Source organism: Cytobacillus citreus, assembly GCF_018343665.1.
Taxonomy (GTDB): Bacteria; Bacillota; Bacilli; order Bacillales; family Cytobacillaceae; genus Cytobacillus; species Cytobacillus citreus.
In genome coordinates, this window is sequence record NZ_JAGYPM010000002.1 from 941,986 (window position 1) to 1,053,212 (window position 111,227).

A 111,227-nucleotide genomic window follows, 5' to 3' on the forward strand; every position below is an offset into this window, starting at 1 on the left:
ACATATTAAGTCAATAAGAACTGACAGTACATAAAGTGAAACTTCCATCAGTGGGGGTCTTACTGCCCGTTAATCTGCGATAAAAAAACATACCTGTAATCCGTTTGATAAAGCTACCCACTATTCAATCATATTTATTGACAACAAAGGATTTGTGCAATAAAGTTAAACACGTTAATAGTTAAACGATTTAATAATTAAATAGTAGAATTATTTTAGTTGGAGGTGAATAGACATAAATGTCAGATACAGTGATTCAAGAATTAATCGATCGATATATTGAGTTATCTTTTTCTGTTCATCGAAGAGGGGAGGCTCTAGTTAAGTGCCAAATTGGCAGTGATCTTACGAATGATCAGCATTACACGTTGCGTTATATAAGTAAGGCGGGCTCTTGTACCTCGACAGAATTAGCAGAAGAATTCGATGTACAAAAAAGTGCCATTACTGCGATCATCAATCGATTATGGGAAAAGGGTTTAATAAAGCGGACTCGTGATGAGAATGATCGAAGGGTTGTATATTTGACTTTAACAGATAAGGGAAATGAACTGTTTTATCAAGCAGAAGAACGGATTTATAGGCTTGTTGAAACATTTATTACGAAATTTGATCAAAGTGAAATAAAGCAATTTATTGAAACATATGAAAAGTTAAATCAAGTATTAAAAGAGAGTAAAGAATTATGGTGGGGGAATAGGGCATGAATTTTATCATAAAAAACAAATGGTTTGTCATAATTGCCTGGATTGCCATTGTAGTTGGACTTTTTTTGACGGCTCCCAATATGCAAGATCTTGTTCGTGAAAAGGGTCAAATTACTGTTCCTGATGAATATTCATCTAGATTAGCCGGAAATATTATGGACGATGTTCGCAAGCAGGAAGGCGGCGGGAATGAGACCCAGATTGCTCTTGTTTTTCATAATGATAAAAAACTGACTCAAGAGGATATAAATGAAGCGGAAAGAGCGATTCAGATTCTTAAAGATAAAGAGAAGGAGCTAGGAATAACTGAAATTCTTACTCATTTTAATGAAGAGGGCCTTAAGGATCAACTTGTTTCAAAGGATGGCAAGGCTATTTTAACATCTGTTACTGTCAGCTGGAATGACAGGGAACCTAAAGAATTAAGCGATGCTATGTACAAAGCACTTGATGATATTAAAGTAGATCACTATTTTACAAGTGAATGGCTTATTAATGAGGACTTAATGACTAGCTCTGAGGAAGGGCTGAAGAAGACAGAAGGGATTACAGTTGTTTTCATTCTTGTTGTTTTATTACTAGTATTTAGATCGGTTGTTTCCCCAATTATTCCTTTATTGACAGTCGGATTTTCGTATTTAGCATCCCAGTCCATCGTAGCGTTTTTAGTAGATAAGTGGGACTTTCCTCTATCAAACTATACACAGATTTTCTTAGTTGCCGTATTATTCGGTATCGGAACAGACTATTGTATTTTGTTGCTCAGCCGATATAAAGAAGAACTTTCACAAAGAGAGAGTATATCAGAAGCCATTGTTGAGACATACCGCAATGCTGGGCGCACAGTATTTTTTAGCGGAATCGCTGTTATGATTGGATTTGCTGCGATCGGATTTTCGCAATTTATTCTTTATCAATCTGCAGCAGCCGTTGCCATTGGGGTGGCTGTTCTATTGCTTGCGTTATTTACAATTGTTCCATTTTTTATGGCTATGTTAGGAAATAAAATTTTCTGGCCTTCAAAAAACAAGGCGGAGCATGGTGAAAGCAAGCTTTGGGGCATAGTTGGAAGATTTTCATTGGCTCGTCCGTTCATTGCTTTACTTATCGTTGCTGCAGTATGTGTGCCTTTTCTTGTTACATATGACGGAGAGTTATCCTATAATTCCTTGGACGAAATTAGCGGAGATGTTAATTCTATAAAAGCCTTCAATGCCATTGCTGATAGCTTTGGTCCTGGGGAATCGATGCCAACTCAGATCGTATTGAAAAACGATGAAAGGATGGATTCCACTGAGTACATTGGTTTGGCAGAAAAAATTAGCAAAGAATTAGAAAAAGTAGATTTGGTTGATACGGTACGTTCTGTTACAAGACCTACTGGGGAGCCGATCGAGGATTTCTTCATTGCAAAGCAAGCTGAGACTCTTGAAGAAGGCTTAGGTGAAGGGAAGGAAGGGTTAGATAAAATTAGTGAAGGCTTAAATGAAGCCGGAAGTGAATTATCGAAGTCTGAGCCAAAATTAAAAGAAGCAACAAATGGCATCAATGACTTGATTTCAGGAACAAACGAAATCCAGTCAGGACTAAAAGAAATTCAAACGAATCTTTCAAAAATTGAAAATGGAATCCGCCAGGGCTCTGCAGGATCTGATCAGGTTAAGGCAGGTCTTAATAAATCAAAAGCAGGCGCAGAAGAATTATTAACAGTTTATCAACAGCTTCATGGCGGCTATAAAGAATTACAGGGAAATTTGAACACACTAACAACCAATTATCAAAAAATTGGTGAGGGATTAACTGGATTATCTAATGGGATTGCACAAGCAAATGGAGCCATGTATGGTTATTTAGAGAATACCTATACAGGCTTAGCTGAGGACCAGCAATATCAAGCGATGAAACAAACAGTCATTGGTTTGCAGCAACAATTAAGCGGCTTATCTGCAAATGTTAATGAACTTAATGCAGGTCTAGCAAAAATTAATAGTGGAATGGCAGGAGCTAACACAGGCTTTGAAAAAGCAATTGCAGGTCAAAATGAGCTTGCAGGAGGTCTGCAGCAATTACTTGCAGGTATAGAAGCGCAGCAAAAGGGGTTAAACCAATTAGCGGATGGCCAGGGACAAATTGTCAATAATGTTCCAAAGCTTACAAACGGCCTAAGCAGCATCAATGAAGGCCAAAAGCAGCTTCTTTCAGGCTTTGGTGATTTAGGAGGCCAAATTAATCAATTAACAGAAGGGCTCAGTCAAAGTACAGAAGGGTTGAATCAAGTTTCTGAAGGTCTAGGGTCTGCGCAGGATTATTTGTCTGGATTATCTAGCTCAGAAAATATGGACGGCTATTATTTGCCTAAAGAAGTTTTAGAAAGTGAAGAGTTTGCTCGCGTAATTGATGTTTATATGTCAGAGGATCGAAAGGTCATGACAATGGATGTGATCTTTGAGGCAAACCCATATTCAAATAAAGCCATTAATCAAGTAGACGAAATTAAAGAAGCTGTAAAGAGAGCGACAAAAAATACGAAGCTTGAAAATGCAGTTGTTGCAGTTGGCGGAGTCACTAGTACGAATGCGGACTTAAGCAAAATGTCGGATCAAGATTATTCGCGTACAGTTGTCTTCATGTTAATTGGCATATCGATTATTTTAGTCTTTTTATTCAGATCTATTATTATGCCGATCTATATTATTGGTTCATTAATCTTAACCTACTTTACATCAATGGCGATAAATGAAGCGATCTATGTAAATATTTTAGGATATTCTGGCATTAGCTGGGCAGTTCCGTTTTTCGGATTTGTTATCCTTGTCGCATTGGGAGTAGACTATAGTATTTTCTTAATGGATCGCTTTAATGAATATAAGAATCTATCTGTTGCAGAGGCGATGCTTCTTTCGATGAAGAAGATGGGGACGGTAATCATCTCAGCAGCCATTATCTTAGGTGGAACATTCGCTGCCATGATGCCATCTGGAATGCTATCATTACTGCAGATTGCTTCCATTGTGATCGTCGGTTTATTCTTATATGCCATTGTCATGCTGCCGTTGTTTATACCGGTCATGGTCAAAAACTTTGGAGAGGCAAACTGGTGGCCATTTAAAAGAGATGCAAATTAGAAATGGTAAAGCAACCCGTTTATGGGTTGCTTTATTTAGTAGGAAAAGGTACTAGGAAATACGAAATAGCCTATTTTTTACAGTTTAGTAATAGATTCAATAATTATAAATTCCTTGTTGACAAGAATATGAATGCTCAGTAGAATAAAATATGTAAGTGATAATAATTATCATTATCACAATGTGAGAAAATAAAAAAAGGTGGACATACATATGAATCTTTCAAAATTACTAAAGCCTTTCATTGTAACTACTGCACTTACAATTGGCTTAGCTGGCTGTGGAGCAAATGACAACAGCTCGGAGGAAGAAAAGCCAGCTTCAAAGCCTGAAAAAGCTGAGAGCCAAGAAGTTAACGTTTATACAGCTAGACATTACGAAGCTGACGAAGAAGTGTTTAAGAAGTTTACAGAAGAAACGGGCATTAAAGTAAATGTTGTAAAAGGTGAAGCAGAAGAACTTATTGAGCGTTTAAAACGGGAAGGTGAAAGCACACAGGCTGATTTATTTATTACTGTTGATGGCGGAGTTCTTGCAAATGCAAAGAAAAACGATATTCTTCAGCCAGTTAACTCCGATATCATAAATAAAAATGTCCCTGAGAACCTACGCGATTCAGATAATAACTGGATTGGATTATCAACAAGAGCACGTGTCATTGTTTACTCAAAAGATCGGGTGTCCCCAGATGAGCTTTCTACATATGAAGCTTTAACAGACGAGAAATGGAAAGGGAAAGTGTTGGCTCGTTCTTCAACAAGCCAATATAATCAGTCTCTTCTTGCTTCCTTCATTGAATTGAACGGAGAAGAGCAGGCTGAGCAATGGGCACAGGGAATCGTTAATAATTTTGCTCGCCAACCTGATGGCGGTGACCGTGATCAAGCAAAAGCGATTGTAGCTGGTACTGGTGATGTAGCAATTATGAACACATACTATGTTGGGCTGCTTGCGAACTCAGCGGACCCTGAAGAAAGAAAAGTGGGAGAAAGTATTGGTGTATTTTTCCCGAACCAAGAAACAAATGGAACGCATGTAAATATTAGTGGAATTGGTTTAACAAAGCATAGTAAAAATCCTGAAAACGCAACAAAACTGATTGAATATATGACAAGTGTAGAAGCACAGGAATATTTATCTGCAAATAACTATGAATTCCCAGTTAATGCAGAGGCGAAAAAACCAGAAATTCTAGAGTCTTGGGGCGATTTCAAAATGCAAGAATTGGATTTTGATACTTTAGGAGAGCATAATCAAGAGGCGATTGCAATCTTTAATAAAACAGGCTGGAAGTAAAATGAGAACAAACCTAAAACGTTTCTTACAAAAGGATTTTAATAGCTGGTGGATGATCAGTATTATTGGGGCGGCAGTTATTTTGCTGCCCATTCTGTTCATCTTCTTTTCCTTATTTCAGGAGCCGAATGAAAATTGGTTTCAAATTCGCGAGTATTTACTAAAAACATATGTAGCAAACACGGTAATCCTTGTATTATTAACAGGGATTTTTACTGCGATTTTAGGGGTCTCACTTGCGTGGCTTGTTGCTGCTTATGATTTTCCGCTCAAACGATTTTTTCGCTGGGGACTATTATTGCCGCTTGCGATTCCTCCGTATATTGCGGCATACACTTACAAAACGATGTTTAGTTATACAGGGGTCATCCAAACGACGCTGCGTAATCAATTTAATTATCAAATCGATCCTGAAATCCTTTCGATTTCATCATTGCGCGGAGCCATTTTCATCTTTACGTTTTTTCTTTTTCCATATGTCTATATCATGACGAAAGCTTTCCTCGAAAGCCAAAGCTCATCTTTTTTCGAAAATGCGAGACTGTTAGGCAGGAAGCCAATTTCCATTTTTGTAAAGGTTGTGCTGCCGCTTTCAAGGCCAGCTATTGTTGCTGGGGCAGTATTGGTCATATATGAAGTGCTGAGTGATTATGGTGTGACAAGCTATTTTGGTATTCACACCATTTCAACCGCTATTTTTCAAACCTGGTTCGGCATGTATGATATTGATTCTGCTATGAGGCTAGCGGCATGGCTAATGGTTATTATTTTAGGAATGTTTATCTTAGAAAGGCTGCTCAGACAAAGACGGCGCTACCATTTAAATAATAAGTCAAGGCCTCTCGTACCGATGAAGTTGAAGGGATTCAAGGCAGCAGCAGCATTTGCGTATTGCAGCATTGTGTTTCTAATCGGATTTCTTATTCCATTAATTCAGCTAATCGCTTGGGCGAAGCTGACATTTAGTAAAGTATGGGATGAAACTTTCATTACGTTATTTTTCCAAACAATATTTGTAGCAGCTATTGCCACTGTGCTGATTCTTTTTCTATCTGTTGTGGTTGCTAATGTATGTCGTAGACACACGACGGGTTCATATATTTTAGCCAAATTAACGACAACAGGTTATTCGATTCCTGGGGCGATTATTGCGATTGGTGTTCTTGCCATGTTCATCACACTTGATAAATGGCTTGCTCCCCTATATTCTTATATTGGATTGGGCGATGCTCCGCTAATCTTAAGCTTATCATTGGTAATGCTTATTGTTGGCTACGTCATTCGCTTTATGGCTACAGGATTTAATGCAGTCGAAGTTGGTTATGAAAAAATTGGGACGAAATTTTCAGAAGCGTCAAGGCTCCTTGGGTTTGGAATGACGAAAACTTTTTTTAAAGTGGACCTCCCTTTAATTAAAGGTGCATTAGTAAGTGGCTTCATTTTAACATTTGTTGAAATTTGCAAAGAGTTGCCTTTAGCATTACTTTTAAGACCTTTTAATTTTGATACGCTGGCAACAAAGACTCATCAGTATGCAAAAGATGAACTAATACATGAAGCCTCTATCTCATCCTTAATGATTATTGGAATTAGTATTTTGTCTGTTGTCGTGTTTCAAATGATTGATAAGAAGGTGCAACGATGAAAGTAGTTGAAATTCAAAATCTTACTTTTTCCTATTCCCGATCGGCGTCACCAACAATTGACGATTTTTCTTTCTCGATGAATACAGGAGAAATCGTTGGTGTATTAGGGCAGAGCGGAAGTGGAAAAAGCACATTACTGCGTTTAATTTCTGGTTTGGAAATGCCAAAAAAAGGATCCATTACGATTGCTGGCAAACCAGTTGTAAACGATCGATTATTTGTTCAGCCAGAGGATAGAGGGGTAGGCATGGTTTTTCAGGATTATGCCTTATTTCCACATATGACAGTGAAGGAGAACATCCTTTTTGGGTTATCACGAATGGCCAAGAAGGATCGGAAGCCGCGTGTAAAAGAGATGCTTGAGCTTGTACAAATGGAGGACTTTGGTGACCGCTATCCTCACGAGTTAAGCGGAGGACAGCAGCAAAGGGTTGCTCTAGCAAGAGCACTTGCACCAAAGCCGAAAGTATTATTAATGGATGAGCCATTCAGTAATTTAGATGCTGACCTAAAAGAATCAATTCGGGAAGATCTGCTTTTAATCTTAAAAAAAGCGAATATGACCTGTATGATTGTGACACATGACCGCAATGATGTTGAGGCCATTTGTAACTATAGCATCACCATGTGCCCGCTCATTGCCGAACAGGGGGCAGCAGGAGAAAAATTTCAAACACTTTAATTGATATATTTAACGAACTTGCTTATAGGCAAGTTCGTTTTTTTGATAATAAAGGTGGCCATTGTCTATGAGTAAAATAGGAAAACTATCTTCTATGACATCACATATAAATAAGCATATGCTGGCAAAATATAGACTGAAACCTGTACAAAGGTTTTACTATATGAAACATTAAAAAAAACGAAGGGAGCTCCAAAATGACGAAAAAATTTAATAAAGGAAGCAAGAACCAAAACTCACCAAGAGAAAATCAGTCAGATAACGTAAGCGGAGATAATAGTAAAGGAAATAAGCGGAACAAGGATCGAAGCAATAAAATAGAGTAATAAAATGAAGCTTCCCATTACAATGGAGGGAAGCTTTATTTAAATTAATTCTATTTGTTGAAATATCTATTATTGATGGGAAGAATGATCGTTCTTGCTCAATCGGATTTTGAAATCGTGAAAATATATTTATTAGACCATAAAATTTTTTTCAGATCCAATTAAGTCTTAGGTCTTAGAAAGAATTAATTCTACAGATCAATGTTTTTTGGCTAATTATTCCTGTAAAATAAAGGTACGATGAAATGAAAGAAAGCAGGGATACCCGTTGAAAAGAATTTTATTCATTTTTTTAGTTTTAGTAGGTCTTTATATTTTGATGACTTCGAATGTAACGAGTTTATTAACCTTTGGAAAAAGTGACAGTGAAGTGAAAGTAACCAACAATATTGATTTACTAGAGGTTAATGTTTCAGCAGCTAATGCAAACATCATCCCAGAAAAAAGAAATAATGTAAAAGCAGAGCTTAATGGAAAAGGAAATTTGTCCATAGATAAAAGTGGAGACACTATTATTGTTGAATATAAGCAGAGCTGGCTTAAAGGCTTTCAATTTTTCAACAAAGCACCGGAGTTGAATATTTATATTCCGGAAGATTATAATCGCAGCATAGATATTGATATTGGGTCTGGCTATTTAACCTTTTCAGGAACCTCTAAAAAACAACCAATCGAGCTAGAAGAATTGACGATTAACATGAGTTCAGGAAAGGTTGATTTAAAAAACATTAAAACAGAAGAATTTAATCATGAAGGATCTTCCGGAGTGATTGATGTCGATAATCTTAATACTGGTACAGGATCGATTGATATGAGCTCAGGAATAATAAAAATCAGAAATTATCAAGGCAAGCTTGATGCAGAAGTTTCCTCCGGTCTTTTAGATGTTCAAATGGATCAGCTAACAGATAGTTTAGATCTTAAGGCTAGTTCAGGGCAGATTAAGCTTAACCTTCCGGATCATGCAGACTTTACTTTAAACGGAAAAAAAACAAGCGGCTTTATCGATTGTGAATTTCCTCTTAAAAATAAAATAACAGAGAAAAACAAAATTACAGGTGTGTACGGCACTGGAGAACATGTTGTTGATGTCTCTATTTCTAGCGGACTAGTTAAGGTTTATTAAAATTGGCGAAAACACCGTATTGCAAGGTGTCAACAAAGAACAAAAACAAATTCTCTAAAATATCGGAAAGAATCATAAAACCTAGTGAAATTATCCTTTTACCAGTCACATAGCATTAATTATTCAAATGCTTTGGATCAGAAAGCTTTCCATGAAAGATTCGGATAGCAGTCTACTATACCTAATTATTCTTGGCGCAGTCTTATTCATTGGTTTGAGAAGAGTGAAAAATAGATGGGATTCATAATAAAAACTATCTATTAAAATGCAAAAAAAATGCCTCCATATGGAGGCTAGAAAAATAAGGGGAATATAAACTTTTTAAGATTAGTATGGACAATTCGTGTGTTAATTATTCACATCAATTGACTAATACTTGTTATTTAATAAGCTCATTTACATGATACACTTTTCCGTTTTCTATTTGCTCTCTCATTAACAGGTCTACTAATGCATTCGCAACAATATTTGCAGGTCTTAGTAGCCCCTTTTCTTTATATTCCTTAAATTTTTCAAGGTCATTAAATGTTTCTTTTGATGAGGAGCGTATTGTTCCTTGCATATCTGTATCCATAATTCCTGGGCTAAAGGCAATAATTTTATGAGATGATCCGATAGTTTCTTGCTCGGCTGCAGCCGTTTTTGTGAACATATTTAGCCCTGCCTTTGTACTGCAGTAGGCACTCCAGCCTTGGTATGGTTTTTCGGCAGCACCTGAGGATACATTCACAATCTTCATTTTGCCTTTGGCTGTATTTAATAGGATATTCGAAATCATAATAGGAGCAATGAGGTTGATATGTACATTTTGGATGAGTGCTTGATGATCAAGATTCCCTGCAGTTGAGATTGGATCAATCACTCCAGCATTATTGATTACATAAACAACCTTAGAATCATATGATTCTAGAGTTGTTAAAACTTTCTTAAATGTAATTTCGATCTCTTCAGGCAGGGTAAGGTTGCAAGAAAAATGTTGATAGAATACTTGATTTTCTGCTGCTAATTCTTTCAGTCCTTCATTCTCTGTTCTTGAAACGGAGATTATCCCAATTTTTTTCATAACCATTCTTTCTGCTATTGAAGCTCCAAGACCTTTTGAGGCGCCAGTAATTATTGCAAAATTCATCCTCATCACTCCTTTTATTTTCTCCTTTAATTAAAACAGAAGATATAAGGTGAATACTAGTTGTATCCCATTTTTTTTAATTTTTCCTTCATCCTTCATGTACTTGTAGTAGGAAAAATAGAAAAACAGCATATAGAATACCTAATGCTGACAGAGTGTAGACAAAGTATAATTAATTACTTTTTCAGACTGATTGAAAACGCTTGTCTTTCGAGGCACGAAGCCTTACGAGGAGCGGAGTTACCATGGATGGGTAATGAGCACCGCAGGAAGGTGAGTAACGAAGAAAGCGAGCGTTTGTCAACAGCCTGACAGCATATAGAATACCTATATGCTGTCATTATTCAAGATTAAGCGTCATTTCGTTTAAAAAGCTAGCCGCTTCATGATGAGGGGTTTGGAGTACTTCCGCGGTAAATCCGAGTTGTATTATTTCCCCTAATTTCAAAATGGCCAGCCTATCAGTCAAGAATTTCACTTCCGAAATATCATGGCTAACAAACACTGTTGTTGTACTTGTTTCTTTCAGTATGGAACTAAAATCTCTGATCAGCCTTACCTTTGTAGGATAATCAAGAGCAGAAAAAGGTTCATCCAAATAGAGTACCTCAGGTTCAAGAATTAACGCTCTTGCAAGATTAACTCTTTGTGCTTCTCCTCCAGATAATTGATGGGCGTTTTTCTTTGCAAGGTGAGAAATGCCGAATTTTTCGAGCCAGTATTCAACCTTCTCTTTAATCATAGCTTTTGGCACCTTACGGATTTTTAATCCTGCAGCAACATTTTGAAAAACAGTTGTGTCAAAAATAAGTGTTTGTTGCAGAACGACTGCCCATTTCCTCCTTTGTTCCAGAGATACATTACCGGCAGGAACTTCTACACCGTTATAGAATATCTTTCCAGAAGTAGGTGCTTGCAGGCATGATAGGATTTTGACAAGTGTGCTTTTTCCTGCTCCATTTGGCCCCATAACCCCAAGGATTTCCCCATGGAAAATCGATAGTTCTGGAACCGAGAGAATGGTACGCTCTTTGCTTGTATACTGAATATGATCTAAGTGGATGAGCGGTTTCATTGTTTTTTATTCCTTTGCTGTAAAATGGTTAAGAAAAAGGTAATTATAAAGGCCAAGCTCATTAGGATGAAAGAGAGGGCTAGTGCCACATCAAAGTTCCCTTTGGATACTTCCATAACGATGGATGTTGTTAAAATCCTCGTTTCCCCACGAATATTTCCACCAACCATCATCGCTGCTCCGACTTCAGCAATCACTCTTCCAAATCCAGCCATTATGGCAGCCATGATAGCAATTCTCGTTTCCCTTAATAGTAATGAAACGGTTTGAAATCGTGTTGCTCCTAATGACTTGATTTGGATGAGCATGTTTTTATCGATTTGTTGAAAAGCACTGCACGTTAGTCCGATAACAATTGGAAGAGATACAAGGACTTGTGCCATAACAATTGCAAATGGACTATATAATAAAGAAAGCGAACCTAAGGGACCGGATCTCCATAAGAGCATCGTAATCCATAAACCGGCTACAACAGGAGGAAGCCCCATTCCAATGTTGACTAAGACAAGCAGCAATCGTCTGCCACGAAATGCAGTAAGTCCTAATATGACTCCGATCGGAATACCGATTAACGTACTGATTAAGATAGCGCTTAATGAAACCTTTAAAGTGAGCCAAGTAATCTCGAATATTTCAGGATCTCCTGAAATCAGCATTTCGATAGCTTCTCTCATTCCTTCAATTAATAAGTCCATGTAAATTCCAGCTTTCATAAGTAAAGGAGCGCTTGCGCTTTTCTTTTTAAAAATAAGTATATCTTTCTCGAGTTAGAGAAATGTCTAGCTCCAGCGCCTACCCCCTCGAGGTCATAAGCCAATCCTCCCAGAAAGGTAAAGAACACCTTTCCGGGAGGCTCGTCTTATGCTTGTCGGGGGTGAGCAAGGCGCTTGCGCTTTTCTATTCTGTATATGGAACGAAAAGTGATTCTCCGAAATCTTCTTTTCCGAATTCTTCAATTACCTTTTGTGTTTTATCAGCAATCATAAATTGTACAAATGCTTCTGCACCTTCACTGTTTACTTTGTCATGCTTTTCATGGTTTACCTGCATAACATGATAAATATTTAATAGATCATCGTCACCTTCAACGAGGATGTCTAAATCGACATTATCTTTTTGGGCTAGATAGGTTGCACGATCAGTTAATACATATCCTTGCTTTTCAGCAGCAATTTGGAGAGTATTCCCCATACCTTGTCCAGTTTCAGCATAGCCTTTATTATCTGCTGGTGTAATCTCAATTGACTTCCAAATTCCAAGTTCTTTTTTATGGGTTCCAGAATCATCTCCTCTTGAAATGAAAACAGCGTCTTTATCGAATAATTGCTTGAATGCTGCTTTTACTTCCATCCCTTTAATGCCTGCTGGATCTGCAGATGGGCCAACAATAATATAATCATTATACATTACACGCTTACGGTTGATTGCATCCCCGCTGTTAACAATTTCCTCTTCGGCATCGGGAGCGTGGACAAGAAGAACGTCAGCTTCACCTTTCACGCCCATTTCCAATGCTTGTCCTGTTCCTACCGCGATTGTTTTTACATTCGTATTTTTTTGTTCTTCTTCAAACATTGGAATTAAAACATCAAGCAATCCGCTATCCTGCGTACTTGTTGTTGTCGTTAAAATTAAATCCTTTACTTCAGCTGTGTTTGTTTCATCAGGCTTTGCTTGATTTTTTTCATTTGTGCCATTTGTTGAATTGGAACAAGCAGACATCATAAATAAGAACACAGCTAGTAAGCTGACTGTAAAAATTTTGTTTAGTTTCATTCTAGTTCCTCCATGCTTTTGTGTTATAAGTGATTAAACCAAACTCATTAACATCATACCCACCGGATTGACCAATGCTCTCTTTAAAATCTGTGAGTTGAATGATATCCATTAATAACTGCAAGGCTTTCTCATTTTGCGGTGTCCATCTAAATACGAGGTCAAATTTTTCCTTCGCAATAGGAATAAAGTTTAAATCAAGCTTGCTTGCAGCAGAGCGAATCCCAACTGCTGCATCCGCTTCACCATTGCTTATATAAGCAGCAGTTGAAAGATGATTCCATTCTTCATTCTCATATCCTCTAATATCTGATGGTGCAATTTTTTCATCAGCTAAAATGGTATCCAAAAGAAAGCGGGTGCCTGAGCCTTTTTGCCGGTTAACGAATCGAACATCCTTACGGGCGAGATCTTTAAAACTATAAATCTCTTTAGGATTTTTTTGGGCTGTAATAATGCCCTGCTCTCTTACAGCAAGCCTTAAAACAGTGATCTTTTCATGAGTAAAGAGCTGCTTAATAATAGGAAGATTGTATTCTTTCGTTGAAGGATCTAGCAAATGAATGGCTGCTACATCGCAATTTCCTCTGTAAAGCATCATTAACCCCTCTAAACTTCCTATAAAAGTAGGCTGAACCGATAAACCGCTAGATTGCCTTGTCATGTATTTAATTAATTGTTCGATTAAAAAATCATGACTTCCAGCAAGACGCAGCTGTTCCTCTTGATAGGGTACACTCATCAGTCGTGAAGAGTCTGTCGGTTTCCTTCCATCTATAAAGCGATCAATCTCACTTTTTTCGATTCTCATTTTATTTCCTACTTTAAAAGCAAGAAGTTCTCCTCGCTTAATAAGTTCATAAACCGTATTCTTAGCTATTTTGAACATTTTTGCGACTTCATCAGGTGTATAGGTCTTCTCCAGCATACGATCACCTTCTTTCCTATCCCTTTCCATAAAATACTAGAAAAAAAGACAGGTATCTGTGACTTTTGTTAAGTTTCATTTAGTTTTGTTGAGTTTTGTATCTAATTGTCACAATTTGTACATATTTTTAAATTAAGGAGTATTTTAAAGCTCATTGTTGATCATGCTATTTTGTTGTTGATTCTCGCTGCAGGCGCGAGCTCCTCGAAAATGCTAACGCATTTCCTTCGTGCTGTGATTATTCTAGAAAGTTAAGTCAATGTCCTGCGGGAGAAGCGAGTCAAAGGGAGACTCCCGGACCGCCCTCTACGCTTTAGTGCCTGCAGCGGAAATCAACAGGGAAATTTAACGCAGTCAGCTAATAAGAAAGTATAAGTTTATTTGCGTACTATAGAGCATGTGACGTTTCAATAGTAACTTTGCTAAAATGATTGTATAAATAAAACTAAGGCATTCGCCAAAGGACGTGGTGAACAAGAAATTTTTCTTATATACGAGAAAATTTCATTTTTTTATCACAATTAACATCTATAGTGTTACTATGAAGACGATTTATATAGAAAGTGGGTATAACCTTGAAAAAGTGGATGACAATTATATTAATGAGTTCTGTATTATTAGCAGGGTGTGGTGATACGGGACAAGGAAAAAATAATGGAGATCAAAATGAGGCCGAAGTGCCGGCTATAATAGAAGCCGTGATTGATATTCCTGAAAAAACAGAAGTTGGTAAGGAAGTAGAATTAGTCGTTACGGTTAAGCAAGGTAAAGAATTAGTTGAAGATGCAAGCGACGTGAAGTTTGAGGTTTGGAAAGAAGGACAAAAGGATTCAAGCGAAAAAATTGAAGCTAAACATACGGAAAAAGGGAAGTATATAGCTCATCACACCTTTTCTGAAGATGGAGTTTTCAATGTTCAATCCCATGTAACTGCAAGGGATATGCATACAATGCCAACTAAAACCATTCAAGTAGGAAATGTGGATGCAAATCAGCATGAACATAATGATCAAGGTGAAGAGCATGGCCATCATCATGGTGACGTATCTATTCATCTACAAAAACCCGAGCAAGTCAAAGCAACTCAGCAAATCCCTTTAGCCGTACATTTACAAAAAGACAATAAACCGCTTACGAAAGCAAATGTTCGACTTGAAATATTCCAAGAGGAGTCCAATCCAGCGTGGGTCGATATGACAGAGAGAGAGAATGGGGAATACACAACTGAGTATCAATTTCCGGAAAGTGGGAATTATACAGTAAGAATTCATGTGGAAAACGATGAAGGACTTCATGAGCATACAGAAGAAGCTGTAACTGTTGAATAGTGACTAATGGCGCATCGATTATGGTGCGCTTTTTCTTTGTAAAAACGAAGGCATTCTTTTGCCGAGTTCCAATTTTTTTCAACATACATTCCTCTCGCCAATTCGATATTAATTCAATAGAATAAGAGTAGACAGAAGAAAAGCAGGAGGATTTATAATGAGTCAAACTCATCTATTTTTTAATACAGGTATTGGACGAAAGAAACCTAATAGTATTAGAGATAAAGAACAAAGCTGTCCTTTTTGTGAAAGGGAGAAGCTAACGGATATTTTAGCGGTAGATGGGTCGATTATATTATTAAAAAATAAATACCCCGTTTTGGAAAATACGTATCAAACGGTATTAATCGAAACCGATGATTGTCATGGGGAGTTATCCATCTATCCAGAAGATCATCTAATAAAGCTGATTCGATTTGGCTTAACTCACTGGCTTGAAATGTCCGAATCCAAGCAATATCAATCGGTTATTTTCTTTAAGAATCATGGTCCATTATCTGGCGGATCGATTGCACACCCCCATATGCAAATAATTGGACTACATGAGATTAATTATGAAGACAAGGTGCAAGCGTCCGATTTTGAAGGGGTAACCATCCATGAAAAAAATGGGACGGTTTTTACCATTTCTACTGCCCCAAGAGTAGGCTTTTATGAGTTTAATGTAAAGCTTGAGGATATCGATGATCTTACGGCATTTTCTAAATACATTCAGACTGCTGCTCATTATATTTTGAATAATTTTCCTTTTTATTGCAATAGCTATAATTTGTTTTTCTATCAGCTGAACGGTGATATATATGCAAAAATTGTTCCGCGTTTCATTACAACGCCATTATTTATTGGGTATTTTATTCCACAAGTACCAAATAATATAGAATGGATGAAGGAAGATATTCGCGAGCACTATTTTGGATAATAGCAATTATCACCAAACACAAATTTGAAGTTGTGAATTGTGTTGATAATTAATATAATGAAGTGTTGATATGTTTCTAATAGACACAAAAAAATAGATTTTGGTGAGTTTGAGAAATATCTAGCTCAAGCGGACTACCCCCGACGTACAGGAAGTATTAGTGTCGTCAATGCGCCAGGACCTTTCCGTGAGGCTCGTCTTGTGCTATGTCTGAGGGTGAGCACAAAGGAATGCTCCTGCGAATGACTATCGCAGGAGCAATTATTCTTTGATTGTTCCAAGGGCGCTTGAGCTTTTCTGTCGAGGAGATTGATATGACTTCTAATAAAACAACAAACCCTCCTAAGTTAGATTATAGTCTGGTATTGATATTATTTTTATTATTTTTAGTAAGCTGTATTTCAATTTATAGTGCACAGACGACAGGGCAATATAGTGAGAATTTCCTTTTAAAACAAATTGTTTGGTACATGGTTGGTACAGGTATTATTGCGGCAGTTATTACGCTGGATTCAGAGCAGTTAAAGAAGATTTCTTGGTATGCATACGGTTTTGGGTTATTCTTGCTTGGTTTCTTAATTGTGGCACCTAGCAGTATTGCTCCTGTTATTAATGGTGCCAAAGCTTGGTTTATTGTCCCAGGGTTGGGGTCGTTACAGCCATCAGAGCTTGTAAAGGTTTTTATTATTCTTGTCCTTGCGAGAGTAATTGATGAGCATCATCATAAGAACCCAATTAAAACAATCCAAACTGATTTATGGCTTCTCATCAAGATTGGCTTTTTTACAGGATTGCCTCTATTGCTTGTGATGCAACAGCCTGACCTTGGTACGGGCCTTGTTTTTATTGCAATCATGCTCGGGATGATTTTTATTTCTGGTATTACATGGAAGATTCTTGCGCCTATATTTGGAACGGGTATAACGCTAATTTCGGGTGTTTTATACTTAGTTCTTGCGAAGCCTGAAATTTTAGAGAAATATTTTGGCGTTAAGGAGTATCAATTCGGGCGTATTTATTCATGGATTGACCCATATAATTACCAGAGCTCTACAGGATTTCAATTAACGAGGTCTCTTCTTGCGATTGGATCGGGAGAAACAAGTGGGAAAGGCTATGGAACAAGGGAAGTGTATTTGCCTGAGAGCCATACAGACTTTATCTTCAGTATTATAGGCGAAGAGTTTGGCTTTATCGGTGCTAGTCTTCTTGTGAGTTTATTCTTCCTTCTTATTTATCATATAACGAAGGTGGGGATGGAAACGAAAAATAACTTCTATACTTATATTTGTGTAGGGGTTATTAGTATGATTACCTTCCACGTCTTCCAAAATATTGGTATGACAATTGGTATACTCCCGATTACAGGAATTCCCTTGCCATTCATTAGCTATGGTGGCAGCTCACTTATGGGGAATATGCTAGCGATTAGCTTAATTTTTTCTATTCGCTATCACCATAAAAAATATATGTTTTCAAATTAATGATTAATTAAGAAAGTTTAGGCGCCTATAGAACAATTAGAGTTCAGATTGTTTCTGCGATTATTATTCGGAGGAGCTTGAGTTAGAGAAAGAGCGGTGGTCATGTGTGACCAGCCGCTCTTATTCAATCACGCCGGTTTCTAAAATTTTGACGTCGGCATTTATTTTAAAAGTTAGATTTTGATAATCTTTTTTCCAATTCTTTTCAAAATCATACCCACGGATACTTTTTCGATGTAAATAGCCAAATCCAATTGGATCGATGTCTAGTTTCTGAAAATGTTTCACCAATTTCATACATTCCACTTCTATTTCTTTTTCAAGTTTTTTGGCAATTTGATCTACAATGGCCTGCGTTAGTTTTATTCCGGTATACTCCCGAATTTCTCCCCTTATTTTAATTTGAATATTCACCTGAGAGCGGTCTTCTTTCGAAAGTCTATACTTATGTTTAGACCTTATGCTTCTTACCGCACTTTTCCTTCCTTTTCCTATATTTACATCAAAACTGCCTTCACCACTATGTCTATCTGCCAATAGCTTAAAAAAGAACATTTTTTCTTTAGGCAGGACATAGGCTTCTCTATCCCCTCTAAAAAGGCTTAATCCGCTTATTTCGACCTGTGTTTTATTTAACCTCCTTAGTTCCGGAAGATAAGGATCCTTTCCTTTTATATAAAAGTCTCTTAAAAAAATGTGTAAATTTGTTACTGGCACATCCTTCTGGTTAATATTATGTTCAATGAGTGTATATAAATAATTTGAAACTCCTTGTGGTCCATAATCACCCTTTAGTATTTCCAGTGCACTCCCATGGGAGGTTGCAAGAAAGTTTCTTGATCCAATGCTCGCATCTCTTTGATAAGTATCTACGAAATCTACAATCCCTTTATCAGCAAGTTTATCTCCAAAAATCGTGATCAGTAGACCTCCAGTAACAAGATCCCCAGAGGTTTGCTTTTGTATATTCAATAATAAATCCCTTCTTAGACTGCCTTCTGTTGTAAAGACTTTATTTATTATAGTTTTATCAGGAAGATAATCTTGAACAAGGATAGTGCCAATAAACTCATCCTTTTTCAATTGGTCAAATGCTGCCGCTGTTTCAATATCAATTTCATCAATAATTTTCTCTTGCACACAGCCTGTCATAATAAGTAGAAAAAGGACCATGAATGGAATTTTTTTCATTTTTCTTTCACCTTCTTTGCAATCATGATGCAAATGTATAATAAAGGAATATAAATAAAGGTAAAGCCAAATCCCATTTTTCCAGTAAAATTATTTAATACGTTAATCTTTTCACGAGTATCAATAAAACTGATAATGATTAACATAAAAAGAGCAATAATAATGACACCATTTCTATGCTTGAGGTGAAAAATTCTTTTTATTAGTCTAGAGGCAACCCAGATTGAGACACAAACATTAGGCAGAATGACTAAATTCCAACTGGCAATTCCGATATACTCAAATCGTTCAACAAATGGCAATTGCACTATTTTCCACATTGTTAATGTCACCCAAATGGACTTTTCAATCTTTAACTCTGAGAAATAAGCAATGGCCAAGATCATTAATCCCGTATATAAGAGTGTAGATGTTAACAATGCAAAATGTGCCCACTTTTTGGATTTTTGCGGTTCTTTAATAAATGGATAAAAAAATAAGATTATTTCAAAGCCGATAAAAGTCAGTGACATTTGGTATGAGCCTAGTATGATGTTTTTTATCGAAGTGTCAAATATTGGCAATAGGTGACTGAAATCTGCATATTTAATGTTATAGCCAAATGTAAGAAACAAGTATGAGGGGATGACAAGCCCGAAAAAGGCAATGCCAACAACAACTCGAAATCCACCATATATAATATAAATACATAGGACCATGAATGCGAATGTGAACCAAAAAGTGCTTACTTCTGGAAACATCCATACTTGGATGACCTCAATATAAGATCGAAGAACAGTTAATGCATAAATGAAGAAATAAACGATAAATAGGGAACTTATAGTTTTCCCTACTAATTTTCCCACTACATATTCATGGGCTGTAACGATATCTCCGTTCACCTCTTCGGCAATTTTATAAATCATCCAAACAATAATATGCAAGAGTGCACCAGCTAATAATACAGAGATCCAAGCATCCTGATATGCGTATTTAGTGACACTTCGCTGATATCCAAGAATGCCAATCCCAATTTGCATAGATGCCACCATATAAAAAACTAAGGAAGGGGATATCTTAAATTCTTCAGGTATTTGCTCCTGCATAAACTATTAGTCACCTCCAATACTACTCATCGATGTCTTTTTTCATATGAGCCTTTTCTTTATTAAAACGGGTACGATTTTTCGTGTGTAAATAATAGGGACGTAAGGACTGATTACTAAAAGGAAGCCTAATAATTGAATCCTTTAAATCTTTAATTCTTGGTGGATAAATAGGCTGAAAATACGGACGTCCAAGTGAAGTAAGACGTAATAAATGTGTGAGTAAGAAACAGGTACAAAATACAATTCCAAGTAAACCCCAGAGTTGTGCAAAAAGCAAAAATGGAAAGCGTAATAAGCGAATTGTATTTGCCATCTTGTAGACCGGTGTTGTAAAGGAAGCAAGAGCAGATAAGGCAATGAAAATTAAAAGAATATTACTCGTCAGCCCCGCTTCTACAGAAGCTGTCCCAATAACAATTCCTCCAACGATACCGATTGTTTGCCCAACCTTCGTCGGCAGCCGTGCACCTGCTTCTCTTAAAAGCTCGATCGTCAGTTCAAGAAATAAAGCTTCAAGTATCGGCGGAAGAGGCACCACTCTTCTGGATGCAATTAAGGTTCCAATCAAGTCTCGTGGAATCAATTCGTAATGATAGGTAAGTACGGCCACATAAAGCGGTGTTATTTGAATTGAGAATATAACAGCGAATACACGGATTAGTCTAAAGAAGGAAGATAATATCCAATTAAGTAAGTAGTCTTCGAACGATCCAAAAAATTCTACTAAAGTTGTTGGCGTGATTAATGCATGAGGAGAACCGTCTACCATTATGACAACCTTTCCTTCAGCCAGAACACTAGAAACCCTATCAGGTCTTTCTGTATCCAGTAACTGTGGAAATGGAGAATTTGAGTTATCACAAATGAGCTGAACAACAAAGGAACTATCCGTAATCGCATCAAACTCGATACTTGTAATTCGCTCCCTCACTGTATTCACATTTTCTTCATCTGTGATTCCATCCATATAAAGAATGGCAATTCGTGTTTTGGACAGGCTTCCCAAAGTATATTCCTCAATGATAAGTTCTTTTACAGGCAGTCTTTTCCTCACGAGATTTATGTTTTGACCGATTGATTCAACAAAGGCTTCTTTTGGTCCAATGACTGAAAATTCTATTTCAGGCGTAGTTAATCCACGAACAATTTCCTTTTGTGCTGCAATGAATCCAAACTGATCTTCATTAGATTTCAGAGTCAGCATTACGTACCCATTAAGTAATTTTTGTTCAATTTGGGAAGGATCATTCGATATTTCCACATCTGCCAATGGCAGGATCTTTTTGATATCACTAATTGTTTGCAGCTCATCTGCTAATAAGTTTGGTAATACACTTTGCTGGATAATCTGTTCATCAACTAATGATGTAACAAAGGTTAGAGAAAAAGGGATATTTGTTTTTTTGTTGATATGAAAGGACTTTTTAAAGTCCTTAGATTTTTCTAATGCTTTCTCCCATTCGCTTTGTTTACGACCATTTTGAGTTTGGTTTTTCTTTATCCACTTTTTCATAAAATCACCATCAAATTTGTCATTATGTTTATTGTTACCGTAAGTGGAAGGTTTATGAATAGAAATTAGGAAAGGAATTGAAGTTTAAATAAAAAGAATCCGTCATTTATGACGGATTCTTTCGTAAAGAGGGATCTGGCTCCAAAAGGGGTAAGGAGCATCGAAATATTGAAATTTATTTTAGGAAAAATTCCTCAATATCATCAAGCAATAATTTTGCAGCAATAACACCGCATGCTGTATTCCAAATAACATCATTTACTTTGTGAACATTTCCTTTTTGAGCAACTTCAAGCTTTTGGAATAATGGAAATAATGGATCCTCTAACCAATCTTTTTCAATTTGGGCTGCTGCTCCAATGCTACACCAGAAAATGTATCATTCTGATAAATACGCACTTTCAAGCTCTGTTCCGACAAACTTCACATCTTTCAGCTTGTCTGCAACTTTAACACAGCCAATAAAAAAGAAAAAAGTAGTTTTTTCATGAAAAAAGCCGCTTTCTATTTAGAGAACGGCTTTAATTAGTTGTTGGATTGATAAGTAACTAATCCTCATCCAAGGAATTATAGATGAGACAGGATTTTGCAAAATACAATTTGTAAATTTTAACTTTTTTTAAATTGATTATTTTGGCTGTTCACTTTCCCGCCACCGTCAGCTTCTACTGTAGGTCCAGCATTGCCCTTAACACTTGCTGCACTTACCCCAGCCTTAGAAGGATCCTGTTTTCTTCTTGCCATTGCATCTTCACCTCCAGTAGTAGATTGCCCATTAATCATATTTTCATTAGAAAGACTGAAGGGTTAATGTTCATTAATTAAAAATTTTCTAATATTTAAGATGAAAAATATTGCGTAAATTTTTGAAATATTTTATAGTTATAGATAACAAGACGAATTCAAGGAATTTTTTTGGTAGAAAAATGAATGAGTATTCATTCAAAGGTGAAAAAGGAGGAAATAAAATTGATCCAACAAATTAAAAAAGCGGCCGTTCTTGGTTCTGGTGTAATGGGCTCAGGTATCGCCGCTCACTTAGCGAATATTGGAATTCCTACTTTGTTGTTAGATATTGTACCTCGGGAATTAACGGATGAAGAAAAAGCAAAAGGATTAACTATTGACGATAAGGCAGTTCGCAACCGCATTAGTGAAGCGGGCAGACAAAAGCTGTTAAAGCAAAAGCCTGCTCCCCTTACTTCTAAAAAGAATCTTGCCTTAATTGAAGCTGGGAATTTTGATGATGATATGGAACGGCTTAAGGAAGTTGATTGGGTGATTGAGGTTGTCGTAGAGAATCTCAATATTAAAAAACAGGTTTTTGAAAAAGTAGATCAATACCGCAAGCAAGGAAGCATCGTAAGCTCAAACACTTCCGGTATTTCTGTAAAAGCGATGGCAGAAGGACGGTCTGAAGATTTCCAAAAACATTTTCTTGGAACACACTTTTTTAACCCGCCTCGCTATTTAAAGCTTTTAGAAGTGATACCAACAAAAAATACAGATGCTGAAGTTTTATCTTTTATGAAGCAATTTGGTGAGGATGTTTTAGGAAAAGGGGTTGTTGAAGCGAAGGATACCCCAAACTTTATTGCAAATCGAATTGGAACTTACGGCTTATTAGTGACAGTTCAGGAAATGCAAAAAGGCGGTTATAGTGTCGGTGAAGTCGATTCAGTCACTGGTCCACTAATCGGCAGGCCGAAAAGCGCTACATTTAGAACATTAGATGTTGTCGGTCTTGATACATTTGTTCATGTTGCCAATAACGTATATGAGCTAGTAGATGGGAAAGAAAGAGAAGCCTTTGAGGTACCCGCATTCATTAAAGAAATGCTTAATAAGAGCTGGCTTGGCAGCAAATCTGGTCAAGGTTTCTTTTTGAAAAAAGGGAAAGAAATCCTCGAGCTTGACCCACAAACATTAGAATACGGACCACGTAAAAAGCTTAGCACCGCTGCGACAGAATTAAGCAAACAAGAGAAGGGTACCGCAAACAAAATGAAAGCGCTTGTTTATGCAGATGACCGTGCTGGTAAGCTTCTTTGGAATATTTTAAGCCCGGTGCTCATATATTCAGCTGAATTGCTCGGGACAATTGCAGATGATGTAGCGGCTATTGATAAGGCTATGAAATGGGGTTTCGGCTGGGAGTTGGGTCCATTTGAAACATGGGATGCGATTGGTGTAGAAAAATCCGTGAAGAAAATGGAAGAGTCAGGAGGAGAAATTCCTTCCTGGATACATGAAATGCTCGAAAAAGGCTTTACATCCTTCTATAAAGAAGAGGAAGGAAATCTATATTTCTATCATAACGGCGAGTACAAACTAGTAGAAGAAAACCCAAAAGTTATCAATTTAAAAAGACTAAAACAACAAAAAGGCGTTATTAAAAAGAATAGTGGTGCTAGCTTAGTAGATCTTGGCGATGGGGTTGCCCTGCTTGAATTCCATTCAAAGAGCAATGCAATTGGTCTAGATATCATTCAAATGATTAACTTTTCAATCGATGAAGTAGAAAAGAATTTTAATGGATTAGTGATTGGCAACCAAGGCAAGAACTTTAGTGTTGGTGCAAACCTTGCCATGATTTTGATGGAAGCTCAGGACGACAATATATATGAACTTGATATGGTTGTACGTCATTTCCAACAGGCAATGATGAAAATTAAATATAGTTCAAAGCCAGTTGTTTCAACACCGTTTGGAATGACTTTAGGTGGAGGAACAGAGGTTTGTCTCCCATCCGCACATATCCAAGCTTCTAGTGAAACCTATATGGGACTTGTTGAAGTTGGAGTAGGTCTCATCCCTGGGGGAGGCGGAAACAAGGAGCTTTATATTAAGCATCTTGAAAGTATGCCAAAAGGAGTAGAATTCGACCTTCAGAAAGTAGCAAATAAAGTATTTGAATCAATTGCCATGGCGAAGGTTTCTACGTCAGGAGAAGAAGCTAGGGATAACAATTTCTTGAACTTTGCGGACGGCATCAGTGTCAATGGTGATCATCTTCTATATGATGCAAAACAAGCTGTTCTAACTCTACATGAAAAAGGCTACAAGCCACCTATCCGTAAAAAGGTTCCAGTTACAGGGGAAACAGGATACGCAACCTTGCTCTTAGGAGCTAAGGCTATGATGTACTCTGGCTATATCTCTGAACATGATATGAAAATAGCGAAAAAATTAGCTTATGTAATTGCTGGCGGAAAAGTCCCTTTTGGAACAGAGGTTGATGAGCAATACCTGCTGGAATTAGAGAGAGAGGCATTTTTGAGTTTGCTTGCAGAGCCTAAAACGCTTCAACGGATGCAGCATATGCTCGTTAAAGGAAAGCCATTACGCAATTAATAGATTGCTAGATTAACGAAATTCGCAAAAACTAAGCACTCGCCGTAAGAACTTGGCGAACACCAAGTTTTTCCTTAAAAATTAATCACATGGAAAGAGAGGGAACAAAATGAGAGAAGCGGTTATCGTTGCAGGTGCCCGTACCCCGGTTGGAAAGGCAAAGAAAGGAACATTAGCTCATGTAAGACCGGATGACCTAGGTGCCCTTGTAGTTCAAGAAACATTAAAACGAGCAGGAAATTATGAAGGAAATATAGATGACTTAATTATTGGATGTGCCATGCCGGAAGCAGAGCAGGGCTTAAACATGGCTCGTAATATTGGTGCGCTTGCTGGTCTTCCATATACAGTACCAGCCATCACTATTAATCGATACTGCTCTTCAGGCTTACAGTCAATCGCTTATGCTGCCGAAAAAATTATGATTGGCCACGCTGATACGATTATTGCCGGTGGAGCAGAGTCCATGAGCCTTGTTCCAATGATGGGGCATATCGTCAGACCAAATGCGAAGTTGGCTGAAGCAGCCCCTGAGTATTATATGGGGATGGGCCATACGGCAGAGGAGGTTGCTAAAAAATACGGCATCTCCCGCGAAGATCAGGATGCATTTGCTGTTCGCAGCCATCAAAAAGCAGCAAAAGCGATCCTTGAAGGTGAATTTGTGGATGAGATCGTTCCTGTTGATGTTACTTTAAGATCCGTTGGGAAAGACAATAAGTTAATCGAAAAGACAATCAAGTTCAGCCAAGACGAAGGTGTTCGTGCGGATTCAACAGTTGAAACTTTAGCAAAGCTTCGTCCAGCATTTTCGGTAACGGGAACAGTAACAGCAGGAAACTCATCCCAGACAAGTGATGGAGCTGCTGCCGTCATGGTTATGGACCGTGAAAAAGCTGAATCAGCAGGACTCAAGCCAATGGCCAAATTCAGATCATTTGCTGTCGGCGGGGTCCCTCCTGAAATTATGGGGATTGGACCGATTGTAGCCATCCCGAAAGCGCTGAAGCTTGCAGGACTTGAACTTTCAGATATTGGATTAATTGAGCTGAATGAAGCCTTTGCATCTCAATCCATTCAAATTATTCGTGAGCTTGGACTAGATGAAGAGAAAGTAAATGTGAATGGCGGAGCTATTGCATTAGGACATCCACTTGGCTGTACAGGTGCTAAACTAACACTTTCTCTTATCCATGAAATGAAGCGCCGCAACCAGCAATTTGGTGTTGTAACGATGTGTATTGGCGGCGGAATGGGTGCAGCTGGAGTATTTGAATTACTTTAATCGCAGATTAACGGGCAGTAAGACCCCCACTTCAAGGATTCGCGTATGCAAAGAAGAGTAAGTGGGGGATCAACTGCCCGTAAATGCCCATAAAATGACCACAGACTAAAAGCGCCACATCGTGTGGCAACGTCTGCGTGACCCACTTCCTGTGGGCCGCAACTAACCATCAGTGGGGGATGAAGGCCGACTAAGAACGCCATGTCCTGTGGCAACGTCGGCACTAGCACGTTCTGTGCGTCGAAATACCCCCACTGATGGAAGTTTCACTTTATGAAAAATAGAATGGGGGAAAAGAATATGTCAAATCAAACAGAAAACCTAATCAAGGGTGGAAGTTTTTTAATTGAAGATCTTTCCTATGACCGTGTTTTCACACCTGAGGATTTCTCAGATGAGCATAAAATGATCGCAAAAACAACAGAGGAATTTGTTATTAATGAGGTCCTTCCAGAGGTTGAGTATTTGGAAAACCATGAATTTGATCGGTCTGTCAAACTTTTAAAGCAAGCGGGGGAATTAGGACTATTAGGAGCAGACGTTCCTGAAGAATACGGTGGTCTAGCATTAGATAAAGTAAGCTCTGCCCTTATTGCCGAAAAAATGGCGCGCGCAGGCGGCTTCTCTATTTCACATGGTGCCCATGTGGGAATTGGCTCCCTGCCAATTGTATTATTCGGCAATGAAGAACAGAAACAAAAATATTTACCTGCTTTAGCAACTGGTGAAAAGCTTGCCGCTTATGCATTGACAGAGCCAGGATCAGGTTCAGATGCACTTGGTGCTAGAACAACTGCAAAACTAAATGCTGAGGGTACACACTATGTATTAAACGGTGAAAAACAATGGATTACAAATGCTGGATTCGCTGATGTATTTGTCGTTTATGCAAAAATAGATGGAGAGCATTTCTCAGCCTTTATCGTTGAAAGAGAGTTCCCAGGTGTATCTGTCGGACCTGAAGAAAAGAAAATGGGAATTAAAAGCTCTTCTACTCGTACGCTGATACTTGAGGATGCACTTGTTCCAAAAGAAAATCTATTAGGTGAATTTGGAAGAGGTCATGTCATTGCCTTTAATATTCTAAACATTGGTCGTTATAAACTAGGTGTTGGTGCTGTCGGCGGTTCAAAGCGTGCCTTCGAACTTGCTGTTCAATATGCTAATCAGCGTCAGCAGTTTAAAACACCGATTGCTCAATTTAATTTAACGAAAGAAAAATTCGGAACAATGGCTTCCAAAATTTATGCTGCTGAAAGCTCTGTATACCGAACTGTTGGCTTATTCGAAGACCGCATGAGCAAGCTATCAGAAGAAGAAGTAAAAGATGGAAAAGAAGTAGCAAAATCCATTGCAGAATATGCTATTGAGTGCTCTTTAAATAAGTTTTTCTCTACAGAAGTTCTAGATTATGTCGTGGATGAGGGCGTTCAAATCCATGGCGGATACGGATTCATGGCTGAATATGAAATCGAAAGGGCTTACCGTGACTCACGTATTAACCGCATCTTTGAAGGGACAAATGAAATTAACCGTTTATTAGTTCCAGGAACTTATATTCGCAAAGCATTCAAAGGTGAGCTGCCATTATTCGAGAAAGCAACGGCATTGCAGGAAGAGCTAATGATGCTAATGCCTGAAGAACCAGGTGATGAGCCACTTGCTCAGGAAAAATATTTAGTAAAAAATGCGAAGAAAATCGGTCTTCTTGCTGCAGGCTTAGCTGCACAAAAGTACGGAAAAGCACTTGAAAAAGAGCAGGAAGTTTTAGTCAATATTGCTGATATTATTTCAAATGCATATTCAATGGAATCTGCCGTTCTTCGTACAGAAAAGGCGATTGAAAAATACGGTGTAGAAAAGAGCAAGCAAAAGCTTCTATATACACAAATCTTCTGCCAAGAAGCATTTAACAAAATTGAGCAAGATGCAAAAGAAACACTTGTGGCAGTTGAAACGGGTGATGCTTTAAGAATGATGATTTCAGCACTCCGTAAGTTCACACGCCATACACCGATTAATGTGATTGCGAAGAAACGTGAAGCAGCTGATAAAATAATTGAAGCAGAGAAATACATTTTATAATAAGCCACTTTTGGGTTGTCCCATAAGGTGTCTTGCATCCACTTAATACATTAATCTAGAATCTCACTCGCTTATTGATACTAGATATTGTTCGTGGTGCCTGACACCTTTGTTTTTGGGACACCCCCGATTATTGTTCGCGTTTTTTGCAAGCTTTGGCGCTCACAATCCTTATTAGATAATCATAATGGATATAAATATCGAACTTTCCTGTGTATTAAAAGTTATGAATAAATGAAAATTTATGATAGTATTTGCTTTATAGCTGTAAGTTTATTTTTTTGATTGGACATGCTAGACAATGGTGGTGAAAAAAATGACTCTAACTTTTTATTGGTATCCTAAATGTGGTACCTGCAGAAATGCAAAGAAATGGTTGGATGATCATCATTTAAGTTATGAAGCTGTACATATTGCTGAAAATCCGCCTTCCCGCAGCGAACTGGAGGAGCTATACAAAAATAGTGGTTTAGACATTAAGAAATTCTTTAATACGAGTGGGATGAAATACCGGGAACTTGGGTTAAAGGACAAGGTCAAATCACTATCAGATGAGGAACTTCTTGATGTATTGGCTACTGACGGAATGCTCATAAAACGTCCAATATTAACAGATGGGCATAAGGTGACAGTTGGCTTTAAGGAAGAGGATTATGAAAAATCATGGCTTTCATAAAAAAGATTGAAAAAAATCATTCTTTTTGCCATGATGAAGGAAGAGATCGATTTTACGATCATCAAATAATATAATAATTGGAGGCGTTTAGAATGAACACACCTAAAGAACTACGTTATTCAGAAGAGCATGAATGGGTAAAAACAGAAGGCGAGCAAGTTCGTATTGGTATCACTGATTTTGCTCAATCTGAGCTAGGAGATATCGTATTTGTTGAGCTTCCAGAGGTAGGAGACGAAATTTCAGCGGACGAGCCTTTCGGAAGCGTAGAATCCGTTAAAACTGTATCTGAGCTTTATGCACCAATTAGTGGGAAAGTTGTCGCTATTAATGAAGATTTAAACGATAATCCTGAGTTTGTTAACGAATCACCATATGAAAAAGCTTGGATGATCGTTGTTGAGCCATCTGATGCTGGTGAAGTAGACAAGTTGATGACTGCTGAACAGTATGAAGAAATGGTAAAGGAAGATTAATTAAATATCTAGTAGCTGGGTAGGAAAGTAGATTTCCCTAGCATATGAGAAGACATGAAAAGGGAGCTATCACATTTTATGGTAGCTCCTTTTTCAATAGTTTTAGTACGTTAGATGAGATTTTCCATCCATTGCATTATAGGTGGCTAACATGAGGCAAACTTATTAATAATGGTTAAATGGCAGGATATCCACACCATTATCAAGAATAATGAATATGGTAAGGTAAGTAAATTCTCCATTTTTGAATGTATACACACCCATGGTTGATCGGGAAAAATTACAACTCAGTTCAGGTGATTAGGATGAATGAGGAGCTAACGGAAAAAGTAATCATTGTAGAGGGAACAACAGATAAGAGAAAAGTTCAGGCCATAGTCAGAGAGCCGGTAGAGATTATCTGTACAAATGGTACAATTGGCATCACGAAGCTAGATGAACTAATAGATATGCTATATGATAAAGATGTTTTTATATTAGTGGATGCAGACGCAGCAGGTGAAAAGCTCCGAAAGCAGTTTAAGAGGGAATTCCCAGAGGCAGAGCATCTATATATTGACAGGATGTATAGGGAGGTTGCTACTGCACCAGAACATCATATTGCATCTGTATTACTTGGTGCTAATATTGACGTTTATACGGAGTTTTTAGATAAAGGATGATATGATTGCAGAAATGGTCTCGGGAAGAAATTGAAGAATTTATTAACGACAAAAAAACTGGCTTACTTTACCTTTACACGCCTCTTTGCGGTACTTGTCAGGTAGCTGGTAAAATGTTAATGATCATAAAGGAACTAATATCAGATTTGTCGATAGGGAAGTCGGATTTGAATTATATATCTGATATCGCTGATCAATGGGAAGTTGAAAGTGTCCCCTGTCTTATAATTTTTAAGGAAGGCAGGCTTTATGAAAAATTGTATGCCTTTCATTCCGTTCCCAACTTATTAGAAAAAATTAAAAAAACCATCTAAAAAAATGTCAGGTGAAATCGCTTGGCATTTTTTATTTTTTTAAGAAACTATAATAAGACAAAAAAAGCTGCAACAGCAGTAAAATTATTTTGAATTTTATGAGTATATGACATATTTCTTGGGAAATGAAAGACAATGCTGAATATCGTCGAGGCATTGTGTTTTTTTGCTTTAGGGTTGTCGAAGGAAAAATAGAGGAGTGATTTCCTTCGATGTAGAAGTATAAAATATGAATATTAATAACTTCTAATAAAGTAAGGCTGTAACAAACTGAGGTGAAAAAATGGTTGAATTAGCAACGGCATTTATAGAAGAAGTAAAATTAAATGGACATATAAATCAATTGCTAAGGGGCACTGCTTTTTCAATCTGTTTAAAGTCTGAGAATGAAGAGATACCCTTACTCTTTCGTGATGGTGAAATTACCGTACACTTTCCCGATCCTGATCAAATCTATGATGCAATCATTACAGGACCAAAAGAAAGGATTTATTCGATATTAACAGGACAAGAGAAATTAAGAGATGTGATCAGTAGAAGTGGGATTACTGTTGAAGCTACATTTCGAAAAATACTATTTTTAGAATCACTCTTTTTCTTATGTAAGGTTTGTTAGTCAGAAATTTCAAAATTAATGTTGACTGCTTATTGTTCGTATGTTAGTATCTCTTTAATAACTTAAGTGAGTAAAGTAAACTGAATATTCTTATCAAGAGAGGCGGAGGGACTGGCCCTACGATGCCCGGCAACCGGTACATTACACGGTGCTAATTCCAGCAGAGCATTCATGCTCTGGAAGATAAGAAGAGATGATAGCAACCCTCTTCTTTTGAAGAGGGTTTTTTCAGCTCTCTTTTAAGCGGTAAAAGTAGCATAAACAAAAAATGATTTAATACACGAAAAGAAAAGGAGAGATAAATATGACAAAAAAGCAAAAAAACTATCGATTAGAAACACTTGGCGTACATGGCGGTTTGCAGCCAGACCCTGTAACTGGTGCAAGAGCTGTTCCGATTTACCAGAATAATGCTTACCAATTTAAAAACACAGAGCATGCAGCCAATTTATTTGGATTGAAGGAGCCTGGATATATCTATACTCGTATTCACAATCCAACCGTGACTGTATTTGAGGAAAGGGTTGCTTTATTAGAGGGTGGGGTTGGTGCATTAGCGGTAGCCAGTGGTATGGCGGCCATCACATTAGCGATTCTAAATATTGCTCAAGCTGGGGATGAAATTGTGGCAGCGTCAAATCTTTATGGAGGGACGTATAATCTTTTAGCTGTTACACTTCCTAAGTACGGCATCCAAGTAAAATTTGTTGACCCAGAAAATCCTGAAAACTTTCGAAAAGCGATTAATGAGAAGACGAAAGCTGTATTTGCAGAAACGATTGGAAATCCAAGTCTTAAAGTATTGGATATTGAAAAAGTTGCGGAAATAGCACATGAGAACGGTGTACCACTGATCGTTGATAATACCTTTGCAACGCCATATCTGTGCAGACCATTTGAACATGGCGCAGATATAGTGATTCATTCTGCTACGAAATGGCTGTTGGGAAATGGAACAACATTAGGAGGAATCATTGTAGACGGGGGAAAATTCAATTGGAATTCGCCAAAGTTCCCAGGGTTTACAGAGCCTGATCCAAGCTATCATAATCTAGTTTACAGTGAAGCACTTGGTCCTGTTGCTTATATTATTAAAGCTAGAGTTCAGCTTCTTAGAGATTTAGGGCCCGCATTAAGTCCACAAAATGCATTCCAGTTTACACTTGGTCTCGAAACTCTGCATGTAAGAATGAAAGAGCATATTGCCAATACAAAGAAAGTGGTTGAATATTTGGAGGCCCATCCAGCCGTTAATTGGGTCCTATATCCAGGAAATGATAATCATTCAGATAAAGCATTAGCTGATAAATATTTACCAAAGGGAGCAGGAGCTGTTGTTGTATTTGGTATTGCAGGTGGAAGAGATGCTGGGGCAAAGTTCATTAATAATCTTGAACTTTGGGCCCATGTGGCAAATGTAGGGGATGCTAAAAGCTTAGTGATTCACCCTGCAAGCACGACACATCAGCAATTAGATTCTGAAGGGTTAAAAGCAGCTGGGGTTCCAGAGGACCTAGTTCGACTATCAATTGGAATCGAAAACGCTGATGACCTAATAGAAGATTTAGAACAGGCAATTGAGGCCGCAACTGGTATAGTATCATTCATAACAAATGCATCGTTGTAGATCGTTCGAGATTAAAGGAATTTAAATTCCAAAAAATTACCGTTGACCCCTCTTCATATCCGTGATACGATATCATTCATAAATGAGAAATGCTTAATTAATGTACAGTGTTAATTGAATATAGATGCTATGCTCTTATCAAGAGAGGTGGAGGGATGTGCCCGATGAAACCCGGCAACCGTCATTTAATGAAATGGTGCCAATTCACACAAAGCTATTTAATGCTTTGGGAGATGAGAGAAAGGATATGATTACCTATGCCTTTCTGCTCATGTCAGAAGGGCATTTTCTTTTTTAAAAGGATAAGTACTTATATTCCAAAGGTAGAATACTAATTTCTCAATTATTATCTAATAAACATGAATAACGGGTTATAAAGAGGGTGAAGCATATATGATTTCAATCAAAAATGTACAGAAAATATTTTCTTCCAAGCACGGCCAAGTAAAGGCAGTAGATGAAGTCAATTTAGAAATTAATGAGGGTGAAATTTTTGGTGTTATTGGCTATAGCGGTGCTGGAAAAAGTACATTAATTCGGATGTTGAATGGACTTGAAATCCCATCGAGTGGGACCGTCGTTGTTGCAAATAATGAAGTATCACATATAAAGGGAAAAAGCCTAAGAAAAGCTCGTCAGGAAATAAGCATGATCTTCCAGCATTTTAATTTACTTTGGTCACGGACCGTGCGGCAGAATATTGCCTTTCCCCTTGAAATTGCAGATGTACCAAAAGGGGAAAGATTAAAACGTGTCGATGAATTAATAAAGCTTGTTGGCCTTGAAGGAAGAGAGGATGCCTATCCGTCGCAGCTAAGCGGAGGCCAAAAACAGAGAGTCGGGATTGCAAGAGCATTAGCCAACAATCCGAAAGTATTATTATGTGATGAAGCAACATCGGCATTAGACCCTGAAACGACGAATTCCATCCTTGAATTATTAGTCGATATAAATGAACGATTAGGGTTAACGATTGTCCTTATTACACATGAGATGCATGTAATCCGCAAGATATGCCATAGAGTTGCGGTAATGGAAAACGGTAAGGTTGTTGAAATGGGCCCAGTAATGGAAGTGTTTAAAAACCCTAAAGCACAAATTACTAAGCGCTTCGTCCATCAAGTGACAGAGTCTGAGGAAACGAAGGAAACCATACAACAAATTCTTGAATCTTATCCACAGGGACAAATCGTCCAGTTGAGCTTTGTCGGTGATGCAGTTGAGCAGCCGCTTATGACAAATCTTATTCGGGATTTTAATATTACAGTAAATATTCTTCATGGGAATATATCACATACACAAACTGGTTCATATGGAACATTGTTTATCCATTTAGATGGTGATGAATCTGAGATTACAAGGGCAATTGATTTCATCCATTCCAAGCAAGTAGGCGTGGAGGTGATTTCAAATGCTTAATAGCTGGTTTCCAAATGTTAGCTGGGAGAAGATGTGGGAAGCAACAATTGAAACACTTTATATGACAAGCATTTCGGTTATTGCAACATTTTTTCTTGGCATCATTTTAGGATTATTATTGTTTTTAACTTCTAAAGGGAATATTTGGGAGAATAACATCGTTAACAAAGTAATAAGTGCTTTTGTTAACATCTTTAGGTCAATTCCCTTCTTAATCTTAATTGTACTTTTAATTCCTTTTACGATGTTCTTATTAGGAACAATGATAGGAAAAGATGCGGCTCTGCCTGCATTAATTATCGGGTCAGCACCATTTTATGCACGGATGGTTGAAATTGGTTTGAGGGAAATAGATAAAGGTGTAATTGAAGCGGCAAAATCAATGGGGGCAAAGACAAGTACGATTATCTTTAAAGTACTTTTACCTGAATCGATGCCTGCGCTTATTTCAGGGATTACGGTTACAGCAATTGCTTTAGTCGGATATACAGCTATGGCTGGTGTGATTGGGGCAGGTGGTCTAGGGAATCTCGCCTATCTCGAGGGGTTCCAAAGATCTAGAAATGATGTAACTCTAATGGCGACGATCATCATTCTTATCATTGTATTTATTATTCAATTTATTGGCGATTTTATTACAAATAAGTTAGATAAACGATGAGGAGTGTTAGTAAGATGAAGAAAAAATGGTTATCATTCGTATTAACTTTAGCTGTAGCACTAATTCTTGCTGCATGCGGAGCAAAAGATGAAAATAATGGCGGCAGTGCAAGTGATGCAGGGAAAGATGAGAAAACAGAAAATGTTACAACATTAAAAGTTGGGGCTTCAAATGTACCACATGCTGAAATTCTTGAAGAAGCAAAACCATTATTAAAAGAAAAAGGCATTGATTTAGAAATTATCCCATTCCAAGATTATGTTCTTCCAAACAAAGCATTAGAATCAAAAGAATTAGATGCAAACTTTTTTCAACATATCCCATATTTTGAACTTCAAATCAAAGAAAATGGATATGATTTCGTTAATGCAGGGTCAGTTCATATCGAGCCAATGGGTGTGTACTCAAAAAAATATAAAAGCTTAAGTGATTTACCAGATGGAGCACATATTATCATTAGTAATTCTGTAGCTGACCATGGTCGTATCTTAGCAATTCTAGAAAGTGAAGGGCTTATCAAATTAAAAGAAGGTGTAGATAAATCAGCCGCAACTTTAGAGGATATTGTTGAAAATCCAAAAAATATTAAGTTTGACACAGATTACGAGCCGTCATTATTACCACAGATTTATAATAACAATGAGGGTGATGCGGTTGTCATTAATTCAAACTTTGCTATTGATGCTGGTCTTAACCCATTAAAAGATTCAATTGCCATTGAAGGGAATGAGTCACCATACGTCAATATTATTGCAGTCCGTAAGGGTGATGAAAATAGTGAAGCAATCAAAGCTTTAATAGAAGTGCTGCACTCTGATGACATTAAAAACTTTATTCTGGATAAATATAAAGGTGCAGTTGTTCCTGCATTCTAATTTAATGAAAACTCGCCAGTTGGCGAGTTTTTTATATTTTAGGTTTTGTTTAGTCATTATGGAAATGGATCTATTATAGTTCTTAGCTTCCAAGGTACGCTGAAGTCTACAAGTGAAATTGTCTCAGACGTTTTAAACGCTTGCTGCACAGGATTTTTTGTATCAATATTATTTCTTAAAAAAATTATTATACTTTCTTTCTTACGAATTCTCACAATATTTTAAGCATGATAAAGATGTAAGCGTTTTAATCAGTTTTAATCAATTTATTATGATGTTTTTTTCTAATTTTCGCCTTTGTAATTCATTTCACTTCGGTGTAAAATCTAACCTGAAAAAAAAACCCGAATTGATGAAAGGATTGGTTTTTATCAACCAGCTGCAATTAAATTACACACACGATATGGAAAAAGCTATGCGTGGATCCCATGGTGTTGGGTATGCATTGTATAGTCAAAAACACGAAGTAAGAATGAAAGTAGAAAAAAAGCGTCAAGAAGACTATATAAAAAGCAAGCAGATGGTTGCTGATTTCGAGAGAAAGATTCACTCATAAAAATGAAACTATAATATAAGGAAGAAAAGGGGACTCAGCTGTAAGTGCTGATCTCCTTTTTTTCAGCTAAAAGGAAAGTTTAATTTTATTAACGTACTAAAGTAAAGTGTGTTTTTATTTAAATATCTGCTAATAAATCCTAAAGGAAATTCTCAATAATTACCTCCTCATACATGAAATTAATGGGCAAGGTTAAAATAAATAAGGTGAATTTTATGGGGAATAATTAGGCTTTTTTAAATCTCCGAGTTGATAATGCTATTTTGTTGTTGATTGGAGCGGAAGGCGCGAGATCCTCGAAAATGCATTCGCATTTTCTTCGTGCGGTGAGTATTCGGGGAAGATTATTCAACGTCCTGCGGGAGAAGCGAGTCAAAGGGAGACCCCGCAGGAGCGATAGCGACGAGGAGGCTTCCGGACCGCCCGCGATCGCTTAGTGCCTGCAGTGGAAATCAACTGGAAAGTTTAACATGGTCGATAATCAAAAAATCCTTTAAATAAATATACCTTGAGTTTCCACTATGAACGACTTGTTAAATAAGTGAAAGAGAGTTGCTAACACTTTTAATTTGTTATAAGATTGTAATGAGAATAAAATGAGAATAGAGGGTTGCGGCAAACTGCCGTAAGATAAAATCTTCTTTTATTGATGGAGGGTAAAGTAATGGCAGGTTCAAAATTATCAATTAATGATCTTCATGTTGAAATTGAAGGCAAAGAAATATTAAAAGGCGTAAACCTAGAAATAAAAGGTGGAGAAATCCATGCAATCATGGGACCAAACGGTACAGGTAAATCAACACTTTCATCTGCAATTATGGGTCATCCTAAATATGAAGTAACTAAGGGAAGTGTTACCCTTGATGGCGACGATGTGCTGGAAATGGAAGTTGACGAGCGTGCACGTGCAGGTCTATTCCTAGCTATGCAATATCCAAGTGAAATTAGCGGGGTTACAAATGCAGACTTTTTACGTTCAGCGATCAATAGCCGCCAAGAGGAAGGCAATGAAATTTCATTAATGAAGTTTATCCGTAAAATGGACAGCAAAATGGAATTCCTTGAAATGGATCAGGATATGGCACAACGTTATTTAAATGAAGGATTCTCAGGTGGAGAGAAAAAGCGTAATGAAATTCTGCAGCTTATGATGCTTGAACCTAAGATTGCGATTCTTGATGAAATCGATTCAGGTCTTGATATCGATGCATTAAAGGTTGTTTCCAAAGGAATCAATGATATGCGCGGTGAGGATTTTGGATGCTTAATCATCACTCACTACCAACGTCTTCTAAACTACATCACTCCTGACTATGTACATGTTATGATGCAAGGACGCATTGTAAAATCAGGCGGCCCTGAGCTTGCACAGCGTCTAGAGTCAGAAGGTTATGACTGGATTAAGAAAGAGTTAGGTATTGAAGACGAAACAGTTGGCCAAGAAGCGTAATTGTTAGGGGGATCATTATGTCAACAGAAACAAAATTACCATTTGACAAGGAATATATTCGTTCCTTTTCAAAAGATATGGGTGAACCGGCTTGGTTAACAGAGTTTCGTTTACAAGCTCTTGAAATCTCTGAAAACTTGCCAATGCCTAAGCCTGATAAAACAAATATCAAAAATTGGAACTTTACACAGTTCAATCAACATATTGTAGCCAGTGAGGATTTCTCATCATTAAATGAACTTCCTGACGAAGTTAAAACATTAATCAATCTTGAAGCTACTGAACACAATTTATATATTCAACGCAATAACAGACCAACTTATTTAGCAGTTTCTAAAGAGCTTCAGGAAAATGGAGTTATTTTCACTGATATCTTTACAGCTGCTAGAGAGCATAGCGATTTACTCCAAAAGTATTTTATGACTAAAGGCGTTAAAGCAGATGAAAATAAGTTAACGGCATTACATGCTGCTTTAGTAAATGGTGGAGCTTTCTTATATATTCCAAAAAATGTAGAAGTTAGCCAGCCAATTCAAGCTATCTATCTTCATGATAATCAAAACACAACTCTTTTCAATCATGTGATTGTCGTTGCTGAAGATAATAGTTCAGTCACATACGTAGAGAACTATGTTTCAACAATGGATTCTGCAAACGGAGTTTTCAATATTGTAACAGAAGTAATAGCAGGCCCTGGTTCAAAAGTGCAATATGGAGCAGTTGATACGCTTGCTAAAGGTCTTACTGGTTATGTAAACCGCCGCGGTATTGCTGACAGAGATGCTCGTATTGAATGGGCTCTAGGCTTAATGAATAATAGCAACACGATTTATGAAAATGTGACAAACCTAATGGGTGACGGATCATTTGGAGATTCGAAAACGGTTGTTGTTGGAAATGGCGAGCAAACACAAAATTTCACAACTAGTATTGTACATTTTGGTAAGAGCTCAGAAGGCTATATCCTTAAGCATGGAGTAGTAAAAGATTCTGCAACTACTATCTTTAACGGAATTGGGAAAATTGAGCATGGGGCATCTAAGTCTAATGCAGAACAAGAATCTCGCGTTCTTATGTTGAATGAAAAAGCACGCGGAGATGCAAATCCAATTCTATTAATTGATGAAGACGATGTGACAGCAGGCCACGCTGCTTCTGTAGGGCGTGTTGATCCGCTTCAGCTCTATTATTTAATGAGTCGTGGTATTCCAAAGACAGAAGCAGAGCGACTTGTTATCCATGGTTTCTTAGCACCTGTTGTAAATGCACTTCCAATTGAAGGTGTTAAAAAGCAGCTCGTTGAAGTTATTGAAAGGAAAGTAAGATAATGAATATCCAGGATATCCGCAACCAATTTCCAATTCTTAATCAAGAAGTTAATGGGAATCCGCTCGTATATCTTGACAGTGCTGCAACATCCCAAAAGCCTGTTCAGGTCATAGAAGCGGTGGATAGATATTATCGTGAATATAATTCAAATGTACACAGAGGTGTCCATACGCTAGGTACGAAAGCGACGGATGGCTATGAGGGTGCAAGAGAAAAGGTTCGAAAGTTTATTAATGCAAAATCAACAGAAGAAGTCATTTTTACAAGAGGAACAACGACGGCTCTTAACACTGTTGCAGCAAGCTATGCAAGAGCTAACCTCTCAGAGGGCGATGAAATCGTCATTTCGTATATGGAGCATCATAGTAACATCATTCCTTGGCAGCAAGTGGCAAAGCAAACGGGTGCCGTCTTGAAATACTTGCCTCTTCAAGAAGATGGTACGATTTCCCTTGATGATGTCAAAGCAACAGTAACAAGTAATACAAAGATTGTTTCCATTATGCATGTATCAAATGTACTTGGTGTCGTGAACCCTATTAAGGATATCGCGAAAATTGCTCATCAAAATGGGGCAGTCATGGTTGTAGATGGTGCACAAAGTACTCCACATTTAAAAGTGGATGTTCAAGATTTAGACTGTGATTTCTTTGCTTTTTCCGCTCATAAAATGTGTGGACCTACAGGCATCGGTGTTCTGTATGGAAAGAAAGAGCATCTTGAAAACATGGAACCAATCGAGTTCGGCGGAGAAATGATTGATTTTGTAGGATTATATGAATCCACATGGAAGGAGCTTCCTTGGAAGTTTGAAGGAGGTACCCCAATCATTGCTGGTGCAATTGGATTAGGAGCTGCCATCGATTTCTTACAAGAGGTTGGTTTAGAAAATATTGAGGCTCATGAGCACAAGCTTGCTGCTTATGCTCTGGAAAAAATGTCACAGGTTGAGGGAATCACGATTTATGGCCCGAAAGAAGCAGCAAAACGAGCAGGGTTGGTTACCTTTAACCTTAATGATGTTCATCCTCATGATGTAGCAACTGTATTGGATGCTGAAGGAATTGCTGTCCGTGCTGGCCATCATTGTGCACAACCGTTAATGAAATGGCTGAAAGCTTCTGCGACAGCACGAGCAAGCTTCTACCTGTACAATACAGAAGAAGAGATTGATAAGCTTGTTCAAGGGCTTGTCAAAACAAAGGAGTATTTCAGCGATGTCTTCTAATAATTTAGATACTCTATATAGACAAGTAATCATGGATCATTATAAAAATCCTCGTAACAGAGGGGTTTTAGAAGATGGTAGCTTAACAATCAATATGAATAACCCAACATGTGGAGATCGAATTCAATTGATGTTAAAGCTAGAGGATGGTAAAGTAACTGATGCGAAATTCGAGGGTGAAGGCTGCTCCATTTCGATGTCGTCCGCTTCCATGATGACCCAAGCAATAAAAGGATTAAATATTGAAGATGCCTTAAAGCTTTCAGAGGTTTTTTCACATATAATGCAGGGGAAAGAATATGATGTTGATTTAGATCTTGGAGATATCGAAGCTCTTTCAGGTGTTTCAAAATTCCCTGCTAGAATAAAGTGTGCAACATTAGCGTGGAAGGCAATGGAGAAAGGGTTAAAAGAGGATTCTAAGTAGCTTTTTATAATGGTTATGTTAAATGGGAAGTTGATAACGCAATTTAGTCGTTGATTGTAGCGGAAGGCACTCGACTCCTGCGGGAGAAGCGTGTCACGGGAGACCCCGCAGGAGCGATAGCGACGAGGAGGCTCCCGGACCGCCCGCGGAAAGCGAGTGCCTGCAGCGGAAATCAACTTATGCCAAACAATTATGTAAGTGTCTTGCTTGTTCTGGACACTTTTAAGGAGGAATACGACGATGGCAAAAAAGATGCCTGAAATTGGCGATTACAAATATGGATTTGCCGATAAAGACGTTTCCATTTTCCGCTCAAAACGCGGTTTGACGAAAGAAATTGTTGAAGAAATTTCAAAAATGAAGGAAGAGCCACAGTGGATGCTAGACTTCCGTTTGAAATCATTAGAGCATTTCTACAACATGCCGATGCCGCAATGGGGCGGAGATTTAGCGTCATTGAACTTTGATGAAATTACGTATTATGTTAAACCATCTGAGAAAACTGAGCGTTCATGGGATGAAGTGCCAGAGGAAATTAAGCAAACATTTGATAAGCTTGGGATCCCTGAAGCGGAGCAAAAGTATTTAGCAGGGGTTTCTGCTCAATATGAATCTGAGGTTGTTTATCATAACATGCAGGAAGATCTTGAAGCACAAGGAATCGTATTTAAAGATACAGACTCTGCTTTACGTGAAAATGAAGATATTTTCCGTGAGCATTGGGCGAAGGTAATTCCTCCAACAGATAACAAGTTTGCTGCATTAAACTCAGCTGTTTGGTCTGGTGGATCTTTCATTTATGTTCCTAAAGGAATTAAAGTGGAAACACCATTACAGGCATATTTCCGTATTAACTCTGAAAATATGGGTCAATTTGAACGTACGCTTATTATCGTGGATGAAGGCGCACATGTTCACTATGTAGAAGGCTGTACAGCTCCTGTTTACACAACAAACTCTCTTCACAGTGCTGTTGTAGAAATCATCATCAAGAAGGATGCTTACTGCCGTTATACAACCATCCAAAATTGGGCAAACAACGTGTATAACCTTGTTACAAAGCGTGCCGTTTGTGAAGCAAATGCGACAATGGAATGGATTGATGGCAACATCGGTTCGAAATTAACAATGAAATATCCAGCAGTTATTTTAAAAGGAGAAGGTGCTCGTGGTATGACTCTTTCCATCGCGTTAGCAGGTAAAGGTCAGCACCAGGATGCTGGAGCGAAAATGATTCACCTTGCACCAAACACTTCTTCTACGATCGTATCAAAATCCATTTCTAAGCAAGGCGGAAAAGTAACATATCGTGGAATCGTTCAATTCGGGCGAAAAGCAGATGGTGCCCGTGCTAATATCGAATGTGACACGTTAATTATGGATAATCAGTCAACTTCAGATACAATTCCATATAACGAAATCATGAATGATAACATCTCATTAGAGCACGAAGCGAAGGTTTCAAAGGTTTCTGAAGAGCAATTATTCTATCTCATGAGCCGTGGAATTTCTGAGGAAGAAGCAACGGAAATGATCGTAATGGGCTTCATCGAGCCATTTACGAAAGAACTTCCAATGGAATATGCGGTAGAAATGAACCGTTTGATTAAGTTCGAGATGGAAGGCTCTATTGGTTAATATAATCCAAATGTCCGCTCACCAGTAACGGTGAGCGGATATTTGTTTAGCCATTATTGCAATCACGTTCGATTATACTGATTCAAGAATGTTTACCCTCAAATTGGAGGTTGGTTTTCATGATATTAATAGGTGTAACAGGTTGGGGGGATCATGACAGCTTATATTCAAATCCAATTTCCCCTCGAGATAAATTAAAGGAATATGGCGGTTTTTTCCCAACGGTTGAGGTGGATTCAACCTTTTATGCTGTCCAGCCCAAACGGAATTCTGAGAAATGGGTTAATGATACTCCGAATTCTTTTCAATTTATTGTTAAAGCCTACCAAGGAATGACGGGACATGAAAGAGGCGAAATTCCTTTTCAAGATAAGAACGAAATGTTTGCTGCCTTTAAGGATTCACTGCATCCATATATAGAGTCAAACAAACTTGCAATGGTGCTCTTTCAATTTCCACCATGGTTTGATTGTAAAAAACAAAATGTAGACTACTTACGTTGGTGTAAAGAACAGATGACAGATATACCATGTGCATTAGAATTCCGTCACCAATCATGGTTTAAAAAAGAATATAAGGATAAGACGATCCAATTTATGAAGGATGAGAAATGGATACATAGTATTTGTGATGAACCACAATCTGGAGAGGGCTCGGTTCCTACAGTTCTAGAGCCAACGAATGATGAAAAGGTGTTAGTTCGTTTTCATGGCAGAAATGTTCATGGGTGGCAAAAGAAAAATGCTGAGAACTGGCGGGAAGTTAGATATTTATACCGTTATAATCATCAGGAGCTATCAGAGTGGGTTATGCATCTGCAAAAGCTCGAAAAAGCGTGTAAGAATGTATATGTCGTCTTTAACAATAATTCTGGTGGTGACGCTGCTGACAATGCAAAACAGTTAATAAATATATTAAATATACAATATGACGACTTAGCTCCGAGACAGATGAATTTATTTTAACGCAGAATGTTTTAGAATATTGCCGGTTTTCCCTTACCTGTTTTCCGAATTCTAGATGAATACACTCTTTTTATTATTTTGCATACTTTGTAAAGGAAGGGAAAGGAGTGTTCATCTGTTGATTGATTTGAAACCGATAGACATACTAGGACATACCTTTTTAAGTGTTTCTGTTCAACTGCCCAAAACAACTTTACTTGTTGTTACAAACGATAAAGGATATATAATGTGCGGCGCTCTTGATGTCGCATTATTAAATGAGAAGCTAAATGATCGTAAAGTGATAGCAGGCCGAGCAGTAGGCGTAAAAACTATTGACCAGCTCCTTGATGCTCCACTTGAATCTGTCACTTATGAAGCTGAGGCTTTAGGTATTCACAAAGGAATGATAGGAAAAGAAGCACTTCTAAAGATGCTATAGGCATGCCAAAAATATGGCTGCCTTTTTTATTGTTTAGCGTAATTTGACAGTTGGAGTTATTACGGTAATCCATACATTTGGAAGAGATTTAAAATTCAACCCAGATATTCATGCCCTAGTAACAGAAGGAGCGCTAGATAATCGAAATGAATGGGTTTCAAGTGAGTATATTCCCTATAATTTTTTGGGAAAGTCTTGACAAAAAGTTGTATTAGATTTATTGAAGGCGTGGTTTCCGAGTAATCAAAAGGTGATTTTCCAGTTTGATGATCTTCATACCAAAAGCTCATAACTTTGCCATCATATTCTTCAAAACGATAACGCCAATTTAACTTATCAAACCTTAGTTTTATCAGAATAACCGGAAGTTTGATCCGGAAGTTTGATATATTATGTATTAATTTCATAGTATACTATTAGAAGTAATATAAAATCTGAGGTGTATTATGTCGAAAAAACTCTATTTTGGAGAAATGTTTTTTGCTATCTTTTTATTTTCAGGAGTGTTTAAAGAAAGTTTGAACTTATCTATAGATATATCTGCTTTATTTTTAGTTCTTACTGGGCTTTCAATACTGTATCGTTTAAGTAGGAATACTTCAATTGCAAAATATGCAAGAATGCCTCTTTTTATTACAATGTTAATTTTCGGATTGTTATTGTTCAGCTATATGTTCACACCGAGTCAAATTTACGCAACTGAAAAGATAATTAAGTTCGCTGTAGTAACAATGCCAGCAATTGTTTTTCCTTTCTTTTTGTTTAAGGACAAACAGTCTATTGTTAGATTTTTACTTTATTTATCTGTACTATCAGTGATATTATCTGCTGTAATGTTACCTTCAATATTTTTAAGAGGCTCTTCAATAGGTTTTATTGGATTTAATGATGGAAATTATCAAGGTTTAGCTAGGCTTAATGGTGTAGCATTAATTATCTTAATATTTTTGTTTTTAATAGGAGAGAGCAGTAAAAAAGTTAAACTGATTTCATTCTTTTCAATTATCTTAGTGTCATTTGTATTGTTTTCAACTGGAAGTAGAATGCCATTAGTTGCTTTCGCTTTATCTTTGATCTATGCATTGTATAAATCCGTTAGAATAAAAAGAGGTTTTATTTACATTAGGAAAGGAACCAAAGTTTTACTAGCCTCTATTATTTTAGGGTCAGTAATTTTAGTTGGACTTGCAACAAAAGGTTTTTTTGATACGATAATATATCGATTTTCAGTATTATTCACAGAAAGTTCTTCTGCGGATGGAAGAACTGAGAGAATGGAATCTGCATTTGACACTTTCCAAAATCACGTCATCTTTGGTGGAGGTATTGGTAGTTTCCCACTTTATTATAGTGGGTTAGATGCATCTGATTATCCGCATAATATTGTATTAGAAATACTTTCCGAGTTAGGTTTGGTTGGATTATTTATCTTTTCTTTATATTTCATATTAAGCATTTATAGAGGTATGATACTAAAGATAGATAGAAGTAGATTTAATAATAGCGTTCATTTAACGGTAATATGTTTGTTCATATATTATTTAGCGAACTCAATGGTTAGTGGAGATATAAATAGCAATAGGGCGCTTTATGTTTTTATGAGTATTATGTGTATAATTCCTTTCGTTGATAAAGATTATCCATCCTATAAATCAAAAGAAGTAAACGAATCGCAGAAACAAAGAGCAATTTGATAATATTTTGAAATGAACGCATCTCATAGAGGTGCTTTTTTATTTGGCATACGCTCTTTTCTTGTTATATATGGAAATTTAAACTTTCATCTTCATTTAAAAATACTAACATATTTTTTATAAAAAAAGGACTATTGTAGGTTGAAATTTTGACTAAAAAAAGGTTAATGTAGAATCAATAGGAAAAATGTCGCAAAAAGTAGAAAAAGCTTTATGAAATAATTGGTAATGTGGATGATTATTTCAATTTATAGATGAAAACTTTACATATGAAATAGGTGTAATTCATGAGATTAGTGACAACAGCATCGGTGGAAGCAGGTTCATTCCTTGCTAAAGCGATATACAATGAAAAGGGACAAATATTGCTAAATGAAGGAATGGTATTAAAGGAGGTCATCATTCAGCGTCTTCAAGAGCTAGGAATTAGTTATATTTATATAAAAGATAGCCAGTCAGAGGATATTATATGTGAAGGGACACTTTCTGATTCCCTTCGGAGAGAAGCAATTCAGACCATCTTTACAACATTTCATAATATTCAAAAAGAACAAAAGCTATCCAGCTCCTTCGTTGTTGAAAAAACTTCAAAGCGTTTTTCTCAATTAATTCGTTCACTCCTTGAAGAAATAAAAAGTAAAAATGAATTATTAATTTTACTCTCTGATGCATTTACATACGATAATTATATTTTTACACATTCATTGAATGTCACGCTATATACTTTAGCAATTGGAATGGAATTGAAACTTTCTCCAAAGGAGCTTGAAATTTTAGGACTTGGGGCGATATTCCATGATATTGGGAAACTTAAGGTTCCTTTAGATGTTTTATTGAAACCAAATCAATTAACCGCGGATGAGTATGAGGCGATCAAAAAGCATGCAGAAGAAGGCTTTGAAATTTTAAGAAAGGTACAGACGATTCCACTGCTAGTCGCACACTGTGCCTATCAGCACCATGAGCGGATAAATGGTACTGGTTATCCAAGAGGAATAATGGGATCTGAAATTCATTATTTTGGGAAAATTATTGCTGTTGCTGATGTGTTTGATGCAGTTACATCGAATCGAGTATACAGGAGAGCAATGCTTCCACATGAAGGTTTGGAAATTCTTTACGCAGGATCAGGGACATTATTTGACCAGAGAATTGTTGAAGCCTTTCGCTTAGCCGTTGCGATATATCCAGTTGGTATTACAGTAGAACTTAATGATGGACGTAAAGGGATCGTTTCAGGACAAAATACTGGATATGGTGATAGGCCAATAATAAGAATTATAGAACAAAATGGAGAGAGAGTTATTCCGTATGAAGTAGACTTAAAGAAGGAACTAAACCTAATGATTCTAAGTTGTGATACCGCATTTTAATGAGAAAATTGTTTGCTATTTTAGCAGGAATTACCCATTAATAAAGTTGCAGTAGGCTTTCTCTATTTAGGGAAAGTTTTTTTATACGTTAAGTATAAATTGCCAGCGCAGAAGATGATCCGACGTAGTTGCCAATTTTAGGAGTTAAGTATAAGTGCAACTACGCCTCTGTCTTCGCCTTTCCAAGGCTCGCCAATCGGCGAGTTTTCTTTATGGAAAGAATAAATTTGTTAGCATATACTCACTTTTTTTCAAATATAGTCGTAGTAATCCTTTGAAATTCCATTTTTTTCAGAATAATAATTAGTATAATAATAAATTGATAATAATTTAAAGTATTTCATTAACGTAGCAGAGAGTCTATGAATTTTTCTATATTCATTCCTTTTTATAAGAATGTTTTGACAGACTAATTTAAAAATAATATACTAGCTTTATATTAAATTAAATAGTCAGAAAACTTAGAATCCCTAAACGAATTTAGGTAGAAAGTCTGACTGCAATAGTGGGTAAAAGGGAGATTAACCACACAATAATCGAACAAATACCTTATTATGTTTTAAATTGTTTGAATAATCGAAAAAAGGGGGAATACAAGTGGTTTTTAAGAAAAAAATTACTTCTGTCCTAATGGCTTCAGCATTAGTTGCAGGACTATTGGCTGGTTGTGGAGTGAGTAAAGAAACAGGTTCAAAAGATGGAGACACAATAAAGATTGGTTTGAACTTAGAACTTTCAGGTGGAGTTGCCTCCTACGGGACAGGTATTGCTGATGGGGTCGCTCTAGCAATTGAGGAAATTAATAATAATGGTGGAGTAGATGGGAAAAAGTTAGAACCAATTAAAGTTGATAATAAATCAGATGCAGCTGAGGCGACAAACGCTGCAATTAAATTGACGAGCCAAGATAAAGTAACAGCAATTATTGGTTCAGCTACAAGTGGTAATACAGTGGCACAAGCGCAAATTGCAAATGATACTAAGACAGTACTTATCTCTCCATCTGGAACAAGCCCAACTGTAACAGTAAAAGAGGATGGAACAGTAAATGAGTTCGTATTCCGTACTGCGTTTATTGACCCATTCCAAGGAACAGTTGCAGCTAACTTTGCTCTAAACGAACTTAAGGTAAAAAATGTAGCTATATATGCGGATAATGCAAGTGATTATGCAAAGGGTCTTGCTGCCTCATTTAAAGAAACTTTCGAAGCTGGAGGAGGAAAAATTGTAGCTAATGAATCCTATGTAGCAAAGGATACTGACTTCCGTTCGACATTAACTCTTATTAAATCAAAAAATCCAGAATATATTTTCATTCCTGGATACTATGAAGAAGTAGGTCTAATCGTTAAGCAAGCCAGAGAAATGGGAATCACAGTTCCTTTAATGGGAGCTGACGGCTGGGATTCTCCGAAGCTAGTTGAATTAGCTGGTGCTGATGCTTTAAATAACACTTTCATTATTAACCACTATTCTTCTGAAGATCAAGATGCAACAATTCAAAAGTTTGTTAAAGCTTTTGGAGATAAGTATAACGGCAAATCACCAGATGCCTTTAACGCACTTGGCTATGACACAGTTTACCTTTTAGTAGATGCAATGAAACGTGCTGGAACTACATCTGATTCAGAAAAAATTAAAGATGCTCTTGCCGCTACTAAGGATTTATCTTTAATCACTGGTACAATCACTGTTGATAAGAAACACCACTTAATTAAATCAGCAACAGTTTTAGAGTATGTTGATGGAAAACAAAAATTCAACACAAAAGTTAATCCTTAAGATTAACCAAGGAAATGGGGGGATTATCCTATCCTCCCATTTTTCATTCTTAATGATACGAAATATCAGTTTTTATGTCGAAAAGTCAGCAAGCTCCAGCGCCAAGGCGCTTCCGCTTTTCTAAAATGTCTAGCTACGGCGCCTAGGGGCTCGAGGTCACAAGCCAATCCTCCCAGAAAGGTAAAGAACACCTTTCAGTGAGGCTCGTCTTGTGCTTGTCGCCCCTGAGCGAGGCGCTTCCGCTTTTCTAATATGTCTAGCTACTGCGCCTAGGGGCTCGAGGTCATAAGCCAATCAGTCCAGAAGGTTAAAGAGCAACCTTCTAGCCAGCTTGTCTTATGCTTGTCGCCCCTGAGCACAAAGGAAAGCTTCTGCGAACAGACATCGCAGGAACAATTGTCCTTTGATTGTTCCGAAGGCGCTTCCGCTTTTCTATAAAGGAGTGAGAGTTCATGGAATGGGTACAACAATTAATTAACGGTATTTCACTCGGCAGTATTTATGGGTTAATCGCATTAGGTTATACGATGGTTTATGGAATTATTAAATTAATTAACTTTGCTCATGGCGATGTTTTTATGATTGGTGCGTTTGTTGGCTTTTATGCTATTACAGGATGGGGATTAGGCTTTTTCCCGGCTTTATTACTGGCCATGACTGTCTGTGCCATATTAGGAGTTCTTATTGAGAGAATCGCTTATAAGCGTCTTCGTAATGCTACCCGAATTGCCGCTTTAATTACGGCAATCGGTGTTTCCCTTCTAATCGAATATGGAGTGATCTATGTTCGAGGTGCACAACCGGAAGCTTATCCGAATGTATTACCAAACAAATCCTTTGAATTTTTTGGTGCTCAAATCAGCAGCCAATCTCTATTAATTCTCTCCGTGTCCATTGTTCTAATGCTTATTTTGCAATTTATCGTTCATAAAACAAAAATTGGTAAGGCCATGCGTGCGGTATCTCATGATATGGACGCTGCTCGTTTGATGGGGATTAATGTAGATAATACAATTTCAGCTACTTTTGCTATTGGTTCAGCTATGGCAGGGGCGGCAGGCGTAATATTTGGTGTTTATTATACGAAAATAGAACCTTTAATGGGGATCATTCCAGGTTTAAAGGCTTTCGTAGCTGCCGTTTTAGGCGGAATAGGTATTATTCCAGGAGCAATGGTCGGTGGGCTTGTACTTGGAGTGGTAGAGACAATAGTAAGTGCTTTAGGCTTTTCACTTTGGAGAGATGCAGCAGCATTCATCATTCTTATCCTAATTCTTCTATTTAGACCGTCGGGCATCTTCGGCAAAAATGCTAGAGAGAAAGTGTAGGTGAACAGATTATGAAAAAGGCAAAAGGATTTTGGCTATTTTTGATAGTATCAATTATTGTATATGGAACTGTTCAATTTCTAATCAGTGCCGGAATCTTAAATTCATTTTATTCTAATACGCTTATCTTTATTGGCATAAACATCATTTTGGCAGTAAGTCTTCATTTAGTAATAGGTATTACTGGTCAATTTTCAATTGGGCATGCTGGATTTTTAGCAGTTGGGGCATATATTTCAGCCATTTTCACGATGAAATTACATCTTCCTTTTCCAGTGGCTATATTAGTCGGTGGGATTGTAGCTGCTTTAGCAGGACTCATAGTTGGGATCCCAAGTCTACGTTTAAAGGGTGATTATTTAGCGATTGCGACATTAGGCTTTGCTGAAATTATTCGGATTGTATTCCTAAATATTGATTATGTTGGTGGAGCTGCTGGAATGCAGGTTTCCCATCTAACAACCTGGACATATACGTTCGTATGTCTATTTATTACAATATTAGTTATTATGAACTTTACAAATTCCAGACACGGACGTGCATGTATATCTGTTCGGGAGAATGAAATTGCTGCGGATGCTATGGGGATTAATACAACCTTTTATAAGGTTATCGCTTTCGCGTTAGGCTCCTTCTTTGCGGGGATTGCAGGCGGTTTGTATTCTCATAACTTTTATATTATTCTGCCGACAAACTTCGGGTTCTTAAAGTCATTTGATATATTAATTTTTGTTGTTCTAGGAGGACTTGGCAGCTTATCAGGAGCAGTAATTTCAGCTATTCTATTAACTCTAGTTTCAACCTTCTTACAGGATTATCCAGAAACACGAATGATCTTGTATAGTCTTGTGCTAATTATTGTTATGTTATATCGCCCACAAGGATTGATGGGAACGCGTGAAATTACTGATTTCTTTGGAAAATGGAAAAGTGCGAAAGGAGGTAATTAGTATGGGGAAAACGCCTTTACTTCAAGTTCAAGCTGCTGGCATTCAGTTCGGTGGACTAAAAGCTGTTTCCGGTTTTAGTATGGAAATTCACCAAGGCGAGCTTGTTGGGCTAATCGGGCCGAACGGTGCCGGAAAAACAACTAGTTTTAACTTATTAACCGGCGTCTATGTACCTACAGAAGGCGAAATTTTACTAGAAGGAAAGCGTCTTAATGGGCTGCCTCCATACAAAGTTACACGTCTGGGAATTAGTCGTACGTTTCAGAATATAAGGCTTTTCAATGAGTTGTCTGTGTTAGACAATGTTAAGGTAGCTTATCATTCATTAGCAAAGCATTCCATTATTAGCTCAATCCTACGCCTCCCTTCTCACTTTTCTGGAGAAAAAGAGATGGAGGAAAAATCATTAGAGTTCCTAAAGATCTTTCAATTAGATAAATTTAAAGATGAAAAAGCGAAAAATTTGCCCTATGGACAACAGCGACGGTTAGAAATTGCAAGAGCATTAGCAGCAGGGCCGAAACTTTTATTACTGGATGAACCAGCAGCTGGGATGAATCCCCAGGAAACGCATGATCTAATGGAGTTAATTGCCTTTATAAGAAAACAATTTAATTTAACGATTCTATTAATTGAGCATGATATGAATTTGGTAATGGGCATTTGTGAAAGGATTTATGTGTTAGATCATGGCCAGCTTATTGCCAAAGGTACACCAGAAGAAATTCGTAATCACCCAAAAGTCATCGAGGCTTACCTAGGAGAGGAGGTTACTATCGACCATGCTTAAAGTAGATCAAATTGATGTTTTCTATGGGAATATACAAGCACTTAAAGGTGTTTCGCTGGAAGTAAATGAAGGCGAAATTGTTACATTAATTGGAGCGAATGGAGCAGGGAAAAGTACTCTTTTGAAAACATTATCAGGACTTCTTAAACCCAAAAATGGATCTATCCAATATTTAGGTGATTCAATAGGAGGAAAACCAGCACAAGCGATTGTAAAAGCGGGGATATCCCAGGTACCAGAGGGGCGTCGCGTGTTTGCGAACATGACAGTTGAGGAAAACCTAGAACTGGGAGCGTTTTTAAGGAAGGATTCAAAAGAGATCCACAAAGATATCCAAAAGGTTTATGAGACTTTTCCGCGTTTGCTTGAGCGAAGAAAACAGCTGTCAGGGACATTATCAGGTGGAGAACAGCAAATGTTAGCGATGGGGAGAGCAATCATGGCAAGACCTAAGCTCCTTTTACTAGATGAGCCTTCCATGGGGCTAGCTCCACTTATGGTTAAAACCATCTTCCAAATTATTGAGGATATTAGCCGCAACGGGACAACTATTCTTTTGGTGGAACAAAATGCACATATGGCTTTATCGATTGCCAATCGAGCTTATGTTATTGAAACAGGACGTGTAACTGTTTCTGGTACAGCAGCAGAGCTGCAAGCAAGTGAAGATATAAAAAAAGCATATCTTGGCGGTCATTAATAAAAATAATAAAAGCTGACTCAGATTGTTTCAGATCCTGCACAACATATTAAATGGCAGGGTTTTAAACTAATACAGTCAGCTTTTATATTTCTTCAAATTTCCTGTTTTTATGGTATTAGGACAGTCTAAATTACCGATGATTCAGCATGCTGAAATGAGCTCACTTCTTTTTATTCCGCTCCTGTCTCTCCCATAATTTTAGATGAGGGTATGGATCAAAAGACCATTCCGTATAGCCATTGTCTTTATATATTCCATAATGGAGATGTGGTGGAAACTTTCCAGAAGTTCCAGGTGGTCCATAACCAGAACTGCCAACTCCGCCTATAAGCATTCCGGGCTCAACAATTTGACCAAGCTTTAAATCTTTGGCGAAACCGCTTAAATGTGCGAAATAATGATAATTATTATTTATATCTCGAATTCCAATCCGCCAGCCGCCAAATCGATTCCAACCCTTCATTTCCACGATTCCATATGCAGTTGCACGTACTGGTACGCCGTAGCCTGCAAAAATATCCGTTCCTTCATGACTTCTTCTTCCACCCCAGCCACGGGCAGCACCCCATGTGTTTCTGTAACTGTAATGACTTCTTACAGGTAATGGAAAAGCATGATCGTCTAAATCTATTCGTTCAAAATGCTTATAAAGCCTTGCTTTACCAATTATGATGCCTACAGTTTTGTCACGTTTATAATAATCCCACAATCCTATTTTAATATTATCGTGATTCGTTCCATATGATTGAAGATAATGGGCAAAAGTGTAAAGAATATCAACATCATTTTTTAAACTTGCTTTCTTATCTCCATCCCCATCTAGCCCAATACCATTAAAAAATTGAATGGATAATTGATTTTCGTCGGTCGTGTCAGGGTTTAATATTCCAGCCCATATTTCTGGCCTTATATATATGCCTGTAATCCCTTCGGCTTTCGGAAGGTCTCTTCTTGCTTGCCGGACATTTCGCTCATATTGGTCAATCCCTGCAAGATAATACCAGGGGATATTCGTTATAGACTCAATCTGTTTATATAAATTCATTCTTTCAGCGTATATATCAGGCTTCTTTTCTTGAGCATAACCGTTCGATTGAGGTAATAAGGTAAGAAGCAATGTAAAAATAATAATCTGAATGAGCCTCACAATAATCCTCCCTTACTATTTTAAGCTCCACTGTGTGCCTATTTAGTTTGTGAAATTTGTAAAATTTAATCTATATCAATTAATGGTAATCGCGTGCATCTATGGCTTGTCCTTGCTTTTATCATATGTTAAAGTTGCATCATACGAATGAATTATTAGGTTCGCTAGTTGGAAAGGACTTGCCGAACTCCAAGTTTTTCTAATAAGGAGTAGATACAATGAGTACCAAAGAAGAATATATACGTAAGCCAGAATGGCTGAAAATAAAACTGAACACAAATGAAAATTATACCGGTTTGAAAAAAATGATGAGGGAAAATAGCCTCCATACTGTATGTGAGGAAGCGAAATGCCCAAATATCCATGAATGCTGGGCAGTAAGAAGAACAGCTACATTCATGATTCTTGGTGATACATGTACAAGAGCGTGTCGATTCTGTGCAGTCAAAACAGGATTGCCAACTGAATTGGACATGCAAGAGCCGGAAAGAGTGGCAGATTCTGTTGTGCTAATGAATTTAAAGCATGTCGTTGTTACAGCAGTAGCACGGGATGATTTAAAGGATGGCGGTGCAGGGGTTTTTGCTGAAACTGTTAGAGCGATACGCAGAAAAAATCCCTTCACAAGCATTGAGGTTCTCCCATCAGATATGGGTGGAGTATATGAAAATTTAAAAACACTTATGGATGCACGTCCAGATATTTTAAACCATAATATCGAAACAGTTGAGCGTCTGACTCCAAGAGTAAGAGCACGTGCAAAATATGATCGTTCTTTAGAATTTTTGCGTCGGGCGAAAGAGATGCAGCCAGATATTCCGACAAAATCAAGCTTAATGATAGGACTAGGGGAAACGAAAGAAGAAATTATTGCTACAATGGATGCTTTAAGAGCAAACAATGTTGATATTATGACAATTGGCCAATACTTACAGCCTTCGAAAAAACATTTAAAGGTCTTAAAATATTATACTCCAGAGGAATTCCAGGAACTTAAGGAAATTGCTTTAAGCAAAGGCTTCAGCCATTGTGAAGCAGGACCTCTTGTCCGTTCTTCCTATCATGCAGATGAGCAAGTAAATGCTGCAACTAAGCGAAAGCAAGAAATGGGAGAGCAGGAATTAAGAAAAGCATAATGATTGAATTGCAATAGCACCAAGACATTTCTCAAATTCAAGAAAAGATGACGAAAAGAGTTCAGCAATAAATTAGCTGAACTCTTTTTTCTTATGGCAATATGGTAATAATCCATGTTATTTTAAGTTTCGATTATCATTCTTATATTTTTCTCCAATGATTTCGCCATTTTCGTTTTCGCCGCTGCTCATTTTATTACCTTGAGGAGATTTGAGCATTTCTTTAATGACTTTGTCAATGCCATTATTTGCATTTGGGTTGTTAGAGGCGAGAGTGGCAAAATTTTCAACATTTTTTCTTAATGCTGTATTATCACTAACATAAACATGGTAAAATCTAGGGACAAAGGACATGGCCATTTTCTTCACCTGATCTGCGGTTTCATTTCGATTTTGGGAGTCAGTATCATAAATAATCAGTACTTCCTCATCTGTAACGAGTGTTGAAACATCATCAACATTCGGAATATCGGTGCAATTTTGTGAAATGATATCGGCTAATTGTTCTCTATCCATAGATGCATACTTGTTATTAGAAACATTTTCGCCCATTACATTGCTTCTTTGATGACGAACATAGCCGAAATCAGCACTTTTATTCGTTTGCCCATTGTCACGATTATATAGCTCAGAACGCTGGTTATTGACATTTATAGTATTGCCGCTGCTATCATATATTCCGTCTCCAGCCATTTCCTTGTTTTGACAGGCAGTTAACGCCGTAAGTCCGCATAACCCTATGATGATTAGTGATTGTTTTATTTGAAACACCTCCTCATGTATAGAATAACCATGCAGATTGTTTTTTCTCTTAGAAATTGATGGAGTATCAGCTATAATTTATAATAGGAAGAATATACTCGTTTTTAACTTGAGGTGATGAATATGATTTGGATAAATAATGTTGGCTATGAAGTGATAGAAGATCAGCGAAATGGGTTTAATGAAGAAGCCTTTCGAGCAAGATATAGTGATATATTGACCAGATATGATTATATAGTAGGGGATTGGGGGTACGGGCAGCTTCGTTTGCGCGGCTTCTTTGATGATCAAAATCAAAAGGCGACCTTTGATACGAAAATAAGTACATTAACTGAATATTTATATGAATTTTGTAATTTTGGCTGTGCTTATTTTGTCGTAAAAAAAGTGGATAAGTAATGGTGAAAAGGCAATCAGTCATTAACCGATTGCCTTTTTTAAAAATAAAGTACGGCTTTTTGCAATTTGAGAAATGTCTAGCTCCAGCACCTACCCCCTCGAGGTCACAAGCCAATCCTCCCAGAAAGGTAAAGAACACCTTTCTGAAAGGCTCGTCTTGTGCTTGTCGGGGGTGATCGAGGTGCTTCCGCTTTTCTAATCATCGTGGGGAGGATGGGCTCCTTCCATTTGACGAGGGAGACCTTCGTGTAAGGTTTTATTTTCATAATTAAAGGCGCTATGCTTGCGCTGCCCCTCAAGCCATGGGGTACTTTTATTTTCAACTGGTTTATCCTTATTGAACCGTGAACCGTAAGCTCCCTCTGGCAATTCTTCAGCTGTAAGATAATTCCTTTGAGATTCTACGTTTAAAAAATCACTGAATTCTCTTTGGTCTTTATCATTCAAGACGATCACCTCTCATATTAATCGGTACGACAAAAAGGAGAACCCTAATGGATAGAGGTTCTCCTATATTATTTGTGCTTTCGGTTATAATAAACAGAAGAATTCAAAAGACTAAACTAACTCAAATAGAAAAGAGCGTAAGTCTTCAGCATCTTCCTCGGAAAGATTAAACGCATATTCTAAATAGCCCTCTTCTTTTAAATCATCTGTTCCAATAATCGCAAAACGGTTGCTTTGAATATCAAGTACGATATGTTTTCCATAGTAACGATCTGATTGAATAATGGCTAAATCAAATCGTTGATTTTCTCCCATAAAGCTAACGAAGCGTGTCTTCGTATTTACCGTATCATCGTATAAAAAAAATCGATCGGACATATTTGTTTACCCCTTAAATTTAATTATATATCTATACTATCAGAACGAAATGGAAATCTCACTTCTTTCTCTTTAGATCATAATTTATTGTTTTAATAAATCTTTCTAGGATTGGAAAATATAATCGAATTTTGTGATAAAATGGTGACATATGTCAATACAAACGCTGCATCTGAGAGGAATGAATTCACGGGCCATCAATATAAAAAGAAAATCAAAAATCTTAAAAAATGGATGAAAATTTTCTTGCCATTAGATAAAATTCGATTTTATCCGCCACAATTTATTATCCGTGATCCTATCATGAAAGGGGTTAAAAAAGCGTTTGCAAGTGGTGAGGAAGTGGCCGTCATTGTTTTTAATATAAAGAATTTACGTGAAATGTCTGAGCAGCTAGGAGAACAAGGTTATACTCAATTTATCAGATTACTAAAGAAAACCTTTCAAGAAATAATTGAGCAAGAAATCAGTAGTAAAGAAATAATTGCTCTCCATGATTATTCAAGTGATGGATTAACATTATTAATGAAAATAAATCATGAGTACCATTGTGTGAATGAAATAGATCAAAAAATGAAAAAGATCTTACGAAATTCAGAGAAAAAACTTCATGAGGAGATGCCGCTTGCCCGTCCAATATTTGAAACTGGCTATATGTTTATAGAGAAAAAGCATTACTCAATTCAAGAAGCGATCATGAAAGCTCATCAGCAAGCACTTGCGATGGCAGAGAAGCGTGTTCAAACTGAGTTTAATGAAATGTTATATACTGTCAGCAAAATAGTGTCCCAAAAGGAAATCAGTCTCCTTGCTCAGCCGATAATTGATTTAGCAACAGGAGAGGTTCGAGCATGGGAAATGCTCACTCGTGGACCGAAGGAATCTATTTTAGAAAGTCCCCTACAGCTTTTTTCTGTGGCTAGACAAACAAGCATGCTTTATGATCTAGAGCTTATCGTTTTCGAAAAGACACTTGAGCAGATACATACTACTGGCTGTACACAGGATATTTTTATTAATTTTACCCCAATTACGTTAGGGAATAATCGGTTTATTCGTGATATTAAAAAATTACTTGCAAAAAATAAAAATATTTCTCCACGCCAATTAACACTAGAAATAACAGAACGTGATTCGATTGAAGGGATGGAGAACTTCCTATACAATATAAAGGTATTGAGAATGTTAGGATTTAGGGTAGCTATTGATGATACAGGTGCCGGCTATGCAAGCTTACATTCTATAAGTGAAATTATGCCTGATATCATTAAGATTGATCGATCTGTTATTCAAGATATTGATAAAAATACTGTTAAAGAATCTATGTTAAAAGGACTTCTATTGGTTGCAAGGGAAGTAGGCTCATTAGTTGTCGCAGAAGGAATTGAAAATGAAGCGGAAGCGTCAGTCCTTTCTAGAAATAAAGTTGATTTAGCTCAAGGGTATTATTACGCACGCCCGAATGCTCTTATGAAAGGTTTAAAGTCATCGTAGTGAAAGAAAGGTGAAACTTATGTATTTTGTTGATCGAGAAAAAATAGAAGCGACACTCGTTTATTTAGAGCAGCAATTTGCTCTCTTTGAACAAATCGATAATTTGGATTCACACCTTAAAATTGCAGCTATGGAACGGACAAGCCAAATGATGATCGAAGCGATCCTCGATGTCGGAAATGCTATGATCGATGGGTTTATTATGCGCGATCCGGGGAGCTATGAAGATATTGTCGACATTTTAGACGATGAAAAGGTCATACATGATGAGCTTACAAAGAGCTGTAAGCAAATTATTAAGTACCGGAAAATGCTTGTTCAGAATTATATAGATATTAATCATGCGGAAGTAAAAGCCGTCTTTAGTGAGCATTTACCGATCATTAAGGAATTTCCAGAGAAAATAAGGCTATATTTACTTAATGAGCTCGGGCCGGTGTCTGCTTTTCGGAATTAACCATGGAATTAAGGAATGATAAGGAATGAAATATAAAGGATATTTAATCGACTTGGACGGTACGATGTATCGGGGGACAGAGCTGATCAAGGAAGCAGCTGACTTTGTTAATAAACTGCGTGAGCTTGATTTGCCATATCTCTTTGTTACGAATAATTCTTCAAGAACACCTGCCCAAGTAGCAGATAAGCTTAGAAAATTTAAGATACCTGCTGAAGATGAGCAAGTATTTACAACGAGCATGGCGACGGCGAATTACATATTTGAGCAAAAGAATGACGCCTCTGTATACGTAATTGGGGAAGAAGGCATTAGAAGTGCTTTGAAAGAAAAGGGATTACGATTTTCGGAGAAGCATGCTGATTATGTTGTGGTTGGAATTGACCGCACAATTAATTATGAGAAGCTTGCAACTGCTTGCCTAGCAGTTAGGAATGGAGCTACCTTTATTTCAACAAATGGAGATATCGCAATTCCTACTGAAAGAGGGCTTCTCCCTGGAAACGGATCATTAACTTCCGTGATTACTGTTTCAACGCAAACAAAACCTATTTTTATTGGAAAGCCGGAATCGATCATTATGGAACAGGCTTTACAAGTACTTGGTACGAAAAAAGAAGAAACCCTCATGGTAGGAGATAATTACGATACCGATATTTTAGCAGGAATGAATGCAGGGATGGATACATTACTCGTTCATACAGGGGTAACGACAAAGGAATTGCTTGCAAGATATGAAAAGAAGCCTACCAATGTTGTTAATTCTCTTGATGATTGGGAGTTTTTATAGAATAACCAGATTGTGAAGGTAGATAGATATATCAGGGATTATGGCGTGTATATTATCAGTGCTTCAAGAATACTATTTTTTCTAATAATAATGCCTCTAATAGAAGGATAGGGATTTTTTCCTCATTCCTTTTATTAGAGGCTTTTGTTTACAGATAAGTATAACTTTTCTCGAGTTAGAGAAATGTATAGCTCCAGCGCCTACCCCCTCGAGGTCATAAGCCAGTCCGCCAAGAAGGTTAAAGAACAACCTTCCTGTCGGCCCGTCTTATGCTTGTCGGGGGTGAGCAAGGCGCTTGCGCTTTTCTTAATTTTATTTTGGGAATAAGTTTAAGTGCAAAAACGCCACAGTCTTCATCCTTCTTAGGCTCGCTATTCTAAGAGTTTCTGTATTCAAGAGTACTCCTAAGTTCTTGATCAGTGCTAATGGCCTGAGGTCCCAATTCTGATTATCCTATTTCAGTTCGAAAAAATATTTAGGTAATTAATAATGGTCATTAATTTTATGCATATACATATATAATATGATATCTAGTTTTCCTTCCTTATTCCCAAGCTGAGAAAATGCCGTCTTTAGGTCAAATTCATTATTTATAACAATTGTTTTAGGGACTTTTATCCCCTCTGCTTGCCAAAGCATATAAGATTGATATTTATCTGTACACTTTTTTTCACCTCATGTCTTGGCATAAATAATTGAGTTCCTGTTGCAGTAATTTCCTCTCTAAATTTAGATGCTTCCAAAATTTCTCTATCACTCATAAATACAGCAAGACTAGGCTTCACTTTTTCTAATATCTTTAGAAATGCCTTTTTATATTCGTTATCAAGAGCATACTCATATGGTATGTGACGTTTAATTTGAACTCTAGAAGTGAAAAGATTTATCGGATTTCTTGACACGCCGATTATTTCTTCCTTCACTAATGATTGATTGCATGACTTTATAACATTTTCAGCAGGGGAAGCGCCAACCTCAGTAATCAGGATTTTTTCCATACAAACACCTCATTATATTAACGAAACGAATCTATAGTTACTATTTAAAGCATTTTTTGCATATTCTTTTTTATTCCTTAAAGCGTTCCATACTGTAATGATCTCTAGCGCTGACCCCTTTTCTTTTCATTACTTTAATAACAGTAAGGGCCATTATTTTTAGGTCAAGTGAAATAGACTGATTGTCTACATATCAAATATCTAATTTGAATTTTTCTTCCCAATTAATTGAGTTTCGACCATTAACTTGAGCCCATCCTGTAATTCCTGGCTTGACCTCATGCCTCCTAGCTTGTTCTGTTGTATATAAAGGAAGATATTCCATTAATAAGGGGCGTGGCCCAACTAAACTGATGTCTCCTCTTATTACATTAAACAATTGGGGTAATTTATCTAAACTATAATTTCTTAGCCATTTTCCTAATCTAGTTAATCTTAACTGTCCCGGCAACATATTCCCATCTTCATCTAGCTTTTCTATCATTGTTCTAAATTTATAAATATAAAATGGTTTTCCGCTAAGGCCAGGGCGGAGCTGCTTAAACAAAATGGGAGTGCCCATATTAATAAAAATCATACTGGCAATCGTGACCATAATCGGTGAAAAAATAAGTATCAATAAGAAAGCACCAATCAAATCTATCATTCTTTTCATAGTAAATACCTCCTGAAAAAGAGATATGGATCTTGTTTTAATTGTCTATAGTATTCAATTTTTTTGAAATATGGTTGGATTTTGATGGCATTTGATATTGGAGAATGGCTATCTGATGAAGTACTGCCACTTTTTTTCGATTATTATAGGCTCGGTGATTTTGAAGTCAGTTCCTTCCAAAACATGGATTGCATTGCCTCAAGTAACTTTCGGTAGTTCGAAGAATAGCTCTTTTCAATATATTCATAGGAATTTATTAGTTCAAATTTTCGACGTGAATGATGGTGGGCATCTGAGGCAACAAAATGAACTAGGTTATGATCTAATAGATGAAGCGAGAAATTCTTTAAACGTCTTCCATGGGATCCTGTTATACTACCTGCTGTAATCTGGACTAATATTCCATGTTGAATCATATCAAAAATTTTTGATGGATTTTTTCTCAATACTTTATTCCTTTCAGGTTGAGCAAGGATCGGAACAAAGCCTTTCTTTTGTAATTCATAGAGAACCTCTTCAGTATAAGATGGATAATAGTGGCATGGAAGCTCCATTAACAAATATTTTCCTGTATTGTTTAAAGTTAAAAAATGTTCCAAGTTATTTTCTATATCGAATTGAATATTTTCATGTAAGTGAAATTCTATTCCGGGATAAACAGTTAAAGGTATTTCATTTTCTTTTAATATTGATTAACTTTCTCTACCATGAATATAATGGTCGATGGATCAATTCCATAAACATGGCCATTATGAAGATGTTTATGATGAGGGGTTGCAATAACATGACTGATCCCTGATGCAACTGCTTGTTTGGCAAGTAAAATCGTTTCATTCTGATTTTGAGGACCACCATCAAGCTCATACAAAATATGGTTATGTATATCTACGATCATTTTTTAACTCCTTTCCGTCCCATCCTAAAACCATATTTTTTATTAAGTTATTATTTTATTCATAATATAGAACTATTTTTCGCTTTTTATGAAACGACGAATCTTAGTAAATAATTTTGTTTAATTAAAAGAGGTATGAGAATTGAAGTGGTATGGGAGAAGAAATGCAAAACAGACAGCGACTTACTAAGTCACTGCCTGTTTGCCTTTACAGCATCGGCGCATATGAAATCAAATCTACACTGATGAGAGGGATTCCTACTCCACAGATCCATAAGCTCTATGTGCCAAACGACTTGAGGCTGCTGCAGCAATCGCTCCAACAATGTCATCTAAAAATGTATGACATTTTCCTGAGCTTTTATCATTTAGATCTTTTAAGATCCCAGGCTTTAGCTTATCGATATAGCCAAAGTTTGTAAATCCAATCGATCCATAAACATTCACAATGGATAAAGCTAATACTTCATCAACACCATACAGCCCTTCATCGATTTCGATTACATTCTGCAAGGGCTCTAAAAGTTGCTTATTTTCTGCTAGCAAATCAAGTTGAATGCCTGTCAAGATGGCATTTTGAACTTCCCTTTTGGAGAGGACTCGCTCAACATTTTCAACACAATTCTCCATCTTTAAATTAGGATGATATTTTTCTTGGAGAAAATAGACTAATTTTGCAATATCCTCAATTTCTACTCCACGATCTCGTAGCCATTTTCGCGCTGTTTGCTCAATCAAGTCTGCTTGTTTTTCCTCGTTCATCGGCTCCACCTTTTTTCCTATTAGTTTCAATATATATATACCCTATTTTTGAAAAATATGCTAATGCCAAGCTTTTGAAGGCTGAACATCATTCATCATTTCCTTACAAACTTCACTTATTCAAGAAAAGAACAAGTTTTGCGATTTCATTTCATATATTTGCGATAAGGAGTTGGATAATGGAGGTGCGAAATGTTAAAATTGCTTAAAAATTCATACGGGGTTCAAGCGGATGAAGAGATCAGAATAGGAAAATACCATGCTTTCAGGAAGCAAGGAGAAATATATATCCTTGTCCCCACCGGAGCGATAAATGACGAGGAGCTCGGTGAATTAGAAATGCTTACTGATCATCTTGTCAAAAACGGTGAAAAATACTGCAGTACTTTTCTAAAAACAAAGGATGGCAGGAAATATACTGAGTGGGAGAATAGAAATTATTGTGTGCTGATCAATAAGCAAACGCAAAACCGAAAATTAAATCATTTTGGCAGGAAGCTCGCAAGGTTTCACATCAGAGGGAGAGCGGTATCCTTTCCAGTAAAAAAGATAACCAGGGTCGGACAGTGGAAGCAATTATGGGAAAAAAGGCTAGATCAAATGGAAAGTGTATGGAACGAAATGTCGTTTCAGCAGCCAGACCAAGAATTTGATCGGATGTTTCTCGAATCCTTTCCATATTATAGGGGAATAGCTGAAAATGCTATTCAGTATCTTGTAGACACAGAAATTGATGATGAGCCCTCAATAGTAGATAGCGGCACAATATGTCATATTCAGTTTACCCCGGATACATGGGCAAACTCTTACTATATGAAAAATCCATTGGACTGGGTTTTTGATCATTCTTCAAGGGATATATCTGAATGGACGAGAGAAAAGTACTTCCGAAATATTAAAACATATGAGCCAGATCTTCGAAAATTTATTAGGGATTATCAAAGCATTGTTCCGTTATCATCATTTTCTTGGAGACTATATTTTTCCCGAATTTTATTTCCGCTTCATTATTTTCATTGCATCGAATCATATTTTGGAACAAGCTCAGAACAGGAGAAAAAAATACTCGAAGAGAGGCTGCAAAAGTTTCTGCAGCAAACAGATGATCATGAACGATTTTTAGGAGGATTTTATGAATTTGCCGAAGTGCCTGTCCAAAATATGAAAATTCCATTAATAAATTGGCTGAAAAAATAGCATCCATTAAACCATTAATCCTGCCATAAGCATAACGAAATGCGCCCTTTTATCAGGTCGCATTTTTCTGCTTAGAGGAAAGTTTAAGTTTATTAATGTACTAGAGTAAAGTGTGTTTTTAATTAAATACTCTGCTAATAAGATCGCATAAGAAAAACGAAAATTAAGATTGCGGTTATGCCTCCACTGATTGAAGTTTCACTTTAAATTCAAATTAATATGAAAATATCTGTTGTAAAAAATAGAAATTCACACTATAATGTCTACTATACAAATACAAATGTACATGCAGAAAGAACAAAGTGAGAGGGGTAAGAAAGTGGAGGCAATCTCAATCGGCTTATTAGGTCTGGGCACCGTTGGCTCAGGTGTTGTGAAAATTATTGAAAATCATCAGGATAAGCTTATGCACCAAGTAGGCTGTCCAGTAAAAGTGAAGAAGATCCTAGTAAAGGATTTAAATAAAGAACGTGCTGTGAAAATAGACAATGAGAAGTTAACAACAGATCCGGATGAAATATTATATGACCCAGAAATCGATGTCATTATTGAGGTTATGGGCGGGATGAAAGAAACGAAAAATTATATGATAAAGGCCTTAAGGAATCGGAAGCATATTGTAACAGCGAACAAGGATTTAATGGCAGTACACGGCTCAGAGCTTCTGACAATTGCATCGGAGAATGAATGTGATCTATTTTACGAGGCTAGTGTAGCGGGAGGAATTCCGATTTTAAGAAGCCTTGTAGATGGTCTTGCATCTGATCGGATTACGAAAATGATGGGGATTGTCAATGGGACGACTAATTTTATTTTAACGAAGATGAGCAAGCATGGCAGTGCCTACGAGGAAGTGTTGAAGGAGGCACAGGAGCTTGGCTACGCGGAAGCAGACCCTACTTCTGATGTTGAAGGGCTTGATGCAGCGAGGAAAATGGCGATCTTAGCAACACTTGGATTTTCAATGAAAATCGATCTTGATGATGTAAAGGTTGAAGGCATTACTCGGATAACGGAGGAAGATCTTCGATATGGACGTCAGCTTGGCTATACGATGAAATTAATCGGAATTGCTCATAGAGAAGGGGAAAAGGTCGATGTCAGTGTTCAGCCTACTTTATTAGCCGATACTCATCCTCTAGCATCTGTTCAGGATGAATTTAATGCTGTTTATGTATATGGAGAGGCCGTTGGCGAAACGATGTTTTATGGCCCAGGGGCAGGCAGTTTGCCGACAGCAACAGCTGTTGTTTCTGATCTTGTTGGTGTGTTGAAAAACATGCGTTTAGGTGTAACTGGAAAAAACGCTGTAACACCTCAATACAAAAAACAGCTAAAAGAACCGAGTGAAATTTATTCCAAATATTTTCTAAGATTGCATGTGAGGGATGAAGTTGGTGTCTTTGCAAATATCACATCCATTTTTTCTGAGCATCGTGTAAGCTTCGAAAAGATTCTTCAGATGCCATTAAAAGAAAAAGAATATGCAGAGATTGTTTTAGTAACTCATCAAGCATCCTTACAAGATTATGAGGAAATTTTAGTGAAATTAAGAGATTTACAGGCAGTTAAAACAATTGAAAGCTCATATCGGGTTGAAGGGAGTGCAAATGTATGAAATGGGAAGGACTTCTAAGAACATATAAAGAGTATTTACCTGTTAATGAGCATACACCCTTGCTTACATTGAACGAAGGAAATACCCCTTTAATTAGGCTTGATAAGCTATCTGATGAATGGGGCATTGATCTTTATGTTAAAACAGAAGGCGCCAACCCGACTGGTTCGTTTAAAGACCGTGGCATGGTTATGGCTGTGGCGAAGGCGAAGGAAGAAGGCAGTGATGCCATAATCTGTGCATCTACGGGTAATACTTCTGCAGCGGCCGCAGCCTATGCAGCAAGAGCAGGACTCAGGTGTATCGTAGTTATCCCAGAAGGAAAAATAGCCATGGGTAAGCTTGCACAGGCTGTGATGTATGGAGCAGAGATTATCTCAATCGAAGGAAACTTCGACCATGCTTTAGCAATGGTGAGAAAAATTAGTGAGACAGAGCCTATTACTCTCGTAAACTCTGTAAATCCTTACCGCCTTGAAGGTCAGAAAACAGGTGCATTTGAAATTTGTGATGCTCTTGGGGCTGCACCAGATATTCTTGCGCTGCCAGTCGGGAATGCAGGCAATATTAGTGCCTATTGGAAAGGGTTCAAAGAATATCATGAGTCAAAGCAAACTGGACTTCCAAGAATGCATGGGTTTGAAGCTGAAGGATCAGCAGCCATTGTCCATAATAAGGTATTTGAAAATCCGGAAACGATTGCTACTGCAATCAGAATCGGTAATCCTGCAAGCTGGCATTTAGCGAGTGCAGCAATAGAGGAGTCAAAGGGAAAAATCGATGAAGTCAGTGATGAGGAAATCCTTTGTATGTATCGAAAACTAGCTCGGGCAGAAGGAGTTTTTGCTGAGCCTGCATCTTGTGCTTCACTTGCAGGAATCTATAAGCAGCTTCGAAACGGTGAAATCCCCGATAAAATAAGAGTAGTTGCCATTTTAACTGGAAATGGACTGAAGGACCCCAATGTAGCAATCGATTGCAGTCCAATCAAGCCAATCGTATTACCGAATGATGAGCTTACTGTAGCAGAGCATATTAAGGGAGTTGTTCATGTATGAGCGAAGGTGATATGCTCATCATTCAAGTGCCAGGAAGCTCTGCAAATTTAGGACCAGGCTTTGATTCCGTAGGATTAGCGTTGAATGTTTATTTAACATTAGAGGTAGAAAAAGCTGATAATTGGGAAATAATCCCATTATCGGATGATTTGAATGTTTTTCCAAAAGATGAATCAAATTATATCTTTCAAATTGCCATGGAAACGGCAAAACAATATCATCATCAGCTGCCAGGCTGTAGAATAAGGGTAAAGAGTGATATCCCATTAGCTAGAGGGTTAGGTTCCAGTGCTGCCGCCATTGTAGCTGGGATTGAATTAGCAGACTCGCTTTGCAATCTTCAATTAACGAAACAGACTAAACTGGAATTGGCTTCGAAGATCGAAGGGCATCCGGATAATGTAGGCGCATCCCTTTTGGGTGGATTAGTTGTCGGGTGCCAACTGGAAGAGAAAGTATGTGCTGAAGTTTTTACTCATTTGAATTTAGATATAATAGCGGTTGTGCCAAGAGATGAGTTGTTAACAAAGGAATCAAGAGGCATTTTGCCTAGCTCCCTTTTATATAATGAGGCTGTACAAGCAGGAGCAATCGGGAATGTACTAATCGCCGCATTATTAAGCAATAATTTGCAGCTTGCTGGAAAAATGATGAAGGCGGACTTATATCACCATCCTTATAGGAAAGAGATTGTGCCGCATTTAACAATCATCGAAGATAGAGCAATTAGTCTTGGTGCCTTTGGTGTAGCCTTAAGTGGAGCAGGCCCAACTGTCCTTTGCCTAGCAAAAGAAGGCGAGGGAGCTGCTGTTGCTGAAGGATTAGGAAGAGTTCTTCCTCATATGGAGTGTCGCTTATTAAAGATTGATCAAGTCGGAAGTAAGGTATATACTAGGACACCTGATTTATGTGAAAATTAAGGACGTTTTTTGAAAATAGCTTCAATCAAAAAAAGCGATACCCTCACTTTTTTGATTGAAGCTTCTTTTTATGAAATTTTTTTAGACCAATGAAAGTGAATTTTGTAAAAAAGTGGTCCAATTCCATGCTAATAAGACCAACGAAGACAACATTTCTAGGAAAAGTGGTCTTAATATAAAAACTTGTCTTCATAAATTGCATTTCATTGTAATAATGAAAACACAAAATCAAACGTTTTTAGAAAACGAGACAAAAAAAGAAATCAGCAACTATTGCTGATTTCCTTACGTCCAACATTAAAAATTCATATCTTTAGAATACTTGCTCTACCTCTACAACACCTGGTACTTCTTCTAATAAAGCACGTTCAATACCAGCTTTTAATGTGATTGTGGAGCTAGGACAAGTTCCGCAAGCGCCAAGGAGGCGAAGTTTCACAATTCCATCCTCTACGTCAACTAATTCACAGTCTCCTCCATCGCGTAGAAGGAATGGACGTAATTTATCTAACACTTCTTGAACTTGTTCAAGCATTGTTGTTTGTTCAGCCATTGTTATCTACTCCTTTCTTAATATTTATTATAATCATATTGCGAATAAAAATCTATTTAAAGAGAGGGATTTCCACTGAATGAAAAATTGTAAGGTTTCTAACGACTTTATCGCAGATTAACAGGCTTGTAAGATTATCGCAACATCTGCACTAGCACTTTCGGTGCGTTGGAAATCCCCCACTGATTGAAGTTTCACTTATATATTGTAAAATAGAGTTAGATATATTGTTAAATAAGCTTCTATCTTCATCGAGTGCAATAAAGGGGGAAAAGGAATTGAATCGAGTAGTTGAAATGACCGTTTATGGGGCAGAACAGTTATGTCCAAGCTGTGTAAACCTTCCATCCTCAAAGGAAACGTACGAATGGTTACAGGCTGCTATAAGTAGAAAATATCCAGATCAGCCATTTAAAATTACGTATGTAGACATTCATAATCCTCCAGATGATGCAGAAAAAAAAGAATTTGCACAGCGCGTTATTGAGGAGGATATGTTTTATCCTGTTGTTCTTTTAGAGAATGAGGTGGTTGGAGAAGGAAATCCGAAGCTAAAAACCATCTATAATGAAATGGAAAAGTACGGATATAAGCCAGAATAAATGAAAAGGAGCATTTCCAATTGGAAAATGCTCTTTTTTGGTACCTCTACTTTTCTTATTGTCTAGCTCCAGCGGCTACCCCCGACGTACAGGACGTACTAGTATCGACAATACGACAGGACAAGGAAAGCTTCGTCAGCGACACATCGCACGACCAAAAGGAAAGCTTTTGGGAGGACGTCGCGTTTTTGTCGAACTCGAGGTCATAAGTCAGTCCGCCAAAAAGGTTAAAGAACAACCTTCTCGTCGGCCTGTCTTATGCTATGCCTGAGGGTGATCAAGGCGCTTCCGCTTTTCTTATCCCTTGTGGTTTTTGTACATCCATAGGATTCCTGATTTAAGTATTCGAGCAACTCTGCCTGTGATGGCACGGTCTGCCACAAGTCCGAATCCGTGTTTTTTGCCAAGTGAGCCAAGTACACCTTTTAGCTTTATGGTCGGTAGCGATTCAGGAAGTTCTTCACCTTTCCACCGTTTCAATAGGATTTGTACAATTTGCTCAGCCTGACCTTCTGCAAGCTGGGCACTAGGTGCATGAGGTAAGCTTGCGCAATCACCTACAACATAAACATGTCCATCATTTGGAAGATTATGATGTTTTGTTAAAACGACACGTCCTTGAGTATCTTTTTCTATATCCATTTCACGAACGACTTTATTTGGCTGAATTCCTGCTGTCCATACAATAACATCACATGGAATAGGCTCGTCATGGTTAAATAGAACTTTATCCTCTACACGTGTGATATTTGAATGACTAACAATTTCTACATCATGGCTGTCAAACCATTTCTCCACATACAGGCTTAATCTTTGCGGGAATGCGGAAAGGATATGGCTGCCTCTGTCAAATAATTTTATTTTTAAATCAGGTCGACTTTCATGCAGCTCCGAGGCTATTTCAACTCCGCTAAGACCAGCACCAACGATTCCCACAATTGAACCAGGTGTTAAATTATTTAATGCCTGATAGGTAGCACGAGATTTTTCAATTGTTTGAATGCTGTATGTATATATATCTGCACCCGGAACATTGTGGTACTTATCTTCACATCCTAAACCAATAATCAAATCATCATAAGGAACAGGCTGCTCATCTTGCAAGAGAATTTTTTTATTTTCGAGATCAATTTTCGTAATTTCCCCATATTTAATTGTTAGTCTAGGGTGCTCTGGGTAGGATACTCTAACATGTTGATCAGAAATAGTACCTGCTGCTAATGCGTAATATTCTGTTTTTAAGCAATGATAAGGAACACGATCGATCAAAGTAATAGATACATCTTCTGGAAGCTGGTTAGGTAAAAGACGAGCAAGAACCCTCATCCCACCGTAGCCTCCGCCAAGTATCACAAAATTTTTCATTTTGAAATCCCCTTTAAGTCCGTTCTAATGTAGTATTTTTTTGCAAAAGAGCAACAAATTTAAATAATCTTAATCCCATAGAAAGTATAACTAAATTGTGACAAAATCACAACCAAATAAGGAAAGAACTTGACAAAACATAACAAAAGGTGATAAAGAAGCATTTTTTAAATATTGGTAAGAGAAATATTCTGATGCACTTACGGATGGTGTAAAAATATTGCGGAAATATGTGAAAAAAGGTAGCATAATAAACGTATGTTTCAATTAAATTTAAATCCATTTCAAGGCGCTTGCGCTTTTTTAAAGGTTAATTAAGTATAAATTTTTCGAGTTAGAGAATTGTCTAGCGTAAGCAGCTACCCCCGACGTACAGGACGTACTAGTGTCGACAATGCGACAGGACAAGGAAAGCTTCGTCAGCGAAACATCGCACGACCAAAAGTGAAGAATTTTGGGAGGAAGTCGCGCTTTTGTCGACGTTCCTTTGCAAAGGCGCTTGCGCTTTTCAAATTGAGGTGATAGAAATGATTAAACCAATCATTGAGTTTTGTGTTAGTAATTTGGCTAGCGGATCTCAAAAAGCACTAGAAATATTAGAAAAGGATTATGACCTAGATGTGATTGAATATGGCTGTCTCGGCTATTGCGGCAAATGCGCATCTACTTTGTTCGCTTTAGTGAATGGTGATGCAGTGACAGGTGAAACTCCTGAGGAATTAGTTGAGAATATATATCAATACTTAGAGGATAATCCAATGTTTTAATTAGAAAAATTCAGCAATCGCCAATTTTTTCTGGCGAATGTTTAGTTTTTCTTATGCGGTATACTTTGCAGTTATCGAAATTACTTTATTTTTATAAACTAATACTATCCTTTAGCTCAAGAAACCCCTATTTGAACAATAGGGGTTTCTAAATTTCTTGCGCTTGTTTTTCAGTCTTTTGGTTTTCCCGAATTTCATACCATCGTTCTCTGGCCATATCAATAATTCCGGATTCGACTGTTTTGTTTTGTTTTTCAATGACTTTTGAAAAGAATTTAACGGCTTGTTCATTTTGATTGGTTCTCCTCGATAATTCACCAATCAAATAAAGCATTTTTACTTCTGATACTTGGGTGATATTATAATCATCCGCCATATAAGAATCTAAATAAGCCTTCGTTGCAAGCTTCAAAAATCTCTGCTCTTGTTCTTCATTTTTTGTGCTTCTGTATAGCCAAGCAAGCCTTACATAAATTCCAGCAATAATAACATGCTTTTCTTTTTTCAATAGCCCACTGTATACAGCTAATTTGTAGGTCTTTATGGCGTCAGTTATACTGCGTTTTTGTCCGAAATCACGAGAAACCCACTGGTGACACACTTTATCTTGGATGTCTTCAACTGTTCCCGGTGGAAAATAAGGTGAAAAATCCTTCGTGGAAGAATAGCCGCAATGCGGGCAAACACTCACATGATATAATAGTGGATTTGTTTCATCAGAAGTATAAATGGGACAAAAATCAGTATCATAGCTTGTTACTTTTATAAACCTAGAACGTAGCTTTTTAGTAGTAAAGGATTTTTTACACATTCTACATTCACAGTTTTTATCAAAGATTGGTTCAATCTCTGTCATTACGATCGCCACCTAGGAGAAAAGTTTTATTCAACAATTAGATATGTATTTCATTATAACTATTATTATACTCTTTTGTATGATGAAAGCACTATGGATCTGTTTATAAAAAATAACAATATTGTTAAAACAAATCTTTGATTAGGAAACAAAAAATGTATAATTCGGATTAGTTGAGGACAATGACTGCAGTGTATATACTAGAATGAAGAGATGATTCATAAGATAATGTCCTTGTTAAAAACAATGCTGGCATTATTAACAAAGCTTAAATATTAGGGAGGTAAAAATATGAACGACGTTGTGTTTATATCTGAAGCAGCAGCTTTGCAAATAAAGGAAATGATGAAGGCAAATGAAGAAGAGAACGCCTTATTGCGTGTTTCTGTAAAGGGTGGAGGTTGTAGTGGTTTGTCATATGGAATGGGATTTGCACATGAAGTAGAAGAAAATGATACTCAATTCGAGCAGCATGGAATTCAAATTCTTGTGAACAAAGAGGATGCACCCATTCTTCAAGGAACGAAAATTGATTATAAGCAATCTATGATGGGTGGCGGGTTTACGATCGATAATCCAAATGCCATTGCTTCTTGTGGTTGTGGTTCATCGTTCAGAACTGCTAAAAATACCGGAACGCCTGAGGAATGTTAATTTTTACAATCTAAAGGAAAATGAAAATTAATTAACCCTGTAACAATAAGGGGGTACCCATTTATTAATTGGATACTCCCTCTAACTAAATAATAAAATTTAGCTTTTTTCGAATTAGAAAAACACCTGTTCTTTGATTCCAAAGGTGCTTGCTCTTTTTTAATTAAACATAGAGCTGCTGTGCATAGGCTGGATTTTTGCTTTTGGATCAATGTAAGCCTTTGCATGATTAACTGCTGTAGGAGCTTCTCCAAAGCCGCAAGCAATAAGTTTAACTTTGCCATCATACGTACAAATGTCTCCGGCTGCATAAATTCCTGAGATATTTGTTTCCATTTTGGAATTGACGACGATGGAGTTCTTTTCAATTTTAAGTCCCCATTCTTTAATTGGACCAAGTGATGAAACGAATCCATAGTTACAAATTACTGCATCTACATCGATTGTTTCTTTTTCCTTGTTATTTACACCTTCTAAAATAACTTGGCTAATGCCTTTATCGTCACCGATTAATTCTACTGGGACAAAAGGTGTCTTAATATCAACCTTTGAGTTATTCAGATTTTCTACACTATGCTCGTGGGCACGGAATTTATCGCGTCTGTGAACAATCGTTACCTTTTCAGCTACTGGCTCTAGCATTAATGCCCAGTCAACAGCAGAGTCTCCTCCGCCAAATACAACGACCTTTTGACCAGCAAATTGATTTAAATCGTCAATAAAGTAATGCAGGTTCTTACCTTCATATTGTGCTGCACTCTCTAACTCAAGTCGTCTCGGTTGAAATGCACCGTTTCCAGCCGTAATAATTACTGATTTCGTATAATGAATTTCTTTATTCGTTGTTAGTTTGAATGTACCATCTTCTTGTTTCTCGAGCTTCTCTACAGATTGCTCAAGAGCAGCAGCAGGTTCGAACTTTGCCATTTGCTCCTTTAAATTATTGATTAAATCTTGTGCACGTACTTTTGGAAATCCTGCTACGTCATATATGTATTTTTCTGGATAAAGGGCCGATAATTGTCCGCCAAGCTGTGGCAAGCTTTCAATAATTTTCACAGAGGCTTGTCTCATTCCTCCGTAGAAAGCGGTAAATAATCCAGTAGGGCCTCCACCGATAATCGTGATGTCATATACCTTTTGATCTTCTTTCACTCCATATCCCCCCAAAATAAATAGTACAATTCCACCCTATATCATAACATAATTTCTAGTAAAGCTCACATTCTTGTAAAAAGATTGTGAATAGGATAATTAATCTAAACAGAGTCAGATTGTTAAATGGTTAATAAAAAAATGAATTTGCAAAACGTATTTTCTTCACTTTTTTAGGCTTGAAATCCTAATTGAAAACGCATAATATGAATTGTAGGTATAATGTTAATATTTTGTGACAAATTTTTAACTTTTTTTGACATCTTAAGTGAATTTCATCACAAACTCTTTGTATTGACAAATAAATATGAAGAGCGGCGGTTTATAGAGAATTTCGCAAGAATAAGGAAAATTTTAAAAAAGGTGGAAGATATACGTTGAGAAAGCAAAAGATAGTTATCTTAGGAGCAGGCTATGGTGGATTAATGACTGCTACTCGTTTACAAAAAACTGTAGGCGTAAATGAAGCCGAAATCGTTTTAGTAAATAAGAATGAGTATCATTACGAAACAACTTGGTTACATGAAGCATCTGCTGGAACGCTGCACCATGATCGCGTTCGCTATGATATTAAAACTGTTATTGACCAAAATAAAGTTGATTTTATTAAAGATACAGCCGTTGAAGTGAAAACGGATGAGAAAAAGGTAATCCTTGAGAATGGCGAAATTGATTATGACTATTTAGTTGTTGCGCTTGGAGGAGAGTCTGAGACATTTGGAATCAAAGGCTTAAAAGAGTATGCGTTTTCAATTGTGAATGTCAACTCTGCTCGTCAAATTCGTGAGCATATCGAATACCAATTTGCTACTTATAGTTCAGAAGCTGAGAAAAAAGATGAGCGTCTTACAATTGTTGTTGGTGGGGCTGGGTTTACAGGTATCGAATTTTTAGGCGAATTAGGAAATCGTATCCCTGAGCTATGCCGTGAATATGATGTTGATTTTAAAAAGGTGAAGGTCATTTGTGTAGAAGCTGCACCAATGGTTCTTCCTGGATTTGATCCTGAGCTTGTTGAATATGCTGTTGCCCACTTAGAGAAGAAAGGCGTAGAATTCCGCATTGGTACAGCGATTAAAGAATGTACTACTGAAGGAATTATCGTTGGAAAAGGTGAAGAAGAATTAGAAGAAATAAAAGCAGGTACAGTTATTTGGGCTGCGGGTGTAAGAGGAAACTCACTTATTGAGAAATCAGGTATTGAGGCAATGCGTGGGCGTGTGAAAGTTCAGCCAGATTTAAGAGTGCCTGGTCACGACAATATTTTTATTATCGGAGATTGTTCATTAATTATTAATGAGGAAATTAATCGTCCATATCCCCCAACAGCTCAAATAGCAATGCAACAAGGGGAAACATGTGCGAGAAACTTAGTATCATTAATAAGAAACAAAACGGAATTAGAAACATTTAAGCCAGATATTAAAGGAACTGTATGCTCTTTAGGTGAAGACGATGCAATTGGAGAAGCATTCGGCAAGAAAATGGTTGGTTCAAAAGCTTCATTCATGAAGAAGATGGTGGACAACCGTGCTCTCTATATGATCGGCGGACCATCGTTAGTACTTAAAAAAGGGAAATTTAATATTTTTTAATCAAATTTCTAGAAAAACTAAGCGTTCGCGAAGTCCTTTTGGCGAATACTTAGTTTTTCTTTTGTGATCACCTATGCAGAAACTATATTCTAATTAGTACGCTAACAAATTTGAATATCCTTAACTATTTAAGTCTGGCCTATTTTTATTTTAAAAAAATCTGAACAATAAACGATTCTTGATTAATTTTCCATGCCGGCCTGAAATCATGTTTGTTATTTGTTACACTAAAAATATAGATTCAATAAATATTGGGGGATTTTTTATGGAGGATAGAAAAAATAGGGGTAAGGTATGGCTGGCCGTTTCTGGCCTTGTCATCGCGCCGGATAATAAATGGCTTGTTGTCAAGAAAAAGTACGGAGGTCTAAAAGGAAAATGGTCCTTGCCTGCCGGATTTGTCAATCCAGGAGAAACGGCAGATGACGCAGCAATCCGAGAAGTACTAGAGGAAACAGGAATAAAATGTACAGTTAAAGAGATGATTGGCCTGCGTACAGGTGTCATAAAAGAAGAAATTAGCGATAATATGATCCTGTTCCTGTTAGAACCCTTACCAGAACAGAACATTCAAGTACAAGCTGAAGAGCTATATGATGTGCAATTTATTGATCCATTTGTATTGGCTGAAGATAAGGGTGCTTCTGTGCTTCTAAAATTTTTAGTTCATAGATCAGATTCATCAGCCAAGCCATTATATGATGGAATCAACCCTGGGGACCAGTTTGGATATACAGCTTACAAACTGTTTATTTAAGTTCAGTGTCATAAAAATGAAAACGCTACATATCTAGAATCATACTTGGCATACTATTGTCCGATTAAATAATTGACGCCATAATTTACATTCAGTACACTAAATATTGATGTGCTGAGGGAGGAACAGAATCAATGCAAATGACTATTTTCGTATTGCCTATTTCCATGCTGCTTTTCTTTGTATTATTTTTTGGAATCGGTTTTATATTAAATATGCTGCTAAGAATGTCTTGGGTTATGGCAATAATTTATCCGATTATCGCAATTCTGATTATTGATAAGGTACGGTTTATAGAATATTTTCAAAACACAGGAGAAGCCCTTTCCAGCTTAGGTAATGAATTATCACAGCTTGCAACAGCGGATGTGCTTATTTTAAGCAGCGGGTTGGCGGGGGCTATCCTTGCTGGGGTAGCAATAAAAATTCTTCGCAAAAAAGGATATCAAATGTTTTAAATGTCTGGAAATCTCTACTTTTAGTGGGGGTTTTTTACATGTTAAGTATAAATTGCCGGCGCGGAAGATGATTCGACGTAGTTGCCAATTTTAGGAATTAAGTACGACGGACAGGACATGGAAGGCTTCGATAGCGATTAACATCGCACGAAGGAAAAGCGATAGCTTTTACGAGGATGTCCTAGTCGGGCGAATGCCACAGGATAAGGAAAGCTTCGTCAGAGATACATCGCACGACCAAAAGAGAAGCTTTTGGGAGGACGTGGCATATATGAGCGCGATAAGTGCAACTACGCCTCTGTCTTCGCCTTTCCAAGGCTCGCCAATCGACGAGTTTTCTTTATTTTTATGTGTATTTTTTGAAAATTCATTATTATTTTTTCTTCAATCATGAATATTCCTTTGAAAGTTGGGAAATGAATATTCTTGGGAGGAGTGAAATAATAAAATGAATAGTATAAAAAATTGGACAAGACGAATAATAATGTCAATTCTATTTTTAACAGCATTGTTTACAACCTTTCAATCTATTTCTGGGGTTCAAGCAAAATCTTTTGCAAATTATTTTAATAAAGAGGATTTACAGCGAAGCAAGAATGAGGATGATGGTATTTTCGATCATTCCTTTAAGACAGTTGGGATTGCCTTTAAATATTTAAAGCAATTAGCTAATTCCGACTTAAAGATTTCATCAAGTCTTGCTGTGACTGGGCAGCCGCTTAAATTAGAAGATGCCATTGACTGGACAAAATATCCCGTTAGAAAAGTGACAGCAACAGGATATACGGCCTATTACGAATCGACAGGTAAAAATCCTGGACACCCCGGATTCGGTATTACATATTCAGGTGTAAAGGTGAAAAGAGATTTATATTCAACAGTAGCGGCAGATCTTAATGTATTCCCGCTTGGCACAATTCTTTTTGTACCGGGTTATGGCTATGGTGTAGTAGCTGATAAAGGTGGAGCGATTAAAGGGAATAAAGTAGATCTCTATTATGAAACAGTAGATGATGTTTATAATCAATGGGGCAAAAAGACACTCGATGTCTACATCGTTGAAATGGGAGACGGCTCCATAACAGAAGAAGAAATACTTGCATTAAACGAAGAAGAATCCATGCAAGTATTTCGTCAACAATATATAAAATCAGAGCGAAAATAAAAAGACAGGCAAATCCGAAAAATGGATTTGCCTGTCTTTTATTTATTCACTGAAGAATCTTAACTTTCTCTACTAGAATGAAATAAAGGCATCAGGGTGGATTTTCTTCGCAAGTCTAACAGCACCTTCAATTAATCGTGGAGAGGGTCTACAATAAAGCTCTTCTTCTAAGACAAGAATGTTACCATTTTTAACGGCTTTCATTTGACCCCAATTCGGTCTTTTTAGAACAATATCCGGTTTGACCTTTTCCTTTCTTACACCAACCCATGCTAGGCAAATATAATCAGGCTGTCTGGAATATACATCATCCCAATCCGTTTGTACGCTTGCAAGGGCAACATCCTTAAACAAGTTGGTAGCTCCAGCAAGCTCACTAATTTCAGTAAGCCAATTTACTTCTCCTGGAGTAAATACTGGCTTAGGCCACCATTCCCAATAAAGTGTAGGCTTTTTCTCAATTTTTGCTGCAATCGACTTCAAGCCTTCAATTTTTGAACGGAAATTCAAGGCTGCCTTTTTTCCTGCTTCAGGCCGCCCTAAAGCATTTGCAGTTATAATTAAATCATTTTCGATATCTGTTAGGCTTTGAGGATTTAAGGTGATATGGGGAATATTCCTGCTGACCAATTCTTCGATGTTTTTTTCCATACCAGGTACACTTAATGAAGCAATAACTAGATCTGGACGCAGTGCCTCTACCTTATCCATATGAATAGATAAATCCGGTCCAAGGCGAGGAAGATGCTTAATTTGTTCAGGCCAATCAGAGTAATCATCAACTCCTATAAGAAGGTCAGTAAGCCCCAAATATTCGATTATTTCAGTATTACTTGGACAGATCGATACGATTTTCAATCCAATCACCCCTTTTTAGTTTCATTTTTGAATGAGATTATAATGAAACAAGAAAATGAAGACCAAGCGTTAAAAGAATTCCTGTTAATCCGCCAAAAAACACTTCAATTGGCTTGTGGCCGAGCAATTCTTTTAGCTCCTTCCGCCTTTCTTGTACTGCTTTTTTCTGCCACATCTTTGCTTCTTCAACAAAACGATTAAAGTCAGAGACTAATTGATTTAATACGATTGCTTGTTCACCAGCCTGTCTTCTTACCCCAGTTGCATCAAACATTGTAATGATGGCAAACACAGCTGAAACAGCAAACACAGCCGAATCTAAGCCTGTTTCTAAAGCAACTCCAGTTGAAAGGGCTGTAACGGCTGCCGAGTGTGAGCTCGGCATTCCCCCTGTGCTTGTAAGCAAAGACCAATTTAGTTTCTTTGTAGCGATGAAATGGATTGGCACTTTCACAAATTGGGCGAATAAGATAGCTGCAATGGCAGCCCAAAGAGGGAAATTCATTAATAATTGCATGGATTAACCACCTTTATGTATAAGAATCAGGCACAATTGCATATCTGCATTAGGTAAAAGAAAATGCGATTAAAGTGTTAAGACCCGAGTCCTTTTGTTAAGATGATAATAATAAATCTTAGATAGTGCAATGTTTTTTAAAGAATAATCACCCCTTTTTGCGATTTAGAGAAATGACTAGTTCCATAAGTGCTTGCGCTTTTCTTAGTTGATGATTATTAGAGGAGTGATCATAGTGGCAGAATACCCAATAGAGTATTACGAGTTTTTCATAAAATTTAATGAAGGGGATTATTATACATGTCACGATCTTCTCGAGGAAATGTGGATGACAGATAAAGGGAATTTATTTTTCAAAGGACTTCTGCAAATGAGTGTGGCAATCTATCATTATGAATACGGAAACGTAAAGGGAGCACGACTCATGATGAAAGCTGCTCATGATTATTTACAGGAATACCGTCCAAAGCATTGGGGGCTTGATTTAGAGAACATATATATTTTTATCGAAAAATGTCATGTTATTTTTCCAAAAGACATAAATCGTGTTCCTTTTGAAGAAGTAGAATCTCTTCCGAAATTGCCTAAATTATATTTATATCTTAATGATTAGACCGTCGAAATATTTCCCTTTTTCCGCTATAATGAGAACATCTAATATGGGGGTGAAGGAATGTTTACAGTAATAAAAGAAATGAACTACTCGAATGAGCATGGGTGTCTGATCCTAGGTATTTTTGAAAAACCTAATAAATTTGAAGGCAGTCTAGCTTATGTGGATAAGCAATTTGAAGGCCAATTAACAGAGCTTGTAAAAAGCGGGGATCTTTCTGCAAAGAAGAAATCGGTTTCAAAAGTACATACTTTCGGAAAAGTTGGAGCAAAGAGATTATTTGTAGTCGGGCTTGGCCGTGAGAAGGATTACTCCTTTGAAGTTTTGCGCGAAGCATTAGGAAAAACCTTTAAAGCGGTAAAAGCTGCAAAGCTTCAAGATGCAGCCATCTACTTAGATTCTTTTGTAAATGATGATGTTGATGCCTTGGATGCAGCACATGCTGTAAGTGAAGCGTACGCGATGTCTACCTATTGTTTTGAAGGTTATAAACAAAAGATCAATGAACCTGAGAGATCAATTAATTCCATTTCAGTTTATTGTGAATTAACAGAGGCAGAAGATGTTAATGCGGCGTTAACGGTAGGATATGCATATGGAAAAGGGACAAACTCTGCACGTACACTTGTGAATCTTCCTGGAAATATGCTTACAGCCACCGATATGGCTAACTATGCGAAAGAACTTGCAGCCAAATATAACTTTGAAGCGGAAATTCTTGATAAGGAAGATATGATAAAGCTTGGCATGGGAGCGTTATTAGCTGTCAACCAGGGATCAACAGAGCCGCCAAAAATGATTGTACTTAAATATCAAGGAAAAGAAGAATGGACAGACGTCATTGGTTTAGTCGGAAAAGGAATTACATTTGATACAGGCGGCTATTCATTAAAGACGAAAGATGGAATTGTTGGAATGAAATCGGACATGGGTGGTGCTGCTGCAGTTCTTGGCGCAATGGAGATTATTGGTGAGCTAAGACCAGAACAAAACGTTGTTGCTGTTATTCCTTCAACTGATAATATGGTCAGCGGCAATGCTCTAAAGCCTGACGATGTCATTACTTCCATGAGCGGAAAGACAATTGAAGTATTGAATACGGATGCAGAAGGACGCCTTGCTTTAGCGGATGCCGTTACATATGCTAAACATCATGGTGCAAATTATCTTGTTGATGTGGCAACCTTAACTGGTGGTGTCATTGTAGCACTTGGAAACGACACAACAGGTGCTTTAACAAACAATGAGGCATTGTGGGAGCAAGTTCTTGAAGCTTCCTATGAAGCTGGAGAACCAATCTGGCGCCTGCCTTTATTTGAAAGAGACAAACAAAGAGTTAGAGGCAGTAAAATTGCTGATTTAAATAATTCCCCAGGACGCGAGGGCCATGCCATTATGGGAGGCGCGTTCGTAGGAGAATTTGCTGGGGAAACTCCATGGGTTCATCTTGACATTGCAGGAACTGCTACAACTCGAAAAGAACATGATCTTGGACCATCTGGTGCTACAGGTGTCATGGTTCGAACGCTTGCATTACTTGTTGAAAGATTTGAAGCTGAAGAAAAATAGTAGAAAAGGCTCTGGAATTTTCCAGGGCTTTTTCTTTTGAAAAATATTTGACAGAAAAACATAATATATGATAGTTTTATATCTACGTTTTAGTTCTCTACCAGTTTAGCACAGTGAAGCAAAAAGAAAGAGAGGATTTCATCATGAATGCTGTTGTTCTAGCAGTTTTCACAATGCTTATACTTAGTCTCCTAAGGGTTAATGTCGTATTTGCCTTAATTGCGGGTGCGCTTGTTGGAGGCTTGTCTGGCGGATTAGGTATCCACCAAACAATCGAGGTTTTTTCCAATGGTCTAGGTGGCAGTGCTGAGGTTGCAATGAGCTATGCTTTATTAGGCGGTTATGCCATTGCTTTATCTAGAACAGGGCTTCCTAACTTAATCGTTGAATGGATTCTTCAAAAGGTTAGTAAGGATGGAGAATCGAAGGTGAAGAGTCTATCAAAAGCACTTATAATTTTGTCTATATTAATTATGTCATGTTTTTCTCAAAATGTTATTCCAATTCATATTGCCTTTATTCCAATTCTAATTCCACCATTATTAATAGTGATGAATGAATTTGGTATAGATCGCCGTTTGATAGCTTCAGTATTAACTTTTGGCTTAACGGCTCCTTATATTCTTCTACCAGCAGGTTTCGGAAAAATATTTCATGAAATCTTAGCTGATAATATGACGAGTAGTGGACTTGTAGTTGATCCTGCCGATATTCCAAGAGCGATGCTTATCCCGACAGCTGGACTAATACTTGGCTTGCTATTCGCGATATTTTTCTCATATCGAAAAACTAGGACGTATAAACAGCATGATGTAATAGAAATGGAGAAAACACATTATTCAAAGGTTGGCATCGTTTTTTCACTTATTTCTATTGTTGCTGCACTATATGTACAAATCCAACTAGACTCCATGATTTTCGGTGCAATGACAGGTATTCTTGTGATTTATTTAAGCGGAGCTGTGAAATGGAGGGAAGCTGATCAGCTTTTAACAGATGGAATGAAGATGATGGCCTTTATCGGCTTTGTTATGCTTGCTGCATTTGGATTTGCAGATGTGTTAAAAGCAACCGGTGATGTAGAAAAGCTTGTAGAGCAGGTAGCAGGAATTATTGGAGACAATAAGTCGCTTGCTGCACTTCTCATGCTTATTGTGGGACTCCTAGTGACAATGGGAATTGGTTCTTCCTTTTCGACGATTCCGATCATCGCTACGATTTTTGTTCCATTATCATTGGAACTTGGCTTTAGTCCAATGGCGACTATTGCCTTAGTAGGTACTGCTGCCGCACTTGGCGATGCGGGTTCACCAGCTTCAGATAGTACCTTAGGGCCAACAGCCGGGCTTAATGTGGACGGGCAGCATAATCATATTTGGGATACATGTGTACCTACTTTTCTTCATTACAATATCCCGCTTATTCTATTCGGCTGGGTAGCCGCAATGATTCTGTAATAGTAAAAAAAGCAGCTTCGGAATCCAATCGAAGCTGCTTTCGTTTAAGGATATAAATAACTTTTTTAATAGAGAATTGTCTAGCTCCACAAGAAGTACTGCGCGAGCGTATGCATCGTAAGAACCATTGTCCGAAGGCGCTTTAAGTTTTTCTAATTAAAATCCAAATAATGTTGTAATAATATTTTTCTTTTTGATTTTTTTCCTAGGTAGTTCCTTTTCGAAAACGAACAAATTTTCCGCAGGGATGTTTTTCTTAGAAATGTCATGTCTTGCTTCAAGTTTTTCTATCCGTTCAATTAGCTGACTAAGCTCTGCTTGGAGATCCTCGATTTCCCGTCGGTGCTGGAAAAGCTGATAGGATACAACATCATCAGCTTTTCCATTTATTCTTTGCTCCAATTCTTCTAATTTCTTTAGAATCTTTTCGGTTGCATGGTCGTTTATACTTACAGATGCTTTCATTGTTCCTCTCCTGGCTTTTTTGTCGGTAATGGATACATCCTGCAGGATAATGCCTTTATTAAGCTGCTCCTGCACCTGTCTGAGCAATTGAATATCTTCCTCTGTGAATAAATAATGGCCAAGTTCATTCCGATCCATTTGGAGCTCCAGCTGTCGTACCCAACGCTGCACCGTGCTCGGCGAAACCCCTAACAACTTTGCAACAGCACTTGTATTCATACTGATCTCCTCCTTATTAACAATGGAATTCTCCTTTGAATATCGGATTCCTTCCCATATGACAAAACAAGTTTCTATTCGGCAAAGAAAGTGGATTTATTACAAGTTTTCTTGGATCTGTTGTTTTGAGTGTTAATCGTCAAATCATGACAAAGTTCCGTATAGATTATTTAATTGATGTTGATTATTTCTATTTCAATAATTATACTTAGGATAGCTTTAATTATTATAATAATTTGGAATTGTTTGGAAAGGGGATAATTGACATGATCATTGGAGTACCTAAGGAAATAAAAAACAATGAAAACCGTGTGGCTGCGACTCCTGCTAGTGTTTATACACTTGTAAAAGCAGGACATCAAGTTTTAGTTGAATCTGGCGCAGGTCTTGGAAGCGGGTTCACGAACGAAAATTATAAAGAGGTTGGAGCAGAAATCGTTCCTTCAGCTGTAGAAGCATGGGCAGCAGAAATGGTCATGAAGGTTAAAGAACCGCTTGAGTCAGAATATACATATTTCCGTGATGGATTAGTATTATTCACATACTTGCATTTAGCTGCAGAGCCTGAATTAACAAAAGCATTAAAGGAGAAGGGTGTCACTGCTATTGCTTATGAAACTGTAGAAGTAAATCGTACATTGCCATTACTTACACCAATGAGTGAAGTAGCAGGCCGCATGGCAACTCAAATTGGCGCGCAATTCTTACAAAAAACGAATGGCGGAAAAGGTATTTTGCTAGCTGGAGTTCCAGGTGTTTCACGCGGTAAAGTAACCATTGTCGGCGGGGGAGTAGTTGGGATCAATGCTGCGAAAATGGCCATCGGTCTTGGTGCAGATGTAACAATCATTGACCTTAGCCCTGAACGTCTTCGTCAATTAGATGATATTTTCGGCAATAGCATTCAAACATTAATGTCAAATCCATTCAATATTGCGCAAGCAGTGAAAGAAAGCGATTTAGTAATCGGTGCTGTTCTAATTCCAGGTGCAAAAGCACCGAAATTGGTTACTGAGGAAATGGTTAAGGAAATGGCTCCTGGCTCAGTTGTTATTGATGTGGCTGTCGACCAAGGTGGTATTTTCGAAACGGTTGACCATATTACAACTCATGATAACCCAACCTATGAAAAGCATGGAGTTGTTCATTATGCAGTTGCGAATATGCCTGGTGCTGTTCCAAGAACATCCACAATTGCTCTTACAAATGTAACTATTAATTATGCATTACAAATTGCTAATAAAGGTGTTAAGAAAGCAGTTGAAGACAACCCTGCATTAAAACTTGGTGTAAATGTCTTGAACGGTAACGTTACTTACCAAGCAGTTGCTAAAGACCTTGGTTACGAGTATGTACCTGTTGAACAAGCATTTGAAAACTGATTCTAGAAAAGCATGTTTATTTAACAATAGTAAATAATAATTTCAATAGACGACTCTTTCACCAAATGGTTGAGTGGGAAATTTACAAATTGTATTTGACATGCTAAATAAATATGTATATAATTTTTCGAAAATAGTTTAAACATTGATGAGGATTAGTAAAGTGAAACTTGTTTATCCTAGAGAGGAGGCCATCTGCTGAAAGGCTTCTATAAACAGACTCTTGAACCTGCCTCTGAGTTCTGTATCGGATGTTTTACTGAAGATACATGCGGGTCCATATCCGTTATCATGATTCGAGTGTAAAGCCTTTGCTTTAAATTAGGGTGGTACCGCCATACTTTGGTCCCTAATTTTGAGCAAGGCTTTTTTTATAGCTATTTTTAAAAAAATTTCATATAAAAATAAAACTTGGGGTGTGAAAAATGGGAAAAGAATTTGTTAAAGATATTACAGCAATGGATGATGACTTTGCCCAGTGGTATACAGATGTCGTAACAAAGGCAGATTTAATCGATTACTCAAGTGTACGCGGATCGATGATCATCCGTCCATATGGATATGCACTTTGGGAAAATGTAAAAACTGAATTAGATAATCGCATTAAAGCTACAGGGCATGAAAATATCTATATGCCGCTATTTATTCCAGAAAGCCTTTTACAGAAGGAGAAGGATCATATTGAGGGCTTTGCTCCTGAGGTAGCTTGGGTTACTCATGGGGGTTCAGAGGAGCTGACAGAGAGGTTATGTGTCAGACCTACTTCTGAAGTGCTTTTCTGTGAGCATTATAAAAATATTATCCACTCATATCGAGATTTGCCTAAGCTATACAATCAATGGGCAAATGTCGTGAGATGGGAAAAGACAACAAGACCGTTCCTTCGCACGCTCGAGTTTTTATGGCAGGAAGGACATACATGCCATGCAACAGATGAGGAAGCACATGAGGAAACGAAGAAAATGCTAGAGGTATATGCTGATGTTTGTGAGAATGTTCTTGCTATCCCTGTTGTAAAAGGACAAAAGACAGACAAAGAAAAGTTTGCTGGTGCAAAGTTTACATATACGATTGAAAGCTTAATGCATGACGGAAAAGCTTTACAATCAGGAACTTCGCATCATTTAGGAGATGGATTTGCTAAAGCCTTTGGCATTCAATTTACAGATAAAGACGGGCAGCTCCAATATGTACAGCAAACATCATGGGGATTCACAACTCGTATCATTGGAGCCATGATCATGGTTCACGGGGATGATAGAGGTCTTGTCATTCCACCAAAAGCAGCTCCTACTCAAGTGATGATCGTGCCAATTGCTCAGCATAAAGAAGGAGTTTTAGACTTTGCCTATCAATTAAAAGAATCGTTATCCGCGATTGCGCGTGTGGATATTGATGCAAGCGATAAAAAGCCAGGCTGGAAATTCAATGAATATGAAATGAAAGGGGTTCCGCTTCGATTAGAGGTCGGGCCGAAGGATATTGAAAATAAGCAAGTCATTCTAGCAAGACGTGATACTGGGGAGAAGGTCATTGTCAGTATGGACCAATTAGAATCCCAAATTGAAATCATATTAGATGACATTCAACGTAATTTATTCGCTAAAGCGAAGGAGCTTCGTGAACAAAAAACATATTCTGCTACTACTTTTGATGAACTTAAAGATATTTTTACGAATAAAACAGGTTTCGTTAAAGCAATGTGGTGTGGGGACAGAGAGTGCGAGGATCAAATAAAAGAGGAAACAAGTGCAACATCTAGATGTATTCCATTTGAACAAGATTCAATTTCGAGAGAATGTGTTTGCTGTGGCCGTGAAGCAGAACAGCTAGTTTATTGGGCAAAAGCTTACTAAAGAAATGGTAGCGATAAGCAACTTTTATGAAAAACTAAGGTCCATGTAAAAAAGGCCTTAGTTTTTTTAGCTAGTAGGAAAGTTTAAATTTATTATGTATTAAAGTAAAGTTGAAAATGGCAAACGCCAAGTTTTTCTAAAAATGATAAGATGTATATATAAATTTTTTTAATCGGTATCAATAATATAGAACAGAAAAAATTTTTGAAAATAAAAATATTAATAAATCATTTTACCCCGTATCTTTTCAGACTTCTGCTTCGTTTTACAGATAGGAAGGTGTTAAAGGAGTGAAGAAAATGTACAGTGAGCTTAGTAAAGGGAGCAAGCGGAGCGAGGAATCAAATGAGAATGTATTTATTGAATTGTATCCTGGGCTACAGCGATATTGCCGCTTTCTTTCCAAAAATAAATGGGATGGAGAAGATATCGCTCAAGAAACGATTTTAAAAGCAATTCAGCATTATCAAAGTAACAATAATATGAATGCTGCTTTATTAAATAAAATTGCCTATCATCATTGGATAGATACAGTTCGTAAGCGAAAGCATGAAACCATTGAGGAATCTCCTGCTTTAAGCACATTTGAAGATAAGAGCCTTATAGAAACAGTTGAAAAATTAACACAGCAATTCACACCGAAACAAGCAGTGATATTTACCTTAAAAGAGGCATTTCATTATAAAACAAGTGAAATTGCCGAATTGCTAGGCATTTCAGAAACAGCTGTGAAAAGCAACCTGTACCGAGCGAAAAAGAGGCTCATACAAGATGATTCCTTTGATGTAGGACCTTTTTGGAGTAAGGAAGAGCATGTTTTGTTAACTGAGCTCTTCTACGAGTCATTAAGGACACAGGATCCGTCTCGCTTGTTAAAAATGCTTCCGGTCATTAACTCCCTAGCCAGAAAAGATCAAGCTCCGCAGCTTGATAAACGAACAACCAAAAGACCATTTACTCCTTCAACCACCTTCTCTATGGCAGCATAGCTTTGTTAAAACGAAGAGGAGGAAATCAGTTTGAATACTATACCTTATGTAATTGAACAATCGGGCCGTGGTGAACGTTCGTATGATATTTACTCTCGTCTATTGAAAGATCGTATCATCATGATCGGGGATGAAATTAATGATCATCTGGCAAATAATGTGGTCGCTCAATTATTATTTTTAGCTGCTGAAGACCCTGATAAAGATATCTCACTGTATATCAATAGCCCTGGTGGCTCAACTTCGGCTGGATTTGCGATCTTCGATACAATGCAATTTATAAAGCCTGACGTTAGAACAATATGCACTGGGATGGCTGCATCATTTGGAGCAATGCTTCTTCTTGCTGGAACGAAGGGGAAGCGTTATGCGTTGCCCAATAGTGAGATTATGATCCATCAGCCTCTTGGAGGAGCACGTGGGCAAGCCACAGAAATTGAAATCTCCGCACGCCGTATTTTAAAACTTAAAGATCATCTTAATCAAATTATCTCTGAACGCACTGGACAGCCTGTAGAAAAAGTATCCAAAGATTCAGACCGCGACTACTTTATGAATGCAGAAGAAGCAAAGGAATACGGGATCATTGACGACATTTTGGTTCCGAAGTGATTTTGGCTATCCATAATTGTTCTACTGTAAGCCCACTCAAAACCTCCTGAAATTGCATATGAAGTAGTGTAGGCAAAATAATAGGAGGTTGCTCATTATGTATTATTACAGAGGAATACCCCATCCTGGAGAAGAGAGATTCTTTTTCGGTGCTCCATTTTTAGGTGGTTTATTTGGCGGCTTACTTGGAGGGGCTGTTGGAAGTGCCCTGTTTGCACGCCCGATTCCAGTCCCGTATCCGTTTCCGTATGCACCATATGGACCAGGCTTTGGCCCATACGGACAAGGTTTTGGTCCATACGGTTATGGACAATCGTTTTATTAAATCTATTATAGATTTTTGTAGAAGAATAATTAAACAAAGAGCCAACAGATTTTATGACATATTGAGTAATCGTCATAAAATCTGTTGGCTGCTTTTTTATTTGTCTAGCTCCAGGCGCCATCGGCTCGAGATCATAAGCCAATCCGTCACAAAGGTTAAAGAGCAACCTTTATGCCGGCTCGTCTTATGCTTGTCGCCGATAATCAGGCGCCTTCCGCTTTTCTATTTGTCTAGCTCCAGCGACTAGCCCCGACGTACAGGATGTACTAGTGTCGACAATGCGACAGGACAAGGAAAGCTTCGCCAGCGACACATCGCACGACCAAAAGACAGCTTTTGGGAGGACGTCGCGTTTTTGTCGACCTCGAGGTCATAAGTCATGCCGGCAAGAAGGTTAAAGAACAACCTTTATGCCGGCCAGTCTTATGCTTGCCGCCGAAAAGTTGGCGCCATCGGCTTTTCTTATTTCCATCTTAAATTTAATTTTAAACTACAGCATTCTTGGTATTTATCACCTGATTCAAAAGTTAGGATAAGACCATCAGGAGTATACTTAACGATAGGGATTAGGACTACACCTGTTGATTTAATCATATTTTCAATTTTTTTTTGGTCGGCTGCTTGAGCCGCACTCATTAATTCTAATGAGAAGCGTCTTGAACCAGCCATTTTTGCTAATAATAGGCTTGCATCATTCATGAGCTTTTTCATGTTTTGGGCAGAATTCATAAACTTTCCCGGATCAATAGGAGGATATTGCCGATAGCTTAATTGCTGATAATAAGGAAAGTAAGGATCATTATAATGTTGTTGATAGTTTTGGTAATAATAATGGGGCATCAAGGAAATAATCCCCTTTCTAAATTAATTTCTTTTAACATGATTTTATTGTATGCAAAGTGGGCTTTCTGTGTGTTGGATCTACACTATATAAATGGGTTAGAACTCTGTTATAGTAGGATTAATAGCGTAGAAAGGGGAAAACGGAATTGAACTTAAAAAATACACTTATCGAAGCTCTTGGGATGGAGATTATTTCACTTGAAAAAGGTAAGGTCGTTGCAACAATGCCTGTAGATGAACGGACTCGGCAGCCATTTGGCCTATTGCATGGAGGAGCATCAGTTGCACTAGCTGAGACAGTTGCAAGTATTGGTGCCTACGAGCTTGTAGATAAAGAAAAGGAATCGGTTGCAGGACTTGAAATAAATGCCAACCATATTAGAGGAAAACGGGATGGCATGGTTACTGCAATTGCAACTGTGCTTCATCAAGGGAGAACAACAATGGTATGGGATATTAAGATTGTGGATGAAGAAGAGAAATTGATCTGTGTATCAAGATGTACAATGGCTGTTCTAAAAATTAAATAGGCAGTGTTAAAGCTCAGTGTTGAAAATGCTATTTTGTTGTTGATTGGAGCGGAAGGCACGAGACTCCGGCGGGAAAAGCGAGTCATAGGAAGACCCCGCAGGAGCGATAGCGACGAGGAGGCTTCTGGACCGCCCGCGATCGCTAAGTGCCTGCAGCGGAAATCAACAAGGAAATTAAACATAGCCTAAATAAAAAATAGGAAGGACTGGTTCTGATTGTAAAAGGGAGCAGTCCTTTTTTGCTATTAGGAAATAATAAGTGTATGAACGAGCAAAAAAATTAAGTATAATATCGCAAAAGAAAGATTAATTGTTTCCTTTTAAATGGATATATCGGTCACTTTTTCATTATATCGGTCACATTCGCTGATATATCGGTCACTTTTTCATTATATCGGTTACATTCGCTAATATATCGGTCAGATCAACATTATATCGGTCAAAGAGAAAAAGCCTGAGGGGCATGCCAATCAAAAAGTCATTCAATAGAAGGATCAGACTTTTTCTGCATACCTCACAGGCATAGATAATCGTTTGATTAATTTTTCTTTTTACTCTTTGCTGCTAATTTCAAATCGTCCTGGACACTTTTATCCCAAAGCTTAACACCAGAGTTGTAAGCAGCGCGGCTAATGAGGTGGCCTGCAACTGGTGAGGTTATAAAGATAAAGACAATTCCGAGTAGAACACTAGAATCGAAATGCCCTTTCTCAACATAAAAGTAAAGAAAGGTCCCAAGTAATATCGACATTACCCCTAAGGTGGCTGATTTAGATGCAGCATGGTTTCTTGTATAAACGTCAGGGAATTTAAGGACTCCAAAGGCAGCTACAAGACTTAAAAATGCTCCAATAATGATAAATAGAACAATGATTATATTAATTATCCCGATCATGATCAAAAATAACCCCCTTTTCCAAATATTTGGAGAAGGCAACTGTGCCGATAAATGAGAGAATTCCGAGAAGCAAAATAATTACTAAAAATGCGTCTGTTTTTAGTAATATCGACGTTAAAGCAACGATAGCAATAAGGTTGATACCAATAGCGTCTAGGGCAACCACTCGATCTGGAATGGAAGGTCCTTTAATGACCCGATATAATAAGGCAAGTATCGCAACCGATATAGCAAATATGGCTATAAGTACGACTGTTTCAATCATTATCGGCTCACCTCCATTATGGCTTTTTCGAATGAATCCTTTATCGATATAATCGCATCCTCTACATCATCAATATCAATTGCGTGAATATATAGAAGCTTATTATCCTCTGATACATCAACAACAAGTGTTCCTGGTGTCAACGTGATTAAGTTTGCTAAGATCGTTATTTCCCATTCCTTCTCTAGCACAGTTGGCAAAGCAAAAATGCCAGGTCGAATATCGAGCTTTGGTTTCAATACAAGCTTGATGACCGAAATATTCGAAAGGATTAGCTCTTTAATGAAGAGGAGAACGAGATTAATGGCAGCTATCACTCTTAAAAGGTAAAAGCGAGACTGAAAAAATCTTCTGAAAGAAAAAATAATAACTAGCCCTAGTAAATATCCCTTTAAAAATGTAACTGGTTCGTATGACACAGTGAAAAACATCCATAAAAACCCGAGAAATACATTTAACAATATTTGAAATGCCATACTCACTACTCCTTTAAGACTGCTTCAATGTAGATACTTGGGTTACTAAGTGTTTCTGCAGCCTGTGAGATATATGGTAGTACAAATTCTGATCCAGCCCCATAAAGGACAGAAATGATTACGAGGATAACCGGTGCAACTAATAGCTTACGCACTGGAACAGCTTCTTCGTCCTTATAGGCCTGTGGAGTACCCCAAAACCCATTAATAAATATTTTCATGATGGAAAACAATACGAGAAGGCTCGACATTAAAACAATACCTGCTCCCCAATAATGCTCTTCCTTGAATCCTTCTTGAACAATTAAAAGCTTGCCGATAAATCCACTTAACGGAGGAATTCCTGCTAGTGCTAATGCAGCGATAAAAAATGTCCAGCCAAGGCCAGGATAACGTTTGATCAATCCGCTAATTTTCCTAAGGTCGCTTGTTCCAGTAATGGCAATAATAATCCCAATTAGCAGGAAGAGTGCTGCCTTTATGATCATGTCATGGATGAGGTAGCTCACGGAACCAGTTAATGATTCAGGGGTCATAACAGCGACACCGAATAAAATGACTCCAACTGCCACAATAATATTATAGATGACAATTTTTTTAATATTGGAATAAGCAATCGCACCAATGACACCAACAATAACGGTTATAATGGCTAGAATGCCTAGAAGTTGATGTGTAAAGTCCTTATCATTTAAGAAAAATAAAGTGTATGTTCGCATAATGGAATACACACCCACTTTTGTCAGCAACGCTCCAAACAATGCCAAGATTGGAGCAGGTGGGGCATAATAGGAGCCCGGCATCCAAAAATATAATGGGAAAATAGCGCCCTTTAATCCGAATACAATTAAAAATAACACTGCAATAACCGTAACGATGCCTGATTCGCCAATCTCACTTAACCGAACGGAAATATGAGCCATATTCAGAGTTCCTACAACTGAATATAAATAGGCAACTGTAATAACAAAAAGAGCAGAAGAAATAACATTTACTAAAATGTATTTTAGCGATTCCCTTAATTGAATTTTTGATCCTCCATGAACAAGTAAAACATAGGAGGACATTAGTAAAACCTCAAAAAAGACAAACAGGTTGAAAATATCACCAGTCGTAAAAGCACCAATAACCCCGACAGCCAAGAAGTTCATTGCTGAATAATAGTAAAATCTCTCTTGCTCTTTTGAAATGGTTTTAAATGAATAAATGACACAAGTAAAAAGAATGATGCTTGTCGTTAAAACAAGTAATGCAGAAAGCATGTCCGAAACTAAGGTAATCCCGAAAGGAGCTTGCCAGTTGGATACATCAAGTGTTTGGATTCCATCGACTCTTACTTTTTGAACGAGCAATGCAGAAACAATGATCGTAATGAAGCTTGAGATACCAGCAATCCAACGTGAAAGCGAAACATTTTTGGCAAAGAAGATTAAAAGGATTCCTGTCAGAAAAGGAATAAGTATCGGCAGTATCAAAAAGTTAATCATTTCCTTCAGTCCCTCTCAATCTTTCCATATTGTCTGTTCCTAATTCTTGATAAGAGCGATAGGCAAGCACTAAGAAAAAGGCAGTGACCCCAAAGCTAATAACGATGGCTGTCAGGATTAAAGCTTGCGGAATGGGGTCTGTATAGGCGCTTGCTTTCTCATCAAGTAATGGAACCGTTCCTCTTTTCAAACCACCCATTGTGAGTATGAGAAGATGGGCACCATGGCTAAGTAATCCTGTTCCAACAATGATACGCAATAAACTTTTTGAAAGCATTAAATAGGTGGCAGACATAAACAAAATGCCAATGACAAATGCCATAACTATTTCCACTATTCATCTCCCCCTATCGTTTGAATAATGGTCATCGTAACACCGACAACAACTAAAAATACTCCAAGGTCAAATATTGTAGCTGTATGAAGCGACGTTTTCCCAAGTATCGGTAAATACACATCTCCGAAAGCATGAGTAAGGAAAGGCACATTAAAGAATAAAGCGCCTGCTGCTGTTCCTACGGCAAAAAGGAGTCCAGTGGCTGTCATATATATATAATTAATCGGCAAAATCTCTGCTACCGTTTTCATGTCAAAAGCTAATAATAGCAAAACAATTGCTCCTGACGTTAATAATCCGCCGACGAATCCTCCACCAGGTGTATAATGCCCTTTGAAAAAAATGAATATAGAGAAAAGAATAATGATGAACACAACAACTTTAGTCGTTGTTTGCAGGATAATATCATTTGTTTTCATTTTTCCTTCCTCCTTTCATTTTTAATTTAATCATCGTGAAAATTCCAAGTGCAGCAATTGATAATACAGTTATTTCAAACAATGTATCAAATCCACGGAAATCAACAAGGATGACGTTAACCATATTCTTACCAGCTGCTTTTTCATAAGTGTTTTCCACATAATACTGAGCAATCGAATCAAACATTTTATTACTGTGCGCAGATAAGGCAATGACAGTCACGATTGCCCCGACACCTATAGAAATTAATAAATTAGTCAATTTGAACCGAATTCGTTCTTCGTTCTTACTGTTTTTAGGCAAGTGATAGAAGCATAACAGGAACAAAGCGACAGATATCGTCTCAATGACTAGCTGTGTTAATGCTAAATCTGGTGCCCGGAACAAGACGAAGAATAGAGATACCGTGTACCCTACAGAGCCTAAAAGGATGATAGAAGTTAATCGAGACTTCGCAAACAAGATGCTAATGGATGCTACGACAATAGCAAGTGCTAGGAGTATCTCGTAAAAACCGATGGATGAAATATTGCTCGTATCCATTTTGAAAGCATCTTTTACAGCAATGGTAGACGCAAGTATCACAATGAAAAATGAAAAGATATATACAAGATACGTCCGAATAGATCCATTCATATAGCCGCTTGTTAATTTCTTAGAAATACTTTGTGCAAACTCTAAACTTCCATCATACAAACGGTTTAGTGTTAGTTTTTTAGGGAAAAGATCATACACTCTTCTCCACTTCGGAAGAGAAATATATAATAGAATTCCTGTAGCAATCACACCGATTGTCATGAATAATTCAGGTGTAAAGCCATGCCAGAAAGAAATGTGAACATCAGCAGCATTTCCCGGCATGATTGCATTTATTGCTGGTGCAATCATACTGTTAGAGAGAATATTAGGGAAGAGGCCGAAGATAATGACTAGTGAAGCAAGAATAATGGGCGAAATTAACATCCCAATTGGTGCTTCATGTGGCTTCTTCTCCAGCTTCTCTGGCTGGAATTTACCAGTAAATGTTTTAAACACTAAAATCATACTGTAAAGGAATGTGAAAACACTGGCAAGCCAAGCAATGACAGGGAAGAGAAGTCCCCATGTTTCGAAACTAAAGATATCTAATTCAAGAACGCGGAGCATACCAGCAAAAAACATTTCTTTACTTAAGAAGCCGTTAAACGGCGGCAAACCAGCCATCGAAAATGTTCCAATTATGGCTAAAGTAAAGGTTATTGGCATAAAATTCATTAATCCGCCAAGCTTGCGAATATCACGAGTACCAGTTTCATGATCAACAATCCCTACTACCATAAATAAACTTCCCTTAAAGGTAGCATGGTTGATTAAATGGAAGACGGCTGCTGTTATAGCTGCAGCATATACACTTTTCTCAATACCTTCAAAATGAAGGGCAGCAGCACCAATTCCAAGAAGTGACATAATCATCCCGAGCTGACTGATGGTTGAGTATGCAAGTATGGCCTTTAAATCTGTTTGTTTAACAGCATTAAAGGAACCCCAGAAAAGCGTGATAATCCCAACTCCACCTACAAGCCATAACCAAAGCCCTTCCGCAGCGAAGACGGGGCTCATTCTAGCCACTAAATAGATTCCTGCTTTAACCATTGTTGCTGAGTGCAGATAAGCACTAACAGGTGTAGGTGCTTCCATTGCATCTGGCAGCCAGATATGGAAAGGAAATTGAGCAGATTTTGTAAATGCACCTACTAAAAAGCATAGTAAGGCAGGTATAAAAAGCGTATGATCTGAAATAGATGGCACTATTTCCATGATTTCAGAAATATTGAATGAGCCAGTCATAATATAGAGGAGAATGATTCCTCCAAGCATAGATAATCCGCCGAACACGGTAATAATCATTGATTTTTGGGCGCCATATCTTGACTTTTCTTTATGATACCAATACCCGATTAATAGGAATGAAGAAAAACTAGTAAATTCCCAAAACATATACAGGACAATTAAGTTATCAGATAGAACAACTCCAAGCATTGCCCCCATGAATAGTAATAAGTATACGTAGAAGGTGTTTAGTTTCTCTTTATCCTTTGACAAGTAATAAACGGAATATAAAACTACTAATGAACCAATTCCCGTAATAAGCAGGGCGAATAATAGACTAAGTCCATCTATTTTTGCTATGAAGTCAATCCCAAGAAAAGGGATCCATGGAACTGATTTTGTTATTGGCTCCTGTATAGATAAAAATGATAGAAAATAGCTAAATAAGAGGATTGGTAATGGAAGAACGAACCAACCCGTATGAATTTGTCTAAAGGACTTGTACAAAATAGGTACAAGGATTGCAAGTAAAAATGGTGATATTATTGCCAAGTGAAGCAAAGACAAAACATGACCCCCTTCATTTTCTATAGCTCATATAAATGAATATAAATGAGCTACTTTTTATTATGTTCTTTATTGAATTAGGTATATTCACAAAGGAATAAAGCTTCAATATTGGTTTGAATTACAATTACAATTACCTACTAAAGGAGCAGCGTTAATAGAGCGCCAGTTTTTGTTTAATGGGAATATATAAGTTAATTAGTGAACGAAAGTGGATGTGTAGCTTCAATTAAGTTTCTGCAAATATGATTGCATAAGTAAAACTAAGGCTTTCGCTGAAAGAACCTAGCGAACGTCAAGTTTTTCTAAAATTGAAATAACTTGCTGTTTGGGGTATCTTAATACTCGTGGCGAGGGCTTTCAAGCCGTAATAAAAAGGATGGCGTAATCCTTACCATTTGAATATGGTAAGGTTTCGTCACCCTTTATTTTCCTGTCTGTTTATTTTCCTTCGACCTAGCCAACAACAAGAATGACAATAAAATAAGCTACCATTGTAATCAAACCAACGGGAACGCCAAAACGCGCCCACTCTTTGCTTGTAATATTCAATTTTCCGGCAGAAATAATATTAGGAATATTTCCTGGTATAAGCATTCCGCCGCTAATTAGTAGTCCAAGTAAAATAGCTTTTATTGTTGCGCTATCCATAGCAGGGCTAATTTCTGCAGCAGCGAGTGTTGCGTTATCCAATATAGCTGAAATCATATTTATCCAGTAAAGAATAAGTGGGCTAAGTTCTAATAGATATTTTTCAATAAATGGTTCAAAGCCGGCACCTAATAATGTTAACCCCATGACAAAAAGATAGATTTTAAATGCACGGATAATAATTTCTTTATAGCTTTCCTTTTCAAGAGATGACGTTAATCCATCAGCGCCTTTTTGAGGTTTAATAATGATAGCTGTAAGAATCCCAAAAATAAGTATAGCGATGATAACATCAGCACCAATTAGCCTAAATAAGTAGAAAAAGTCTGCATTCAATTTGCTTATGGCAATGGTTGAAAGCGGTTCTCCAATTGGCGTTAAAGCTGCACCAAGTCCAATTGAAAAACAGGCTAATACAACAAGGCGAACTTCTGACTTACGGTCAAGACGTATGACACTAACAATAACGACAAGGACAATAGCTGCTATGATCGCAGTGATCATGCTAGAAATTAATCCAAGGACGATAACAACAAGTGCCATAAATAAGCGAAACGGCATCATATTGCTTAATCCAAGAATCCCTTTTTCTATTGGGTTTTGGCACCATCTAAATAGTAATCCAGCTATTAAAACGGCAAGAGTAATATTAATGGGGTCTTCGAGAGCTTTAATCATTAAATCGCCAGTCATAACTTGACTGATTGTCGCTGCAGCTAATCCCATAATAAATAAGAATGCTTCTAAATTATGTTCCACTGCTTTCACAGTGAACGGCAAAAATAGAACCAGTATTAAGACGATTGTTAATCCTAGTATCATGAAAATTTTCAGCCCTTTTCCCTAGTAATATGTATATGGATTAATGAGCCATAGGTAAGGATAATACAAAAGAGAAGCTCACTTATAGTCATTTTCATTTTATATTATATCATGAATATTTAGTTTTTCTGCATAGATTTAGCTTTTATCTATTTTTGAGAAGTAATTATTAAATAGGTAGAAACATGTATAAAAGAATGAAAATTTTTTTAAAAAAAGCCTCTTATTTTGGAATAAAAGGGATGAAATTGAGGGTGAACTAATTTCTTCTCGTTATTTAAACTAGTAAAATTTGCATATGACATCTATTATTTTCTATTATTTTTTTATTAGAAAAGGTGAATTTTTATACAATTAGTTGATTATTAATGGTTGTAAATAATTTTTACTTTTCTACAAAAATGATTTTTATGTACGAGGGATATATTTAGAAAAAATGATTGAAGGAATTCCAATAAGAAATGTATTGGATCCGAAGGAGGATGAAAAGGAATGGCCTTTGAATCGAGAGAATATGTAAGAATGTAATCCTCACGTGAAAGAGGATGAGTTTGGCTCATCCTCTTGCCTTATTCCTGTAAATATATATTGATGACAGAACTTCTTCCTTTATTGTGAAAAATCATAATTAAGATTGGTACGGTGATTATAAATGAGAGGATAAAAAGCAACAATATTTCGGAGAACAGAGAGAGCTTCTTATGGATATCGTCTTTATAAGCGTCAAAGAAGGTTTTCACTTCAGGATTAGAAAAAACTTGACTAGATGTTAAAAATTCTTTTTTATCTAGATCATAATAGTAGAAGTCTGCTTTTTTAAATATAAAAATACTATCGCGCTGCTGCTCGAGTTCTATAAATGCTACCGTTATGTTAGAGCTATATTCTTCAATCATTTCTTCATTTTCTTCTGTTGCAGGATCATCTGTCTTTAAAATCTTCATAACATTTCCTTGAAAATAAATGTCATCAATAATTTTGGCTGAATTTGGATAATAATAGTTCATGGAGTTTTTTAAATGATCCTCTAACGCTTTTAAGAATTCAGACTGGATAGTAGGATCTATGGTTTTTCCTTGAAATGAAGCCGGTTTCATCATGAAGAATAATGCTAATACAATACAGAAAGTTAAAGTAGTTCGTTTTTTCATTCGCTTTCCTCTCTTTTCGATTTTATTATCTTGCCTATTGCGTACGGATTTTGTGTACTAAAAAATCAACTATACTACGTATTATTTCTGTTCATGCTTATCTCCTTTCTAAAAGAAATGGCACAATTTAATCTAGTACTAAATCTATGCTATGAAACTTAGAAATATACAGATCATAGACATTTCTTATATATAGTGTTTTTTCTGAAGTCTAGCCTTTTCTTGCTATTGTCTAAAAAGATGGAATCCGTGATAATGGAGAAGTTAGTATTAGATTTTCCTAGTAATTCCTAAAGAAAAATAGAAGGCGAATGGGGTTTAAATGAAAAATACATATTTTACGAGTTACTTTCCTCTCCTTTCCATTATTTTGTTTAGCTTATCACTCTCTATTAAGGTTGAAAAAATTCTGCTTGATTTTTTGAAGGAAAATGGGATATATGTCGGTATGCTCGAGTTTTTTTCCGAGGGCGGCATTAAGCTATCATTGCTAGTTCTTTTATTGCTTATATTTTTCATGGTATTTGCTGCATTAAAGCTGATTGCAAATACGATTAACGAGCTATCCCTTCTTTTCTTTTCAAAGGACGCTGAGGGGGAAAACTTAAAGCAAATTCGCAGTGGAGCTGCTATATATTTTATTGGAAGTGCGCTGTCTTTAATAAGCATGAATAGCTTTATAGGGATTGGAATCATTTTTGTGGCAACGACAGTTGTTTATTTTATGTATTTTGTTTACAAAGTGAGTAATTCCCTTTCGGTTATGGGTCTTATAGGAATTATCTTTTTCCAAGTGTTGATTTGGTCAACTTTAATCACGGGTGTTATTTATCTTGTTATTAAAGTGTATAACAGTATAATGGCGAGCTTACCCATATAATGTAGTAGTAAGAAGGGGAATGGTCAACGACCATTCCCTATTTTAATAGATTTAACATAATATCCTTCCAAATTAGCTGTTGCGGGGAGGATGACTCAATGGAGGCTATATTTTCTGGTTTATCCTTTCCTACCCAAACTCCTGCAGTATACTGATCGGTGAGTCCGATAAACCAGAAGTCCTTGTAATCATTGGTTGTTCCTGTTTTTCCGCCTGCATATCCAGAAGGTAATTGAGCTTTCTGGGCAGTACCAGCTAGAACAGTTTTTCTCATTAAATGATTGATTTTATCGGTCGTTTCTTTGCTCCATATTTGAACAGGCGTGTCATTCCAGCTGTAGAGAAGCTCTCCATTTTGATTCGTCACTTTTTGGATTGCTCTTGAGGGCTGATACATGCCATCATTCGCAAACACCGTATAGGCTGATGTTAACTCAAGTGGTGTCATGCCACTAGAAAATCCTCCAATCGCAGCAGCAAGTGACGGATCATTTGAAGTAACCTTGCTAAATTGAAAGTTTGCTAGATCATGGAATCCATTCTCAATCCCAATTGAATCTAAGATTCGTACTGCAGGTGTGTTATAGGAGTGAATAAATGCCTGTTCGATCGATACCATCCCATAGCTTGCTCCCCCATAGTTTTGTGGGCAATAGCCGTTCTTGCAAAAGGGATCCGCACTAATTTTTTTTCCTAATGACGCATGAGTGCGTTCAAGATAGGGAGCATACACGAGCAGCGGCTTGATGGCTGAACCTGGCTGCCTATAGGCTTGATAGGCTCTATTGAAATCATATTTGTTATACTGTTTTCCTCCAACAAGAGCAATTAGCTGATGACTAGAATGATCAATAACTGCTGTTGCTCCCTCAATATCTTTATAAGGCAATCTTTGTAAAGTTGCTGATTTTGCTACTGCTTGTATGCTTGGTTCAAGAGCGGTTTCGATGATGATTCCCGATGCCATTACTTCTTCAAATCGTTTATCAAGTTCAGCTTCAATTTTTTCTTTTTCTTGCTTTGATTTAGCAGCAAGTCGTTTTTTTTCAAAGCCCTCCTGCTGACTAATTAAATCTTTTAGCTCAGCTTCAACATAGGTTACATAATCAGGAAATAAATCAATTCTTTTATTGTTTTTTAAATGAATGGGCTCTTCTTTTATGTTTTCTGCTTCTTTTGGATCTAGGTATTGTTTCTGTGTTAATTGATCAATAAGCCTTTCTTGCCGTTCTTTTGTCTGCTTGAAGTTTTTTAACGGATCATAGAGAGTCGGGTTATTTGGAATTGCTGCCAAAAATGACAGCTCAGCTTTTGAAAGCTCACTCGTATGCTTTTGAAAATAAGTTCTTGCAGCAGCCTCAATTCCGTAGGCACCATTTTGAAAATAGATTGTATTAATATAAAGCTCAAGAATTTCCTCTTTTGAATAATGGCGTTCAATTTCATAGGCATATAGAAGCTCACTTAGCTTGCGATTATAGGTTTTTTCATTATTTAAGTATAGGTTTCTTGCAAGCTGCTGGGTTATGGTGCTGGCACCCTGTTCAATACGATTTGATTTCATATTAATTGCAAGCGCCCGTCCGATTGAGGTCAAGTCAAAACCAGAATGTTCATAAAAATGCTGATCCTCTGAAATAATGAATATTTCTTTTAAAAAGGATGGTATTTGCTCTGATTCAAGGTTCACTCTGTTATGAGGACGATGGATTTCTGAAACGATGGAGCCATCCCTTGCCTTGATATAGCTCGTTTGTGGTAAAGAAATTTCTTTTATTTGGATCTTTTCTTCTAATACAGTTTCAAAGCTTTGTACTTCATTTATTTCTGACCCCGTTTTCAAAATAAGGATCAAAAAGACGGGAAGCAAAGCAGCGATGATGAAATATCCAGCGAATGTACGCAATTGCCTCACTTTCCTTTCTTTTTGCAGAATAAAGAGAATTACTTTTAGGGAAATGTCTAACTCCGACTTATAAGAAGTATTAGTGTCGGCACATCTTGCATTTTTCTGCCTATACGTATTTTATCGTAGTTTTTTTCATTGGTTTTAGAAAATAAATAAAAATCCATTGAAAAGTTAATTTACACAGAAAAATTAAAATATTCCATGTTATAATAATATAAGGTAATTTTGTGCGTAAATCATTTTTGAAAGAAGGTGTTATGATGGGGAATGAACTTCGGTATTTGTTTATCGATTTTGAATTTACGATGCCTGAGAAGGGGAAACGGTCCAAAGGCTTTTATCCAGAGATTATTGAAGCTGGAATCGTTTCTGTGGCAAATGATCGTATATATGACCAGTTTTCCTCCTATGTTTCTCCGGTTCGTTTCCCGAAATTAACAGAGCGCTGCAAAGCATTTCTTCATATATCACAGGAGCAGGTAGATCAAGGAATTACCTTTCAAGATTTGGTCAAAAAGATGAAAGAAATGAGCGGAAATCAATCTTGCTCCATTATTACATGGGGAAATATGGATATGAGGGTTTTAAGGAATAATTGTCAACAAGCTGGACTTCCATTTCCATTTAAGGGGAGAGAAGTGGACTTTTCCATGGAGTATAAAAGATTCTTTGGAGATCAGAACCAAACTGGCTTATGGAAGGCTGTCCAGGAATACGGAAAGGAAGGTACTGGAAAACATCATCGTGCACTAGATGATGCTATGACCACTTATAATATTTTTCGGTTAGTGGAGAAGGATAAAAGATATCTAGAAAGACCAGAGCCTACGACAATTGGGGACCGAGTTGATTTTTCAAAACTTTTGAATAAATTCGCATAGAAAAGCCAAATCGTACTTCAATCGATTTGGCGAAAGCGAAGTGATTCTAAAAATAATCCTTTTCAAGCGATGTTATATTTTTTAAGCTTTGCTCTGCCCATGGTGTGCCAGCTTCTTTCAGTTCTTGCTTCATTTTTTCTAATGATGCCCGTAAAGAAGTTGTATAATCAGGTGTTTCCTCAGTAAATGGTTTTACCATCTGTTTAGGGACATTGGTTTGCTCTCTGTATGCTAACGCCCGCCGTTCATGGAAAAAGAGTACATCTGCTTCCTTTGGGTTATGCAAATCACCCTGCATCGGATGCTTGACTACTGCTAGCACTCTGACTAGATAATGCTGTGGTCGAATTTCTGTTACTTCTCCAACATACTTCCCCGTTTTATATATCGCTGTTACAATGTCTCCGACTTTCATTTCATTCATAATAAAATCTCCTTCCTAGAGTATTTTTACTCATTCCTTCATCATGTCCCCATTATGAACTAGAATCGAAGAAAAACAAAGTGCAAAAAAAATTGAAATCATGTAATCTAAAGAAAGATCATTGGAAAATCTGGGTAAGAATTGGAGGATTGAATGGAATGAAATTAAAATTATTTCTTCCTGTAATGGCTATTATGTTATTACTATCTGCATGCGGGACAGGGGCAGGTAAAGAGGAAGGCAGTCAAAACTCTGCTAATAAAAAATCAGAATATCCTCAATTAGTATTGGATGTTCAAGAGAATGAAAGACTAGTTGAAATGGAAACTTCAATGGGGACGATAAAGATCAAATTATTCCCTGAGTATGCGCCAAAGGCTGTTGAAAATTTTATTACACATAGTGAGAAAGGCTACTACGACGGATTGATTTTTCACCGAGTTATGCAGGACTTTATGATTCAAGGTGGAGACCCTGAAGGAACGGGCATGGGTGGAGAAAGTATTTATGGAAGTCCTTTTGAAGATGAGTTTTCTGATAAGCTTTTTAATCTTCGTGGTGCTTTGTCTATGGCAAATAGCGGTCCAAATACGAATGGCAGTCAATTTTTTATCGTACAAAATAGTGCGGTCGACGAAAGTTTAAAGCAAAAAATGGAAAAGGCGGGCTATCCTGAGGAAATTATGAAAGCGTATGAAAACGGTGGTACGCCATGGTTAGATTCAAAGCATACTGTTTTTGGACAAGTCATTGATGGTATGGATATTGTGGATAAAATTGCAAATACGGAAACTGGGGCAAATGATAAACCTGTTGAGGATGTCGTGATTAAAAAGATTAAAGTAGTAAAGTAAATGAGAAAAGAGAAGCATCGCAGCCTCACTTGCGGAGCAATATCATTCTCTAACTCGATTTTTTTGAAACGATATTTCTTTGGAAAGAAATCCAATTGCAAAAAGATTGGATCGTTCCTTCAATGTTGATATAATAACATATTGAACCAATCACAGCTTTTTAGCAGAAAGGATAGATAATATGTTGGAATCGTATATCATGTCGTTATTTTTATATTTTCCTCAAGATAAAACAGAATATATCCCTGCTGCGATAAGCTTTACGATCTTTTTTATCTTATGCGTGCTAACCTTCCGATTTATTATACGTGTATCTAATCGTCAAGCGGCAAAGGCAAAAGAGCTAGAAGATCAAATTATGAATGAAATTAATAGCAGCGAAAAGAACAGCTAATCCAAGGGCTGTTCTTTTTTTGTTTACTAGAGATTCATATTGGGAATACTATTGGACAAATTGTCTGATGGAGGATTTTACTAATGAAAAAGGCATGGATTCTACTTCCTTTTCTTATTCTTACAGGATGTGCAGAAGAAAATATTAGAAGATTAGATGTTGAAATGTACAATGCTGACGGGGATTCTTTAGGAACGATCAAATTAGAGGAACAAGCAAAGGGAGTAAAGTTGAATGTTGATTTAAAAGGTTTGCCTGCAGGTGAACATGCGATTCATATTCATGATAATGGTAAATGTGAACCTCCTGATTTCAAATCGGCGGGTGATCATTTTAATCCAGAAGTTAAAGAGCATGGGCTGCTTCACCCGAAAGGTGCACATGGAGGAGATCTTCCAAACCTTATTGTAGGCGATGACGGGAAAGTGAAGGAAGAGCTAATGGCTCTTGAGGTTACATTAAAAGAAGGAAAAAAATCCTTATTTACAAAAGAGGGTACATCGATCGTTATTCATGAAGGGAAGGATGATGGAATGTCGCAACCTGCTGGAGATTCTGGTGATCGGATTGCTTGTGGATCCATATCTAAGGATAAAAAAGAGGAGTAACTACATAATAAAGGGCTACTTCATGAGTCGATTTTTTCGACTATGGGGTAGCCCTTCTACTGTTAGTTATCAAATGCCCTTCTTAATCTTTCCAATCCATCTAGTAATATTTTTCTTGGGCAGGCAATATTCATTCGGACAAATCCTTCGCCGCCTGTCCCATACTTTGTTCCCGGTTCGAGTGCAAGTTTGCCTTTGTTTAATAATTGATCTCTTATTTGATTATCATTTAAACCAAGACTACGGCAATTAAGCCAAATTAAATAAGTTCCTTCTGGTTCCATCATTTTAATCGATGGTAAATGCTCTTCGATAAATTTTCTTGTTATGTGAATATTTTCATGTAAATATTCCAGCAGCTCTTCCAGCCATTGTTCTCCAGAACGATAGGCAGCTTCCATCCCAATAAAGCCAAAGGTCGATAAGGAATGAAAGCCTTGCCTTGCTTGAACCATTTCAAATGCTTTTCTGCGTTGTTTGTTTGGAATGATAACGGCTGAAGCTTGTAATCCAGCAAGGTTAAACGTTTTTGTTGGGGCAATGCAAGTAATAACAAGGTCCTTCCATTTTTCATCTAGAGAGGCGATTGGAATATGAGTGTTTGGGCTGAAAATAAGGTCAGAGTGAATCTCATCGGAAAGAATTAAACAGTCATATTGATAACAGAGCTCACCAATCTTTTGTAATTCCTCTTTCTTCCAAACTCTTCCGCTAGGATTATGTGGGTTGCATAAGAGAAATAACTTCACACCCATTTTTAATTTCTCTTCAAAGTCAATGAAATCAATGACATAGTTGTTATTCGTTAATGTTAATGGTGAGTTTACAACTACCCTATTATTTTTCTTAATCATGTCAAAAAATGGAGCATATACAGGTGCTTGAAGTAATACTTTATCTCCCGGGGCTGTGTATGCCTCGATTGCTGCTGCGATGGAAGGAACAACTCCGTGGTGATAAAGTATCCAGTCACTTTCAATTTGCCAGCCATGCTTTTTCGCTAGCCATTGCTTGATTGATTCTGGAGTAGAAGTTGGGGCATAGGTGTAACCGAAAATTCCATGCTGAACTCTTTCCTGAATGGCCTCCTTTACTTCAGTTGGAGGTTGAAAGTCCATATCTGCAACCCACATAGGCAGTACTTCATCCGTTCCAAATACCTCCTTTGTTGATCCCCATTTTACGGAGGAGGTGTTTTCCCGATTGATGATCTCATGAAAATCATATTTATTCACTTCTATCCCCACCTTTTCTTTTAATTGATCTTTACCCTATAATAAGATATAGAAGCAAAAAGTTAAAATAAAAGGTGATCATATGCAAATTCAAGAATTGAATCTTCAGCTTGTCGATCTATTAAATGAATGGGATCCTTTCGGTATTGGTGCAGGAAATTATGATACAGAAATTGCTGATATTGTTCAGGCAGTTCATGATTTAGATGATGAAAAGATTCTAGCAAGGAAAATACAGGCTATCTTTGAATTTTCCTTTGAAAAGCTGCTCCCTCTAAATGAGTGCAAAGAGATTGCCGCGAAATTATTAGCGATAAAAGATGGGGGAGCATGCACGATATAAGCGGCAGTCTAACAAGAGTCTGCCGCCTTATTTGCAAATTGCTTAATATAACGAAAAACTTCCTCGGGTTTTTCTTCTGGAACGAGATGACCAGTTTCCTTTAAGATAATTAGCTTCGAATTTTTCAAATCCTTATTTAATCGTTCCCCAACGCTGAGAGGAACGACTTTATCATGCTCTCCCCATATCAATAAACAAGGAATATCAATTTTATGTAGAATTTCTTTAGATAAATCGCCCTCACGATCCCGAATCATCTTTGTTAAAGCTGGAAATATATCATCTTCCAGAAAGGGAGATAGATAGCCATCTTCCATATCTTTATCAATTAATGAATGGTCATGAACAACTAGCTGCAAGTTTTTCTCTACCCCTGAACGCCCTAGCCAACGCTTAACAATGATGTGGAAAAAGGGAAAATAACTTGCGAAAATAAGCATAGGCTTTGATTTTTTCAAGTATGAAGAGCTGCATAACAGTACCATACTACTGACAAGATCAGGACGTAAATACGCGATATGTAAAGCAATTTGCCCTCCCATAGAATGGCCAATTAGAGTGATTTTATTTAGATGTAGTTTTTCAGCAATCTGAATCACAGTTGTTGCTAGATTATGATAAGAATAAAGAAAACGCCGTGATTTTCCGCTTTTTCCAAAAGGGGGCAGATCAATGGAAATAATATTATATTCATTTGTTAAAAAAGGAATGAGGCGCCGGAAACTAAAGCTGGATGAAAGGAATCCGTGTATTAATATAATCGTTTCTTTGGAAGAATCATTTGAGTAGCTTTCATAATAAACATCTGTACCATTCATATTTATTTTTTTGCTTAAGCTCGTATGCGTCATTTTAATCCCCCTCACTAGCTAAATATCCAATATTTTCTCCATGAGTGTGCAATCTATCCCACATTTTTTTCAACAATATTATTATTTAGTATAACCAAAAAAAAGGACAATCCAAAAGGATTGTCCACTTCAAAAAGGGGGAATACTAGAAAGCCTTATAAAACAAGCATGTCCAAGTTGAATAGCTTTTATACATAATTGATCAAAAAATTTCTTTGTTTTTAGCAAACCTTTCCGAGCTACATAAATAATAATATGGTTTAAGTGCAGAATAGAGTTATCTCCTGCCGGAAAAAAACTTTTTGAAAGTTCGACTAGACTATGGTATAATTTTTAATTGCGAATAAATGGGATAAATATAATATAAATTAGGAGTGTTTCCATGTCTGAAAAAATCGAAGTAGGCAGTGTAATTACAGGTAAGGTGACAGGAGTTCAACCATATGGTGCGTTCGTTGCACTAAATGAAAATACTCAAGGACTTGTTCATATTTCTGAGGTTACTCACGGATTCGTTAAAGATATCAATGAGCACCTTAAAGTTGGAGATGAAGTAGAGGTTAAAGTATTATCTATTGATGAAGAAGCGGGCAAGATTGGATTATCTATTCGTGCTACACAAGAAGCACCTGCTGCAACGGAAGTTAAGGCGAAAAAGCCTCGCAAACGTCAAGCTGCTCCAATTAAAGTGGAAAGTGATTCTACTCAAGGCTTTAATACATTAAAAGATAAACTTCAAGAATGGATCGACCAATCTCGAGCGTAATAATTGAAAAATAATGAAAAAACCGGGCGTTGCTCGGTTTTTCCATTATTTTGGATGAGGGGAATATCGGATATAGTTTTCTTTCCTTTCAAATAATAACCTTGTCTTTGAAAAATAACCAAGGGGGAAAAAAATGACGGAACAAACACTTTTTGAAAAAGTCGGCGGGGAACAGGCGATTGTAAGAGTGGTCGATTATTTTTATTCTGAATTAGTGTTAAAAGATCCAACCGTCAATCACTTTTTTGAGCATACAGATATGGAGAAACAACGTCACCACCAAACAAAGTTTATCAGCTTTGCATTAGGTGGACCCAATCAGTATACTGGTACATCAATGTCCAAGGCACATAAAGGCATGAATTTACAGCCAGAGCATTTTAACGCCATTGCTAAACATCTCCATGATGCACTCGCTCATTTTGGTGTTAGTGAAGAAGATATTGAACAAGCATTAACGAAAGTTAATACACTAAGAGATGATTTATTGTATCAATAAGGGATTTTTTGAAGATGAAAACTGCAAAGGCTAAAAACCTATTTCGAGGCGAAATGGTTTTTAGCTTTCTTAATTTCTTAAGCCTGTTTAAGTCAAGTATTTCTATTAATTTGATATTTTTTCAATCTGTATTGGAGGTTTTGCCTACTCATCCCGAGGGATTTTGCTGCATGTGTTATATTATGATCGTGATGGTTTAACACTTTTTGTAAATAATGTCTTTCTGCCTCTTCAATATATTGCTCCAAAGGCTTAAATTGGCTGTTAAGGTCAATGAAATGATCAATAGACGCAGGTTCATCACTCTTAATTTGCGGTTTATTACGAAATTGAATCGGCAAATGTAAATAGTTTATTCTTTCCTCGTGAACGATTAGATTCATAGCCCCTTCTATCACATGTTCAAGCTCACGGATATTTCCTGGCCAATCGTAATGTTCGAATATGTTTTGAACATCCTCAGCAATCCCATGAACATGCATCCCGAATAAATGATTATATTTTTCAATAAAATAATGCACTAAATCCCGAATATCACTTTTTCTGTCACGTAATGGCGGGATAAATAGAGACACTACACTTAGTCGATAATACAAATCTTTTCGGAGTCTGCCTTGAGAAATGGCATCGATTGGATCTTCATTAATGGTCGCAATAATTCGGACATCGACTTTTCGATCGTTTGTATCGCCTATGCGCCGAACGGTTCTTTCTTGTAGTACGCGTAAAAGCTTAGCTTGCAGGGATGGATTTAGCGAATTGATTTCATCTAGAAGCAATGTTCCGCCTTCTGCCTGTTCGAAAAGCCCTGGTCTTTCGATTGAGCCAGTAAACGCCCCTTTCTTTGTTCCAAAAATCAACCCCTCAATAAGGCTGTCTGGAAGGGCTGCGCAATTTTGTGAAATGAAGGGCTTCGAGGATCTGCTGCTTCCATTGTGGATGCTTTGGGCAAATAATTCCTTTCCTGTACCAGTATCACCGATAATCAGAACAGAAGAGCTTGTTCTGGTTGCTCTTTTGCTTGCTTCAATGAGCTCTTGAATTTGCTCGCTGCTTCCAATAATACTATCGAAGGTGTAGCGGGTATCCCCTTTTTTATTCATATTTTCCCTTATCAGCTTTTCTAATTTTGTTACATCGCGGGCAATTTCCATCGCCCCGATACAAACACGATCTTCAATAATTGGGAAAGTATTATTAATGGTCGTAATTTCTTGCCCTTTATTATTAAAATAGGTTTGCTTTGCGTTAATAGTTTTATCCCCCCTAGTGAGGGCCTTTATGAGTGTGCTATCTTCATTCTTGTGAAAGGTGAATACATCTAATAGATCTTTATCTAGGACGTCTGAGAAATTCATTCCTTCTATTTCAGCCATTTTTTTATTATAAATAAGGGTTTTCCCTTCATGGTTGACAACATGGACACCTATATCAATTTCTTTAAGTATTTGTTGAAAAAGTCTATTAAGCAATTGAATATGTTTGATATCCTTTTTATCCATTTACTTCAACTCCTTAATTATTCTTTAAATAAAGGCTGTGTTAAACTTCCCTGTTGATTTCCGCTGCAGGCACTTAGCGATCGCGGGCGGTCAGGAAGCCTCCTCGTCGAAGAGCGCTCCTGCGGGGTCTCCCTTTGACTCGCTTCTCCCGCAGGACGTTGAATAATCTTCACCGAATAAACACCGCACGAAGGAAATGCGTATGCATTTTCGAGGATCTCGCGCCTTCCGCTCCAATCAACAACAAAATAGCATTATCAACAATGATCTTTAACATAACCTAAATTAAAGTGTAAACTTAGTGTGGGTTGAGTGCAATTAATTTTTGCATGGTCATATAAAAAGACGCAAAGAATATTTGCTCTTTAAGGTAAAAGTGTTGATGAATGGCCCCTTTCATAATTGGCATAATTCTTGCAGAAATAAATTGTGATAATGAAAAAATTATTTCAGGAGGATTGGTATCATGGTACAACCTTACAAACACGAACCATTTACTAATTTTAAATTAGACGAAAATCGTCAAGCCTATTTAGCTGGTTTGAAAACAGTTGAAGGCTATTTAGGACAAGATTATGATTTAGTAATCGGTGGAGAGCGCATCTCAACGGAAGATAAAATCGTCTCTTATAACCCAGCTAACAAAATAGAAGTCATTGGACGTGTATCAAAAGCTAATCGCGACCTTGCTGAAAAAGCGATGCAAGAGGCTGTAGAAGCATTCAAAACATGGAAAAAAGTAAAGCCAGAAACACGTGCCGATGTTTTATTCAAGGCAGCTGCGATTATCCGTCGCCGCAAGCATGAGTTTTCCGCCCTATTAACAAAAGAAGCAGGGAAGCCATGGAATGAGGCTGATGCAGATACAGCAGAAGCAATTGATTTCTTAGAATTCTACGCACGTCAAATGTTAAAAATTAAAGACGGTGTACCAGTAAATAGCCGTCCGAATGAATATAACCGTTATGACTATATTCCATTAGGAGTCGGAATCATCATTTCTCCTTGGAACTTCCCATTAGCGATCATGGCCGGAACAACTGTTGCGGCAATCGTGGCAGGAAACACAGTTCTATTAAAACCAGCTTCCACTACACCAGTTGTAGCAGCGAAATTCGTTGAAGTCATGGAAGAAGCAGGTCTGCCAAAAGGCGTTCTTAACTTCGTTCCAGGAAGCGGTGCGGAAGTGGGCGACTACTTAGTTGACCATAAAGATACTCGTTTCATCAGCTTTACAGGCTCACGTGATGTCGGCTTACGTATTTTCGAACGTGCTTCCAAAGTGAACGAAGGTCAAATTTGGATGAAGCGTTTGATCGCTGAAATGGGTGGAAAAGACACAATCGTTGTGGATAAGGAAGCAGATCTTGAATTAGCGGCAACTTCTATTGTTGCTTCAGCATTCGGCTTCTCTGGCCAAAAATGCTCTGCATGTTCTCGTGCCATAATCGTTGAGGATGTATATGATCAAGTGTTAAATCGTGTAGTTGAATTAACAAACGAATTAACGCAAGGTGATCCAGTAGATCAAAACAATTACATGGCAACCGTTATTGACCAAAATGCATTTGATAAAATCATGAGCTATATCGAAATTGGTAAGCAAGAAGGAAAGCTTATGACTGGCGGAGAAGGAGACGATTCCAAAGGCTACTTCATTAAACCGACTGTATTCGCTGACCTTTCACCAGATGCTCGCATCATGAAGGAAGAAATCTTCGGCCCTGTTGTCGGCTTCACAAAAGCAATAGATTTCGACCATGCGATTGAAATTGCGAACGACACAGAATACGGCTTAACAGGTGCAGTTATCACAAATAACCGTGAAAACATCCAAAAAGCACGTGAAGATTTCCATGTTGGTAACCTATACTTCAACCGCGGCTGTACTGGTGCGATT

111 protein-coding genes, 2 pseudogenes, 2 riboswitches and 1 other annotated feature are annotated in these 111,227 nt (G+C 37.3%); of the genes and pseudogenes, 72 read left to right on the top strand and 41 right to left on the bottom strand.

What is annotated here, in order from left to right; translation table 11 throughout:
- Window positions 1–239 precede the first annotated feature (239 nt).
- The 7 genes from KHA94_RS10595 to liaG all read left to right on the top strand — a co-directional run bounded on the left by KHA94_RS10595 (window position 240) and on the right by liaG (window position 8,908).
- On the top strand, window positions 240–707 hold the full coding sequence (locus KHA94_RS10595) for a MarR family winged helix-turn-helix transcriptional regulator (RefSeq protein WP_213102060.1): 468 nt from the start codon (window positions 240–242) through the stop codon (window positions 705–707).
- A complete protein-coding gene (locus KHA94_RS10600; RefSeq protein ID WP_213102061.1) occupies window positions 704–3,832 on the top strand; it encodes an MMPL family transporter in 3,129 nt (1,042 codons plus the stop codon). The genes KHA94_RS10595 and KHA94_RS10600 overlap by 4 nt, the downstream gene beginning before the upstream one ends.
- Window positions 3,833–4,045: 213 nt before the next feature.
- Window positions 4,046–5,128, top strand: coding sequence for a Fe(3+) ABC transporter substrate-binding protein (locus tag KHA94_RS10605; RefSeq protein ID WP_213102062.1), 1,083 nt, complete (start codon window positions 4,046–4,048; stop codon window positions 5,126–5,128).
- Window position 5,129: 1 nt separating this feature from the next.
- The gene (locus KHA94_RS10610; protein ID WP_213102063.1) at window positions 5,130–6,773 is read left to right on the top strand and encodes an ABC transporter permease; all 1,644 of its coding nucleotides are present in this window, start codon (window positions 5,130–5,132) and stop codon (window positions 6,771–6,773) included.
- Window positions 6,770–7,456 carry an ABC transporter ATP-binding protein gene (locus KHA94_RS10615; protein WP_213102064.1) on the top strand — a complete coding sequence of 229 codons (687 nt, stop codon included), beginning with the start codon at window positions 6,770–6,772 and terminating at the stop codon, window positions 7,454–7,456. The genes KHA94_RS10610 and KHA94_RS10615 overlap by 4 nt, the downstream gene beginning before the upstream one ends.
- Before the next feature lie 197 nt (window positions 7,457–7,653).
- Window positions 7,654–7,782 carry a hypothetical protein gene (locus KHA94_RS26270; protein WP_275950883.1) on the top strand — a complete coding sequence of 43 codons (129 nt, stop codon included), beginning with the start codon at window positions 7,654–7,656 and terminating at the stop codon, window positions 7,780–7,782.
- Between the two features lie 268 nt (window positions 7,783–8,050).
- The gene (gene liaG, locus KHA94_RS10620; RefSeq protein ID WP_213102065.1) at window positions 8,051–8,908 is read left to right on the top strand and encodes a LiaG family protein; all 858 of its coding nucleotides are present in this window, start codon (window positions 8,051–8,053) and stop codon (window positions 8,906–8,908) included.
- A 379-nt stretch (window positions 8,909–9,287) separates the two neighbouring features.
- Here liaG and KHA94_RS10625 read toward each other — a convergent pair whose 3' ends face one another.
- From KHA94_RS10625 to KHA94_RS10645, 5 genes are all read right to left on the bottom strand, one after another.
- Window positions 9,288–10,037: a (S)-benzoin forming benzil reductase gene (locus KHA94_RS10625; RefSeq protein WP_213102066.1), complete on the bottom strand. Its 750-nt coding sequence runs from the start codon at window positions 10,035–10,037 to the stop codon at window positions 9,288–9,290.
- A gap of 340 nt (window positions 10,038–10,377) precedes the next feature.
- On the bottom strand, window positions 10,378–11,112 hold the full coding sequence (locus KHA94_RS10630) for an ABC transporter ATP-binding protein (protein WP_213102067.1): 735 nt from the start codon (window positions 11,110–11,112) through the stop codon (window positions 10,378–10,380).
- Complete coding sequence (locus KHA94_RS10635) at window positions 11,109–11,807, bottom strand: ABC transporter permease (RefSeq protein ID WP_213102068.1); 699 nt, start codon at window positions 11,805–11,807, stop codon at window positions 11,109–11,111. Before KHA94_RS10635 ends, KHA94_RS10630 begins: the two co-directional genes overlap by 4 nt.
- Before the next feature lie 202 nt (window positions 11,808–12,009).
- Window positions 12,010–12,888 carry an ABC transporter substrate-binding protein gene (locus tag KHA94_RS10640; protein WP_213102069.1) on the bottom strand — a complete coding sequence of 293 codons (879 nt, stop codon included), beginning with the start codon at window positions 12,886–12,888 and terminating at the stop codon, window positions 12,010–12,012.
- 1 nt (window position 12,889) lies between these two features.
- A complete protein-coding gene (locus KHA94_RS10645; RefSeq protein ID WP_213102070.1) occupies window positions 12,890–13,816 on the bottom strand; it encodes a helix-turn-helix transcriptional regulator in 927 nt (308 codons plus the stop codon).
- Between the two features lie 575 nt (window positions 13,817–14,391).
- On the opposite strand from KHA94_RS10645, the gene KHA94_RS10650 reads away from it, so the two are divergent.
- The 3 genes from KHA94_RS10650 to KHA94_RS10660 all read left to right on the top strand — a co-directional run bounded on the left by KHA94_RS10650 (window position 14,392) and on the right by KHA94_RS10660 (window position 17,547).
- Complete coding sequence (locus KHA94_RS10650; RefSeq protein WP_213102071.1) at window positions 14,392–15,144, top strand: FixH family protein; 753 nt, start codon at window positions 14,392–14,394, stop codon at window positions 15,142–15,144.
- Between the two features lie 157 nt (window positions 15,145–15,301).
- Window positions 15,302–16,063, top strand: coding sequence for a DUF4931 domain-containing protein (locus KHA94_RS10655; RefSeq protein WP_213102072.1), 762 nt, complete (start codon window positions 15,302–15,304; stop codon window positions 16,061–16,063).
- A gap of 314 nt (window positions 16,064–16,377) precedes the next feature.
- Window positions 16,378–17,547, top strand: coding sequence for an FtsW/RodA/SpoVE family cell cycle protein (locus KHA94_RS10660; RefSeq protein WP_213102073.1), 1,170 nt, complete (start codon window positions 16,378–16,380; stop codon window positions 17,545–17,547).
- A gap of 120 nt (window positions 17,548–17,667) precedes the next feature.
- Here the strand turns inward: KHA94_RS10660 and KHA94_RS10665 are convergent, their stop codons facing one another.
- The 5 genes and pseudogenes from KHA94_RS10665 to KHA94_RS10680 all read right to left on the bottom strand — a co-directional run bounded on the left by KHA94_RS10665 (window position 17,668) and on the right by KHA94_RS10680 (window position 22,083).
- Window positions 17,668–18,738 (bottom strand): Ger(x)C family spore germination protein, encoded by a 1,071-nt coding sequence (locus tag KHA94_RS10665; protein ID WP_213102074.1) that lies wholly within the window; start codon window positions 18,736–18,738, stop codon window positions 17,668–17,670.
- Entirely contained in the window at window positions 18,735–19,823 is a 1,089-nt protein-coding gene (locus tag KHA94_RS10670) for a GerAB/ArcD/ProY family transporter (protein WP_213102075.1), read from the bottom strand. Before KHA94_RS10670 ends, KHA94_RS10665 begins: the two co-directional genes overlap by 4 nt.
- Before the next feature lie 22 nt (window positions 19,824–19,845).
- Entirely contained in the window at window positions 19,846–21,339 is a 1,494-nt protein-coding gene (locus tag KHA94_RS10675) for a spore germination protein (protein ID WP_213102076.1), read from the bottom strand.
- Window positions 21,340–21,514: 175 nt separating this feature from the next.
- Window positions 21,515–21,697 (bottom strand): annotated as a pseudogene (locus tag KHA94_RS25925) (iron siderophore-binding protein); the annotation flags it as partial.
- Window positions 21,698–21,948: 251 nt separating this feature from the next.
- Window positions 21,949–22,083 (bottom strand): YuzL family protein, encoded by a 135-nt coding sequence (locus KHA94_RS10680; RefSeq protein WP_213102077.1) that lies wholly within the window; start codon window positions 22,081–22,083, stop codon window positions 21,949–21,951.
- 228 nt (window positions 22,084–22,311) lie between these two features.
- On the opposite strand from KHA94_RS10680, the gene KHA94_RS10685 reads away from it, so the two are divergent.
- The 28 genes from KHA94_RS10685 (at window position 22,312) to KHA94_RS10820 (ending at window position 52,020) form a co-directional block, all read left to right on the top strand.
- Window positions 22,312–24,693: a 3-hydroxyacyl-CoA dehydrogenase/enoyl-CoA hydratase family protein gene (locus KHA94_RS10685; RefSeq protein ID WP_213102285.1), complete on the top strand. Its 2,382-nt coding sequence runs from the start codon at window positions 22,312–22,314 to the stop codon at window positions 24,691–24,693.
- 109 nt (window positions 24,694–24,802) lie between these two features.
- Window positions 24,803–25,978 carry an acetyl-CoA C-acetyltransferase gene (locus KHA94_RS10690; protein ID WP_213102078.1) on the top strand — a complete coding sequence of 392 codons (1,176 nt, stop codon included), beginning with the start codon at window positions 24,803–24,805 and terminating at the stop codon, window positions 25,976–25,978.
- A 300-nt stretch (window positions 25,979–26,278) separates the two neighbouring features.
- Window positions 26,279–28,063 (top strand): acyl-CoA dehydrogenase family protein, encoded by a 1,785-nt coding sequence (locus KHA94_RS10695; protein WP_213102079.1) that lies wholly within the window; start codon window positions 26,279–26,281, stop codon window positions 28,061–28,063.
- 316 nt (window positions 28,064–28,379) lie between these two features.
- The gene (locus tag KHA94_RS10700; protein ID WP_213102080.1) at window positions 28,380–28,739 is read left to right on the top strand and encodes an arsenate reductase family protein; all 360 of its coding nucleotides are present in this window, start codon (window positions 28,380–28,382) and stop codon (window positions 28,737–28,739) included.
- Window positions 28,740–28,831: 92 nt separating this feature from the next.
- Window positions 28,832–29,215 (top strand): glycine cleavage system protein GcvH, encoded by a 384-nt coding sequence (gcvH, locus tag KHA94_RS10705; protein WP_213102081.1) that lies wholly within the window; start codon window positions 28,832–28,834, stop codon window positions 29,213–29,215.
- Window positions 29,216–29,520: 305 nt separating this feature from the next.
- Window positions 29,521–29,877, top strand: coding sequence for a toprim domain-containing protein (locus tag KHA94_RS10710; protein ID WP_213102082.1), 357 nt, complete (start codon window positions 29,521–29,523; stop codon window positions 29,875–29,877).
- Between the two features lie 5 nt (window positions 29,878–29,882).
- Window positions 29,883–30,191 (top strand): thioredoxin family protein, encoded by a 309-nt coding sequence (locus KHA94_RS10715; RefSeq protein ID WP_213102083.1) that lies wholly within the window; start codon window positions 29,883–29,885, stop codon window positions 30,189–30,191.
- A gap of 283 nt (window positions 30,192–30,474) precedes the next feature.
- Window positions 30,475–30,807: a hypothetical protein gene (locus KHA94_RS10720; protein ID WP_213102084.1), complete on the top strand. Its 333-nt coding sequence runs from the start codon at window positions 30,475–30,477 to the stop codon at window positions 30,805–30,807.
- Window positions 30,808–30,894: 87 nt separating this feature from the next.
- A riboswitch (SAM riboswitch) is annotated at window positions 30,895–30,997 on the top strand.
- Window positions 30,998–31,111: 114 nt separating this feature from the next.
- Window positions 31,112–32,434 carry an O-acetylhomoserine aminocarboxypropyltransferase/cysteine synthase family protein gene (locus KHA94_RS10725; RefSeq protein WP_213102085.1) on the top strand — a complete coding sequence of 441 codons (1,323 nt, stop codon included), beginning with the start codon at window positions 31,112–31,114 and terminating at the stop codon, window positions 32,432–32,434.
- Between the two features lie 132 nt (window positions 32,435–32,566).
- Window positions 32,567–32,674, top strand: a riboswitch (SAM riboswitch).
- A gap of 153 nt (window positions 32,675–32,827) precedes the next feature.
- A complete protein-coding gene (locus KHA94_RS10730; RefSeq protein WP_213102086.1) occupies window positions 32,828–33,853 on the top strand; it encodes a methionine ABC transporter ATP-binding protein in 1,026 nt (341 codons plus the stop codon).
- A complete protein-coding gene (locus KHA94_RS10735; RefSeq protein ID WP_213102087.1) occupies window positions 33,846–34,514 on the top strand; it encodes a methionine ABC transporter permease in 669 nt (222 codons plus the stop codon). Before KHA94_RS10730 ends, KHA94_RS10735 begins: the two co-directional genes overlap by 8 nt.
- A 14-nt stretch (window positions 34,515–34,528) precedes the next feature.
- Window positions 34,529–35,389, top strand: a complete 861-nt coding sequence (locus KHA94_RS10740) for a MetQ/NlpA family ABC transporter substrate-binding protein (RefSeq protein ID WP_213102088.1) — start codon at window positions 34,529–34,531, stop codon at window positions 35,387–35,389.
- 361 nt (window positions 35,390–35,750) lie between these two features.
- Window positions 35,751–35,945: a YuzK family famiily protein gene (locus KHA94_RS10745; protein ID WP_213102299.1), complete on the top strand. Its 195-nt coding sequence runs from the start codon at window positions 35,751–35,753 to the stop codon at window positions 35,943–35,945.
- A 664-nt stretch (window positions 35,946–36,609) separates the two neighbouring features.
- The gene (gene sufC / locus KHA94_RS10750; RefSeq protein WP_213102089.1) at window positions 36,610–37,395 is read left to right on the top strand and encodes a Fe-S cluster assembly ATPase SufC; all 786 of its coding nucleotides are present in this window, start codon (window positions 36,610–36,612) and stop codon (window positions 37,393–37,395) included.
- A 17-nt stretch (window positions 37,396–37,412) separates the two neighbouring features.
- Entirely contained in the window at window positions 37,413–38,723 is a 1,311-nt protein-coding gene (gene sufD, locus KHA94_RS10755; RefSeq protein ID WP_213102090.1) for a Fe-S cluster assembly protein SufD, read from the top strand.
- Window positions 38,723–39,952: a cysteine desulfurase gene (locus KHA94_RS10760; RefSeq protein ID WP_213102091.1), complete on the top strand. Its 1,230-nt coding sequence runs from the start codon at window positions 38,723–38,725 to the stop codon at window positions 39,950–39,952. The genes sufD and KHA94_RS10760 overlap by 1 nt, the downstream gene beginning before the upstream one ends.
- Complete coding sequence (sufU, locus tag KHA94_RS10765; protein ID WP_213102092.1) at window positions 39,942–40,379, top strand: Fe-S cluster assembly sulfur transfer protein SufU; 438 nt, start codon at window positions 39,942–39,944, stop codon at window positions 40,377–40,379. The genes KHA94_RS10760 and sufU overlap by 11 nt, the downstream gene beginning before the upstream one ends.
- A 240-nt stretch (window positions 40,380–40,619) precedes the next feature.
- Window positions 40,620–42,017 (top strand): Fe-S cluster assembly protein SufB, encoded by a 1,398-nt coding sequence (sufB, locus tag KHA94_RS10770; RefSeq protein WP_213102093.1) that lies wholly within the window; start codon window positions 40,620–40,622, stop codon window positions 42,015–42,017.
- 119 nt (window positions 42,018–42,136) lie between these two features.
- Window positions 42,137–42,982, top strand: coding sequence for a DUF72 domain-containing protein (locus tag KHA94_RS10775; protein WP_213102094.1), 846 nt, complete (start codon window positions 42,137–42,139; stop codon window positions 42,980–42,982).
- 118 nt (window positions 42,983–43,100) lie between these two features.
- Window positions 43,101–43,403 carry a YunC family protein gene (locus KHA94_RS10780; RefSeq protein ID WP_213102095.1) on the top strand — a complete coding sequence of 101 codons (303 nt, stop codon included), beginning with the start codon at window positions 43,101–43,103 and terminating at the stop codon, window positions 43,401–43,403.
- Between the two features lie 43 nt (window positions 43,404–43,446).
- Complete coding sequence (locus KHA94_RS26655; protein WP_213102096.1) at window positions 43,447–43,602, top strand: transposase; 156 nt, start codon at window positions 43,447–43,449, stop codon at window positions 43,600–43,602.
- Between the two features lie 247 nt (window positions 43,603–43,849).
- Window positions 43,850–45,097: an O-antigen ligase family protein gene (locus KHA94_RS10790; RefSeq protein ID WP_213102097.1), complete on the top strand. Its 1,248-nt coding sequence runs from the start codon at window positions 43,850–43,852 to the stop codon at window positions 45,095–45,097.
- Window positions 45,098–45,384: 287 nt separating this feature from the next.
- Complete coding sequence (locus KHA94_RS10795) at window positions 45,385–46,470, top strand: HD-GYP domain-containing protein (protein WP_213102098.1); 1,086 nt, start codon at window positions 45,385–45,387, stop codon at window positions 46,468–46,470.
- A 630-nt stretch (window positions 46,471–47,100) separates the two neighbouring features.
- The gene (locus tag KHA94_RS10800) at window positions 47,101–48,252 is read left to right on the top strand and encodes an ABC transporter substrate-binding protein (RefSeq protein WP_213102286.1); all 1,152 of its coding nucleotides are present in this window, start codon (window positions 47,101–47,103) and stop codon (window positions 48,250–48,252) included.
- A gap of 452 nt (window positions 48,253–48,704) precedes the next feature.
- On the top strand, window positions 48,705–49,580 hold the full coding sequence (locus KHA94_RS10805; protein WP_213102099.1) for a branched-chain amino acid ABC transporter permease: 876 nt from the start codon (window positions 48,705–48,707) through the stop codon (window positions 49,578–49,580).
- Between the two features lie 11 nt (window positions 49,581–49,591).
- Entirely contained in the window at window positions 49,592–50,530 is a 939-nt protein-coding gene (locus KHA94_RS10810; RefSeq protein ID WP_213102100.1) for a branched-chain amino acid ABC transporter permease, read from the top strand.
- A 1-nt stretch (window position 50,531) separates the two neighbouring features.
- Complete coding sequence (locus KHA94_RS10815; protein WP_213102101.1) at window positions 50,532–51,320, top strand: ABC transporter ATP-binding protein; 789 nt, start codon at window positions 50,532–50,534, stop codon at window positions 51,318–51,320.
- Complete coding sequence (locus KHA94_RS10820) at window positions 51,313–52,020, top strand: ABC transporter ATP-binding protein (protein WP_213102102.1); 708 nt, start codon at window positions 51,313–51,315, stop codon at window positions 52,018–52,020. The genes KHA94_RS10815 and KHA94_RS10820 overlap by 8 nt, the downstream gene beginning before the upstream one ends.
- Before the next feature lie 163 nt (window positions 52,021–52,183).
- Here the strand turns inward: KHA94_RS10820 and KHA94_RS10825 are convergent, their stop codons facing one another.
- A complete protein-coding gene (locus KHA94_RS10825; protein ID WP_338030766.1) occupies window positions 52,184–53,161 on the bottom strand; it encodes a M23 family metallopeptidase in 978 nt (325 codons plus the stop codon).
- Between the two features lie 227 nt (window positions 53,162–53,388).
- On the opposite strand from KHA94_RS10825, the gene lipA reads away from it, so the two are divergent.
- Window positions 53,389–54,306, top strand: a complete 918-nt coding sequence (gene lipA, locus KHA94_RS10830) for a lipoyl synthase (protein WP_213102103.1) — start codon at window positions 53,389–53,391, stop codon at window positions 54,304–54,306.
- Window positions 54,307–54,423: 117 nt separating this feature from the next.
- Here lipA and KHA94_RS10835 read toward each other — a convergent pair whose 3' ends face one another.
- Entirely contained in the window at window positions 54,424–55,077 is a 654-nt protein-coding gene (locus KHA94_RS10835) for a YhcN/YlaJ family sporulation lipoprotein (protein WP_338030744.1), read from the bottom strand.
- Between the two features lie 114 nt (window positions 55,078–55,191).
- Between KHA94_RS10835 and KHA94_RS10840 the strand changes: the two genes are divergently transcribed.
- Window positions 55,192–55,467 (top strand): YutD family protein, encoded by a 276-nt coding sequence (locus tag KHA94_RS10840; RefSeq protein WP_213102104.1) that lies wholly within the window; start codon window positions 55,192–55,194, stop codon window positions 55,465–55,467.
- Window positions 55,468–55,662: 195 nt separating this feature from the next.
- Here KHA94_RS10840 and KHA94_RS10845 read toward each other — a convergent pair whose 3' ends face one another.
- Window positions 55,663–55,914: a cytosolic protein gene (locus KHA94_RS10845; RefSeq protein WP_213102105.1), complete on the bottom strand. Its 252-nt coding sequence runs from the start codon at window positions 55,912–55,914 to the stop codon at window positions 55,663–55,665.
- A gap of 111 nt (window positions 55,915–56,025) precedes the next feature.
- The gene (locus KHA94_RS10850; RefSeq protein ID WP_213102106.1) at window positions 56,026–56,292 is read right to left on the bottom strand and encodes a DUF3055 domain-containing protein; all 267 of its coding nucleotides are present in this window, start codon (window positions 56,290–56,292) and stop codon (window positions 56,026–56,028) included.
- Between the two features lie 246 nt (window positions 56,293–56,538).
- On the opposite strand from KHA94_RS10850, the gene KHA94_RS10855 reads away from it, so the two are divergent.
- From KHA94_RS10855 to KHA94_RS10865, 3 genes are read left to right on the top strand one after another with little or no spacing between them, the layout of a single operon-like run.
- Entirely contained in the window at window positions 56,539–57,786 is a 1,248-nt protein-coding gene (locus tag KHA94_RS10855) for an EAL domain-containing protein (RefSeq protein ID WP_249365429.1), read from the top strand.
- Between the two features lie 19 nt (window positions 57,787–57,805).
- Window positions 57,806–58,243, top strand: coding sequence for a type VII toxin-antitoxin system HepT family RNase toxin (gene hepT, locus KHA94_RS10860; protein WP_213102108.1), 438 nt, complete (start codon window positions 57,806–57,808; stop codon window positions 58,241–58,243).
- A gap of 25 nt (window positions 58,244–58,268) precedes the next feature.
- On the top strand, window positions 58,269–59,033 hold the full coding sequence (locus tag KHA94_RS10865) for a TIGR01457 family HAD-type hydrolase (RefSeq protein WP_213102109.1): 765 nt from the start codon (window positions 58,269–58,271) through the stop codon (window positions 59,031–59,033).
- Between the two features lie 614 nt (window positions 59,034–59,647).
- Here the strand turns inward: KHA94_RS10865 and KHA94_RS10870 are convergent.
- From KHA94_RS10870 to KHA94_RS10890, 5 genes and pseudogenes are all read right to left on the bottom strand, one after another.
- Complete coding sequence (locus tag KHA94_RS10870) at window positions 59,648–60,031, bottom strand: hypothetical protein (RefSeq protein WP_213102110.1); 384 nt, start codon at window positions 60,029–60,031, stop codon at window positions 59,648–59,650.
- A gap of 70 nt (window positions 60,032–60,101) precedes the next feature.
- Window positions 60,102–60,686 (bottom strand): annotated as a pseudogene (locus KHA94_RS10875) (sugar transferase).
- A 143-nt stretch (window positions 60,687–60,829) separates the two neighbouring features.
- On the bottom strand, window positions 60,830–61,375 hold the full coding sequence (locus tag KHA94_RS25930; RefSeq protein WP_338030768.1) for a tyrosine-protein phosphatase: 546 nt from the start codon (window positions 61,373–61,375) through the stop codon (window positions 60,830–60,832).
- A complete protein-coding gene (locus tag KHA94_RS26275) occupies window positions 61,369–61,581 on the bottom strand; it encodes a CpsB/CapC family capsule biosynthesis tyrosine phosphatase (protein ID WP_213102112.1) in 213 nt (70 codons plus the stop codon). The genes KHA94_RS25930 and KHA94_RS26275 overlap by 7 nt, the downstream gene beginning before the upstream one ends.
- A 258-nt stretch (window positions 61,582–61,839) precedes the next feature.
- Window positions 61,840–62,343, bottom strand: a complete 504-nt coding sequence (locus tag KHA94_RS10890; protein WP_213102113.1) for a phosphatidylglycerophosphatase A family protein — start codon at window positions 62,341–62,343, stop codon at window positions 61,840–61,842.
- Window positions 62,344–62,535: 192 nt separating this feature from the next.
- On the opposite strand from KHA94_RS10890, the gene yutH reads away from it, so the two are divergent.
- The 4 genes from yutH to thrB all read left to right on the top strand — a co-directional run bounded on the left by yutH (window position 62,536) and on the right by thrB (window position 67,136).
- A complete protein-coding gene (gene yutH, locus KHA94_RS10895; protein ID WP_213102114.1) occupies window positions 62,536–63,540 on the top strand; it encodes a spore coat putative kinase YutH in 1,005 nt (334 codons plus the stop codon).
- 319 nt (window positions 63,541–63,859) lie between these two features.
- The gene (locus tag KHA94_RS10900; protein WP_213102115.1) at window positions 63,860–65,158 is read left to right on the top strand and encodes a homoserine dehydrogenase; all 1,299 of its coding nucleotides are present in this window, start codon (window positions 63,860–63,862) and stop codon (window positions 65,156–65,158) included.
- Window positions 65,155–66,216, top strand: a complete 1,062-nt coding sequence (thrC, locus tag KHA94_RS10905; protein WP_213102116.1) for a threonine synthase — start codon at window positions 65,155–65,157, stop codon at window positions 66,214–66,216. Before KHA94_RS10900 ends, thrC begins: the two co-directional genes overlap by 4 nt.
- Window positions 66,213–67,136 (top strand): homoserine kinase, encoded by a 924-nt coding sequence (thrB, locus tag KHA94_RS10910; protein ID WP_213102117.1) that lies wholly within the window; start codon window positions 66,213–66,215, stop codon window positions 67,134–67,136. The genes thrC and thrB overlap by 4 nt, the downstream gene beginning before the upstream one ends.
- Window positions 67,137–67,449: 313 nt before the next feature.
- On the opposite strand, the gene KHA94_RS10915 is transcribed toward thrB, so the two are convergent.
- Window positions 67,450–67,689: a NifU family protein gene (locus KHA94_RS10915; RefSeq protein WP_057773283.1), complete on the bottom strand. Its 240-nt coding sequence runs from the start codon at window positions 67,687–67,689 to the stop codon at window positions 67,450–67,452.
- Between the two features lie 296 nt (window positions 67,690–67,985).
- Here KHA94_RS10915 and KHA94_RS10920 point away from each other — a divergent pair, with 296 nt between their 5' ends.
- Window positions 67,986–68,291: a YuzD family protein gene (locus tag KHA94_RS10920; RefSeq protein WP_213102289.1), complete on the top strand. Its 306-nt coding sequence runs from the start codon at window positions 67,986–67,988 to the stop codon at window positions 68,289–68,291.
- A 297-nt stretch (window positions 68,292–68,588) separates the two neighbouring features.
- Here KHA94_RS10920 and KHA94_RS10925 read toward each other — a convergent pair whose 3' ends face one another.
- Window positions 68,589–69,656 (bottom strand): NAD(P)/FAD-dependent oxidoreductase, encoded by a 1,068-nt coding sequence (locus KHA94_RS10925; protein ID WP_213102118.1) that lies wholly within the window; start codon window positions 69,654–69,656, stop codon window positions 68,589–68,591.
- Window positions 69,657–70,183: 527 nt separating this feature from the next.
- Between KHA94_RS10925 and KHA94_RS10930 the strand changes: the two genes are divergently transcribed.
- Window positions 70,184–70,423, top strand: a complete 240-nt coding sequence (locus tag KHA94_RS10930) for a YuzB family protein (RefSeq protein WP_213102119.1) — start codon at window positions 70,184–70,186, stop codon at window positions 70,421–70,423.
- Between the two features lie 148 nt (window positions 70,424–70,571).
- Here the strand turns inward: KHA94_RS10930 and KHA94_RS10935 are convergent, their stop codons facing one another.
- Complete coding sequence (locus KHA94_RS10935) at window positions 70,572–71,279, bottom strand: DUF2225 domain-containing protein (RefSeq protein WP_213102120.1); 708 nt, start codon at window positions 71,277–71,279, stop codon at window positions 70,572–70,574.
- Between the two features lie 291 nt (window positions 71,280–71,570).
- Here KHA94_RS10935 and KHA94_RS10940 point away from each other — a divergent pair, with 291 nt between their 5' ends.
- Window positions 71,571–71,933, top strand: coding sequence for a HesB/IscA family protein (locus KHA94_RS10940; protein WP_213102121.1), 363 nt, complete (start codon window positions 71,571–71,573; stop codon window positions 71,931–71,933).
- Between the two features lie 159 nt (window positions 71,934–72,092).
- Here the strand turns inward: KHA94_RS10940 and KHA94_RS10945 are convergent, their stop codons facing one another.
- Window positions 72,093–73,088 (bottom strand): NAD(P)/FAD-dependent oxidoreductase, encoded by a 996-nt coding sequence (locus KHA94_RS10945; RefSeq protein ID WP_213102122.1) that lies wholly within the window; start codon window positions 73,086–73,088, stop codon window positions 72,093–72,095.
- A 377-nt stretch (window positions 73,089–73,465) separates the two neighbouring features.
- Between KHA94_RS10945 and KHA94_RS10950 the strand changes: the two genes are divergently transcribed.
- The 4 genes from KHA94_RS10950 to KHA94_RS10965 all read left to right on the top strand — a co-directional run bounded on the left by KHA94_RS10950 (window position 73,466) and on the right by KHA94_RS10965 (window position 77,063).
- Complete coding sequence (locus tag KHA94_RS10950) at window positions 73,466–74,683, top strand: NAD(P)/FAD-dependent oxidoreductase (protein WP_213102123.1); 1,218 nt, start codon at window positions 73,466–73,468, stop codon at window positions 74,681–74,683.
- A gap of 265 nt (window positions 74,684–74,948) precedes the next feature.
- Window positions 74,949–75,440, top strand: coding sequence for an NUDIX domain-containing protein (locus KHA94_RS10955; RefSeq protein ID WP_213102124.1), 492 nt, complete (start codon window positions 74,949–74,951; stop codon window positions 75,438–75,440).
- Between the two features lie 134 nt (window positions 75,441–75,574).
- A complete protein-coding gene (locus KHA94_RS10960; protein ID WP_213102125.1) occupies window positions 75,575–75,898 on the top strand; it encodes a YuiB family protein in 324 nt (107 codons plus the stop codon).
- A gap of 448 nt (window positions 75,899–76,346) precedes the next feature.
- Window positions 76,347–77,063 carry a 3D domain-containing protein gene (locus tag KHA94_RS10965; RefSeq protein WP_213102126.1) on the top strand — a complete coding sequence of 239 codons (717 nt, stop codon included), beginning with the start codon at window positions 76,347–76,349 and terminating at the stop codon, window positions 77,061–77,063.
- 72 nt (window positions 77,064–77,135) lie between these two features.
- On the opposite strand, the gene KHA94_RS10970 is transcribed toward KHA94_RS10965, so the two are convergent.
- Both KHA94_RS10970 and KHA94_RS10975 read right to left on the bottom strand, forming a co-directional pair.
- Window positions 77,136–77,921, bottom strand: coding sequence for a cobalamin-binding protein (locus KHA94_RS10970; RefSeq protein WP_213102127.1), 786 nt, complete (start codon window positions 77,919–77,921; stop codon window positions 77,136–77,138).
- Between the two features lie 37 nt (window positions 77,922–77,958).
- Complete coding sequence (locus KHA94_RS10975) at window positions 77,959–78,438, bottom strand: divergent PAP2 family protein (RefSeq protein ID WP_213102128.1); 480 nt, start codon at window positions 78,436–78,438, stop codon at window positions 77,959–77,961.
- Window positions 78,439–78,673: 235 nt separating this feature from the next.
- Here KHA94_RS10975 and KHA94_RS10980 point away from each other — a divergent pair, with 235 nt between their 5' ends.
- The 3 genes from KHA94_RS10980 (at window position 78,674) to KHA94_RS10990 (ending at window position 82,077) form a co-directional block, all read left to right on the top strand.
- Window positions 78,674–79,051: a DUF309 domain-containing protein gene (locus KHA94_RS10980; RefSeq protein WP_213102129.1), complete on the top strand. Its 378-nt coding sequence runs from the start codon at window positions 78,674–78,676 to the stop codon at window positions 79,049–79,051.
- 60 nt (window positions 79,052–79,111) lie between these two features.
- Window positions 79,112–80,620, top strand: a complete 1,509-nt coding sequence (locus tag KHA94_RS10985; protein ID WP_213102130.1) for a leucyl aminopeptidase — start codon at window positions 79,112–79,114, stop codon at window positions 80,618–80,620.
- A gap of 143 nt (window positions 80,621–80,763) precedes the next feature.
- Window positions 80,764–82,077 (top strand): Na+/H+ antiporter family protein, encoded by a 1,314-nt coding sequence (locus KHA94_RS10990; protein ID WP_213102131.1) that lies wholly within the window; start codon window positions 80,764–80,766, stop codon window positions 82,075–82,077.
- A 156-nt stretch (window positions 82,078–82,233) separates the two neighbouring features.
- Here KHA94_RS10990 and KHA94_RS10995 read toward each other — a convergent pair whose 3' ends face one another.
- Window positions 82,234–82,761, bottom strand: a complete 528-nt coding sequence (locus tag KHA94_RS10995) for a MerR family transcriptional regulator (protein WP_213102132.1) — start codon at window positions 82,759–82,761, stop codon at window positions 82,234–82,236.
- 266 nt (window positions 82,762–83,027) lie between these two features.
- Here KHA94_RS10995 and ald point away from each other — a divergent pair, with 266 nt between their 5' ends.
- The 5 genes from ald (at window position 83,028) to KHA94_RS11020 (ending at window position 87,925) form a co-directional block, all read left to right on the top strand.
- A complete protein-coding gene (gene ald, locus KHA94_RS11000) occupies window positions 83,028–84,143 on the top strand; it encodes an alanine dehydrogenase (RefSeq protein ID WP_213102133.1) in 1,116 nt (371 codons plus the stop codon).
- Window positions 84,144–84,279: 136 nt separating this feature from the next.
- Window positions 84,280–84,497, top strand: a binding site (T-box leader).
- Between the two features lie 71 nt (window positions 84,498–84,568).
- Entirely contained in the window at window positions 84,569–85,999 is a 1,431-nt protein-coding gene (proS, locus tag KHA94_RS11005; RefSeq protein WP_213102134.1) for a proline--tRNA ligase, read from the top strand.
- Window positions 86,000–86,298: 299 nt separating this feature from the next.
- Window positions 86,299–86,988 (top strand): sigma-70 family RNA polymerase sigma factor, encoded by a 690-nt coding sequence (locus KHA94_RS11010; RefSeq protein ID WP_213102135.1) that lies wholly within the window; start codon window positions 86,299–86,301, stop codon window positions 86,986–86,988.
- 30 nt (window positions 86,989–87,018) lie between these two features.
- A complete protein-coding gene (clpP, locus tag KHA94_RS11015) occupies window positions 87,019–87,600 on the top strand; it encodes an ATP-dependent Clp endopeptidase proteolytic subunit ClpP (RefSeq protein ID WP_213102136.1) in 582 nt (193 codons plus the stop codon).
- 97 nt (window positions 87,601–87,697) lie between these two features.
- Complete coding sequence (locus KHA94_RS11020; protein ID WP_213102137.1) at window positions 87,698–87,925, top strand: hypothetical protein; 228 nt, start codon at window positions 87,698–87,700, stop codon at window positions 87,923–87,925.
- Between the two features lie 462 nt (window positions 87,926–88,387).
- On the opposite strand, the gene KHA94_RS11025 is transcribed toward KHA94_RS11020, so the two are convergent.
- Entirely contained in the window at window positions 88,388–88,765 is a 378-nt protein-coding gene (locus KHA94_RS11025; RefSeq protein ID WP_420828159.1) for a YuzC family spore coat inner layer protein, read from the bottom strand.
- 149 nt (window positions 88,766–88,914) lie between these two features.
- Between KHA94_RS11025 and KHA94_RS11030 the strand changes: the two genes are divergently transcribed.
- Window positions 88,915–89,298 (top strand): hotdog fold thioesterase, encoded by a 384-nt coding sequence (locus tag KHA94_RS11030; protein WP_213102139.1) that lies wholly within the window; start codon window positions 88,915–88,917, stop codon window positions 89,296–89,298.
- Window positions 89,299–89,836: 538 nt separating this feature from the next.
- On the opposite strand, the gene mnhG is transcribed toward KHA94_RS11030, so the two are convergent.
- The 9 genes from mnhG to KHA94_RS11075 form a co-directional block, all read right to left on the bottom strand.
- Window positions 89,837–90,193: a monovalent cation/H(+) antiporter subunit G gene (gene mnhG, locus KHA94_RS11035; protein ID WP_213102140.1), complete on the bottom strand. Its 357-nt coding sequence runs from the start codon at window positions 90,191–90,193 to the stop codon at window positions 89,837–89,839.
- Window positions 90,177–90,461, bottom strand: a complete 285-nt coding sequence (locus tag KHA94_RS11040; protein ID WP_213102141.1) for a Na(+)/H(+) antiporter subunit F1 — start codon at window positions 90,459–90,461, stop codon at window positions 90,177–90,179. Before KHA94_RS11040 ends, mnhG begins: the two co-directional genes overlap by 17 nt.
- Window positions 90,461–90,937, bottom strand: a complete 477-nt coding sequence (locus KHA94_RS11045; protein ID WP_213102142.1) for a Na+/H+ antiporter subunit E — start codon at window positions 90,935–90,937, stop codon at window positions 90,461–90,463. The genes KHA94_RS11040 and KHA94_RS11045 overlap by 1 nt, the downstream gene beginning before the upstream one ends.
- Before the next feature lie 5 nt (window positions 90,938–90,942).
- Window positions 90,943–92,424 carry a Na+/H+ antiporter subunit D gene (locus tag KHA94_RS11050; RefSeq protein ID WP_213102143.1) on the bottom strand — a complete coding sequence of 494 codons (1,482 nt, stop codon included), beginning with the start codon at window positions 92,422–92,424 and terminating at the stop codon, window positions 90,943–90,945.
- Entirely contained in the window at window positions 92,417–92,758 is a 342-nt protein-coding gene (locus tag KHA94_RS11055; protein ID WP_213102144.1) for a Na(+)/H(+) antiporter subunit C, read from the bottom strand. Before KHA94_RS11055 ends, KHA94_RS11050 begins: the two co-directional genes overlap by 8 nt.
- Window positions 92,758–93,180 (bottom strand): Na(+)/H(+) antiporter subunit B, encoded by a 423-nt coding sequence (locus tag KHA94_RS11060; RefSeq protein ID WP_213102145.1) that lies wholly within the window; start codon window positions 93,178–93,180, stop codon window positions 92,758–92,760. Before KHA94_RS11060 ends, KHA94_RS11055 begins: the two co-directional genes overlap by 1 nt.
- Window positions 93,167–95,557: a Na+/H+ antiporter subunit A gene (locus KHA94_RS11065; protein ID WP_213102146.1), complete on the bottom strand. Its 2,391-nt coding sequence runs from the start codon at window positions 95,555–95,557 to the stop codon at window positions 93,167–93,169. The genes KHA94_RS11060 and KHA94_RS11065 overlap by 14 nt, the downstream gene beginning before the upstream one ends.
- A 456-nt stretch (window positions 95,558–96,013) precedes the next feature.
- Window positions 96,014–97,030, bottom strand: coding sequence for a DUF1646 family protein (locus KHA94_RS11070; protein WP_213102147.1), 1,017 nt, complete (start codon window positions 97,028–97,030; stop codon window positions 96,014–96,016).
- Between the two features lie 569 nt (window positions 97,031–97,599).
- Complete coding sequence (locus tag KHA94_RS11075) at window positions 97,600–98,181, bottom strand: hypothetical protein (protein WP_213102148.1); 582 nt, start codon at window positions 98,179–98,181, stop codon at window positions 97,600–97,602.
- Between the two features lie 322 nt (window positions 98,182–98,503).
- Here KHA94_RS11075 and KHA94_RS11080 point away from each other — a divergent pair, with 322 nt between their 5' ends.
- Complete coding sequence (locus KHA94_RS11080) at window positions 98,504–99,061, top strand: YufK family protein (protein WP_213102149.1); 558 nt, start codon at window positions 98,504–98,506, stop codon at window positions 99,059–99,061.
- Between the two features lie 37 nt (window positions 99,062–99,098).
- Here KHA94_RS11080 and KHA94_RS11085 read toward each other — a convergent pair whose 3' ends face one another.
- A complete protein-coding gene (locus tag KHA94_RS11085; protein ID WP_420828155.1) occupies window positions 99,099–100,976 on the bottom strand; it encodes a transglycosylase domain-containing protein in 1,878 nt (625 codons plus the stop codon).
- 254 nt (window positions 100,977–101,230) lie between these two features.
- On the opposite strand from KHA94_RS11085, the gene kapD reads away from it, so the two are divergent.
- Window positions 101,231–101,851 (top strand): 3'-5' exonuclease KapD, encoded by a 621-nt coding sequence (gene kapD, locus KHA94_RS11090; RefSeq protein ID WP_213102290.1) that lies wholly within the window; start codon window positions 101,231–101,233, stop codon window positions 101,849–101,851.
- Between the two features lie 46 nt (window positions 101,852–101,897).
- On the opposite strand, the gene kapB is transcribed toward kapD, so the two are convergent.
- Window positions 101,898–102,275, bottom strand: coding sequence for a kinase-associated lipoprotein KapB (gene kapB / locus KHA94_RS11095; protein ID WP_213102151.1), 378 nt, complete (start codon window positions 102,273–102,275; stop codon window positions 101,898–101,900).
- Between the two features lie 158 nt (window positions 102,276–102,433).
- On the opposite strand from kapB, the gene KHA94_RS11100 reads away from it, so the two are divergent.
- The 3 genes from KHA94_RS11100 (at window position 102,434) to KHA94_RS11110 (ending at window position 104,131) form a co-directional block, all read left to right on the top strand.
- Window positions 102,434–103,129: a peptidylprolyl isomerase gene (locus KHA94_RS11100; RefSeq protein ID WP_213102152.1), complete on the top strand. Its 696-nt coding sequence runs from the start codon at window positions 102,434–102,436 to the stop codon at window positions 103,127–103,129.
- A 181-nt stretch (window positions 103,130–103,310) separates the two neighbouring features.
- Window positions 103,311–103,523: a hypothetical protein gene (locus KHA94_RS11105; RefSeq protein WP_213102153.1), complete on the top strand. Its 213-nt coding sequence runs from the start codon at window positions 103,311–103,313 to the stop codon at window positions 103,521–103,523.
- Between the two features lie 83 nt (window positions 103,524–103,606).
- Window positions 103,607–104,131, top strand: a complete 525-nt coding sequence (locus KHA94_RS11110) for a superoxide dismutase family protein (RefSeq protein ID WP_213102154.1) — start codon at window positions 103,607–103,609, stop codon at window positions 104,129–104,131.
- Window positions 104,132–104,193: 62 nt separating this feature from the next.
- Here KHA94_RS11110 and KHA94_RS11115 read toward each other — a convergent pair whose 3' ends face one another.
- The gene (locus KHA94_RS11115; protein ID WP_213102155.1) at window positions 104,194–105,366 is read right to left on the bottom strand and encodes a MalY/PatB family protein; all 1,173 of its coding nucleotides are present in this window, start codon (window positions 105,364–105,366) and stop codon (window positions 104,194–104,196) included.
- Window positions 105,367–105,448: 82 nt separating this feature from the next.
- On the opposite strand from KHA94_RS11115, the gene KHA94_RS11120 reads away from it, so the two are divergent.
- A complete protein-coding gene (locus KHA94_RS11120; protein ID WP_213102156.1) occupies window positions 105,449–105,709 on the top strand; it encodes a DUF1871 family protein in 261 nt (86 codons plus the stop codon).
- Between the two features lie 8 nt (window positions 105,710–105,717).
- Here the strand turns inward: KHA94_RS11120 and KHA94_RS11125 are convergent, their stop codons facing one another.
- Complete coding sequence (locus KHA94_RS11125; RefSeq protein WP_213102157.1) at window positions 105,718–106,560, bottom strand: alpha/beta fold hydrolase; 843 nt, start codon at window positions 106,558–106,560, stop codon at window positions 105,718–105,720.
- A gap of 382 nt (window positions 106,561–106,942) precedes the next feature.
- Here KHA94_RS11125 and yugI point away from each other — a divergent pair, with 382 nt between their 5' ends.
- On the top strand, window positions 106,943–107,326 hold the full coding sequence (yugI, locus tag KHA94_RS11130) for a S1 domain-containing post-transcriptional regulator GSP13 (protein WP_213102158.1): 384 nt from the start codon (window positions 106,943–106,945) through the stop codon (window positions 107,324–107,326).
- Between the two features lie 133 nt (window positions 107,327–107,459).
- A complete protein-coding gene (locus tag KHA94_RS11135) occupies window positions 107,460–107,825 on the top strand; it encodes a group I truncated hemoglobin (RefSeq protein WP_213102159.1) in 366 nt (121 codons plus the stop codon).
- A 92-nt stretch (window positions 107,826–107,917) separates the two neighbouring features.
- On the opposite strand, the gene KHA94_RS11140 is transcribed toward KHA94_RS11135, so the two are convergent.
- Window positions 107,918–109,327: a sigma-54 interaction domain-containing protein gene (locus tag KHA94_RS11140; protein ID WP_213102160.1), complete on the bottom strand. Its 1,410-nt coding sequence runs from the start codon at window positions 109,325–109,327 to the stop codon at window positions 107,918–107,920.
- Window positions 109,328–109,793: 466 nt separating this feature from the next.
- Between KHA94_RS11140 and pruA the strand changes: the two genes are divergently transcribed.
- On the top strand, window positions 109,794–111,227 hold a 1,434-nt coding region (gene pruA, locus KHA94_RS11145; RefSeq protein WP_213102161.1), incomplete at its 3' end, for an L-glutamate gamma-semialdehyde dehydrogenase.

Excerpts from the sequence above, each read along its gene's own strand:
- KHA94_RS10595 (WP_213102060.1), top strand. The coding sequence starts at position 240 with ATGTCAGATACAGTGATTCAAGAATTAATCGATCGATATATTGAGTTA.
- KHA94_RS10600 (WP_213102061.1), top strand. The coding sequence starts at position 704 with ATGAATTTTATCATAAAAAACAAATGGTTTGTCATAATTGCCTGGATT.
- KHA94_RS10605 (WP_213102062.1), top strand. The coding sequence starts at position 4,046 with ATGAATCTTTCAAAATTACTAAAGCCTTTCATTGTAACTACTGCACTT.
- KHA94_RS10610 (WP_213102063.1), top strand. The coding sequence starts at position 5,130 with ATGAGAACAAACCTAAAACGTTTCTTACAAAAGGATTTTAATAGCTGG.
- KHA94_RS10615 (WP_213102064.1), top strand. The coding sequence starts at position 6,770 with ATGAAAGTAGTTGAAATTCAAAATCTTACTTTTTCCTATTCCCGATCG.
- KHA94_RS26270 (WP_275950883.1), top strand. The coding sequence starts at position 7,654 with ATGACGAAAAAATTTAATAAAGGAAGCAAGAACCAAAACTCACCAAGA.
- KHA94_RS10625 (WP_213102066.1), bottom strand. The coding sequence starts at position 10,037 with ATGAATTTTGCAATAATTACTGGCGCCTCAAAAGGTCTTGGAGCTTCA.
- KHA94_RS10630 (WP_213102067.1), bottom strand. The coding sequence starts at position 11,112 with ATGAAACCGCTCATCCACTTAGATCATATTCAGTATACAAGCAAAGAG.
- KHA94_RS10635 (WP_213102068.1), bottom strand. The coding sequence starts at position 11,807 with ATGGACTTATTAATTGAAGGAATGAGAGAAGCTATCGAAATGCTGATT.
- KHA94_RS10640 (WP_213102069.1), bottom strand. The coding sequence starts at position 12,888 with ATGAAACTAAACAAAATTTTTACAGTCAGCTTACTAGCTGTGTTCTTA.
- KHA94_RS10645 (WP_213102070.1), bottom strand. The coding sequence starts at position 13,816 with ATGCTGGAGAAGACCTATACACCTGATGAAGTCGCAAAAATGTTCAAA.
- KHA94_RS10655 (WP_213102072.1), top strand. The coding sequence starts at position 15,302 with ATGAGTCAAACTCATCTATTTTTTAATACAGGTATTGGACGAAAGAAA.
- KHA94_RS10660 (WP_213102073.1), top strand. The coding sequence starts at position 16,378 with ATGACTTCTAATAAAACAACAAACCCTCCTAAGTTAGATTATAGTCTG.
- KHA94_RS10665 (WP_213102074.1), bottom strand. The coding sequence starts at position 18,738 with ATGAAAAAAATTCCATTCATGGTCCTTTTTCTACTTATTATGACAGGC.
- KHA94_RS10670 (WP_213102075.1), bottom strand. The coding sequence starts at position 19,823 with ATGCAGGAGCAAATACCTGAAGAATTTAAGATATCCCCTTCCTTAGTT.
- KHA94_RS10675 (WP_213102076.1), bottom strand. The coding sequence starts at position 21,339 with ATGAAAAAGTGGATAAAGAAAAACCAAACTCAAAATGGTCGTAAACAA.
- KHA94_RS10680 (WP_213102077.1), bottom strand. The coding sequence starts at position 22,083 with ATGGCAAGAAGAAAACAGGATCCTTCTAAGGCTGGGGTAAGTGCAGCA.
- KHA94_RS10690 (WP_213102078.1), top strand. The coding sequence starts at position 24,803 with ATGAGAGAAGCGGTTATCGTTGCAGGTGCCCGTACCCCGGTTGGAAAG.
- KHA94_RS10695 (WP_213102079.1), top strand. The coding sequence starts at position 26,279 with ATGTCAAATCAAACAGAAAACCTAATCAAGGGTGGAAGTTTTTTAATT.
- KHA94_RS10700 (WP_213102080.1), top strand. The coding sequence starts at position 28,380 with ATGACTCTAACTTTTTATTGGTATCCTAAATGTGGTACCTGCAGAAAT.
- gcvH (WP_213102081.1), top strand. The coding sequence starts at position 28,832 with ATGAACACACCTAAAGAACTACGTTATTCAGAAGAGCATGAATGGGTA.
- KHA94_RS10710 (WP_213102082.1), top strand. The coding sequence starts at position 29,521 with ATGAATGAGGAGCTAACGGAAAAAGTAATCATTGTAGAGGGAACAACA.
- KHA94_RS10720 (WP_213102084.1), top strand. The coding sequence starts at position 30,475 with ATGGTTGAATTAGCAACGGCATTTATAGAAGAAGTAAAATTAAATGGA.
- KHA94_RS10725 (WP_213102085.1), top strand. The coding sequence starts at position 31,112 with ATGACAAAAAAGCAAAAAAACTATCGATTAGAAACACTTGGCGTACAT.
- KHA94_RS10730 (WP_213102086.1), top strand. The coding sequence starts at position 32,828 with ATGATTTCAATCAAAAATGTACAGAAAATATTTTCTTCCAAGCACGGC.
- KHA94_RS10735 (WP_213102087.1), top strand. The coding sequence starts at position 33,846 with ATGCTTAATAGCTGGTTTCCAAATGTTAGCTGGGAGAAGATGTGGGAA.
- KHA94_RS10740 (WP_213102088.1), top strand. The coding sequence starts at position 34,529 with ATGAAGAAAAAATGGTTATCATTCGTATTAACTTTAGCTGTAGCACTA.
- sufC (WP_213102089.1), top strand. The coding sequence starts at position 36,610 with ATGGCAGGTTCAAAATTATCAATTAATGATCTTCATGTTGAAATTGAA.
- sufD (WP_213102090.1), top strand. The coding sequence starts at position 37,413 with ATGTCAACAGAAACAAAATTACCATTTGACAAGGAATATATTCGTTCC.
- KHA94_RS10760 (WP_213102091.1), top strand. The coding sequence starts at position 38,723 with ATGAATATCCAGGATATCCGCAACCAATTTCCAATTCTTAATCAAGAA.
- sufU (WP_213102092.1), top strand. The coding sequence starts at position 39,942 with ATGTCTTCTAATAATTTAGATACTCTATATAGACAAGTAATCATGGAT.
- sufB (WP_213102093.1), top strand. The coding sequence starts at position 40,620 with ATGGCAAAAAAGATGCCTGAAATTGGCGATTACAAATATGGATTTGCC.
- KHA94_RS10775 (WP_213102094.1), top strand. The coding sequence starts at position 42,137 with ATGATATTAATAGGTGTAACAGGTTGGGGGGATCATGACAGCTTATAT.
- KHA94_RS10790 (WP_213102097.1), top strand. The coding sequence starts at position 43,850 with ATGTCGAAAAAACTCTATTTTGGAGAAATGTTTTTTGCTATCTTTTTA.
- KHA94_RS10795 (WP_213102098.1), top strand. The coding sequence starts at position 45,385 with ATGAGATTAGTGACAACAGCATCGGTGGAAGCAGGTTCATTCCTTGCT.
- KHA94_RS10800 (WP_213102286.1), top strand. The coding sequence starts at position 47,101 with ATGGCTTCAGCATTAGTTGCAGGACTATTGGCTGGTTGTGGAGTGAGT.
- KHA94_RS10805 (WP_213102099.1), top strand. The coding sequence starts at position 48,705 with ATGGAATGGGTACAACAATTAATTAACGGTATTTCACTCGGCAGTATT.
- KHA94_RS10810 (WP_213102100.1), top strand. The coding sequence starts at position 49,592 with ATGAAAAAGGCAAAAGGATTTTGGCTATTTTTGATAGTATCAATTATT.
- KHA94_RS10815 (WP_213102101.1), top strand. The coding sequence starts at position 50,532 with ATGGGGAAAACGCCTTTACTTCAAGTTCAAGCTGCTGGCATTCAGTTC.
- KHA94_RS10820 (WP_213102102.1), top strand. The coding sequence starts at position 51,313 with ATGCTTAAAGTAGATCAAATTGATGTTTTCTATGGGAATATACAAGCA.
- lipA (WP_213102103.1), top strand. The coding sequence starts at position 53,389 with ATGAGTACCAAAGAAGAATATATACGTAAGCCAGAATGGCTGAAAATA.
- KHA94_RS10840 (WP_213102104.1), top strand. The coding sequence starts at position 55,192 with ATGATTTGGATAAATAATGTTGGCTATGAAGTGATAGAAGATCAGCGA.
- KHA94_RS10850 (WP_213102106.1), bottom strand. The coding sequence starts at position 56,292 with ATGTCCGATCGATTTTTTTTATACGATGATACGGTAAATACGAAGACA.
- hepT (WP_213102108.1), top strand. The coding sequence starts at position 57,806 with ATGTATTTTGTTGATCGAGAAAAAATAGAAGCGACACTCGTTTATTTA.
- KHA94_RS10865 (WP_213102109.1), top strand. The coding sequence starts at position 58,269 with ATGAAATATAAAGGATATTTAATCGACTTGGACGGTACGATGTATCGG.
- KHA94_RS10870 (WP_213102110.1), bottom strand. The coding sequence starts at position 60,031 with ATGGAAAAAATCCTGATTACTGAGGTTGGCGCTTCCCCTGCTGAAAAT.
- KHA94_RS26275 (WP_213102112.1), bottom strand. The coding sequence starts at position 61,581 with ATGATCGTAGATATACATAACCATATTTTGTATGAGCTTGATGGTGGT.
- KHA94_RS10890 (WP_213102113.1), bottom strand. The coding sequence starts at position 62,343 with ATGAACGAGGAAAAACAAGCAGACTTGATTGAGCAAACAGCGCGAAAA.
- yutH (WP_213102114.1), top strand. The coding sequence starts at position 62,536 with ATGTTAAAATTGCTTAAAAATTCATACGGGGTTCAAGCGGATGAAGAG.
- thrC (WP_213102116.1), top strand. The coding sequence starts at position 65,155 with ATGAAATGGGAAGGACTTCTAAGAACATATAAAGAGTATTTACCTGTT.
- thrB (WP_213102117.1), top strand. The coding sequence starts at position 66,213 with ATGAGCGAAGGTGATATGCTCATCATTCAAGTGCCAGGAAGCTCTGCA.
- KHA94_RS10915 (WP_057773283.1), bottom strand. The coding sequence starts at position 67,689 with ATGGCTGAACAAACAACAATGCTTGAACAAGTTCAAGAAGTGTTAGAT.
- KHA94_RS10920 (WP_213102289.1), top strand. The coding sequence starts at position 67,986 with ATGACCGTTTATGGGGCAGAACAGTTATGTCCAAGCTGTGTAAACCTT.
- KHA94_RS10925 (WP_213102118.1), bottom strand. The coding sequence starts at position 69,656 with ATGAAAAATTTTGTGATACTTGGCGGAGGCTACGGTGGGATGAGGGTT.
- KHA94_RS10930 (WP_213102119.1), top strand. The coding sequence starts at position 70,184 with ATGATTAAACCAATCATTGAGTTTTGTGTTAGTAATTTGGCTAGCGGA.
- KHA94_RS10935 (WP_213102120.1), bottom strand. The coding sequence starts at position 71,279 with ATGACAGAGATTGAACCAATCTTTGATAAAAACTGTGAATGTAGAATG.
- KHA94_RS10940 (WP_213102121.1), top strand. The coding sequence starts at position 71,571 with ATGAACGACGTTGTGTTTATATCTGAAGCAGCAGCTTTGCAAATAAAG.
- KHA94_RS10955 (WP_213102124.1), top strand. The coding sequence starts at position 74,949 with ATGGAGGATAGAAAAAATAGGGGTAAGGTATGGCTGGCCGTTTCTGGC.
- KHA94_RS10960 (WP_213102125.1), top strand. The coding sequence starts at position 75,575 with ATGCAAATGACTATTTTCGTATTGCCTATTTCCATGCTGCTTTTCTTT.
- KHA94_RS10965 (WP_213102126.1), top strand. The coding sequence starts at position 76,347 with ATGAATAGTATAAAAAATTGGACAAGACGAATAATAATGTCAATTCTA.
- KHA94_RS10975 (WP_213102128.1), bottom strand. The coding sequence starts at position 78,438 with ATGCAATTATTAATGAATTTCCCTCTTTGGGCTGCCATTGCAGCTATC.
- KHA94_RS10985 (WP_213102130.1), top strand. The coding sequence starts at position 79,112 with ATGTTTACAGTAATAAAAGAAATGAACTACTCGAATGAGCATGGGTGT.
- KHA94_RS10990 (WP_213102131.1), top strand. The coding sequence starts at position 80,764 with ATGAATGCTGTTGTTCTAGCAGTTTTCACAATGCTTATACTTAGTCTC.
- KHA94_RS10995 (WP_213102132.1), bottom strand. The coding sequence starts at position 82,761 with ATGAATACAAGTGCTGTTGCAAAGTTGTTAGGGGTTTCGCCGAGCACG.
- ald (WP_213102133.1), top strand. The coding sequence starts at position 83,028 with ATGATCATTGGAGTACCTAAGGAAATAAAAAACAATGAAAACCGTGTG.
- proS (WP_213102134.1), top strand. The coding sequence starts at position 84,569 with ATGGGAAAAGAATTTGTTAAAGATATTACAGCAATGGATGATGACTTT.
- KHA94_RS11010 (WP_213102135.1), top strand. The coding sequence starts at position 86,299 with ATGTACAGTGAGCTTAGTAAAGGGAGCAAGCGGAGCGAGGAATCAAAT.
- KHA94_RS11020 (WP_213102137.1), top strand. The coding sequence starts at position 87,698 with ATGTATTATTACAGAGGAATACCCCATCCTGGAGAAGAGAGATTCTTT.
- KHA94_RS11025 (WP_420828159.1), bottom strand. The coding sequence starts at position 88,765 with ATGCCCCATTATTATTACCAAAACTATCAACAACATTATAATGATCCT.
- mnhG (WP_213102140.1), bottom strand. The coding sequence starts at position 90,193 with ATGATCGGGATAATTAATATAATCATTGTTCTATTTATCATTATTGGA.
- KHA94_RS11040 (WP_213102141.1), bottom strand. The coding sequence starts at position 90,461 with ATGATTGAAACAGTCGTACTTATAGCCATATTTGCTATATCGGTTGCG.
- KHA94_RS11045 (WP_213102142.1), bottom strand. The coding sequence starts at position 90,937 with ATGGCATTTCAAATATTGTTAAATGTATTTCTCGGGTTTTTATGGATG.
- KHA94_RS11050 (WP_213102143.1), bottom strand. The coding sequence starts at position 92,424 with ATGATTAACTTTTTGATACTGCCGATACTTATTCCTTTTCTGACAGGA.
- KHA94_RS11060 (WP_213102145.1), bottom strand. The coding sequence starts at position 93,180 with ATGAAAACAAATGATATTATCCTGCAAACAACGACTAAAGTTGTTGTG.
- KHA94_RS11070 (WP_213102147.1), bottom strand. The coding sequence starts at position 97,030 with ATGATACTAGGATTAACAATCGTCTTAATACTGGTTCTATTTTTGCCG.
- KHA94_RS11075 (WP_213102148.1), bottom strand. The coding sequence starts at position 98,181 with ATGAAAAAACGAACTACTTTAACTTTCTGTATTGTATTAGCATTATTC.
- KHA94_RS11080 (WP_213102149.1), top strand. The coding sequence starts at position 98,504 with ATGAAAAATACATATTTTACGAGTTACTTTCCTCTCCTTTCCATTATT.
- kapD (WP_213102290.1), top strand. The coding sequence starts at position 101,231 with ATGGGGAATGAACTTCGGTATTTGTTTATCGATTTTGAATTTACGATG.
- kapB (WP_213102151.1), bottom strand. The coding sequence starts at position 102,275 with ATGAATGAAATGAAAGTCGGAGACATTGTAACAGCGATATATAAAACG.
- KHA94_RS11100 (WP_213102152.1), top strand. The coding sequence starts at position 102,434 with ATGAAATTAAAATTATTTCTTCCTGTAATGGCTATTATGTTATTACTA.
- KHA94_RS11105 (WP_213102153.1), top strand. The coding sequence starts at position 103,311 with ATGTTGGAATCGTATATCATGTCGTTATTTTTATATTTTCCTCAAGAT.
- KHA94_RS11110 (WP_213102154.1), top strand. The coding sequence starts at position 103,607 with ATGAAAAAGGCATGGATTCTACTTCCTTTTCTTATTCTTACAGGATGT.
- KHA94_RS11120 (WP_213102156.1), top strand. The coding sequence starts at position 105,449 with ATGCAAATTCAAGAATTGAATCTTCAGCTTGTCGATCTATTAAATGAA.
- KHA94_RS11125 (WP_213102157.1), bottom strand. The coding sequence starts at position 106,560 with ATGACGCATACGAGCTTAAGCAAAAAAATAAATATGAATGGTACAGAT.
- yugI (WP_213102158.1), top strand. The coding sequence starts at position 106,943 with ATGTCTGAAAAAATCGAAGTAGGCAGTGTAATTACAGGTAAGGTGACA.
- KHA94_RS11135 (WP_213102159.1), top strand. The coding sequence starts at position 107,460 with ATGACGGAACAAACACTTTTTGAAAAAGTCGGCGGGGAACAGGCGATT.
- KHA94_RS11140 (WP_213102160.1), bottom strand. The coding sequence starts at position 109,327 with ATGGATAAAAAGGATATCAAACATATTCAATTGCTTAATAGACTTTTT.